This is a genomic window from Clostridium sp. OM02-18AC, from assembly GCF_003481825.1.
GTDB lineage: Bacteria > Bacillota > Clostridia > Lachnospirales > Lachnospiraceae > Brotaphodocola.
In genome coordinates this window covers 57,463-152,535 of the sequence record NZ_QULW01000007.1, presented here as the reverse complement: position 1 = coordinate 152,535, position 95,073 = coordinate 57,463, and the positions used below count along the sequence as shown (strand labels likewise).

Sequence of the window (95,073 nt, the reverse complement as noted above, 5' to 3'; positions counted from 1 at the left end):
TTTTTATTAGAATTTTCAGGGTTTTAAACACTGTTCAATCTTTCATTTTCAAGGTTCATTTGCTGTTGTTCTCAGCAGCAACGTGTTATATGTTATCACATTGTTTTCGCTTTGTCAACAACTTTTTTAATTTATTTTTGGAAGTTTTTCATTTCCCTGCCCCGTTCTCACGGGGCGAGGATTATAATATCAAATGTCACGACAAATGTCAACAGTATTTTTCAACTTTTTTCATTTTTTTGCGCAAAGTGGAATTTACTTTTGTAATTCACCTTTTTCGCGGAAATCGTGGAAAACATGTTTTTTCCCATATGTATGGAACTTCTGACCTACTGCATCGCTATGAATGAAGCCGCTGCCTTTCTTACTCCATCTGGATTTTCAAGGTTCCACTGAGTGAAGCTGAGTGAAGTTTCTGCAACGGTCTTTCCGAGCATTACTAAAAACTCTGGAATCTGACTTTCCAGAATCGTCCCCAGTTCTTCTCCCATCTTTTCCTTTCCCTGTTCCTCACATCCATTTAAGTATAGAAGAAACGCAGATTCCGTTTTGTCATTTACCCTCTTTGCAGCTCCGCGAAATCCCAGGACACCGGTCTGGTGTGTACCACAGGAGGACGGGCATCCGGAAATATGGATTTTCGGAAGTGCATCTGCCGGAAGGTCTGCTTCCCGCACTGCTTTTACGCACGCCTGCAAAAGTGCCTGGGAATCCCGCACGCCGACCTGGCAGACCGATGCACCGATGCAGCTTACGGATGCCTCAAACTCGGTCTTGGCAGTATTATCCGCTGTGATCGCCAGAACTTTTTTAGCCTCTTCGCCAGTCAGATTGATGATATACGCAGTCTCATCCGGTGCAAGGCGCATTTCTGCTTCATCCATTTTCTGAAGCGCATCGCTGAGCGCACACAGTACAGAAAGATCCGGCTGTCCTCCGATCGGATGCCACAGCACAGTATAAAGGCCTTCCTGTTTCTGTTCCAAAGCACGGCTATCAGAAACCGTGCTGCCATCTCCGGTCTTATTCACTTCCATTTTCTGAACCCGAAGCTTCAGATCCTCGCCAGACGCATAGACCTCATCCAGCTTTTCCAGAAATGCTTTTCTGTAATTTTCTGCACCACCGAGACTTTCCTGCATATAGCGGCTTCTGGCTTTACCACGATTTTCATAATTTCCATAGGCGCGGAAGGTCAGCCACATTGCCTTGATGTAATAGCAGATATCTTCCGGTTTTACTGCCTCTGCGATCAGTACGCCAAAACGCGGATTGTTTCCAAGTCCTCCCGCGCTATAAACATCAAAGCATCCATCCGGGCGGGCTGCAAAGCCGAGATCCCGGTAAGTCGCATGGGAGAGATTCTTTGGAGAACTGGAAAAAGCCACTTTCAGCTTACGCGGCATTTTTTCCGCACGGATAAAGCCCATCAGGTATTCGCCTGCTGCCTTTGCCCATGGCAGTACATTGAAATATTCTTCCTTCTCTACACCAGAAAGCGGACTGCAGGTCACATTACGCGGAAAGTCTCCACCTCCTCCCATGGTGACGATTCCAACATCCAGAGCCTGTTCCATAATATCGGCAACGATTGCCCCATCCAGATCATGCAGCTGAATGGTCTGGCAGGTAGTAAAGTGTGCCTTGTGCAGCTGATATTTCCGGATCGTATCTGCAACAAATTTCAGTTTTTCCTTTGTCACACAGCCACCGGTCATACGCAGGCGCAGCATGCTGGCCTTGCCGCCTTTCTGTGCATAACTTCCATATAAACCTGAAAAACCTTTGTAAGCATCCTTACTGAGTTCTCCAGCATAAAATGCAGCTGTTTTTTCCCGAAACGCCGGAATATCCTGTTTCCAGTCCTGGTCATTTCTGATTTCCATAACCTTCTCCTCCTAATGTGATTTGTCGAAAAATCAAAAAGCACCTGATTTTCCCAGATGCTTTTGATTCTATCACACTTCACTTTTCATGAAAATGGCTTTCGTACATTTTCTATGGTCTGCCGGATTTTCACCGGGTTTTTCATTCCTTCTGTTTCCACTCCGCTGCTGCAGTCTACTCCAAACGGATGAAACGTCTGAATTACTTCCCGCACATTGTCTGCCCGCATACCGCCAGCTAAAAACCATGGTTTTGAATTGCTCCTGCCTGCGTGATCAGGCTGTGATCGAAGGTATGTCCGGTTCCGCCGCTTCCGGCATCCAGTAAAAGATAATCCGCTTCACTTGCATCCCAGCGTTTTAATTCATGATCCTGTTTCATGGACACTGCACGGATCACCGGAATATCCGGGAAGCGGTTTTTCATCCGGTGGATCTGTTCTTCTGTCTCCTGGCCATGGAACTGGATCGCACGGATCACGCCGGAGTCTGCCAGGCGGCAGATAATATCTTCGGATTCATTCACAAAAACGCCTACCGGGCAAATATTTGGATTCAACATTCTGGAAAGCTTTTCTGCCTGTCCCGGGGTAATTTGACATTTCCCCGGAGCAAATACGAAGCCTGCATAATCCGGGAAATATTGATTGACTGCCTGAATATCTTCCGGGCGTCTTAGGCCGCAGATTTTTATTTTTGTCACGTTTCTTGCTCCCATTTTCCTATGTTTTCTGCTGCATGCCTGATTTTCGTTACTGTTCACACGTTGCGCAAACAGCAACGGATTTTCTTCTGCATATTACAGCATGTTTTTCTGTTACTGCTTACGCATTGCAGCGCACTTCTCCGTTTATCGTTTCTGTCGAAACTGCGCCAGTGCTGCCTTTTTATCCGGACTGCGCATCAGGATTTCCCCGATCAGCACTGCGTCCGTTCCATTTTCATACAAAACCTTCGTATCTTCCGACCCACGAATGCCGCTTTCTGACACAAATACAACTTCTGGCGGCACCATCTTGCGCAGGCATACGGAATTCGTTACATCCACTTCAAAGGTTCTGAGATCCCGGTTGTTGACACCGATCACCGAAGCACCTGCTTTTAAGGCACGCTCCACCTCATTTGCATCGTGAGCTTCTACCAGCACAGAAAGTCCCAGCGCTTTTGCCTGTGCCATATACTCGCGAAGCTCGCCATCGTCCAGGATCGCACAGATCAGAAGCACGGCCGACGCACCAAAGACCTTTGCCTGGTCGATCATATAGGAATCCACCGTAAAGTCTTTGCGCAGAACCGGAACAGAAATCTGCTGCCACAACGGTATTCTGCGGAATTTTCAATTGCATTGCATAATTTCCATCTACTGATTCGACAACTCCACAAATTTTTTCAGCTGTGCGGCAGCTTTTCCGCTGTCGATCATTTCTTTTGCAAGATCAATCCCAGCCTGAATGGAATCTGCTTTGCCTTATTCAGACATTCCTGATATTCACTTTCCGGGACACTGTCAGCCACAATTCCGGCGCCGGAACGAGCATAGACCTTGCCTTTCTTGGCATAAGCGATGCGGATCGCAATGCAGACATCCAGGTTTCCTGAGAAATCCAGATACCCGATAGCTCCGCCGTAAATGCCGCGCCTGCCGCCCTCCAGCTCCTGGATGATCTCACAGGTCCTAAACTTTGGTGCTCCGGAAAGGGTGCCTGCCGGCAAAAGTGCATCGACCGCATCGACCGCATCATATTCTGGTCGGATCTGACCGCCTACTGTAGAACCGATATGCATCACATGGGAGTAACGCTCCACTGCCATATATTTTTCCAGCGGTCCATTTAACAAGCTGCGTTCTGACGGTTCTCAGCCTCCCGTCTCTCTATTTTCTTTTGTTCTTTTTCGCCGGAAATGCCGTCCTGTGTTTCTGCCAGGTTTCTTCTAGGGCTGTCAGTTTTGGGACTTTTCTAAAGCTTCGCCGTTATGGATTTTCTGCCGGTTCCTGATCTTCCGGAATTTCCGGCGCAAGCGCCAGCGTAAACCAGAACTCCACGCCGTCTTCCCGGTTTGCCACGCCATACTGTTGGTGATGGGCTTCCATGATTGCCTTGACGATGGAAAGTCCGATGCCGCTTCCGCCGTAAGCGCGGGTGCGGGCCTTGTCCACCTTGTAGAATTTCGTCCACAGGTTCGGCAGGTCTTCCTCCGGGATTGGATTGCCATTATTGTATACATGAATCTTCGCCACTTTGTCGGTTACATCACTCCAGATGCGGATCTGGTGTTCTCCGCCAAGATGGTTCATGGCATTGGTGAGATAGTTCGTCACAACCTCCTCGATCTTGAATTCATCACCCATGACCATGAGAATCTCCGGCATGTCCACGGTTACCTTTGCCTCATTCTGCTGGATCAGGATGCTGGAGGAATTGATCAGGTCATGAACCAGTTCTGAAACATCGAAGGCTTCGATACTCGGGGTATCGTTTCCGAATTCCAAAGCCGTCAAGGTCAGCAGCTGACGCACCATCTTATTCATCTTGTTGGCTTCATCCATGATGACCTCGCAGTAGTAATTGCGGCTTTCCACATCCTCACACATGCCGTCGCAAAGGCCTTCTGCATAGCCCTGGATCAGCGCGATCGGCGTCTTTAATTCATGGGAAACATTCGCGATGAATTCCTTTCGCATCTCATCGATCTGGATTTTTTCATCAATATCGTGCTGCAGCTGTTTGTTCGCAGCCTGCAGCGCACCAATGGCATCTTTCAAGCTGTGGGACAGCGAGTTCATGCTGCGCCCCAGAATACCGACCTCATCCTCTGCGTCGTCCTCATAAGCAACATCAAAGTTCAGCTTTGACATTTCCTCGGACAGAGAAGATAATTTCAAGATCGGCTTGGTGATACGGTTGGTCACAAAGCACATCAGGGCACTTCCAAATACCAGCGCGATCAGACCGACCCAGGTAGTAAACCGGTTGGACAACTCCACGCTCTCCCGGATGCTTGCAAGCGGCATGGACATGATGAACATGGTCCGGTTGTCGGAAAAATAGCCCCAGCTCTCCATATATGTGCCGCTGGAACGGAAATCCATGTTCTTCTCAACCACATAATTGTCGTGCTGTTTTAACACCTGCATGTGCTTCTGCCCCTTGCCCAGTACATAGCGCTGCAGCTTCTGGGTCAGGAAGTCACTGTCACGCCCGGATGTGATCAGGGCTTTTCCCGTATCACTGTCGATCAGGGTCATGGCAATGTTGTTCTGCTCACTGTAGCTGCGGATCGTCCCAAGAAGCGTTCCCTGTTCCTGCGGCAGGCCAGCCGGAAGATCTTCTGCCGGAACCTCGTCAGCCTGATTTGAAGATTCTTTCGGTGTGTCTGCGCCGGATGCTTCACCTGAAGCATCGGCGTTATCGGAATCTTCCTCGCCTTTTGCCGTCTGCTTCCAGATTTCCCACTCCTGCTCCAGCTCTGATTTCAGGACATCTCCGATATTTTCATTTTCCCCGACCTTTTCCTGGATGACTGTATCAATATCGGTATAAGCCTCTTCCATCACCTTCAGTTTCTGATCCACATAATAGCGCTCCAGCCACCAGGAATTGACCCCCCAGATGGCAAAAAGCATCGCCGCCATAAGCCCTACAAAGATCAGCATGATCCGGTGGCGGATCGAATGAAATTGAAAAACTTTTTTATGCTTCATCAGTCTACCTCGAATTTATACCCCATACCCCAGATGGTCTTGATATAATTGCCCTTCTCACCCATCTTGCTGCGCAGTTTTTTAACGTGGGTATCGATCGTGCGGGCATCCCCGAAATAATCATAATTCCAGACATTGTTCAAAATCTTCTCCCTGGACAGCGCAATGCCCTGGTTTTCCACAAAGTAAGTCAAAAGTTCAAACTCTTTGTAACTTAAGTCAACCGGTTTTCCGTCAATCTCGACCAGGTGCGCCGCCTTGTCAATGCGGATACCGCCCACTTCCATGGTCTCGCTCACCGCTACGTTGGACCGGCGCAGAATCGCCTCCACTCTCGCAACCAGAATCTTCGGGCTGAACGGTTTGGAAATATACTCATCCACTCCAAGCTTAAATCCCTGGAGTTCATCGCGTTCCTCACCCCGGGCTGTCAGCATGATGACTGGCACCTGGGAATACTGGCGCACCGTCTTCAAAACTTCCCAGCCGTCCATCTTCGGCATCATCACATCCAGAATGATCAGTGAAATATCTTTCTGTTTGAAGAAAATATCGACCGCCTGCTCGCCGTCCTCCGCCTCGATCACGGAAAAGCCCTTGATCGTCAGGAAGTCTTTGACCAGCTTGCGCATTCTGGCTTCATCGTCTACTACTAATATTTTTAAGGAATCCATTATGTATCGTCTCCTCTCTGCTTACGTTCATTCATGCAAATTTTTTGCCGCTGACTGTACCTTGCAAGCGGCATCTGTTCCTTCTTTTTCCCCATTTTAGCAGATATTTTTCTGGTTTTCCACGTTTTCACAGAGATTTCACAGATACAACCCGAACTGTATAAAAGGGCTCCGGAATGCCGCCATATGGCAGCATTCCAGAGCCCTTTTCCTAATCAAATTTATTGCGTTTTTATTCTTCTGTCTTCTCAGCCTCTTCGCACACCTCGATGCCAAGCTCCTCAAGCTGCTTCGGATCTACCGGGGTCGGTGCCTCGGTCATCAGGCAGGAGGCATCCTTTACCTTCGGGAATGCAATGACCTCACGGATGCTGTCGCAGCCGCCCATCAGCATGACCACACGGTCAAGGCCGTATGCCAGACCAGCGTGCGGCGGTACTCCGTACTTGAATGCTTCAAGCAGGAAGCCGAACTGCTCCTGTGCCTTCTCCGGTGTGAAGCCCAGTACCTCGAACATCTTGGACTGGATGTCGCTCTGGTGGATACGAACGGAACCACCACCGATCTCGGTACCGTTTAATACGATATCGTATGCCTTTGCGCGTACTGCGCCCGGATCGGTATCGATCAGGTGCCAGTCTTCGTCCATCGGCATGGTGAATGGGTGATGCATTGCTACGAAACGTCCCTGCTCCTCGGAGTACTCCAGTAACGGGAACTCAGTTACCCACAGGAACTTGTAGTCGTCTTTCTTTAAGAGATCAAGCTGACGTGCGATCTCCAGACGCAGGTTGCCCAGAACATCCCATACAACTTTGTTCTTGTCTGCTGCGAATAACAGCAGGTCACCCGGCTTACCATCCATAGCGGAAATGAGGGCTGCCATCTGGTCCTCGGTCATGAATTTCGCGAAGGAAGACTTGTAGCTGCCGTCCTCCTGGATTGCGATGTAAGCAAGACCCTTTGCGCCGTAGCCCTTTGCGAACTCAACCAGTGCGTCGATCTTCTTACGCGGCATATGGCCCTGTCCCTCTGCGTTGATACCACGGACGGTACCGCCGTTTTCGAGTGCGCCCTTGAATACGACAAACTCGCAGTCTTTGACTACATCGGATACGTTCTTTAACTCCATACCAAAACGCAGGTCCGGCTTATCGGAACCGAAACGGTCCATAGCCTCCTGCCAGGTCATACGCGGAATCGGCTGCGGAATCTCTACGTTTAAGATTTCCTTGAACAGCTTGTGTAAGAGACGCTCGTTGACATCAATCACATCGTCTACGTCTACGAAGGAAAGCTCCATATCGATCTGGGTGAACTCCGGCTGACGGTCTGCACGCAGGTCCTCATCGCGGTAGCAACGTGCCAGCTGGAAGTAACGGTCGTAGCCGGAGCACATTAAGAGCTGCTTAAAGAGCTGCGGGGACTGCGGAAGTGCATAGAAGGAACCCGGATGCACACGGCTCGGTACCAGGTAGTCTCTTGCTCCCTCCGGAGTACTCTTGATGAGGGTTGGGGTTTCGATCTCTAAAAATCCTTCCTCTGCCAGGAACTGTCTGGTAAGGATAGCGATCTTACTTCTGAGAAGCAGGTTGCGCTGCATATCCGGTCTTCTTAAATCCAGGAAACGGTATTTTAAGCGCAGTTCCTCTTTGGTCTTGGAGTTCTCCTCGATCGGGAATGGCGGGGTCTCGGACTCAGATAAGATGCGCAGGCTGTTGGCACGTACCTCGATCGCGCCGGTTGCCAGGTTCTCATTGACTGCGCCGGAACGTGCCTCAACACGGCCGGTTACTGCAATGACATATTCACTTCTTAACTTCTCTGCCTTTGCGAAGCTCTCTGCGCCGCAGTCGCTCTCCTCGAAGATGATCTGCAGGATACCGGAGCGGTCACGTAAATCTACGAAGATGATTCCGCCCTTGTTTCTGCTTTTCTGCACCCAGCCCATTACGGTCACGTCCTGACCGATGTTTGCTGTGGTGACTTCCGTACACCGATGGGACCGTTTCAGTCCCAGCATTGATTCTGCCATGGTTTTGTCTCCTTATTTCAGCACGGATCACTCCGTGGTTCTTCTGAATTTATAATGGTTCTCATTTAAACCTTATTATTTTAAAGCTGATTTCTTATTTCAAAGTTTTTCTTTATTTCAGTGCTTCTTTGTAGAACTCTACAAACTCTGTGTAGCCTTCCTTGTTCAGCTGCTCCTTCTGGAACTTCTTATTCTTGTTCATCATGGAAACAAGCACCTGGACACCGGCTTTACGCTCGTCCATAGCCTGTTTCATGATCTGGCCGAAGCGGGACTGGTCCATACCCTTTTCGATGAGGTATGCTTTCTTCGGAGCTGCATTCTCGATTTCGCCGCCCTGCTCCATAAGGATGGTAACGATACGTTCGAATCCGATGGAGAAGCCGCAGGCCGGGGTATCCTGGCCAGTGAACTTGCCAATCATCTTGTCGTATCTTCCGCCGCCTGCAACGGAACCGCCGAAACCTTCCATGGAAACCTCAAAAATGGTTCCGGTATAGTAAGACATACCGCGCACCAGAGTCGGGTCAAAGGCCAGCTTGAAATCAGTTTCCGCAACCTCGGTCACGGTATCCATAATGTTAGCCAGATTCTCTGCAGTCTTTGCATCTAACACACCGGCTAAGGTTTCACCCAGACCGCGGACTGCTGCTGCATCCTCGCCCAGATTTGCTAACAGGTCTGCATACTTTTCTACGCTCTCCTGTGCATAGCCAAGTTCCAGAAGCTCTGTCTTTACGCCGTCCAGACCGATCTTGTCCATCTTATCCAGGGTGATGAAGACCTGATCCAGTCCATCCTCCGGGAAACCGCAGTAAAGTGCCATACCCTTTAAGATACCGCGGTCATTGATGCGCACGGTAAATGCGTTTTTCGGACAGATCTTGCCAAGTGCTGTGGTCGTAGCCAGGATCAGCTCGATCTCAGCCATATTGGTTGCATCGCCTAAAATATCGATATCACACTGGGTGAACTGGCGGAAACGGCCGCGCTGCGGACGGTCTGCACGCCATACACTGCCCATCTGCAGAGCCTTGAACGGGCTCGGCAGCTGTGCGCCGTTGTTGGAATAATAACGGGACAGCGGCAGGGTCAGGTCGTAGCGGAGTCCGCTGTCTGTTAAATCATTCTCTGTTTCAGCAGTCTCAAGGTTCAGCTTCTCGCCGCGCTTTAAGATCTTGAAGATCAGCTTCTCGTTGTCACCGCCCTGCTTACTGGTCAGGTTCTCGATATGCTCCACACATGGAGTCTCCACCTGGGTAAATCCGAAACTACGGTAGGTTTCACGGATCTGGTTCATCACATATTCCCGCACCTGCATCTCTGCCGGCAGGATATCACGCATGCCGGTAACCGGCTTCTTTTTCAATGCCATATTCTTTCTCCGTTTTCTATCTTTGTAAATCTCTCTGTGTATCTGAAAAATCACATATTCCTAAAGATTATACTATTCTAAAACACAAAATGCAATCGCAAGTATGTAAGTTACGGGATGTCCGGCAAAAGTTTTGTTTCTCTTTGCACATACGCACCCGGCAGCAGAGTTACGCTGCGGTTCCCTTACTGCGCAAATAGTTTCTCTTTCCGCTCGATCATCTCATCCACACGGCTGATGTACTGCTCCACGTCTTTGACATTCTCACAGCGCTCGATGCGGTTTTTCTCCGGGAAAAGACGCTTGGTCGTAGTTCCTGCCCCGCAGCCGATGATCGTCTGCTGCTCCTCCATGATGAGCACATTGTAAATGCAGGCTTTTCCCGGTGCCGCATAGCCGACGTTCTCAAAGTTTCCAGCCATATTTTTCTGGCGGTACAGATAATACGGTTCCAGTCCCATTTCTCTTGCATAGCGGGCTGTCAGGTCGATCATCTCCTGAGTATTCTCGATCTTTAAGTCCTTATAGACTTCTTTCATGGTATTTAAGCGTGCTGCACGCTTGATTGCTAAAGAGTGCACGGTCACGCTGTCCGGCGCCAGCGCCTTCACGGCTTCCATGGTCGCCTGCACGTCCTCTAACGTTTCCTCCGGCAGTCCGATGATCAGATCCATGTTGATGTTGTCAAAGCCAACTTCCCGCGCAAGCTGAAAACGGTCCACCACATCCTCTACGGTATGGCGGCGTCCGATGAGCCGCAGAGTGTCCTGCTTCATGGTCTGCGGGTTGATGGAAATACGACCGACCCCGTGTTTCTTTAAGACCTCCAGTTTTTCCCGGGTAATGCTGTCCGGACGTCCTGCCTCCACCGTAAACTCCTGAACGGTAGAGAAATCGAAGGTTGCTTTCAATTTGGTGATGAGCTGATCCAGATCCTCAGGGGATAGGGAAGTCGGGGTACCGCCTCCAAAGTAGACGGTATCCAGGGTACAGCCTTTTTTCTTCTCTGCCACATAGTCCAGTTCTTTGAATAATGCGTCCAGATACTCATGAGTGCGGTCCTTCCACTTTCCGATCGGATAAGAGGTGAAGGAGCAGTACAGGCAGGTGGTCGGACAGAACGGAATGCCGACATACAGACTGTATCCCTCTTTATAGTCGATTGTGGAAAGCAACTGGCGCTCTCTCTGGGCAATCTCAATGCTTAAGTTGATCTTCTCGTTGCCGGTAAAGTAAGTGTCCTTCATGTGGCGGAAGATGCTTTCCGCACTCTCTCCCTCCACAAATTTGGTCATAGCGATCTTGGTCGGACGGATGCCGGTTAAGGTTCCCCACGGAAGGAGTTTTCCGGTCTGCTGCATCAGCAGCACATAGAGTCTGCGCTTGATCTTGTTCTTCGTCTCGAAACGATTCTCGTAATCAACCTTTAAAACGCTGCTTTCCGCTGCCGCCTGAAGCTCTGCACGCACGCCAGGCTCCAGCGCTTCCATGGAAAGCGCCGCAAAAGAACTTCTTCCCAGATGTCCCAGACACAGATTAAACTCTGTGTGGTCTTCATTTACCGTTCCTTCCACGAAAAAGTCCAGATCATCCTGCATCTCGTGCGCGAACGTCTGCCCCGGGTAAAATGCCATCAATAGTTCCCGGATATCCTGCTCATAGGCACTGTCGTTTAACAAAATTCCGATCATTACCGTCTGCCTCCCTTTCTCACATACGCAGCCACCGGATTGTACTGCTTTTCATGGGCAATCGTCGTGGCATCGCCGTGGCCCGGATAAACCATGATCTCATCCGGCAATACAAGAAGTTTTTCCGCGATAGAATGCACGATTGCAGACATACTTCCAGTCGGAAGATCGGTCCGGCCTAAAGACTCTGCAAATAAGGTATCTCCACTGAAGACCACCTCTTCTTCCGGGATGTAATAACAGACAGAACCCGCGGTATGTCCCGGTGTTGCCATAACCTTCCACTCCCGGTTCAAAAAGTGCAGCACATCGCCATCGCGCAGCAAATGATCTGCGCTGATGCTGACCTGCTCGGTTCCCATGGTCCCGGAAAGATTCAGGGACGGATCATTTAACATCTTCTCATCGTCCATATGCACATAAAGCTTACAGCCGTATGTCTTGCGGATATCATCTGCCGCCATCATATGGTCGAAATGTGCATGCGTTAAAAGCACAGCCTCCGGCTCCACGCCAAACTCCCGGCATTTGCTGACCAGGTAGTCCGCATTGTCGGCCGGATCGATGATCACCGCCGCCTTTTCTCCCTCGCAAAATACAAGATAGCAGTTTGTGCTGATGCCGCCCAGCACGTAGGTTTTTATTCGAAAATTGCTCATGTTTTGCTCCTTTTTCCCATTTGATAAATGAAAAGAAAAACTGCGGAACAACTATCCCGCAGTCCTCTCTATATCGATCACGCCCTCGATCTGTCTTAACTTGTCAGTCAGGCGGTTCAGTTCTTCAATTCCATGAATATCAAACGTCATGATGATGGTGGCCTTGCCTTGCTTGCTGGTGCGCACATTCATAGAAGTGATGTCGATCTGACGCTCCGTAAATACCTTGGAAATATCGACAAACATACCGATCCGGTTATTTGCGTAGATCTGGATCTCTGTGGTGTAGCGCTCCTTGCTGTCTGTATCATTCTCCGGCTGCTGCCACTCTGCTTCGATGAGTCTGGTACGCTCCTCTGACGGAAGGTTGATAATGTTTACGCAGTCGGTACGGTGAATGGAAACGCCGCGACCGCGGGTCACATAGCCCACGATCTCGTCGCCCGGCACCGGACTGCAGCACCGTGAGAAACGGACTGCCACATCGTGGATCCCCTTGACCATAATGCCGCCCTTGGACTTCTTGCTGACCTCGGCTTTGTTACCGGACATCTCACTAAGACCGTCTAAAATGTTGGTATCGGTAACTTCCTTGCGGGTTTTCTTGGCACGTTCCTCGATCATCTTGTTGATGACCTGGCCTTCTTTCAAGCCGCCGTGTCCAATGGAAGCCAGAACTGAATCCCAGTCACGGAACGCATAACGCTGCATCACCTTTTCCTGGAACTCCGGCTTGTTTAAGTCACCAAAGTTGATCCCCTTGGTCTTGCAGTAGCGGTCGATCAGTTCTTTACCACGTACAATATTGTCTTCCTTTAACTCACTCTTGAACCACTGGTTGATCTTGTTCTTTGCCTGGGTGCTCTTCACCAGAGACAGCCAGTCCCGGCTCGGTCCCTTGGAATTCTGGGATGTGATGACTTCGATACGGTCACCGTTCTGGACCACATACTCGATCGGTACCAGCTTGCCGTTGACCCTTGCCCCCACCATCTTGTTGCCGACAGCACTGTGGATAGAGTAGGCAAAGTCAATGGTCGTGGAACCGCTCGGCAGTGTCTTGACATCACCAGACGGGGTAAAGCAGTAAACATTCTCAGAGAATAAGTCCAGATCACCCTTTACCATGCTTAAGAACTCTTTGGAGTCGCTGGCATCCTTCTGCCACTCCAGGATCTGGCGCAGCCAGGATAACTTCGCAGCTTCGTCGCCTGCCGCGATCTTACCGCTGCCGCTCTCCTTGTATTTCCAGTGTGCTGCGATACCATATTCCGCGGTACGGTGCATCTCAAAGGTACGGATCTGGATTTCAAACGGCTGACCGTTGCTGCCGATCAGCGTCGTATGCAGGGACTGGTACATGTTCGGCTTCGGCATGGCAATATAATCCTTGAACCGTCCCGGGATCGGCTTGTACAGCTCATGGATGACACCAAGTGCCGCATAACAGTCCTTCACGGTTTCGACAATGATGCGGACCGCAAACAGATCGTAGATCTGGTCCAGTGTCTTGTGCTGGTTAACCATTTTCCGGTAAATGCTGAAGAAATGTTTGACGCGGCCATCTACCTTCGCCTCAATGCCTGCTCCTTTCATATGGGCGGAAACTTCATCTACAATGCCCTTAACAAACTCCTCGCGCGCATCCTTTCCAAGGGAAATCTTCTCAGCCAGGTCGTAATAAACCTCCGGCTGCAGATATTTTAAGGAAAGATCATCCAGCTCTACCTTGATCTTGGAAATACCAAGGCGATGGGCGATCGGCGCATAAATTTCCATGGTCTCACGGGCTTTTTCTTTTTGCTTTTCCGGTTTCATATACTGCAGCGTACGCATGTTGTGCAGACGGTCTGCCAGCTTGATGAGGATCACGCGGATATCTTTTGCCATGGCAAGGAACATTTTTCGCAGGTTCTCTGCCTGCATCTCGACCTTATCCTTCGACCAGGACAGCTGGGTCAGCTTGGTAACACCGTCTACCAAAAGCGCTACCTCCGGTCCAAACTCCTTGGAGAGCTCGTCTAACGTCATAACCGTATCCTCGACAACATCGTGAAGGATACCCGCTGCGATCGTCTCTTTATCCATCTCCAGGTCTGCCAGGATAATGGCAACACAAAGAGGGTGAATGATGTAAGGTTCACCCGACTTTCGTTTCTGATCCTTATGGGCCTCATGCGCGATCTTGTACGCCTTTTCGATCAGGGAGATATCGTCCGAAGGATGATACTTCCGGATACTGCGGATCAGGTCCTCATACAATTCTTCCGGGCTGGTAAAATCTGCGGGATTTTCCAGCTCAATGTCCATTTTCTTCTCCGTCTGTTCTTTTGCCATAGAAAAAGCCACCTTTTTGAGCATAGTTATTAAATCATTATAAATATTTTTGTCGGAAAATGCAAGCATTACGTCCCGTAGTCCGCCTTTTAGGCCTTTTAACTGATTTCTAAGCCCTGGTAACCTGATACATCAGCGCATTGCACACAGCTGCCGCAATGTTACTGCCGCCTTTTCTGCCGCGCGCAACGATGCAGGGAACATCCGACTGACAGATGAGTTCTTTCGATTCCACGACATTCACAAACCCAACCGGAGTCCCGATGATGAAATCCGGGTGGATCTCACCAGTTTGCATCATCTCATAGAGACGGATCAGCGCAGTAGGCGCATTTCCGATTGCAAAGATGACCGGACCGGAAAGCTTTGCCGCGCGCTCCATGCTGACGATGGCGCGGGTCACCCCGCGCTCCTTCGCCTCCGCTGCCACATCCGGGTCTGCCATAAAGCAGCGCACCGTTCCATTCAACTGCTTTAATGCCGCCTTATTCACACCTGCGAGTGCCATGTTGGTATCGGTTACAATGGTAAAGCCGTTTCCGCTCTTCATCATAGCCACGGCCTGCTCTACAGCATGAGGAGAAAAATACAGATTCTCTGCGTAATCAAAATCTGCCGCCGTGTGAATGCAGCGCTTGACCACAGCCAGCTCCCCTGCACTCCAGCTGCCCTTTGGCATCTCTGACTCGATGATCGCCATACTGCGGGCCTCGATCTCCTCCGGACGGACCCACTGCATTTCTTCTATCATAATCTTGTCCTTTCTGATTCATATTCCTCCATAATACGGTATACCGCCTCCATATCCAGAGACCTCCGTACCAGATCTGCCAGCTTATCGTACTGGCTTTCCTTATATTCTTCCATGCTTTTTGCCGTTGCAGTCAGGCTGATGCCTTTTTTTTCTGCAAGCTGGTTTAAAATGGCTCCGGTAAACTCCAGATTGTCGAAGATGCCGTGCAGATAACTTCCGAACACCAGGCCGTCTGCCCGCACGAATCCGTCCATGCGGCCGTCTGCAAGACGGACTGCCGGGGCTATTTCACCCTTTTCATGAGAAATGTCACTATTTCCAGCTTCTATTTCTGTCCGGAATGTCTCCCCCATGTGGATCTCATATCCTTTCACGGTCTGTCCCGCACATGCTGCATAAATTCCCGGCAGTTCCTGCAGCGTTCCTTCGGTCTGTGTCCTGGTCTTTTCCGCTGCAAAAATGGTTTCCGCAGCCAGAAGTTCCATGCCGCGCATAGAGCTTCCCGGCTCGCCTTCCACACCCTCCGGGTCAGAAAGCCGCTCCCCTAACATCTGATAGCCGCCGCAGATTCCGATCAGCGGCACCTGCTCCTCTTTCACCAGTCTCTGGATCAATGCTTCCAGACCGCTCTCCCGCAGCCATTTTAAATCTGCCATCGTATTTTTGGTTCCAGGCAAAAGGATCAGATCCGGATGTCCCAGATGCGCCGTCCGGTCCACATACCGCAGGGAAACGCCTTCGTAATGCTCCAGCGCATTAAAATCCGTAAAGTTGGAGATGTGCGGCAGATGGATCACTGCCACATCGAGTCCCTCCTGCACCTCGGTCCGCACCAGACGGTCCGACAGGCTGTCCTCATCATCCAAGTCAATCTGTTCCATCGGGATCACGCCAACGACCGGAATGTGAAGTTTTTCCTCGATCATGCGAAGTCCCGGCTCCAGAATCTTCACATCGCCCCGGAATTTATTGATCACCAGACCTTTGATACGCGCCCGCTCCTCCGGCTCCAGAAGACTTACCGTTCCATAAAGCGAGGCAAACACGCCGCCTCGGTCAATATCCCCGACCAGAAGCACCGGCGCATTGGCGATCTTCGCCATTCCCATATTCACGATATCATTGTCCCGCAGGTTGATCTCTGCCGGACTTCCGGCGCCTTCTAAGACAATGGCATCGTACTGGCTTTCCAGACGCTCAAATGCCTCCCTCACAGCCGGGATGAACTCGGTTTTTCTCCGGTAATAATCCATAGCTCTTAAATTGCCGAACACTCTCCCGTTTACGATCACCTGGCTTCCCATCTGGCTGGTCGGCTTTAACAGGATCGGGTTCATATCCACCGTAGGAGCAATGCCTGCTGCCTCAGCCTGCATCGCCTGTGCCCGTCCGATCTCCAGCCCGTCTTTCGTGATATAAGAATTCAACGCCATATTCTGGGATTTAAACGGAGCCACGGAAAGTCCGTCCTGTTTCAAAATCCGGCACAACGCCGCCGCCAGAAAGCTTTTTCCTGAATTGGACATGGTTCCCTGAATCATGATTTTCTTTGCCATTCCTAAACCCCCTGACGGAATTCCGTTGTAAAATGTGCGTCATAAAGCTTGGAAAGTTCAAACGTATCTCCAAGGAAATGACCCACCGTGACAAGTGCTGTCTTGCGGATGCCTGCTTCTTTTACTTTATCCGCAATATCTGCAAGCGTTCCTGTCACAATTTTCTGGTCTTCCCAGGAAGCCTTATACACCACAGCCGCCGGAGTATCTGCCGGATAACCGCCCGCCTGCAGCCGTCTGCCCAGTTCCACGATCTCCCCGACACTTAAGAAAATAACCATAGTCGTCTGATGTGCTGCCAGTGCCTCGATCTGTTCCCGCTCTGGCACTGCAGTCCGTCCTTCCATGCGGGTCAGGATGACGGTCTGACTCACACCCGGAAGCGTGTACTCCCGTTTTAAGCTGGCCGCTGCCGCCAAAAAGGAACTGACACCCGGTACGATTTCATACGGGATTCCAAGCTTATCCAGTTCTACCATCTGCTCCCGGTGTGCACCATAAATGGACGGGTCACCCGTGTGGACACGGACCACCTTTTTTCCTGCTTTCACGCCGCGCTTCATCACCTCCAGCACTTCCTGCAGATGCATGGTCGCACTGTTATAGATTTCTGCACTTTCCTTTGCCCCGGAAAGCACCTGGGGATTCACCAGGGAACCCGCGTAAATGATGATATCTGCCTCATCGATCAGGCGTTTCCCCTTTACAGTGATCAGTTCCGGATCACCCGGTCCGGCTCCGATAAAATAGATCATAAGTTTACTCCTCCTTAAATTCCTGGTACGCCCCCACATGAATCTCCTCAAATGTACTGTTTTCCCGGTACACAGCTTCTGCCATATCCAAAAGCGGAAACAGCATAACCGCTCCGGTCCCTTCGCCCAGCGCCAGATTCCCATAAATACTGGCCTCTAATCCCAGTTTTTCCATCGCCATGGCACAGGCCGGTTCCTTTCCCATATGGGAAGAAAGCAAAAAGTCTGTCACCTGAGGACAAAGCTTCTGCGCCAAAAGCGCTGCCACCAGGGAGATCAGCCCATCTAGCACAACCGGGATCCGGTAAATCGCCCCTCCAAGCATCAGGCCACACATCCCGGCAATATCAAAACCACCTACCGCCTCCAGAACTGACAGCGGATCTTCCGGGTCCGGCTGATGCAGGGCAATGGCTTCTTTAATGACCTCGATCTTCTTTTCCAGTCCGGCATTGGAAAGTCCGGCACCACGGCCGGTCACAAGCTCTACCGGAGCCTGCAAAAGCACACTGGCCACGGCACTGCTGGTCGTCGTATTGCCAATTCCCATCTCCCCGACTGCCAGAAGATCATAGCCTGCATCCTTAAGCTCCGACGCAAGCGTAATCCCGGTGTGGATCGCTTCCAAAACCTGTTCATGACTCATAGCCGGTTCCTTTCTCATATTCTTCGTGCCATTCGCAATACGGCAATTTCGGACCCCCGGCTCTTTGATTTCTCCCAGCACGCCAATATCAACCGGGATCACATCTGCCCCGGCAACCGCTGCCATGCGGTTGACACTGGCAATTCCCCGGGCAAAATTCTCGGTCACGACCGCTGTCACACTGCTGTCTGTCTGGGTTACCCCCTCTGCCACCACACCATTGTCGGCACAGAATACCACGACTGCTTTTTTATTCAGACAGATATCTTCCGTCTTCTGGACTCCTGCGATCTTGACCAGAAGCTCCTCAAATTTTCCAAGTCCGTACAATGGCTTCGCAATCCCGTTCCAATGGCGCTTCGCTGCTTCCACGGCAAGGGCATCTGCCGGGCGCACGCTCTTGCAAAGGCAGCTAAGCTGCTTTTCCAGATATTGTTCCATGTTACATCTCACTTTCTTTTTATCCGATGCGGTACCCTCTTGGTGTCACCATCCGCTCCCCAATCTTTCTCGTCTGGGAATTTCCGATAAACACTGTGGTAAACATATCCACCTGTGTATCTTTTAATTCACTTAAAAGCAGCACACGGGCACTCTGCCCTTCCCTGCCAATATTGCTCACAATACCACAAACCCGGTCTTCCTTTGTCTGCTCCAGAATAATCTCGCAGGCACGTTTTAAATAATCCGCCCGTTTCTTGCTGGACGGATTGTAAATGCAGATGGAAAAGTCTGCTTCCGCTGCACAGCGGAGCCGTCTTTCAATTTTCTCCCATGGTGTCAAAAGGTCGCTTAAGCTGATCACTGCAAAATCATGCATCAGCGGAGCTCCAAGCACTGCACCTCCTGCCAATGCTGCTGTCACACCACTGATCACCTCCACCTGACATTCTGGGTATTTCTCCTGCAGTTCCAGGATCAGCCCAGACATACCATACACTCCTGCATCCCCGCTGCAGACCATGGCAACACACTGTCCTTTCCTAGCTTCTTCAAATGCCATGCGGCAGCGCTCAACTTCTTTCCGCATCGGCGTTGTCAAAAACTGCTTTTCTGGAAAATACTCCCTCAGAAGATCCACATACACCGTATACCCCACGATCACATCACTCTGCTCCAACGCCTTTCGCGCCTCAAACGTCATCTGGTCAAAATTTCCCGGTCCCATGCCGACCACATACACAAGATTCTTCACTGATTTTTCCTCATCTTTCCTGTCATGCATTCGCACGTTTCTGCGTGCGATTTCATGGGGAATATTATAGAAGATTTCCGGGCAAAAGTCCACAGAAACGCATATCCACAAATAACATGAAATACATGATAAGGGTCGCGTGAGTTGCCGAAAGGCAAGTCACACGACCCCGTTAAAGTTAAATAAATCGTTATTCCATTTCACTTCTTCTTAAAATATCATAAGGGCTGACCTCATATCCAAGGTCTACCCATAAAATCTGCTTTGGATGCGGTGCGCTCTCCATGGCATTTCCCTCCTCGTCCGTAATGGCTTTTACGGTCACCAGGATATTGCGGCCGTCCGGCTTCATGATCTCGATCTGCTCACCTACAGTGAACTTATTTTTCTGCTCAATGCGGCAGCATCCATCTTCCCGGACTTCCTCTACGGTACCGAGATAAGTGTAATTTTTCACATAGGTGTTGCTGTCGTAAATCTGGCTGTCGGTCGTCGGCTTTCCGAAGTAAAAACCGGTAGTAAATTCACGGTAAGTGCATTTGCCGATTTCTTCTTTGTACCATTCCATATTTTTCTGGTACAGGGCCGGATCCTTCTTGTAATCATCGATCGCCTTGCGGTAGGTGCGGGCTACGGTTGCCACATACAGGGCTGTCTTCATGCGGCCCTCGATCTTAAAGCTGTCGATACCGGCATCGATCAGCTCCGGAATGTGCTCGATCATGCACAGATCCTTGGAGTTGAAGATGTAGGTGCCGCGCTCATTTTCGTAAACCGGCATATACTCGCCCGGTCTGGTTTCTTCCACAACGGAATATTTCCAACGGCATGGATGCGTGCAGGCACCCTGGTTTGCGTCTCTTCCCACCAGGAAGTTGCTCAGCAGGCACCGACCGGAATAGGAGATGCACATGGCTCCGTGAATAAAGCTTTCGATCTCCATATCGTCCGGAATGTGTGCACGGATTTCTTTGATTTCCTCTAAGGAAAGCTCGCGGGCCGATACCACACGCTTTGCTCCCAGCTGATGCCAGAAGAGATAAGTTCCGTAGTTGGTGTTGTTTGCCTGTGTGCTGACATGCAGTTCCATGTCTGGAAGTACGCGCTTTGCAATGGCAAATACACCCGGATCGGAAATGATGAGGGCATCCGGACGGATTTCCTTTAACTCCTCAAAGTACTGCTCCACACCGGCCAGATCGTCGTTGTGCGCCAGGATATTGGCTGTGATATAAACCTTTACCCCGCGCTCATGTGCAAACGCGATGCCTTCTTTGATTTCTTCATTGGTAAAATTCTTTGCCTTGGCTCTGAGGCCGAACGCCTCTCCTCCCAGATATACGGCATCTGCACCGTAGATGACTGCTGTTTTTAAGACATCCAGGCTGCCTGCCGGTATCAGTAATTCTGTTTTTCTCATAATTTTTTCCTGTTATTCATTCTATGCTACGATCCTGCAGCTGCTGCGTATATTCCTGTCAGTCTTTTATTCCTGTCAGTCTTTGCAGCTGCAAGATTTCTGTTGCCATGTTATCCACAATTTTTGTCTTGCAGACAACGTTTATCCACTGATTTTTACGCTTAACGCAACGCCATCCCCAATCGGGATCACGCTGGTCTGAAACTCCGGCATGTGCGTCAGTGTATACAGATATTCCCGCATGCGCGCATGAATCGTGCGGTTGCGGCGCTCGACCGCGAACCGGGATTCTATGATATCGCCGTCCTGCAGCACATTGTCGGAAAAAAGTACGCCACCTGCGGATAACAGACGGACAATGTCCGGCAGCCAGTGGATATATTGTCCCTTGGCCGCATCCATGAAGATAAAGTCGAATGGTCCGTCCAGTACTTTTAAAATGGCTCCTGCATCGCCCTCTAAAAGGGTGATCCGGTCAGACATTCCTGCTTTTTCAAAATTCTCCCGTGCCACGGGAATGCGCGGTTCGTATTTTTCAATCGTGATGATATCCGTATTTTCCGGCATGACCTGTGCCATCAAAAGAGCGGAATAACCGACTGCAGTTCCAACCTCCAAAATATGCTTTGGCTGTTTGGAGGCTACCATAGTCTGCAGAAAAACCGCCGTTTCCTTCCGGATGATCGGCACGCGCCCCGCTCTCGCTGTCTTTGCGATCTGGTCACAGAAGGCGCCGTGTCCCTGGTCCAGGGAATGAATATACTGTGTGATCCTATCCTGGTCCATCATGACGCCGTATCCTCCCCTTCTTCCACCTTTTCATTCAGGATCTGAAGCATCTTTTTGGATGACATGGAAGTGTTCAGCGTATAGGTTCCCGGATGAATCTCGTAATCGTAAAACTTCATCTGGACCCGCATGGCAAGCTCGTTGTCAATGAGTCCGTCTATTTTCAGTTCATGGATGGTGTCAGCATCTTTCTGCCCCTGCGGGACCGTAACGGTAATATCCCGCCCCGGCGCCTGCTCCACGGAACTTTCATAAAACAGGGAATGGCCAAATGCATAACCTCTTGTGATGCCCTCTGCAAGCAGAAGGATCACAAGGGCATACAGGATCAGCTTTCCCGATATTCCAATGACCGCTCCGGTCACTTTGTTGATATCCTTGGTGATATGGCTCATATCTAGCCTACTCAACCTCCATAATGATCGGCAGAATCATCGGATTCCGCTTCATACGTTTCCACATAAAGTCACTTAAGCTGTCACGGATCATGTTCTTTAACTTGCCCCAGTCTGTCACATGACGGCTCAGGCAGTCGGCTACCGCGTCATCTACCACACGTTTTGCCTCATCCATGAGATCCTCAGACTCTCTCACATAAACAAATCCGCGGGATACGATATCCGGTCCGGCCAGAAGCTGGTTGCTGTAACGCTCCAGGGTCAGAACTACGATGATGATACCGTTCTGTGCCAGGTTCTGACGGTCACGCAGGACAATGTTTCCTACATCGCCGACGCCAAGACCATCTACCAGGATACCGCCGTGCTGAACATGGTCTACCACCTTGCAGGAATCCTCGCAGATCTCCACAACATCGCCAGAAGACATGATCAGGACATTTTCTTTCGGCACACCCACGGCTGTTGCGATGGACTGGTTCGCCATCAAATGACGGTACTCGCCATGTACCGGAAGTGCATACTTCGGATGCAGCAGGGAGTAAATGAGCTTGATTTCCTCCTGGCATGCATGACCGGATACGTGGGTATCTTCGGTGATAACCTCAACACCGCGCATAGCCAGCTCGTTGATGACTTTCGCTACCTGTTTTTCGTTGCCTGGGATCGGGGTAGAGCTCATGATCACGACATCGTTTGGCTTAATGGATACCTTGCGGTGCAGACCAGATGCCATACGGGACAGAGCCGCCATGGACTCACCCTGGCTTCCGGTGGTGATCAGAACCGTCTGCTCGTCCGGATAATTCTTTAACTGGTCGATCTCGATGAGGGTGCCATCGGAAATGTTGATATAGCCCAGCTCATTCGCCGTGCCAATGACATTGACCATGCTCCGGCCCTCTACGACGACCTTACGTCCGTATTTTTCTGCAGTAAAGATGATCTGCTGCACACGGTCTACGTTGGATGCAAAAGTTGCCACGATGATACGGTTGTTCTTATGCTCTGCGAAGATTGCATCAAAGGTCTTGCCTACGGTACGCTCGGAAGCCGTAAAGCCCTTGCGGATCGCGTTCGTGCTGTCGCTTAAGAGTGCCAGCACGCCTTTTCTTCCCAACTCTGCAAAACGTGCCAGGTCAAATGCATCACCAAACACCGGAGTGTAATCGACCTTGAAGTCTCCGGTGTGCACGATGATGCCTGCCGGGGTAAACAGTGCAAGTGCTGCGGAATCTGCGATACTGTGGTTCGTCTTAATGAACTCCACGCGGAAGCAGCCTAAGTTTACAGACTGGCCATGTTTTACCACTTTGCGCTTGGTACTCTTCATCAGGTTGTGTTCTTTTAACTTGTTCTCGATCAGTGCAATGGTCAGCTTGGTACCGTATACCGGAACATTGATCTTCTGTAAGATATACGGAAGTGCACCGATATGGTCCTCATGTCCGTGGGTGATCACGAAACCTTTGACTTTATCAATGTTGCGCTCCAGATACGTCACATCCGGGATAACCAGGTCGATTCCCAGCATGTCATCGGTCGGGAAAGCAAGACCGCAGTCGACAACCACGATGGTGTCTTCGTACTCGAATGCAGTAATGTTCATACCGATCTGCTCCAGACCGCCAAGCGGGATGATGCGTACCTTTGGCTTGGAGGTGGTATCTGCCAGAACATTCTTTGCTTTTGGCGCTCTTACCGGCTTTTCACTTTTTGCCGGACGCTCTGCTCTTGCATTTCTTTCTGTTCTCGCCGGTCTTTCTGCCCGTGCAGCCGCGCCGCGCGTTCCTCTTGCAGTACGCGGTTTTCTTTCTTCCTGCTGTCTGCCTTCTTCGAAACCTTCTGCCCCTTCTTCCTTTTTCGGAGCCTTAGCTTCCGTGTTTCTTGGTCTTCTCGGTCCTCTGCCACGGTTATTTCTTACCGGACGTTCCTGTCGCTCGGAACCATTTTCATCCTGTACCGCTTCGGATTTTCCCTCTTCTTTTCCGTTTGCATTCTGCGCCGGATCGTCTGACTTCTTTGTCTCCGCTGCCTGCCCTGCATCCTGTTTTGTTTCCTGCACCGGCGCGCTTTTTACGTTCTGTGCCGCTGCTTCTTTTTTTCTGGAAACAAACTCAGCCAGTTCCGCCAGGACAGACTTTTCTTCCTGCTGTGGCGCCTGGGAATAGCTGTCTGCCGGTTTGTCATTCTGATTGTTCTGATTCTCCATGCTTTCTATTTTCCTCCAATTTATTTTCCATAAAAGCTTCCTTTGAAGACCCATTTGTTGAAGATCTGTTTCTGAAGCCCTACTTCTGAAGTTCTACTTCCATATCTTCCATTAACTCGGTAAAAATCTTAAAGAGATAGTCCATCTCATCATCGTTCTCTACAAATTCGTATACGGCATCGCTGTCCTCTGCCTTGGAAACATCTTTTAAAATATAGCACTCACCGTCTTCCTCTTCCTCAGAATCGGTTACCAGAAGGTAATTCATGCCATTGATCCGGGTTTCTTCCAGAACATAAAAATCTACATTTTCCCCAGTATCGGTCCGCAGGGTAATTTTCTCTTCCATCACGTTCTCTCCTGTTTTTGTTATAGTCTGCACACTGCGCAGACTGTAGCCTTTTACTTAAGGGAGCCAAGATAAGACTGCAGAATTAAAGTGGCCGCAATCTTGTCGATCACCTTTTTCCGGTCTTCTCTGCGCACTCCGCTTTCGATCAGAATCTCATTTGCTTCAATAGTTGTCAGACGCTCGTCCCACAGAACGACCGGCAGCCCGGTTCTGCGCACAAGCATATCGCGAAATTCTTCTGTTTTCTTTGCACGTTCCCCAATGGAGTCATCCATATTCTTAGGATATCCCAAAACAATGGTTTCAACCTGGTATTCCTCCACAAGAGTTTCAATCCGTGCGAGGGTCTTACGCAGTTTGTTTTCTTCCTTCCGGGTGATGGTCTCCACCCCCTGGGCCGTTATGCCTAACGGATCGCAGACTGCTACCCCTACCGTTTTGGATCCATAGTCCAGTCCTAAAAGTCTCATAAAAATCTTTCCTTATTCACATTCTCTGTATAACACGTCTGCTCAAACTGCCGTTTACAGCATTTTCAGATACATGGCAACACAAAACTGCCAGCCTCTCCGGACGGATATGGCTGGCAATTATCTTTCGTTCATCATTTCGTGATGTCATCACTCCATAATGTTTTGGCTCGCCAGAAACCTGCTGGCAGCTTTCTGACTCACTTTCGCTCATGATATCAGGCACACGTCTTCTTTATTTTAATTTCGCGTCGATGTAAACAGACATCAGTTCTTCCAGAATCTCATCACGCTCAACTTTCATAATCAGACTTCTGGCACCTTTATGGCTGGTGATATAGGTTGGATCTCCGGACATAATATAACCTACGATCTGGTTTACCGGATTATAACCTTTTTCCGTCAGCGCCACGTACACCTGCTCCAAAACCTGGCTGACATCCATTTTGTTCTCCTGTACTGCTTTAAAAAACTGTGTGTTATGAATTTCGCCCATGTTCTTCACGTCCTTTAACTATTCTTCTCTATTCTATACTACTTTCCAGGATTCGTCAAGCGCAAGCACTTCGCGGTTATTCGCGTGCTGCTATCCGCGCGGCTATTCAAGGTTACGGTTTCAGCATCAGAACTTCCTCATTTATCGCCCTGACAAGGACACCTTCCACCATTTTATTCTTCAGATTTTCTGCATAAGGTACCACAGCTTTTACATATTCCATCGTATGGCCGATCATATATTCCGTACCGTTGATCTCCGTTTTTTCTTCGAGAAGTACCGCCTTTTTCTTTCCAAGGAAACTCTCACGGTACGCTTTCGACATCTGTTTTTCCAGTTTTAATAAAACCTCGCTTCTGGCAGTTTTCACCTGCTCCGGAATCTGGTCCGGCATGCGGTCCGCGCGGGTTCCTGCACGTCTGGAATATTTGAAAATGTGCATCTCATAGAAGCCGATCTGCTCTAAAAAGGCTTTTGTTACCGCAAATTCTTCCTCAGTTTCTCCTGGGAAGCCCACGATCACGTCGGTCGTAATAGCCGGATTTTCGAAGAAACGGCGCAGGATTGCGCAGCCCTCTGCATATTCCTCTGTGGTATAATGGCGGTTCATCCGTTTTAAGGTCTCGTCGCAGCCGCTCTGTAAGGACAGGTGGAAATGCGGGCAGAATTTCGGCATGTCGGCCAACGCCTTTGCGAACTCCTCTGTGATGATCCGCGGTTCTAAAGAACCGAGACGGATGCGTTTGATCCCCTCCACCTCATGTACCTGGCGGATCAGACTCAGCAGTGTTTCCTTATGCTCCTCATCAAAATCCACGCCATAAGAGCTTAAATGGATTCCAGTCAGAACCACCTCCTGATAACCTGCTGCCGCCAGTTCTTTTACCTCTGCCACAACCTCCTCCGGTCTGCGGCTTCGTACCCGGCCACGGGTATACGGAATGATGCAGTAGCTGCAAAACTGGTTGCAGCCATCCTGCACCTTTAAAAACGCGCGGGTATGATCCGCGATCTTGTGGATGGAAAGCCGTTCATACTCCTGTGTCTGACCGATCTCTATGACATGGTCACAGTCTGTGCGATCCTGAAAATACTCCTCCAGGATTGGGACCAGATCCTGCTTTTTATTGTTTCCGATGATCACATCGACCGCCAAATCTGCCTTTAATTCCTCTGACGCTGCCTGTACATAACAGCCTGCCGCAACCACAACGGCATCCGGATTCTGCTTTTTGGCCCGGTGCAGCATCTGTCTGGACTTACGGTCCGCGATATTGGTCACCGAGCAGGTATTGATGATATAAACATCGGCTTTTTCATGAAATGGCACAATCTCGTATCCGGCTTCTTCCAGAAGCTGCTGCATTGCTTCGGTTTCATAGGAATTCACCTTGCAGCCCAGATTGTGCAGTGCTGCCGTTCTCATATTTTTTCTCCTCATTCTCTGTTGTTTTTCAAGAAGTTACGGTTGTTTCTGAACATACATTTCTAACAAACATTTAACCTGTTTTCATAGAAACTCCCTATTGACTTTCCCTAAATATCTTTGTAAAATTTATCATAAGGCGAGCGAAATTTATCCATACGCCAAGATTAAAAAGGTAACCATTTAAGGAGGTTTCTCACATGAAAACAGTTCGTATTTCTTTAAATTCTATTGATAAAGTAAAGTCCTTCGTAAACGACTTAACCAAGTTCGATGTTGACTTCGATCTGGTATCCGGCAGATACGTCATCGATGCAAAATCCATCATGGGTATCTTCAGCCTGGATCTTTCCAAGCCGATCGACTTAAACATCCACGCTGAGGCTGGTATCGACGAGATCCTGGAGACCCTGTCCCCATACATCATCAAATAAATCATCGCTTACGAGATTTTTAATAAGGATACTCCGTTTGGAGTATCCTTATTTTTTTACATTGCATATCGGGAATGCGCTGATTGCACGTCCGCTGATTTTCCAGTGTGCACAAAAGCCGGCACAAACAGACTTTTGTGCTGTCTGGTACTGATTAGTCGCACCAGATAACTTCCTCTGTCTCCAGTGCCGTCTGCACCATCTGGTCGATCTTCTCTTCCAGCTTTGTCTCAGACTTATGGATGATGTTTAAGTTCGGTTTGGTTACCGGATGCTTTGCCACAAAAATGGTGCAGCAGTCCTCGAACGGCTGAATGGAGGTCTCAAACGTTCCGATCTTCTCGGAAATGTCAATGATCTCCTGCTTGTCAAAACCGATCAGCGGGCGGAATACCGGCATCGTGCAGACTTCATTGGTTGCAGCCAAAGACTGCACGGTCTGGGATGCCACCTGTCCAATGCTTTCGCCGGTGATCAGTGCCAGAGAATCGCTCTTTTTCGCGATCTCTTCTGCGATCTTCATCATGTAGCGGCGCATGATGATGGTCAGTTCCTCATGCGGGCACTGCTCGTAGATGTAGAGCTGGATATCGGTAAAGTTTACAACATGAAGCGGGATTGGTCCGGAATAGCGTGCTACCAGCTTTGCCAGGTCAACCACTTTCTGCTTTGCACGGTCACTGGTATATGGCGGAGCATGGAAGTAAACCGCATCGATCTTTACGCCGCGCTTTGCGATCATGTAGCCTGCTACCGGGCTGTCGATACCGCCGGATAAGAGCAGGGTTGCCTTTCCATTGGTTCCAACCGGCATACCGCCCGGTCCCGGAATCATCAGGGAGTAAATGTTGACCAGCTTGCGGATCTCCACATGAAGCAGCACATCCGGGTGATGCACATCAACAGAGGTCTCCGGAAACGCATTTAAGATCACCTCACCAAGATCACAGTTCATCTGCTCAGAGCGCACCGGATAATTCTTATCGGCACGTCTGGAATCCACCTTGAAAGTGAAATGCTTGTCCGGGTAAACCTGGTCGATGTAGTCGACAACAACTTTCTTTAAATTCTCATAATCCTTTTCCTCGATCTGAAGCATCGGGCAGATCCAGGCAATGCCGAATACCTTCTTTAATGCATCGATCACCTCATCGTAATCGTACTCGCTGAGTGCCTGCACATAAATACGGCCGGATTCCTTCGATGCGATGAAAGAACCTTCTACCTTTTTGAGTGCGTTCTTGATCTGCTTGATCAGTGCATCTTCAAAGAGATAACGGTTTTTTCCCTTGGTACCGATCTCTGCGTACTTAATCAAAAATGACTGGTATACCATAGTTCTCCTTTTATCCTTTCTTATCCTCTCTGGTAACGGCGAAGCACCGGAACCAGCTCCTTTAATGTATCAATTGTATAATCAATTTCTTCTTTCGTGTTAAACATGCCAAAACTCATGCGGATCGTGGAATCCAGAAGCTTCTGGGCAACGCCAATGCCCTTTAAGGTTCCGCTAATGCCCGGATGATTAGAAGAGCAGGCAGAACCGGAAGAAACGTAAATGCCCTTATCCTCCAGCGCATGCAGAAGCACCTCGCTGCGCACGCCTGCAAAGCTGACGCTGACGATCTGTGGTGCACTCGCCTCACCCTTTTTGCTGTTGATGACCGTTCCCTCGATCTCACCCAGCCGGTCTGTCATGTAATCTTTCAGTTCGATCAGCTTCGCAACCTTTGCCGCATGATCGGTGTACATTTCCTTTGCTGCAGCGCCAAAGCCTGCCACGCCCGGAACATTTTCCGTGCCGGAACGCATACCGGCCTGCTGACCGCCGCCATAGATCAGCGGTTTGATCTTTACGCCGTTTCGGATATACAAAAATCCGACACCCTTCGGTCCGTGAATCTTATGGCTGCTGACCGACAACAGGTCAATGCCCTGTTTTTTCGGACGGATCACATATTTTCCGTAAGCCTGAATCGCATCGACATGGTAGAGCGTAGACGGATTTTTTGCCTTGATGATCTTTGAGATTTCCTCAACCGGCTCCACAGCGCCCACCTCATTGTTCACATACATGGTGGAAACCAGGATGGTATCCGGGCGGATGGCCTCCTCCAATTCTTTCAGGCTGATGTGCCCGTCATGATCCACCGGAAGAATGGTCACCTCAAAGCCAAGCTCCTCTAAAACCCCGAGCGGATTGTACACGGACGGGTGCTCGATCGAGGTGCTGATGATGTGTTTCCCGGCTCTCTGGTTGGCCCAGGCAGTACCGATCAGCGCCATATTGTTGGACTCCGAACCGCCGGAGGTAAACAGGATTTCCTTTTCCTGTACCTTCATGGTATCGGCAATGATCTTTCTGGCATCGCGGATATACTGCTCTGCCTCCATGCCCTTGCGGTGCTTTGCCGCCGGGTTTGCGTAATCCTCCGTCATTGTTTTTACCACAATGTCCTTCACACTGTCGAGAACCTTTGTGGTAGCTGAATTATCAAAATATGCTTCCATTGCATTTCTCCTGTATTTGTTACTGTTCCAGCTGGAACATTAAAATAGAAAGCATCGTCATGCCTGCAGTCTCCGTGCGCAGGATCCTCCGTCCCAATGTGATGGGATGAATTCCCTCTTCCATGGCCGTTTCTACTTCTTCTACATCAAATCCGCCTTCCGGACCAATAAAAATGCCCACACGCATGCCAGGCTTTACCTGTTCCAGAATGGCTTTGGTTTCCTTCATGCCCTCTGCCAGCTCATACGGGATCAGATTGACATCGAACCCTTTGGCATAGGCAAAGGCCTCTTTCATGGTCAGCACGCCGTGAACCTGCGGGATCATCATGCGGCCTGACTGCTTGGCTGCGCTCTCTGCGATCGCATTCCAGCGCTTTAATTTGGACTCTTCTTTTTTCCGGTCCAGCTTCACGACTGCACGGCGGGTTGCCACCGGAATGACCTCATGCACGCCCAGTTCCACTGCCTTCTGGATAATGAGCTCCATCTTGTCGCTCTTTGGCAGTCCCTGGAACAGATAAAGCTCTGCCGGAAGCTCGCTCATATTCGTATCTTCCGTGAGGATTTTTGCACGTATCTCCGCTTCGCCAATCGTTTCCAGCTCACAGATATAGCTGCGGGAAATCCCGTCCCGGATTCCGACCTGCTCTCCGGTTTTCATACGGAGGACATTGCGGATATGATTGACATCCTGACCGGTGATCACGGCATAGCCATCCATGATCTGCGCCGGTGTTACAAAAAAATGATACACGATTCCTGCTCCTTATTTTCTGCGGGCGGTGATGGATACCCAGTCGCCCTGGTAGGTAGTTTCCACGATCTCAAGCTCCGGATTTGCATTCATCGCGTCTTTGACATCCTGTTCCTTGGTGTTGATGATACCGGAGGTGATGAACATGCCGCCGTGTTTGATGTGCTTGCAGATTTCCCCCTGCAGCATGATGATGACCGGAGCCAGGATATTTGCAACGGCGATGTCGTAGCGCTCATAGCCAGCCTGGTCCTGGATAGCCTTATCATCGATGATATTTCCCTGAACCACATGGAAGCGATCTGCCGGAATGTCGTTGGACTCCAGATTCTCGCCCACTGCCACGATCGCATTCTCGTCCAGGTCGGTACCAAATACACTTCTTGCACCGAGCTTCAATGCCGCGATGCCAAGGATACCGCTTCCGGTTCCCACATCGATCACATCGGTTTCCGGGGTTACATACTTGCGCAGCTGGCGGATGCACAGCTGTGTCGTCTCATGCATACCGGTACCAAATGCGGTTCCCGGGTCGATCTGAATGAGCAGCTTATCCTTATGCTCCTCCGGAATGGTCTCCCAGGTCGGCTTGATGAGGATATCGTCTACGGTAAACGGCTTGAAATACTGTTTCCAGTTGTTGATCCAGTCCTTATCCTCAGTCTCAGAAACGCTTAAAGTACGCTCACCAACATTGACAAACTCTGCGATCTCATCCAGTCCGGCATTCACCTGGTGAATGATATTTTCCAGATTGCTTAAATCTTCCACATAAAAGCTTACCTTTGCGGTACCATCGTCCGGCGGAAGTTCTGGAAGAATATCGATGAACATGCCCTTGGTATCGGCATCGGATAACGGAACATTGTCCTCGATCTCAATGCCCTCAATGCCGATCTCATCCAGCATACTGCTGATGAGGTCAACGGCTTCGGTTGTCGTTTTTAACGTAAATTTGGTCCACTTCATGAGGTCCTCTCCTTTTTCTTCTTTATTTAAATTCCCAGTAAAATTTTTACAAACAAAATAAGCAGCACGACCAGAATAACCGGACGCACGATTTTCTGACCGTTATTCACAACAAGTCCGGAACCAAGATAGTTTCCTGCAATACAGAACGCAGCCGCAGCCAGTCCAAGCCCGTAATAAGCGGTTCCATTGATCAGAAAATTCGTCAGCGCCATGACATTGGAAGTCAGATTGAGCACCTTGGTCATGGCAGATGCTTCGTGTATGCTCAGATGGGCAATCCCGGTTAAAACCAGAAGATAAAACGTGCCGGTTCCCGGTCCATAAAAGCCATCATACATGCCAATGACAAACGATGCTGCCACACTGATCAGAAGCACTGCTTTTCCGGACAATTTTTTTTGTTCGGTTTCGGTTCCCATATTTTTATTCCGCAGCACATAAAATGAAACGATCGGGAGCACTACCATCATCATATGCTTCAGCACGGTATCGCTCACCATGAGGGAAAGGCTGGAACCAATGTAGGAACCCACTAACGCTGTCAGACAGGCACACAGAGCTGTCGTAACCAGTTCTTTTCCCTTCAGATAGCCATTTTTCAAATACCGCCAGGTGGAAACACTGGTTCCCAGCGTTGACGATATTTTATTGGTGCCCAGGGCAAAATGAGCCGGAACTCCGGCAATGATATAGGCCGGAAGGGAAATCAGACCGCCTCCGCCTGCAATGGAGTCAACAAATCCCGCCAGGAACACCAGCGGGCATACAATCAGATACTGTAACATAACCATCTCTTTTCTCGTTGCTGTCCATATATGCCTGACCAGCAACCGTTTCTCTCGTAAATTGGCAAAATGCCACGGATATCAATATAACATAGAATCCGCGGCATGACAAGACTTCCCCTGTTTCTTATTTCTATATTTTTCGCCTATTTTTCACGGAAAATACTACGCTTCACGCGCAATGTCTGTAACGCCAAAAAGCGCTTTATGAATTCCCTCAGATATGGTATAGCTCAAATACTGAATCCGTTCATCGATATCCGGAGGTGTCACATAGAGATTTCCAAACTCCGGTGTCAGAAGTTCCCGGATCAAAAGATATTGCTCTTCCGGTTCCAGTTCCTCCACAAAACCACCAATGTGTTCTGTTCTTCTGCTTTTTTTCAGCGCTTCTGCCATAACATCCACCGTATCATACACAATCGCTGCCGCGCTCACAACCGTCGGCACCCCGATCGCAAGAACCGGGATCCCCAGGCTTTCTTTTGTCAGACCACGGCGGTGATTTCCCACACCGGACCCCGGATGAATCCCGGTATCGGTCAGCTGGATCGTTGTCCCAAGGCGCCGGATGCTGCGGGCAGCCAGCGCATCGATCGCAAGGAGCAGATCCGGCTTTGTCTCCTGAATAATTCCTTTTAAAATCTCTGCGGTCTCCATTCCGGTCTGCGCCATGACACCTGGGACGATCCCGCTCAGCGATGGGAAACGGTACTCTTTTTCATCATGTTCTTTCTCATCCTGTTTTTTTCTTTCATGATGTTTCCCATTTTGATCTTCCTGATTACCCACTTTGCCGTATCCGGTCAGATGTCTCGTCATCTGAAGGTTATGGATCACCTTAGGACCGAGTGCATCCGGTGTCACCTGGCTGTTTCCAAGTCCCACTGCCAGAATTTTTAATTCTGTTTCCATTTTCCCTGTCAGCGACCGAAGCAGTTTTTGCAAATCCCCCGCAAGTTCCTTCGAGACCTCCTCATGATAGCTTTCATCCTTTTTTGCAAGCAGATCTGCCTCCAGGGTCAGGTACGTTCCCATTGTCTTTCCCATGATTCTGGCTCCCTGCTCATTTAAAATCTTCACTTCTGTCATCCGAATATCCGAGTCACTTTCCCGCCATTTTCTCAATGACACGCCCTGTACTTCTCCTCCATCTCCCGGAAATCGCTCCTGTTCTTCCACTGCCAGGTCCGTCCGGATCTGAAAGGTCTGCTTATTTTGTTTTTTATCTTCATATTTCATACAAATCCCTCTTTTCTTTCTCTCAGCTTTCCTGCTGTTTTAAAGACCAATCTTCTTCGTATGTGTTACGATTCACGCATTGCATGTACAGCAGTCGTTTCGTTTATTTTTCGCAAAAATAAGCAATTTATGTATTGACATTTTCGGTTGGATTAGGTAGAATGCAATAGTATGTTTACATTGAACTGTCCGTGTCCAGACTTTGATGCAAACCAAAGACTATGAATAAAATTTTTGATTAATTGGAGGTGCCCAGATTGGCTAACATTAAATCTGCTAAAAAGAGAATCTTAGTAAACGAGACCAAGGCTGCTAGAAACAAAGCAATCCGTTCTAAAGTGAAAACTGCTTGCAAGAAGGTAGAGGCTGCTGTAACCGCTGGTGATAAGGCTGCTGCTCAGACCGCATTACTTGCTGCAACTTCCGAGATCGATAAGGCTTGCACCAAGGGTGTATACCACAAGAATACTGCTTCCAGAAAGGTTTCCCGCCTCTCTAAAGCTGTAAACGCAATGGCTTAATCATAAGACTGGAATATTATAAATAACAAAAAGCTTCGGTTCCTGGGTGTGAGGAACCGGAGCTTTTTTGTTATCTTCTGCGGTGATCAAACATGTCCCGTAAAAATGGAGCAGACAGCGGACGCATCACTGACGCCCATCGCTGCTATGCAATAGAGAAAAAGAGAAATCAGCGCAGACACCCTGCGGCGATTTCTCTTTTTTGTATTATCGTTCCCATATATGTCTGCGCTGCAGCTCATGCATTGCACAGACAATTTCAGAAGATATTAAACATTGAAGCGGAACAGGATGACATCGCCATCTTTGACAACGTAATCTTTTCCTTCCAGACCAACCAGACCTTTCTCTTTGGCCTTTGCGTAAGTACCGCAGTCTAACAGATCCTGGTAATTGACAACCTCAGCACGGATGAAACCACGTTCAAAATCAGAATGGATCTTTCCGGCTGCCTGCGGAGCCTTGGTGCCAACCTTGATGGTCCATGCACGGGTCTCATCCTCACCGGAAGTCAGATAACTGATCAGGCCAAGCAGACGATAGCTTGCAGCGATCAGCTTGTCCAGACCAGACTCCGAAAGACCAAGGGCATCTAAGTACTCCTGCTTCTCGTCATCATCCAGTTCAGCGATTTCCTGCTCAATCTGGGCACAGATTACAAATACCTCACAATTGTTCTCTGCAGCATACTCACGTACTGCAGCAACGTGTGGATTGGAAGCGCCGTCATCTGCCAGATCCTCTTCCCCAACGTTTGCAGCAAAGATAACCGGCTTGCAGGTTAACAGATTCAGGGAATTGACGAAAGCCATAACGTCTTCGTCATCATTTTCGTAGCTGGATGCCATCTTGCCGTCTTCCAGAATCGCCTTCAGCTCTTTTAAGATCTCTACTTCTTTTGCCAGAGACTTGTCATTGAACGCAGACTTGGAAGTCTTTGCGATACGGCGCTCCAGAATCTCGATATCGGAGAAGATCAGCTCCAGGTTGATGGTCTCAATGTCACGGATCGGATCGACACTGCCCTCTACATGGATGACATTCGGATCCTCGAAACAACGTACCACATGAACGATCGCATCGACCTCACGGATGTTTGCAAGGAACTGGTTTCCAAGACCTTCGCCCTTGGAAGCACCTTTTACCAGACCTGCGATATCAACGAACTCGATCACAGCCGGCGTTACTTTTTTGGAATGATACAGATCGCCCAGTAATTTTAAACGGTTGTCCGGAACCGCAACCACACCCACGTTCGGGTCGATGGTACAGAACGGATAGTTAGCAGACTCTGCACCAGCCTTGGTCAGAGAGTTGAACAGGGTACTCTTGCCGACGTTCGGCAGACCCACGATACCTAATTTCATAGTTTCTATTTCCTCCTTAGAAATACGCAGGAACGTATTTTATCTCTCAGCTTCTTACTCTTTAGCAGGAAAAGCGAGTTTTGTCCTTGTATACTATATCATAGGTAAGAAAAAATTTAAAGAGTAATCGGTTCCAGTCCGACTTTTCGTGCACAGGCCGCCGTTAACATTGCATGGTTTGACTGTGCTCCTCCTGTGGTAAACACAATTTCTGCTCCTTGTTTTTTCGCATCCGCAAGCAAAAATTCCAGTTTTCGAACCTTATTTCCGCCAAATGCCACCCCTGTGAGGTCATCTCGCTTAATCCAGATGTTCGTATGCAGATATTCACTGATATTCGACAAACGCTGTATCGGCGTTGGAAATACTCCAAGATTTATCTTCGGAAAATCACATAACTGTTTCATGCCCGGTTCCTCCCTTTTTGCATTAGATTTTTTACTGGTTACAATATCAGTCCTCTCCGTCTATCATAGCGCAATATCCGCAATTGGGAAACTCTTTTCTGCACATAGCAAAGAGCCATGAAAAACAGGATACTCCTCTTCTTCACAGCTCTTTATTCTGATTTTTCTTCTTCGTCAAAATCGGTTTCAAACTGCATAATCTCTTCCACTCTGCAATTTAAGATCCGACACAAAACTTCAATCGTATGCGTCGACACATACGCATTTTTCTTCAATCGGTTAATTTGTCCGGAACTGACACCATAATTCTTGATCAGCCGGTACTGAGAAACACCGCGGGTCTTCATGGTCTCCCAAAGCGGATCATACGTGATCATGTCCGTCCCTCCTGATTTATAAATCTCCTGTAACTGCATTCTGCGCATTCAGCTACAGTTTTATTCTATTAAATCAGTTTGTCCGAAATCTGTATATTATCCATAAATGGACATTGCTCTACTTTATAAAGCATATGAAACAATTTCGCACAGTAAGCATCCATAGTTCCGAAAGCCCCCGCCCCGCCATGCATAAGCGCATTCACGCCTGTTTTCACCCGTTTTGCTCCGCCGCCGATTGATCGTTCCTCCGCTAACTCGCTCACTGCGTTCGCTCAGACAGAGCTCCGAAACGATCGCTATGCTCACAAAACGGGCTGCAACAGGCTAAAAGAATGCGCTTATGCATGGCGGGGCGGGGACTTTCTATGTTATTGGCTCCACTACATACAAAAACCTGCAACCACTACTGAAATGATAGAGATAGGCTAATTATCTGCCAAATCAGTAATGGTTGCAGGTTTTTATTTTAGTAAAGCCAGTACACAGGAAACGCAAGCCAGCCGGTACAGGATAAGCATTTGTTTGAAAATCCGTGAGTGGGCGAGCATAGCGGCAGAACGGAGACCCTTGTTTGAGCACGCAGCGCGTGCGAGTTTGGGTCGCAGTTCTGCTGATAGGCGGCGCAGCCCACGAGCAAAAGGATTTTCACCCAAATGCGTTCCTGTAGCGGCTGGCTTGTGTTTCCGTATTTACAGAGACTTACTGTGCGATATTGTTTATTTCAGATATTTCTCCATCATCGGGCAGATATCCAGTGTTGCGAAATAATCCCGCGGTGTCTCAGCACGACGGATCATCTGCACGGAGCCGTCTTCCTTTAATAAGAGCTCTGCGGACTTGAGCTTTCCATTGTAGTTATAACCCATCGCGAAGCCGTGTGCTCCGGTGTCGTGGATGACTAACAGATCTCCCATATCGATCTTCGGAAGCATGCGGTCGATGGCAAACTTATCGTTGTTCTCACAGAGAGAGCCAGTTACGTCATACTTGTGGTCACACGGAGCATCTTCTTTTCCTGCTACGGTGATGTGATGGTAAGCTCCGTACATAGCCGGACGCATCAGGTTGACTGCGCAGGCATCGACGCCGATGTACTCCTTGTGGGTGTGTTTCTCATGGATAGCTTTGGTTACCAGGCAGCCGTAAGGTCCAAGCATGAAACGACCAAGCTCGGTGTAGATCGCTACATCGCCCATGCCGGCCGGTACCAGAACTTCCTCGTAAACCTTGCGGACACCTTCGCCGATTGCCATAATGTCGTTCGGCTCCTGGTCCGGACGGTAAGGAATGCCGATTCCACCAGAAAGGTTGATGAAAGTGATGTGGGCGCCGGTCTCTTCTTTCAGCTTAACAGCAAGCTCGAAGAGTACCTTTGCTAACATCGGATAATACTCGTTGGTTACGGTATTGCTTGCCAGGAATGCGTGCATACCGAAGTTTTCAGCGCCTTTTTCTTTCAGGATCTTATACGCCTCAAACATCTGCTCGGTGGTCATGCCGTACTTTGCGTCGCCCGGATTGTCCATGATATCATTGCTGATCTTGAACAGTCCGCCCGGATTGTAGCGGCAGCTGATGGTCTTCGGAATATAGCCTAAAACCTTTTCCACGCACTCAATATGGGTAATATCATCCAGGTTGATGATGGCACCCAGGTCATTGGCCAGCTTGAACTCTTCCGGCGGAGTATCATTGGAAGAGAACATGATGTTGTGACCGGAAAAGCCGGTTGCATCAGACATCATCAGCTCAGTTGCAGAGGAACAGTCCGTACCGCAGCCATACTCCTGCAGGATTTTCAGAATATACGGATTCGGAGTTGCCTTTACTGCAAAATACTCCTTATATCCCTTGTTCCAGGAAAATGCCTCTTTTAAACGCTTTGCGTTCTCACGGATTCCTTTTTCATCGTACAGATGAAACGGTGTCGGATAGGTCTTTGTGATCTCCTCTAACTGTGCTTTTGTTACAAATGGTTTTTTCTCCATCGGTATCTCCTCTCTATACAAAATCTGCTCTTGCAGGATTGATTTATCTTTGAAATAAAAACAGGAAGCCTGAACAGGCCGCAATCAAACTGATTGTAACCCATATCAGACTTCCTTGTCTAGTTCTTTCGATTAATATGAAAAATTAATACAAAAATTATTCAACCACTACCACACGCATGATGTTGGTGCTGCTCGCTGGCTCGTGACGGGTATTCTTGTTTACCACACCAGCCGTTACAACTGCAACATCGCCGCTCTTGATCACGTTCTTCTCTTTCAGAAGCTCAACGGAAGACTCGATCAGAAGGTCGGTGGAATCTGCACGCTTTGCCTGGTACGGTTTTACGCCCCAGTAGATCTGCATCTGACGTACTGCGGTTGCGCTCGGAGACAGACCGATTACGGTTGTGCTCGGTCTCCACTTGGAGAGCAGGCGGGTGGTAAATCCGCTGATGGACGGAGCGATGATCACATCTGCCTCCAGGTCATGAGCGGTGGATACGGAGGAATAGCAAACTGCGTTGGAAATGTTCTTGCGGTTTGCGGTGGATACTCTTCTCATACGGTATGCATTGTAGTCCAGGTACTGCTCGGAAGTCTCGCAGATCTGAGCCATCATCTTTAATGCCTCTACCGGATATTTACCCATTGCAGTCTCACCAGACAGCATCACTGCATCGGTACCATCGTATACTGCGTTTGCAACGTCGGTTACTTCTGCACGGGTCGGACGCGGATTGCGGATCATGGAATCCAGCATCTGGGTTGCGGTGATAACCGGCTTGCATGCCAGATTACACTTACGGATGATGGTCTTCTGGATGTGCGGAACCTGCTCAGCCGGGATCTCTACACCCATGTCACCACGTGCTACCATGATGCCGTCGCTGGCCTCAATGATGTCGTCCAGGTTCTCGATGCCCTCTGCATTCTCGATCTTTGCAACGATCTGGATGTGGGAACCAGCTTCGTCTAACATCGCACGGATCTCACGAACTGCATCTGCAGTACGAACGAAAGAAGCTGCGATAAAATCAAAGCCCTGCTCGATACCGAAACGGATATCTGCTTTATCTTTCTCAGTCAGTGCCGGAAGTTTGATCTTTACGTTCGGTACGTTTACGCCCTTACGCATGCCAAGCTCGCCGCCATTTACTACGGTGCAGACGATATCGGTGCCGTTTACTACTTCCTGAACCTTGAGCTCGATCAGGCCGTCATCGATCAGGATGGTGTTGCCAGCCTCAACATCTGCCGGAAGTCCGCTGTAGTTGATGAAACCGATCTGGTCGTCACCAACGATTTCGCGAGTGGTCAGGGTATAGGTCTGTCCCTCAACCAAAGTTACCTTCTTCTCATCTTTTAACAGACCAGTACGGATCTCTGGTCCCTTGGTATCCAGCAGGGCTGCGATCGGCAGATCGAGTTCCTCGCGGATGCTCTTTAACATATCCAGACGGGATTTCTGCTCCTCATAGTCGCCGTGGGAGAAGTTGAAACGTGCAATATCCATGCCGTTCTCAGCAAGTGCCTTCATCAGGTCGCGGTCATTGGTGTTCGGCCCCATGGTGCAGATGATCTTTGTCTTTTTCATAGATGTGTTGTCCTCCAAAATTATTTTATAAATCTATTCTTGTACAGAATCCTTTGTAACATGCTTGTGCGTGTACAAATGATCCTGACAGTACTCATAGTTACCCTCGCATTTGGAACAATAGCGGAATTCCAGTTCCGGATCGTCCAGTTCGGTCCGTCCGCACACCGCACAGCGGTGACGGGTCTTTCCCGGAACCACGATCTTCGCCTGCTGCTTAAATTCCTGCCGGCGTTTGATCTCCTTCGGTGCGTAGCGCCTGTAGTTTCGGGTCATGGCAAAAAACAGGATAATGGTGATCATGGAAAGCACCAGTTCCACCTTCACGGCAATGCTTCCCGTGATAAAATCATAAAGATAAACGGCTGCCTCAGCAATTGCGATCCATTTTGCTTTTACCGGCAGCACAAAGAACATGTAAAACTGTGCGTCCGGATTGATGATGCAAAAAGCAAAAAACAGAGATGCGTTCAAAAAGCCGGTAGATAACAGCCAGTTCTGACCAAACACAAAGTAGCCCACAAACGCAGCCACGATCTGTGCCAGAATTCCCATGATAAAGAATACGTTGAAGCGGAAAGAGCCCCAGACATATTCCAGCGTCTGTCCCAGATTATAATATAGAAACAACGCGATCAGACCATAAAAGATCTGAGTAAAGCTCCAGGAGCCAAAAGCCGGCGGATAGATCAGAAATGTGACAAGCCGCCAGATCTGTCCACGTAAGATCATGCCTACATTTAAACTTAAGTAATTGTAGTAGATCATGGGATCCAGAAGCCATACCACCAGCCCGACCGCATAAAGGATCGTGATGTAATACATCAGATTCCGGATGGCATATTTCTGATACTTTCGTTCGAAATCCGTAAAAAATTTCATGCAGTTTCCTTTCTGTCTTTTTATTGGTTCCGTTCTGGCTGCAAAAACAAGATGCAGACGCGGTGTTAACACTCACCAGTCACAACAACAGGCGCAGGTTCAGAACAGATTCCGCTTTGCAAAAATCCATGCCACTGCACAGGTCAGGATGACTGACAGAACAATGACAATCACAAAACCATAAGGATTTGTTGCAAATGGCATGCTGCTGCTCAAAACGTTCATGCCGTAAAAGCTGGATACCATGGTCGGAATCGACATGACAATCGTAATGGTTGCCAAAAACTTCATGACAATGTTCAGATTATTGGAAATAACCGAAGCAAACGCGTCCATGGTGCCGCTTAAAATGCCGCTGTAGATGTTCGCCATCTCGATCGCCTGCTTGTTCTCAATGATGACGTCGTCCAGAAGTTCGGTATCCTCCGGATACTTTTTGATTTTCTCACTCTTTAACAGTTTCTCCAGCACGACCTCATTGGACCGCAGGGACGTGGTAAAGTACACCAAGCTCTTCTGAAGTTCCAGAATCTCGATGAGTTCCTGGTTTCGCGGGGATTTGTAAAGTTCCTTCTCTACGATATCACTCTTCTTGTCGATGATGCGCAGATACTGCAGGTAAAGGGATGCATTCTTGTAAAGGATCTGAAGGATAAAGCGTGTCTTCATATAAGTATAGAAGTCACGGACTCTTCCGTCCATGAATGCGTTTAATACCGGTGTTTCTTCCAGACACACGGTAATGATGATGCTGTCCGACATGATGATGCCCATAGGAATGGTCACATACCAGTCTTTTTCATTACGTTCCTCGATAACAGGGATATCAACCAGGATCAGGCTATAATGTTCTTCCAGTTCGATACGGGATCGTTCTTCTTCATCCAGAGGGGCCCGGACATGATCCGGATCGATCTCATAGCGTTCTGCGATCTCAAGGATCTCAGTTGCAGTCGGATTTGTCAGTGCAATCCAGCAGCCGGATTCCGCTTCGTCAACCTGATGGATCGCTCCATCTTCCGTTTTAAATATGCGTATCATATGATCGTTCGTTCCTTTCCCTGTTTCGGCTATCTTATTATAATTTCTGAGTCCCTGTTTGTCAAATCTATTGATCGTTCTTTTTCAATTCTGACAGAAGTTTCCAAATTTCTTTACTAAATTTTTACGTGTTCAGAAATTATAATATGGAAGATTTTAACTCAAAGCCTGCATTGTATGCGGGGAGGATGCGTCTTTTTCGCTAAGTAAAGAGGAAGTTTTCCCACATCTGATGAATTTATTACAAAAATTTAGCAACCGAAAATGCAAAAAAGAAACCCGGAAACCTATCCAAGTCAGATAGCACCACCGGGCTTTTTTCATATCTTTTATTCTGCTATTTCTACATTCTTTGTAGCAATCCAGTCAACACCTGTGTCACAGACATTTTTTACAATCACATCACCAATGTGAACCGGCGCTTTCACACGCACTGGTTTTAAAGTTTCCATTGCTTCAAAAATGCTTGCCTTTGGAATTCCAGCATTTGTTTTCACAGAGCAACAGGCAATGGTTCCGTCCTGAACACGAATCATACTTGTGAGAACACGGGTAGGATTTGATAGTTCTGTTTTTCCGTACGCTTCACCCCTTGGACAAGAATTTCCTGTCACTGCAAAATCATTTTTCTCATCTACATGAAGATGACAGCCCTTGGGGCATACAATGCAAATCAGCTCTGTCATTTGCCCACCTCCTCTGCACGAACGGTCAACTGGTCTCCCGATATCTGTTTCATCAGTTTTGCAGGAATGAAAATATGTTCCATCTCACCAGGAGCCATATGTTCCCTCTTAAAGCAGCAAATCTGCTTTTCTCCGTCGAGCACCTGAATCTCGCTGTCATTCATAACAGCATTAACACGAAACGATACATCCACGCCCTTATCAATCCGGTTTATTCGGACTGCCTGCGGAACTGTATAAGTCACACGACCGGCTTTTTTCAGGGTAACAACCGTCTCCTCTTTCGGTTCTGCTGCTCCACTGATACAGGACGCTGCATACATTGCTGCTGCTTTTCCTGCCCGCTCACTTTCCGACGTCACAAAATCCACTAAGTCATGGACATGCACCACATTTCCGCAGCTGAAAACACCCGGCTCTGCCGTCTCCATATTCTCGTAAACTACCGCACCTCTGGTGGCTGTATCAAGCGGAATTCCCGCCTTCTTTGTCAATTCATTTTCCGGTATCAGTCCCACCGATAAAAGCAGGGTATCACAATCGAAAACTATTTCTGTTCCCGGAATCGGTTTCCTGTCACTTCCCACCTGAGCTACCGTTACTTTTTCCACCCGGTGAAGTCCCTCTACATTTGTGACCGTATGAGATAGATACAACGGAATATCGTAGTCATTCAGGCACTGCACAATATTTCTATTTAAACCGTTGCAGTATGGCATTAATTCCACACATGCCAAAACCGTTGCACCCTCTAACGTCATGCGCCTTGCCATAATAAGTCCGATGTCACCGCTTCCCAAGATCACCACCCGGCGACCTACCATGTAACCTTCAATATTCATGTATCGCTGGGCCGTTCCCGCTGTAAACACCCCAGACGGTCTGTCTCCCGGAATTGCTACAGCACCTCTGGTGCGTTCTCTGCATCCCATGGCAAGAACGACCGCACGTCCTTCCACTTCCAACAGACCATCTTTTGTGTTGCAGGCCGTTATCCTGTGATGGTCTACGGAAAGGACCATGGTATCCAGCAAAACCTCCACCCCGAATTCCTGGGCTTTTTTTACAAATCGTGCCGCATACTCCGGTCCCGTCAATTCCTCTTTAAAATAATGGAGACCAAAACCGTTATGGATACATTGATTTAGAATTCCTCCGGCTTCTTTATCACGCTCAATCACCAACACATCCTCTGCTCCTGCCTGCTTTGCACTGCATGCAGCCGCCAGACCAGCCGGACCTCCTCCTACTACCACTACATCATAAACACGTTTCATCCGGCAACCTCCTTTACTGCAGAAGTGATAATGAAGGTTCCCTGTTCATCCATCAAAATTTCCTCCTGCCTTACAGACAATTCTCTTGCAAGAATTTCATGAACACGAGGGCCACAGAATCCACCCTGGCAACGTCCCATTCCAGCATTGCATCTGCGTTTGATAGCGTCCACACTGCGTGGAACTATAGGACTATGAATGGCATCTACAATTTCCCCCTCTGTCACGGTCTCACAGCGGCAGATAATGCGACCATACAGAGGATTTTTCTGAATTATTTTTCTTTTCTCCTCCTCGCTGAGATAACGGAAACGTACTTTCTTTCTCTCGTCTATAAAGGATTCCTTTTTCTCCATTTCCAGTCCACAATCTCTCAGGATACGCTCTGCCTCCTCAGCAATGGCCGGAGCACTGGAAAGTCCTGGCGACTTGATTCCCGCCAGATTAATAAAATGAGGGCAGCACTCTGCTTCACCGATAACAAAATCCGGGACCTGAGTATTGGGGCGAACGCCGGCATACTCATGAATAATCTCTCTGAAATCCACTCCGGGCACAGAACGATGTCCCTGCTCCTTTAAAAGCTCCAATGTAGCCGGATCCGTTCCTACATGATCACCATCCTGTACTTCATAACAGTCAGGACCTACCAGAAGATTTCCATGCACCGTAGGTGTCACGCAGATTCCCTTAAATCCATGTTCATCAGGACACGGAAATACTACGGAATGAAGTTTCTCTCCCTCGCACTTATCCAAAACATAATACTGACCTGCAAAGTTGGTCTGATGCAATTCATGACCACCCACCATGCCGTAAACTTCTGCTGACCAGCCACCACCTGCATTGATGACATAACGGGTCTCATAGATTCCGGAAGCAGTAGTTACACAGAAATGGTCATCTACCTTTTCAATAGCAGTAACTTCGCTTTCCAGTTTTATATCTACGCCGTTTCGAACAGCTGTCTCCGCCATGGCAATACAGTATTCCCAAGGGTTAATGATGCCTGATCCCGGCGCATAAAGAGCCGCTTTCATATTTGGATTTAAAGCCGGTTCCAGCTTCAGAGCCTCATCATGATCTACAATGCGTACGCCCTCTGCGCCGTTTGCTACTCCCCTGCGATACAATTCCTGGATATACCCCAGTTCATGTGGGTTGTCATATGCAATGATAAACGTAGGCATATCAAGCCGCTCTACATCCAGCTTTTCGCATATTTCTTTTGCCAGCTTAATCCCGCGAATGTTCAGTTTTGCTTCCATACTTCCCACCGGACAATCAAATCCGGCATGAAGAATAGCGGTATTTGCCTTCGTACATCCATTTGCGACGTCATTGTAACGTTCACAAACGCATACAGACAGGTTATATCTGGATAACTGGTAAGCCGTAGCAGCCCCAATCACACCGCACCCCACAATCAACACATCATACATATGCTGCACTCCTTTTCGCTTTACCACCACTTAATCTGGTCAGTAATATATTGTCTCTTGGCAATAAATTCCGGTGAAGTTACATCTCTTGGTCTTGGAAGATCAATCTTCAAATCCTCCTTGATTGTCGTTGGCTTATTGGAAAGAATCAGTACACGCTCTGCCAGGTAAGCCGCCTCCTCAACATTGTGGGTGATAAACAGCACTGTAGCGCCTGTCTCTTTCCACAGCTTTAACACTTCATCCTCCAGATAAAATCGCATCTTAATATCCATCTGACCATAAGGTTCGTCCATAAGAAGCAAATCTGGATTCATGGCAAATGCCCGTCCGATAATGATTCTCTGCTCTGTAGAAACGGAAAGCTGATGTGGATAAGAATTTCTGAACGGCTCCAGTCCCATAAGCTTGATGATATTTTCTACTCGTTCGTCAATTTCTTTCTTTGGAAGCTTTTTTAGTTCCAGACCAAACCTCAAATTCTGTTCCACGGTCTTCCATGGGAGTGCCGACGGTTCCTGGAACACAAAAGCCAGGTTGTGTTTTTTCGGATCGGCGCTCTCACCGTCAATTAACAAGTCACCTTTTGTAGGCATATAAATTCTAGTCAGAAGATTCAAAAATGTGGTTTTTCCACAACCCGTAGGACCTACAATACAGACAAACTCGCCTTTTTTAATATTGAAAGAAATATCGTTTAACACTTTCAAACTGCCGAAATTCTTCGTCAGATTGTGGACCTCTACTTTATACTGATTGTCGCTCATCTCTTGTCCCTCCTACAGTGCCAGATCCGTGTTATCGGAAATTTCTTTACGCAAACGCAAAAACTCCGGGTCAATGGTATTTCTTGGTCGCGGCAGATTGATATCGTAAACTGCCTTCACATGAGCCGGGCAGTTAGACAGCAGAACAATGCGATCCGCCAGATACAATGCCTCTTCGATGTTATTTGTCACGAATAGAACGGTTCTCTTCTCCGCCTGCCAGATTCTCTGAACCTCTTCCTCCATTGCATAGCGGGTCTGGGCATCCAGAGCACCAAAAGGTTCATCCATCAGAAGAATCTGAGGGTTATTGGAATACGCTCTGGCGATACTGACTCTTTGCTTCATACCGCCGGACAATTCGCCCGGGTAGCTCTTCTCAAAGCCCTGAAGTCCCACCAGATCAATGTACTTCTGAGCAATCTTGCGACGCTCCTCCTTTGGAATTCCCTTGATTTTAGGTCCAAACTCCACGTTTTGCATAACCGTTTTCCAGGGCATCAGAGCACGCTTCTGGAATACCATTCCGATTCGTTCATCGCTTCCTTTGATTTCTTCCCCGTCCAGGAAAATCGTTCCATCTACCGGTTTTTCAATTCCTGCGATCATGTTTAACAAAATGGTTTTTCCACAGCGTCCAGGTCCTAAAATAACTAAGAATTCTGAATCCTTTACATCAAAAGAGACATCAACTGCCGCGTCAAAAACCTTATCTCCTACAATATAACTCTGCGAAATATGTTCCAGTTTTAATTTGATTTTTTGGCTGTCCATGGGCAAATAATCCTTTCTAAGATTTGAATGAGAATGGCCAGCAGTGCGCCGACTACTCCGATGCATATCATAGCCAGAAGGCACAGTGGATAATCTCCAGAATCCATACCTCTGACAATCAAGAATCCTACACCAGACTTGCCACCTAACATTTCTGCTGCCAGCACGACCATCCAGCCTGCAGAGGTTGAATTACGGATTCCGGCAAAAATAGCATCAAGTGCAGAAGGAATGGCAATCTCAAACAATGTCTGCCACTTGTTCGCGTGAAAAATCACTCCGATATCCAAATACTCTCTCTGGACATTGGCAATTCCTGCCTGAGTGTTTACAACCACCGGCATCAACGCACCAATAAAGACGATAAGAACCTTTGGAAACTCACCAATTCCGAACCACATTGTCACCAGAGGAACCCATGCCAGTGGCGGAACTGCACGAAAAGCAGTAAAAATAGGGCCAAAAAGGGCATTCGCCTTCTTATTCCAACCGATGAAAATGCCAAAAGAAATTCCCAGAACCCAGGCCAGTCCCAGCGCGATAAACACTCGTTTCAGGCTTGCCCAGATATGTCCAAACAGTCCAAGTTTTTTAATAGGACGATCCAAAAGTTTTAAATAACGATCCCACACAGCTGCAGGAGAAGGAAACTGAGATCCAGGCTTCGAGGAAGCCGCAACCCACAGTGCAAACAGCATAATGATTGCAATAACCGGCAGAACCCTGTAAATCCGATTCCGCAGAATTTCTTTTTTCTCATATTCACTGAGGAACAGTTCTTCTTTTTCTTTTTTCATTTTTTCCACCCCAGAACCTTTCCTTCAACAAGGCCTAACAGCCAAGTGAATACTACACCAAGTGCTCCGATTACCACAATGCCCAGGATGATGATATCTGGTCTCGCAAAAGAGCGACCTTGCTGAATCATATATCCGAGTCCCAGATTTGCCGCCAGCATCTCTGCTGCTACTAAGGTAGCCCAGGCATTGCCCAGCGCTACACGGATTCCCGCAAAGGTCATCGTCATAGCAGATGGAATCCCGATTGTACGGAAAATAGTGAAATTAGAAGCACCGCAAATTTTTCCCACATTGATGAGGGCTTCACTTGTCTGGCGGATTCCTGTGTAGGAATTGATGACGCATGGAACAAATGCGGAAAAAAATACGATAAAAGCTTTTGCCTTCAGTCCCAGCCCCATCCAGATAATGGTAATGGGAATCCATGATACTGGCGGAATAGGACGCAGAATTTCAAATATAGGACGCATAAAACTGTCAAATCCCCGAAACCATCCCATGCACAGTCCCAACGGAACGCCAATGATAATAGCCAGGAAAAATCCTGATAAGGCAACCTGAAGGCTTGCTACAATATGAGCTCCCAGGACTGCTCCATCCGGATTGGGATCCGTTAATTTTACAAAAAACAATTTCACAACCTCAGACGGCATCGGAACATATCTGCTGGGAAGGAACCCAGACGCAACCGCCAACTGCCAGATCAGCAGGAAAGCCAATACGCCAATAGCCGAAAGCATCGCCATCTGAAAGTCATTTTTTCTCTTTTCCGTCTGCACTTTGGCAACACGTTCTTCGTTTGACAGCCGGTGTACGTTTTGGTCACTCATGCTGTAATCCCTCCTTCATTTAAGTGAGGGAACGGATTTTCCTTTCGTATCATCCGCTCCCTCTTTTTTATTTACCCGGAAACATTTTCGGGCTCACAATGTACAATTACTACTTCACTGCTTCTGCAATAACAGGATTTACAAGACCTTTATCCTGGATGGTCTGACGATCTTCCTCCGTGTAGTTGCCCAGTGTGATGAAGAAGTCCAGAGTCTCAAAGAGCTGGTTGGTAGCCTTTGTAACCTTATTTCCACTTCCATTGCGGTCATCTTCCTCTGTTGTCATAGCAGAAACCGCCTCAGACAGTGTCGGGCAATTGTACTCTTCAATCAGGCGCTTTGCAATGTCCTCGGTGACAGCAACACCCTCATCCTCGCAGGACTGTACAAACAGCTCTTCTGCTTTTGCCATATTCTCTTCACTTTCATTGCACCATTCCCAAGTCTTGTAATATACCTGGAATGCAGTTTCAACCAGCTCAGTCTTGTTCTCGATGGCATCCTTGGTTGCACACATAGCAGAAATATTATTCAGCCCCAAATCCTTAATATCCGTTACGCGAACATAACCATTTTCCTCTGCCTGGCATGCAAATGCGTTCCATACGCACATTGCGTCACCTTCGCCAGTCTGGAATGCAGTCAGGCAGGTTCCAACTGCTGTATCCACGATTTCAATTCCATAAGCATCCAGATCATCAATGCCAATGCTATTCATAAATGCCATAAACATATACTGCAATGTAGTTCCTCTGTTTAACAGAACTTTCTTGCCTTTCCAGTTATCCGGATTTTTCGGATCTTTAGCAAGATCGGTATCAGGACGTACAAACAATGCTGTGTTAAATTCGTTGTCGCATACACCAAGCATGTTGATATCATAGTTCTTCATACCATTTAATACACCAGGAGCACCTACATCGCACACATCCCAGTCTGCACTGGCTTCCATCATGGCCGGACCACCGGTAAAGGACTGATATTCTACATCAATATTCAATTCATCGAAAAAGCCCATCTCATCTGCCACATACCATGGCATGGAATGCGCAGATCCTGCAAAGAAACCAATACTTAAGGTTGTGCGCTCATCCAATGGTTTCAATCCCAGTGTAGTGTCTGCGCCTTCCTCTGCTGCTTCTGTTTTTTCTTCCTTTGTGTCCTCTTTCGCTGCTTCGGTATCCGTTGCTGCCTCGGTTGTCTTAGCCGCATTTCCAGATCCTCCGCATGCAGTCAATGCCCCCATAAGAACTGCCGCGCCCACAATCGCCAATGCTTTCTGCTTCATCTTTCTCATTATACTTTCTCCCTTCTTTTATTTCATACTTTTTAACAGCAGCCACAGCCTTGATGGCGGTGACCGTATGCATCCATTGGGTCTTCATCCGGATTTTTCATGCCCAGATGTACTGCCGCAACCTTAAAGGTCTGCGGAAGTGCCAGAATGTTCGGATTCTCTCCTACGAATTTCTTTTTCGCATCCTCCAGTGCTTCCTCAAAGGTAGCTCTTGTCTTTAATCCCATTCCTCTTGCGTAACCAGGTTCCTTAGCTCCTACAATGTAGATGGCACTTGTGTTCATCTCAGCGATGTGACCGCAGCTCATCATAGAGAAACCATGGAATGGATGGAAGGCATTTGCAAAACGATATTTCCGGATATATTCCTCGTTGGTTGCAAAATATTCGCCTAACCGGTTCATATCCGGCAACGTGTTCATTTCATCCCTCTGGAACCATTCATAACATTCCCGCAGATAAGGCCATCTGTCATCATTGAAGAAACCGTTGCAGAGACTGGAACAGATAATCACGCAGTTATCGCTCATGACTCGCTTAAACCGGAGCACCTGTGCAGACAGTGCCTGCATCATCATAATCGGATTGGTTCCCATACCATCTCCATAATGGAATTTCTGCGGCATGCCGAACACCAGAACATCGTATTTTTTTTCTGCCCAATGTACGTAAGTGCGCTTATCTGCCACTTTCCAGGACAACGGCATCATTTCTTTTGCGTATCCAGAAAAAATAGCAATCTGACGACTCTTTGTATCCAAAACCGCATCACAGCAGAAGAACGGATGTCCCATTTTTTCTTCCATTTTCATGGAAATCTCATCAAATTTATTTCTCATGAGGCTGGCATTGTTTACTGGTGTAAAATCATCCCTGTGCATAACCATGGGAACATGGTGGCTGGCAATGCTCTTCCAGTTGCTAATTCCAGTTGCACTGTGCTTGTAACCTCCCGAATAACCTCCATAAGGATTTCCCTGAACATGTCCGATGAGGATCGGAAGATCTGCCTCATACACATATTTATTGATGAAAACCGGATCACCTCTGTCTGTAAGTCCCAGATCTACCATATGTTCCATATCCTCGGAATCGTGGCTGATGATCTGTCCCGTATACCAGAACTCTTTATACAGTTCCGGTCCAAAGATTGCCAGGGCATCTTTGTCTGTACTTCTGGGATGAAGTCCATTAGAAATAATGAACAGGATATCTTTTTTCTCCACACCTGCCCCGTAAAGTTCCTCCAGAATATACTTTACAGCCAGTTTTCTGTGGCTGGTTGGCTGCTCTCCGCCTTTCACACGATCAGGAATGATAAAGACGACCCTGCTTCCCTTGTGAACCAGATTTTTCACCGGCTCCATACCGATTGGATGAGCCAAACTTTCTTTATAAGCAGCCTCCAGCTTCTCCTCCGGAATGTAGTCTGGATCCGGCACAGTAACACCAGGAATAAATGTGTCTGTATTATCCGGCAACCAGGCACCCAAAGTACCTTCTCCATATTCAAATTCAAAATGTTTCATGATGGATACCTCCGTTATTTTGTACAATTTTCGCATCATTTCCCATCACTTTTTGTCACAATTATAGCATAATTTTCGTGTTAGTCAATTCGTTTAGCGCAAATATCGGGCAACTTTTTAAGCAAACGTTTGTCTTGCTGTATTTAAAGGCTTTTTGAAATTTATTAAACAATTGGCACAACTGATACTTTTCAAATTTGGTTGATATTTTAACGGTTATTCTCGATTTATTACAAATTATTTTGTTATTTTTCACTGTATCATTTCTTGATTTTTACACAAACGTTTGTTATAGTAAATATGTATACTTTTTCTTCTATTTATGGTATTCTTGTTAATAATGATGCATAAATTCTTGATGTGACACAGAAGGGGGATATTTTATGTCATTAAAAGACATTGCAGCGGAGGTTGGTGTTTCTATCTCCACTGTTTCCAGAGTTCTGAATACAGAAAATACATCTGCTGCCAGTAAGGAACTTCGGCGGAAAATATGGGAAGTTGCAAAACAGCAGGGCTACATGCCAAATCTGGCTGCCAGGCAGCTTCAGGGCAGCGACTCCCACCGGAGTCTTAAGCCCAAATCACTATACTGTCTTTTTGCAGTTGCTCCCCAGGAGACAAAAGATGACCCTTTTTATACAAAAATTCTGGAAAGCGTAGAACAGGAAGCATTTAAGCATAATTATATCCTGCAGTACACGTTTTCTGCCAGCGCGCTGGAAAGTCCTAATCTAATGTCCCCCATTCTGTCAGCAACACCCTCCGACTGTCTGATCATCATTGGCCGTTTCAAAGCGGAAACACTGCACCAGTTAGAAGCTTATTTCAAGAAGATTATCTATGTGGGATTGAATATTCTGGACGCAGACTGCGATCAGATCGTATGCGACAGCTACAAGATCACCTGTAGCGTTGTCAACTATTTTTATTCACAGGGACACAGAAAAATAGGTTTTATTGGAAGCAACGAAGGGCGTATGCGTGGATACCGCGAAACAGTAAAATCATTAAATCTGCCCGTAGATGACCGTTATATCATTAGTGACATGTTTTTGTCCATGGATGGAGGATACCAGGGAATGCTGCGCCTGTTAGATTCTGCTCCGGATGTCACTGCCGTATTCTGTGCAAATGATATGGTTTCTATCGGTGCATTGCGCGCCTGCCGTGACCGGAACATCCGTGTCCCCGATGATATTTCCCTGATTGGCTGTAACGATGTAGAAAATGTCCAATACACTTCGCCCATGCTTTCCAGCGTCCATGTACCTCTAGAGGAAATGGGCAAAATGGCAGTTCGCATTCTTCTTGACCGGGTAGACGGTGGTCATAGCAGTAAACTGAAAGTAGAATTTCCATACAGCATCATAAAAAGGGGAAGCTGCAAAAAGCTATGATCCTTCTTTCTGACAGAAGTTTCCAAATTTCTTAACTAAATTTTTACGCATCCATAAATTGTAATATGGAAGATTTTATGTTAAACTCTGCACTGTACTCTGAAAAAGTGTGTCTTTTTAGATAAGGAGGCAGGGGTTTTCCCCGCATCAAATGAGTTTATTACATAATAATACCCTTGGAATCGATATTGGTTCCACTACCGTAAAAATCGCAGTCTTAGACAGCGAACATCATATGTTATTTACCGACTACGAGCGCCACTATGCTAACATCCAGAAGACGCTCGCTCTTTTATTATCAAGAGCAAAAGAAAAACTTGGCGAGATGACTGTCTCCCCAAGCATTACCGGATCCGGCGGTCTGACGCTGTCCGGTCACTTAGATGTTCCGTTTACCCAGGAGGTTGTAGCGGTTGCTACTGCCCTGCAGGACTATGCCCCGCAGACCGATGTTGCCATTGAGCTGGGCGGCGAGGACGCAAAGATCATTTACTTTACCGGCGGTATCGACCAGCGCATGAACGGAATCTGCGCCGGCGGTACCGGTTCCTTTATTGACCAGATGGCATCCCTCTTACAGACCGATGCTTCCGGTCTGAACGAGTATGCCAAAAATTACCAGATGATCTACCCGATTGCAGCCCGCTGCGGCGTTTTCGCAAAATCTGATATCCAGCCGCTCATCAACGAGGGTGCTACCAGGGAAGATCTTTCCGCATCCATTTTCCAGGCTGTGGTCAACCAGACCATCAGCGGTCTTGCCTGCGGAAAACCAATCCGCGGCACCGTGGCATTTCTCGGCGGCCCACTGCATTTCCTGCCGGAGCTGCGCCAGGCCTTTATCCGTACCCTGAATCTGGATGCAGACCATATTGTCGCACCGGATCACTCCCATTTATTCGCTGCCATCGGTGCAGCCATGAATGCTGACGAGAACATAACCGTATCCCTGACCGATATGATCGAACGTCTTACCTCCGGCATCAAGATGGAGTTTGAGGTAAAACGTATGGAGCCGCTCTTTGCATCCCAGGCCGATTACGATGCGTTCCAGGCCCGTCATGCACAGCATCAGGTAAAAAAAGGAGACTTATCCACATACAGCGGCAACTGTTATCTGGGAATCGACGCCGGTTCCACCACCACCAAGGTGGCCCTGGTCGGCGAGGACGGAAGCCTTCTCTACAGCTTCTATGACAACAACAACGGAAGCACCATTGCAACTGCGATCCGTGCCATAGCTGAAATCAAAGAGATACTTCCGGAAACCGCACACATTGCCTGGTCGTGCTCGACCGGTTATGGCGAGGCCTTATTAAAGTCTGCCCTGATGTTAGATGAAGGAGAGGTTGAAACCATCTCCCACTACTACGCAGCAGCATTCTTTGAGCCGGATGTAGACTGCATCCTGGACATTGGCGGACAGGACATGAAATGCATCCGCATCAAGGACCATACCGTAGACAGCGTGCAGCTGAACGAGGCATGTTCTTCCGGCTGCGGTTCCTTCATCGAGACTTTTGCAAAGTCCCTGAATTATTCCGTCATTGACTTCGCGAAGGAAGCGCTTTTTGCCAAGAACCCGACAGACCTGGGCACCCGCTGCACCGTATTCATGAACTCAAACGTAAAGCAGGCACAGAAGGAAGGCGCTACCGTAGCCGATATCTCTGCCGGTCTTGCTTACTCGGTCATCAAAAATGCATTATTTAAGGTAATCAAGATCACCAATGCTTCGGACCTGGGCACCCATGTGGTTGTTCAGGGCGGTACCTTCTACAACGATGCCGTGCTCAGAAGCTTTGAAAAGATTGCCGGATGTGAAGCAGTCCGCCCGGACATCGCCGGTATCATGGGCGCATTCGGTGCCGCGCTGATCGCAAGAGAACGCTGCAACCACGAAAAGGGCACCTCCATGCTTCCGCTTGACCGGATTCTTTCCTTAAAATATGAGACTTCCATGGCACGCTGCAAGGGCTGCACCAACCACTGCGTCCTCACCATCAACCGTTTCGACGGCGGACGTCAGTTTGTCAGCGGAAACCGCTGCGAGCGCGGTCTTGGAAAAGAAAAAGCCAAGAAAGAAATTCCGAACCTGTTCGCTTACAAATATCACCGGATGTTTGACTATGAGCCGCTCCCGGCTGATGAAGCCACCCGCGGCACCATCGGTGTTCCGCGTGTTTTGAACATGTACGAGAACTTCCCGTTCTGGGCTACCTTCTTAAAGGAATTAAAATTCCGCGTGATTCTGTCTCCGCAGTCTACCAGACAGATCTATGAACTTGGCATCGAGTCCATCCCGAGTGAGTCTGAGTGCTATCCGGCAAAGCTGGTGCACGGCCATATTTCCTGGCTGATCCGTCAGGGTGTACGCGATATCTTCTATCCATGCATTCCGTACGAACGCAACGAGACCCCGCAGGCAGGAAACCACTACAACTGCCCGATGGTTACCTCCTACGCGGAAAACATCAAAAACAATGTGGAAGAGCTCTCTGAGTTCGATGTCCACTTTATGAATCCGTTCTTTGCATTTACCAACGAAGAAGTGCTGACCAAACAGCTTATCGTGGAATTCGGCAAAGAATACCATATTTCTTCCGTAGAAGTCCAGAAGGCAGCACACACTGCATGGGAAGAGCTTCTTGCTTCCCGCCGTGACATGGAAAAGAAAGGCGAAGAAACCATTGCCTGGTTAAAGGAACACGACCGCCACGGTATCGTCCTGGCCGGCCGCCCTTACCACGTAGACCCGGAGATCAACCACGGTATCCCGGAGCTGATCACCTCCTACGGCTTTGCAGTCCTGACGGAAGATTCCATCTCCCACCTGGCCGATGCAGAGCGCCCGCTCATCGTCACCGACCAGTGGATGTACCACTCCAGACTGTACCGCGCTGCCACCTATGTAAAGAACAGCGAATGCCTGGATTTAATCCAGCTCAACTCCTTCGGCTGCGGTCTGGATGCCGTTACCACCGACCAGGTACACGATATTCTGACCGGCTCCGGCAAGATCTACACCGTATTAAAGATCGATGAGGTCAATAACCTCGGTGCGGCAAGAATCCGTATCCGCTCCCTGATTGCAGCCTTAAAGGTGCGCCAGCAGAAGCATTTCGAGCGCAAGGTCGTATCCAGCGCTTACAACCGTGTTGTCTTCACCAAGGAAATGAAGAAAGACTATACCCTGCTCTGCCCGCAGATGTCTCCGATCCACTTTGAGCTGATTGAACCAGCCATCCGTGCATTCGGCTACAAGATCGAGGTGCTGCAGAATGACAGCAAAAACGCGGTCGATGTCGGACTGCAGTACGTCAACAACGATGCCTGCTATCCGTCCCTGATCGTCATCGGTCAGATCATGGATGCCCTGTTATCCGGTAAATATGACCTCGACCACACCGCAGTCCTGATGAGCCAGACCGGCGGTGGCTGCCGTGCTTCCAACTACATTGGCTTTATCCGCCGTGCACTGGAAAAAGCCGGTATGCCTCAGATCCCGGTCATCTCCGTCAATGCGAACGGTATGGAAACCAACCCTGGCTTCACGTTCACACCAGGACTGATCACCAAAGCGATGCAGGGCGTTGTTTACGGCGATCTCTTCATGCGCGTGCTCTATGCCACCCGTCCTTACGAAAAGGTTCCGGGTTCCGCAAACGCATTGCATGAAAAATGGAAAGCCCGCTGCATCAAGAGCCTTTCCACCCGCTCCGCAAACATGATGGAATTTAGAAGAAACATTAAGGGAATCATCCACGACTTCGACGAGCTGCCGCGGTTAGATATTAAGAAGCCGAAGGTCGGCATTGTCGGTGAGATCCTGGTAAAATTCTCCCCGCTTGCCAACAACCACATCGTGGACCTGCTGGAATCCGAAGGTGCTGAGGCAGTGATGCCGGATCTGATGGACTTTCTTTTATACTGTTTCTACAACAGTAACTTCAAGGCAGACCACCTTGGCGGCAAGCGCTCCACCGCCCGCCTGTGCAACCTGGGGATCTCCCTTTTAGAGTATTTCCGTAAGACTGCACGCAAGGAGCTGGAAGCCAGCAAAAACTTCATCCCGCCGTCCCGCATCAGTGATCTGGCTGATATGGCAAAACACTATGTTTCCCTCGGCAACCAGACCGGTGAGGGCTGGTTCTTAACCGGCGAGATGCTGGAGCTGATCCACAGCGGCGTAAAGAATATCGTCTGCACCCAGCCGTTTGGCTGCCTGCCAAACCACATCGTAGGAAAAGGTGTCATCAAAGAGCTGCGCGCTTCCCACCCGGAGGCAAACATCATCGCAGTCGACTACGATCCGGGTGCCAGCGAGGTAAACCAGTTAAACCGTATCAAGCTGATGCTGGCAACCGCACAGAAGCAGTTAAAAGCAGAAGAAAATAAAGCAATTTCCTAAAAAGAAAAGAGGTTTCCCTATGCATATGATCGACAGAAACAGTCCCTGCTGGTGCGGCAGCGGACTCAAATACAAAAAATGTCATTACGATTTCGATGAAAAGCTGAAAATGTACGAGAACAAAGGCTGTATCGTCCCGGAGCACAATATGATCAAAACTCCGGAACAGATTGAAAAGATCAAGGCAAGTGCCAAAGTCAACATTGCCGTGTTAGACTATGTGGCGGAGCACATCAAGGCAGGGGTCACCACGGAAGAGATTGACCAGTGGGTTTATGAGGAAACCACAAAACGCGGTGCCATTCCTGCTCCGTTAAACTTCGAAGGCTTCCCAAAAAGTGTCTGCACTTCCATTAATGAAGTTGTTTGCCACGGCATCCCGGATCCGGACCGCGTTCTTCAGGATGGCGATATCATCAACGTAGACTGCTCGACCATCTTAAACGGCTACTATTCCGATTCCTCCCGCATGTTCTGCATCGGCGATGTCTCACCAGAAAAAAAGCGCCTGGTAGAGATCACCAGACAGAGTATTGAAGTTGGATTAAAAGAAGTAAAACCATGGAATTTCTTAGGTGATATGGGTGCTGCCATCCATGATTTTGTACGCGAAAACGGCTACAGCGTCGTCCGCGAGATCGGCGGCCACGGTGTCGGACTCCAGTTCCACGAGGAACCATGGGTCAGCTATGTTTCCGAGCGCGGCACCGAAATGCTTATGGTCCCGGGCATGATGTTTACCATTGAACCTATGGTAAATATGGGAAAACCGGATGTTTTCGTGGACGCAGATGACGACTGGACCGTATACACCGAAGATGGAAAACCATCTGCGCAGTGGGAGATCCAGGTGCTGGTTACCGAAGACGGATACGAGATCATCGCATATTAAATCAAATGCGCAGACCCTACAATTTCGTATGAGTCTGCGCATTTTTTATGCAATATGATATTTACGGAAGTGACAGGCGGATCCCGGATAACGCCTGAATATCTTCCTCCTGATGTGTGCTAAGAAGCGTGAGCTTTCCGGCACACTTTTTTTGTATGTAGCCAAGCACCTGCCTGCGTGTCCCGTCATCCAGACCGGTAAATGGCTCATCCAGGATCAGAAGATCAAACGGCGCACACAGAGCCCTGCAGACGGCTACGCGGCGTTTCTGCCCGCCGCTCAATGTAGAAACTGAACGATCCAGACATTCTTCCGGCAGCAGTTTTCGCAGCTCCTGGCATACTTTTTTTCTGTCCATGGACAAATCCGCTGTCATAAGCACGTTATCGACTGGCGAAAACGCTTCGCAAAGACGGTCTTCCTGAAAAACAGCGCTGATCCGGATCGAAGAAACGGCTGTCCGGACTGCATTTTGCGTAAACACCGTAACCGAGCCTGCATCCGCATCTTCCAGCCCCATTAAAATCCGAAAAAGTGTGGTCTTTCCCTTTCCGGAGGGCGCCATCAGGCAGTAAATGTGACCGCTTTCCAGATCCATGGAAACGTGTTCCAGGACCTTCTGATCACCAAACTTTTTTGATACATCACGGATCTGCAGTTTCATGTGCCGTTTCTCCCTTCTGCGGGCAAAGTCTGGACAGCAAACATAAAAATACCCGTTCACTCACCGCACTGACCAGAATGATCACAAGGCTCCATGCAAACAGATCTGCTGTCTCCAGATAGATTTTTGCCATATATAAGTGCTCTCCGACCGAATGCTCCGGCAAACCGATCACTTCCGCAGCTGCCCCCGATTTCCAGCCCATGCCCAGGGCAATCCTGCAGCCGCTTAACAGATAGGGAAGCACTGCAGGAAGATAAATAAAACGCAGTTTTTTCCAGCGGGGCATCTGAAAAACTGCAGCCATTTCCAGCAATTTGGGGTCTGTGCTATTCAGTCCGGATAACGTATTCACGTAGATGACCGGCAAAACCACCAAACATGAAATCACCACAGATAGATTGCGGGATCCAGCCCAGATCAGTGCCAGAATCACAAAAGAAGCAACCGGAACTGATTTTAAAAACAGCATAAACGGTTCCAGAAATTCTTTGAGAAGCGGAATGCAATATGCCAGACCGCCCAGAAGGACTCCTGCCGCAAAAGCAAGCAGAAATCCTGCGCTGATGCGGCAAAAAGATCCCGCCAGGGAATGCCAGAAATCCCGGGATCCAAACAGCGTTCCCAAAGCCTGCAGGACCTCAAGTGGCCCTACAAGCATAATGGAATTCTGGATCAGTCCGGCTGCAGCCTGCCAGAGAAGCAGCCACAGGCAGATCATAACAGGTTTTCTCAGTTTATTCATGGATATAATAGAAACCATCATCCGGAAGCTGTCCGCCTACGGAAGACGGATCCTGTTCAAACAATGCCTCCAGATAGCCGGAAAGTCTGGTTTTCATTTCTTCTCCATCGATGTAGGTAATACTGCAATAAGGAATCGCCTTTGCTGCAACCGGTGCTTTTTCGATAATTCCTGCTGCGGCAACCAGCGATGCCGTATCTTCCACATGTGCATTGGCATAATCGGCAGATGCCTCATGCTCTTTCAGGAATGTATCAACAGCTTCCTGATTCTGCTCGATCACATCTTTCCGGCATACGGTAACACCGGTTACTAAGGAACTTCCGTTCTCTGGCTGGGTCTTGTCCCATTCTTCGGTCAGGTTCAGCACCATTTTTAAGTTTTCATTCTGTGCCATGGCTGCAGTCACGAATGGCTGCGGCAAAAGTCCGATGGCATCCGGGTTTTCTTTCAAAACAGCTGCAACTTCCGTCGCTTCGGATTTATATTCAATGTTCACATCATCTGCAGTCATGCTGTTTGCACCGAGCAGATACTGAAGTACATAATCCGGTGTGGTTCCCTTTCCGGTCATGTATATGGTTTTTCCTTTCAGGTCAGCCATATTATGGATGGAATCATCTGCCGCTACAACGTAAAGTACGCCAAGCGTGTTGATATCGATCACTTCAATGCCCTGTTTTGTCTTCTGATAAAGGACGCTTGCCAGATTCGCAGGTACCAGCGCAATATCGAGATCTCCGGAAACCATCTGTGCTGCCAGCTCAGATGCGTCTGCAGCCATGGTAAATTCATAAGAACCTTCGGAATTTCCTTTGGATGCCTGATCCATCAAAGATACCAGTCCGATCGTTGTCGGTCCCTTTAAAGAGCCTACGTGCAATGTCATGGCATCCGCATGTTCTGCCCCTGTATCTGCTTTAGAACCTGCCTCCTCACTCTGGGCTTCTGCAGCTGCTTCTGTGGCCTCTTCCGACGGTTCCGCTGCGGTCTCAGACTCCGATGCTGCGGTCGTCTGTGTCTTGTCGGAACCGGAGCATCCAGCCAGCAAAGCGGCAGTCATGGCACAGGTCAAAATAGTGGCGATCGTTCTTTTCTTCATAAATCTTTCCTCTCTTTCTCCATTCGCCTTTTCTGTCAGATGTTCTATTCTTTCAGGTTAGCGCGAATGCATAATGCTATTGTAGCATAGATTCCCAGGATCGGAAATTTTTTCTTATGTATCTTCAGAAACACTTGCTGTTTGAAAGATTTATGTTATAGTATTGGTGAACGTTATTCTTAGGAAAATGTATCATCCCAAAGTCGGACGCAGCAGGCTGCGCCTCATTTTATGAAACATTTCACAGGACGAAAGTTTCCTATGAAATCTACATAATCTGCCGCGGCATCTTTTTTCAGATGCGTGGCAGCCAAAAACCGCTTTGAAAACAGCGCGGTTCTATCATGCAGAAAACAGAATTCCGTGCGGACCATTTTGGCTGCAACAAACATACTCTGTTTTTCGCCATCACAGGGAGCAGTTTTGGTATGTTCCGTCTTCCATTCTTAAGATTCCGTTCATTGTATCCCCAATTAATCTAAACAATGCTGAAAAACAGGGGACACCGGTCTGTTTGTTTTTGCGCAATACGGATTGCTGCAGCCTGCAGATCATGCCGTTTTATCAGCGAAAGAAGGAGAAAACAATGAAAACAGCAACAAGGAATCCCATCAATTCTGAACTTTCCCACTCCCGGACTTCATTTATGGTGAAGCTGGCGCTCATGGTAGCCATTATCTTTGTCATGGCTTTCTCGCCGCTTGGCTATTTACGTACTCCGGGACTTACCATTACCTTTTTAACCGTTCCGGTTGCCGTCGGCGCCATTATTCTGGGACCGACAGCCGGTGCCATCTGCGGTGCAGCATTCGGAATTACCAGTGCGATCATGGCACTGACCGGCGGTTCCGCATTCAGCGCAGCACTCCTGCAGATCAATCCATTTGGTCTGATGTTTACCTGCCTGGTACCGCGTATTCTCGAAGGCTGGCTCAGCGGTCTGATCTTCCAGCTTGTACGGAAATTTTCCAAAAACGGTGCCTACTTTGCAGCCAGTCTGGCCTGCCCGCTCTTAAATACCCTGTTCTTCATGAGCTCTCTGGTGCTGTTCTTTTATCACACCGAGTACATCCAGAACATTGCTTCCGGTCTTGGCGCGGCAAATCCACTCATTTTTGTGATCCTGTTTGTCGGATTGCAGGGTGCCATTGAGGCTGTCGCTTGCACCATTCTCGGAAGTGCAGTTTCCCGCGCGCTGAGTGCTGCTTTCAGACAGTAACCATACCGTTTTTCAAACAAAACCGCAGGACTTTGTTTTTGCTTTTCACAATTTTTATAGCCAGGAGGCATTCTCATGCATTTATTTGGATCCATTCGGGAAATCCCGATTACCGAACTAGAAGGGCTTCGCATCGGCAATGCCCAGGACTACGATGCCATGACCGGTGTCACCGTACTTCTTTTTGATCATGGTGCACGGGCCGGTGTCGACATCAGCGGAGGCGGTCCTGCTTCCCGGGAAACACCGCTTACCTCCCCGCTGACCGCAGATAATCCCTTAAATGCAATCGTCTTATCCGGCGGTTCCGCATTTGGTCTTGCCGCCAGTGACGGAGTGATGCGTTATCTGGAAGAACACGGCATCGGATATGATACCGGCTTTGCCAAAGTTCCGCTTGTCTGCCAGTCCTGCATTTTTGATCTTGGCATAGGCCGTGCAGATGTGCGCCCGGATGCCGCCATGGGCTATGCGGCCTGCGTCGATGCCGAACATCCGCACCCGGAATCCGGCATTGTCGGAGGAGGCACCGGTGCCAGTGTAGGCAAAATCTGCGGCCGGGACAAAGCATTCAAGACCGGTCTTGGTCTGTACGCCGTATCCTGCGGAGAACTGAAAATCGCCGCTGTGGTCGTCCTCAATGCACTCGGTGATATTTTCGATCCGGCTACCGGAGAAAAAATCGCCGGTCCAAAGAAAGAAGACGGTACCGGTTTCTACGATACCCGTGAAGAATTATACAAGATCAGCCGGCGCACAGATCTCTTTCAGAACGATCCAAACAGCAAAAGCAACACCACCATCGGTGCCATCATCACCAACGGTGGTTTCTCCAAGGCAGAGTTAAACAAGCTGGCTTCCATGGCACGCTGCGGCTATGCACGCTGCATCAACCCGGTCAATACCATGGCCGATGGAGATTCCATCTACGCGGCTTCTGTCGGAGACGTCCCGGCCGACTTGAATGTAGCCGGAACACTGGCTGCCGAAGTTATGGCTGAGGCGATCCAGAGGGCGGTGCGGGCTGCGGGGACAAAATCTTCAGCAGTTCTTCCTTGCTGAGACTTCCGATAGAAACCTGCTCTCCGGATATGATCTGGTCTGCCAGATCCCGCTTCTGTTCCTGAAGCTTTAAGATATTTTCCTCTACAGTATCTTTCATGATCAGTTTAAATACGGATACCTGCTTTTCCTGACCGATGCGATGGGCACGGTCGGTTGCCTGGTTCTGGGCCGCCACGTTCCACCACGGATCGTAATGGATGACAACATCCGCAGCGGTTAAGTTCAATCCGGTTCCTCCGGCTTTTAACGAAATGAGGAAAACCGGCGTGTCATCGGTCTGGAACGCTCCGGCCATACGGATGCGTTCTTCCTTCGGTGTTGCTCCCGTCAGTTCATGGAAAGCGATGCCTTCTTTCTTTAAGCGTGCTCCGATCAGTTCTAACATCGAAGTAAACTGGGAGAACAAGAGAATCTTGTGTCCGCCCGCAATTCCTCCCGTGATCAGTTCCATACAGGTATCAAGCTTTGCCGAGCCGCCCTTATAACGGTCGAAGCATAAGGACGGATCGCAGCAGATCTGGCGCAGCTTTGTCAATTCTGCCAGTACCTGGATGCGCTCGCTTCCATAGGTATCGCCGCTCATCTGCTCCAGTTCTTCTTTTAAAGCCAGGGCGTGTGCCGTATAGAGCTGCTTCTGCTCCTCTTCCGCCATAGAATATACTACGGTCTCCAGCTTGTCCGGGAGATCCTTTAATACGTCTTTCTTTAAGCGGCGCAGCACAAAGGGACCAGAAAGCCTCCGTAAGTTTTCCAGGACATACAGGTTTCCGTCTTTTGCGATCGGTGTTTCAAACTGTTTTCGGAACCGGGAATACGTGAACAAAAATCCCGGCATCAGATAATCAAAAATGCTCCACAGTTCTGACAGACGGTTCTCAATCGGAGTACCTGTCAAAGCATAACGCGTCTGCGCTTTGATCAGCTTGACAGATTTCGCACTCTGGGTCAGCGGATTTTTAATGTACTGTGCCTCATCGATCACCTGGAAGCGGAACTGGAACGGCTCATAGAATGCGATATCACGCTTCAGAAGGTCGTATGAAGTAATCAGAATCTGAGGGTGGCAGATTGCCGTCACAGATTCCAATGCCGGATTTTCCTGTCCTGATTTCAAATTGTCCTGGACAGATTCCAGATTGCCCAGAGCAGCCCCTGTGGCAGATTCCATGGAATTTGCTTCTGCTGCTTTCGCAGCCTGTTTCCGGACTTCAGCTTTCACCTCTGCCGCCTGCCGCAAAATTTCCTCCCGCTCCGGCGCAGTCCCGGTTACCGTCTGTACCGTCAGCCCCGGTGCAAACCGCTTTAATTCATTCTCCCAGTTGTACACCAGGGAAGCCGGACATACGATCAGCGTCTGGGAATCCGGGTGCGTTTTCGCCTCTGCCTGCAAAAGCGTGATGATCTGGATGGTTTTTCCAAGTCCCATATCATCGGCCAGAATGCCTCCAAACCCATTTACGTCCAGAGTTTTCAGCCAACGGTATCCGGTCTTCTGGTAACCGCGCAGCACCTGCTTTAACGAATCCGGAACCGCATAGTCACTGTCTTCCACAGATTTCATGCCGCGCACGACCGCACGGAACAGATTGTCCCGGTAAAAAGTGATGCCATTGCCTTCTTTTAACACACTATCCAGATAAAGGGCGCGGTAGACCGGGACTTTAACGGTGCCGGACAACAATTCTTCCTTTCCAATCCCGAGACTGTCCGTCATACGCGCTACGGTCATCAGGCCATTTTCACCTACATCTAAAAACTCTCCATTTTTTAAGCGGTAGTACTTCTTTTTCGGATCATAACCGGCGAGAATATCAAGCAGCTCGCTCCGGCTCATACCTTCGGCGTCCACATTCAACTCCAGCCATCTTCCGGATGTCTGAACACCGACTTTCACCTGCGGTGACGGCAGCACACGGATCTGTCTTGCCGCATCGGTCACCAGAACCTGACCCAGGGACATGAATTCGTCCATGCCTTCGGATAACAGACGGTACAGTGCGTCTTCGTCGCCCCGGATTACCAGAAATTCCGACTCACCGTCGCGGTACTGGAAATATTTTGTGATGACCTGGCTGATCTTAAATTCTGCCGGGACATCGCGGCAGATGATCCGCGGAACCTTGTCGTCATTTAAAGGCGAGAAAGAAAAATCTCCATAGGAAAGCAGCGGCTTCATGGTAATCTCATCCGGACCGGTACTGTCAAACGAAAACTGCGCCTTCAGTTCCTTCGGGCGGTAGCTTTCCAGATCCACGTCCGTCACGGTCAGCTCTGCATAAGGCAGGATTTTTTGCAGGACACGCTCATAAAACAGTGGAATGTCCCGGTCCTGAATATCCAGCGTATGGCTCTTTTTATCTTTCAAAACCTGTTCCAGGAACACGCCAAGTTCCCTGGATTCGGTTTCATCCAGACACACAAGGCGGGTCTGGTCTCCCACATACCAGCCGCGTTCTCCCGGAATTCCAAACAGTTCCTGATCCACGGAAACGGCAATACCGTCGCGGCCTGCGCGGCGGATCTGGACCGGAAGGCGCATGCATTCCTGCTGCACCTTCACGTTGACATGGCTTCCATCGCCAAACTCTACCTCCAGTTCCCGGTTTTCCATTAACTGGAAAAAGCGGTCACGGTTGGCCCGGTTTAAATTCAGGGTGCGAAGTCCCTGCATCGTCACAAACGAACTCTTGCGGAACTGTTCAAAATGCTCCTGGTAAACCTGCACCAGCTCTAACAGCAGAGCACAAAGTTCCCGGTCCTCCTGCGCAAACGCATTCAGACTGTGATGAAAAGTCAGCTGTTTTCCGTAAGACACACTGGCTCCGGTACGCACCGCTTCCGCAAACGCCATCAGATCCTTGATAATATAAAAACGATCCCGCCCCAGTTTAAATTCCAGACTGGCAGAACCGTTTTTCAACATCAGGCGCGGCACCAGCCGGATCTCTGTCTCCTCCGAATCCTCAATGATCTTTGCCACTTCCCGGTTGGTATACTCCCGGATCATGGTGCGGATCTCCTGTGAGGTGGAGACAGGGCGGCCGGAATGCAGCTCCTGTTCTTTTTTCCATTGTTCCCATACAAGCTTCGCATGCGCGCACATGCCCTTGTAAGAATTTCCATTCACACAAGAACAAGAGTAGTCACGAACCTGACTACCCTTGACATATAAATTTACTTTGTATAACCGATCCCCATCCTGGACGGAGGCCTGGATTCCCTGCTCTCCCTTCCAGAATGTGCTGGTGGCAGACTCCATGATCTTCATATAATGCCTCCTTGCTGCGCGGGCTTCGCCCTATAGATGACATACCCCAGCTCGATTTCACTTCGCTTCATCTCGCTGCGCGGGCTTCGCCCTATGCCAGAAAACAACAGAGACCTGCTTTGTGAGCAAGCTCACACGCCTGTCTCTCTTGTTTCCTGGCGCATGTCACTGCTGTAACGTTACATCCGTTCCGGTGCCTTAAATCCCAGTACCTGAATGCATGCCTCCAGAACGCGTTTTACCAGAGTGATGAGGGCAATCCAGCTTGCCTGACGCTCCTTATCCTCTTCTGCCAGGATACGGGTATCATGGTAGAAGCTGTTGAAGGCATTGGACAGGTCGAAGATGTACTGACAGATCTTGTGCGGTGCAGTCTCTGCGAATGCATTTTCCATCACATCGTTGTATTTGGACAGTTCCAGCATCAGGGCTTTTTCTGCATCACTGGCTGCCGGGAGAATGGTGTCTGCCTTTGCGTCCGGATTCTGTGCCTCGTATTTGCCCAGAATGGATTTGATGCGGACGATGGTATACAGGATGTATGGACCGGTATTTCCCTCGAAGGAGATAAAGCGGTCGATATCAAAAATGTAATCCTTTGCTGCCTGGTTGGATAAGTCACCATATTTTAAAGCAGCAAGGCCGACGATCTTTGCGGTCTCCTTTGCCTCTTCCTCATCCATGCTGCGGTTTTCCATGATACGGTCATAAACAGCTGCATTGATATCTGCAATGAGGTGCTCCAGACGCATGACACCACCGTCTCTGGTCTTAAACGGTTTTCCATCCTTGCCGTTCATGGTACCAAAACCGATATGAACCATCGGGGTTTCCGGTTTTACATATCCAGCCTTCTTCGCTACACGGAAGACCTGCTTAAAGTGAAGCTCCTGACGTTTGTCTGCAACATAAATGTATTTTACCGGCTGGAAGTCCTTCTCACGCTCCAGGATCGTTCCCAGATCAGAGGTTGCGTACAGGGCAGCTCCGTCAGACTTACGCACGATACACGGCGGCAGTTCCTTGGAGTCAGTCGGCTCAGTTACATCTACAACCAGGGCGCCCTGGCTCTCGTACGCCAGACCCTTGTCCTGCAGATCCTGGATCAGCCACGGAATGTACTCCTCAGCGTCGCTCTCGCCTTTCCAGAGTTCAAAATGAACATCCAGATTGCCATAGTTTTTCTTTAAATCTGCCAGAGAAACCTTCATGATATGTTTCCAGATGGCAGTGTACGGCGGATAACCTTTCTGAAGCTTGAAGGTTGCGGTCTGCGCGCGCTCCTTAAATGCCTCATCCACCTTGGACTTTCCGCTTGCGGTCGGGTAAATATCCTCCAGCTCGCTGATGGTAAACGGCGGCTCGGACGGATACTCTCCGGTATAGGTTTCATCGAAATATACAAGATCCGGCTTACGGTCACGCAGTTCCTCGATAATGAGGCCCATCTGCAGGCCCCAGTCACCCAGATGTACGTCACCAATCATATTGTAGCCTAAGTAGCGGCCCATGCGCTTTACGCTTTCACCAATAACAGCAGAACGCAGATGGCCGACATGCAGCGGCTTTGCCACGTTGGCTCCGCCGTAGTCCACAATGATGGTCTCACCGTGGCCTTCTTCCTCCACACCAAGCTTTTCTTCCTTTGCCATGCCATTCATGTAATCAGCAAGATAAGCTGCATTCAAGCGGATGTTGATGAAGCCCGGCATCACGGCATTGATCTCGGAAAACATGTTGTCGCCGTTTAACTTCTCTACCACCTCATTTGCAATGTCGATGGGTTTCTTTTTATAAGCCTTGGCTGCAGCCATAGCACCGTTGCACTGGTACTCACATAAGTCCGGGCGGTTGGATAAGACAACCTTTGCATAAGACGCATCGTAGCCACAGGCGGTAAATGCAGACTTCATCTCGTCTGCGATCAGATCCAGAATTCTCTTCACCTTGATTTCTCCTTTGATTGGTTTCTTTTCCTCGTTTTTCTGAACTATTATTATATCCGATTCTGCTATAAAATGCAAGAAAAGGGCGGATTAAGCCCAAAAAACAGTTGAAAAATACAGGCTTTTAGTATAGAATATAGTAGATTAATCGCGAGTACGCAAATTCAAGGAGGAATATCACATGATTTCAGCAGGTGATTTTAGAAACGGCATTACTCTGGAAATCGAGGGTAACGTATACCAGATCGTAGAGTTCCAGCATGTAAAACCGGGTAAGGGTGCTGCTTTCGTAAGAACCAAAATCAAAAATGTTATGACCGGTTCCGTAGTAGAGAGAACCTTCCGTCCGACCGAGAAGTTCCCGTCTGCAAGAATCGACCGTGTAGATATGCAGTATCTGTATGAAGATGGCGATCTGTACAACTTCATGAACATGGAGAACTACGAGCAGATGGCTCTCGCAGCAGACGTGATCGGTGATGCATTAAAGTTCGTTAAGGAGAATGAGGTTGTTAAGATCTGCTCTTACAACGGTAAAGTATTCTCCGTAGAGCCGCCGTTATTCGTAGAGCTCGAGATCACCAACACCGAGCCGGGCTTCAAGGGCGATACCGCACAGGGCGCTACCAAGCCGGCAACCGTTGAGACTGGCGCAACCGTATACGTTCCGCTGTTCGTTGACAACGGTGATAAGATCAAGATCGACACCCGTACCGGTGAGTATCTGTCCAGAGTTTAATACGCTGTACCGTTTCCGATCTTAAAACACGCGCCGCAGGGCGCACGGAAAAGAATTGAAAAGAGGCGATTCCTGTTTCAGGAACCGCCTCTTTTTTATTGATACATCATACTTTCGCATGGACTGCCAAGTCACCCGTGACATGTCCGCTGATTCAGAAAATTTCTGTCCGTGAACATCAGCCAAACTTCTCCTGCGCGTCCAGAAGATACTGCACATAAAATGCAGCACCATTTGGCAATGCCTCCTCATCGAGATCAAAGCGCTCATGATGCAGCGGATAGCAGCAGTCTTTTTCCTCGTTTCTGCACCCGATAAACGCATACACGCCCGGGAATTTTTCCAGGAAATAAGAGAAATCTTCGCCGCCCGGTGTGCCCTCATAATGGATGACACCCTCTTCGCCCAGGATCTTCTTTACGGATTCTTCAGCAATCTCACTGCAATGCTTATCGTTGATCGTGGCCGGGATATCGGTATAATAATCCAGTTCATACGACGCACGGTAAGCCTCACAGGTGCTCTTGATCACCCGCTCGATCATACCTGGAAGTTTTTTCTGCAATTCCGGGTTAAACGTGCGGACGGTTCCGCTCATCTCGGCTGTCTCTGCGATAATGTTCGCCAGAGTTCCTGCATGGAACGTACAGATGCTGACCACAACCGTATCCATCGGATTGGTTTCCCTGCTGACCAGGCTCTGCAGCGCATCGATCACCTTGGCGCCTACATAGATCGGGTCAACGGAATACTGCGGCATGGCACCATGTCCACTGTGTCCGATGATCTTAATATTCATAAAACCTGCTGAAGTATAACGCGGTCCCGGATCCACCGAAATGGTTCCGGTCTTTAAGTACGGGAAAATATGCATTCCTGCTACCGTATCCAGCTCTCCCAGCTTTCCGGAGTTTAAAATCTGAAGTGCTCCGTTCATCTGCTCTTCTGCCGGCTGGAAGATGAATTTTACGGTACAGTTTAGTTCATCGCGATGTTCCGAAAGAACCTTTGCCGCCGTCAGCAGCATGCTGATATGTCCGTCATGACCACATGCATGCATAACGCCCGGGTTTTCGGATTTGAATTCCAGATTCTTCACCTCCGTGATCGGAAGCGCATCAATGTCACAGCGCAGACCGATAACCGGATGGTCTTTCTTTCCTTTCAGGGTTGCGATGGTTCCGGTTTCCCCTACGGTTTCGTATGGGATTCCCATCTTGTCCAGTTCTGCACGGATCCGCTTAGCGGTACCGTTCTCCTTCATGCTCAGTTCCGGATGACGGTGAAACATCCGGCGCATGGAGATTGTATACTCTTTCTGTTTTAATACTTCTTCCATTACGTTCATAAAGTACGCGCTCCTCTCCACACTTTATACACGGCTCACTTCGCTACAGTCTGCACGCATGCCCTGCAGTGAAGTAAGCCGGTGTTTTCATCACTCCGTTCTTATTTTTAGAACGGACCATATCCGATTGCTACCGCAATGTACAGGAATACCAGCTGCATTACCAGGAACATGCCCTGTAACGGCAGAATAAATTTATACCAGCTCTTTAACGGCACTTTTGCCAGGGACAGGTAAATTAACAGGGTTCCGTTGGTAAACCAGAAGGTATTGGAGATACCATCACCAAACTGGAATGCCATAACTGCAGTCTGTCTGGTAATATGAAGCATATCTGCAAGCGGAACCATGATCGGCATCACTGCAGTTGCCTGACCGGATCCGGACGGGATCAGTGCATTGATGAAGAAGTTCACGATAAACATGCCGACTGCGCTGACATAAGCAGATGCGCCGTTCATCAGACCGGAAAGGCTGTGTACCAGCGGATCTACCAGACCGCCGGTAGTCATGGTCCACTGTACGGATCTTGCAATACCAATGATCAGGGCACCGGCAAATGCGCCGCGGCATCCATCCAGGATCATGTTGATGCCATCGCTCATTCCAACGCGGTTTACCACGCATACAATCAGGGCACCCATTAAGAATACGGTTGCCATCTCGGTGTAAGACCACTTTAAGTTCAGGATGCCGTAGATGGTAACCAGGATCGTAACCAGAAGTACCAGGGCAGAAACCTTCTTCGGCGCATCAAATTTCAGGTTCGGATCTACCGGAATGCGGAGGGAAGAAGTATCAATGTTTTTGACCAGACTCTTAGACGGATCCGCCTTTACTTTTTTCGCATAGCGCATCGTCCAGACCAGGCTTAAGATCCAGACACAGAACAGAGCCGGGAAACGAAGTTCCCATCCGGAGAACATCGGCAGTTCTGCGATGGTATGGGAAACACCTACAGTAAACATGTTAAACGGTGCTACCGCAAAACTGATCAGGCAGGCAAAACCAGAGATTGCCATACCAACCAGGGAATCGTACCCCAGGGATAATGCCAGGGAAATGATGATCGGTACGAACGGAATGATATGTTCGCTCCATCCCAGGATACCGCCCAGGATAAAGAAGACGATCATGACAATCGCGATGATCACCTGGCTGCTGAGCTTTTCGGATGCCTTCAGCACGCTGTTGATGGCTGCGCCAACGGTATCCGTGCGCTTATAGATTTCTACAACACCGCCGATGATCATGATACAGAACATCATATTTGCGGTTGCTGTCATGCCTTCCGGAATCGAACGGAACATCTGAAAAATCGATACCGGCGTCCGGTCTACCGCATGGTAACTGTCTGCAAGCACCCGGGTCACGCCATCCACGGTTTCACGGTCGTAAGCACCAGGTTTCACAAAATACGATACGATGGTACATAAGATCACCATGATGACCAGCGGAATAAACGGGTTCATGGTGCGGGATGCTTTTTTTGTGTCTTTACTCATGTTTTTCCCCTTTCTACTGTAAAGCAGTCAGAATTCTTTCAGAATCTGCTTTATCAGCTGTAACATGTTCTCCATTTCCTCAATGACGACATATTCACCGGCACTATGCGAATGATAAATGGAAAGTCCGATCGGAATGCTGCGGATCCCAATCTGCTGTGTGCAGGTCGCATCCATGACCCCAAACGATCTCGTCCGCTTCATGGGAATTCCAACGCTGGCATAAATGTTTTCCAGACGTTTCAGCATATCCTCATTAACGGAAAAATCAGACTCCGGGAAATCGCATTCCGTGCTGATGTTACAGCGGCAGCCGGTTCTTTTTGCGGTATCTTCCATGATCCGAAACATATCCGCGGAAACCTGTTCCCATTTTTCAGAACCAAATGTGCGAATCTCCATGTCGAAACGGGCATGACCCGGAACTGCATTGGACGGTGACAGGGAAACCAGGTCAAATACATTGATCCGGAGATTTTCGTCCACCTGCCCCATGGGAATCTGATGAAGGATCTCAACGGCAGCAGCCAAAGCATTCACGCCAGGTTCATTTTTTCTTATAACATGGGCTCCCTGTCCCATCAGTTCTACATGAATAAAATGTCTGGATGGTGTGCAAAGCAATATTTCTCCAGTAATATAATGGTCTGGTATCAGTGCTTCTTCACTTTCCACATGCGAATAATCCGCAAACTTTGCCCCATGAGACCCCAGTTCCTGACATACCGTGAACAAAAGCTCTACCGGTCGGAACGCTTCCTTCTTTTCCTTCAGTTCTGCCAACGCTTCCATAACCAGGGCAATCGCAAGTTTTCCATCTGCCCCCAGGACACTGTTTCCGGCACTGTAAATTTTCCCATCTTTTACATAGGATTTCACCTGACTGCCTGGTGCTACGGTATCCAGATGAAGAACAAATAGCAGCGGCTTTTTGTCACTCTGCCCTGGTATCTTCGCCAGAATATTCCATCCATCCGTAACCACCTGGCTGTCCAGAAGCTGACGCTCAAACGCAATTCCCATGGCATTTAGTTCCTGTTCCATATACTCGCAGAATGCGCGTTCATGATGCGTTTCACTTCCGCAGTCTGCATATCGCATAAAACGTGCAACGGTTCCTTCGATTTTGTATACCTCCTTTCCCAATCATTGCCCTATGAAGATTTTAGCACCGGGCCAGCGAAAAAACTATTGGTTAAATCCAGTAGTTTTTTTCTCTATTTTTGTGCAAATGCATAAATATCGTTCTCATTTTCCTTGTTTTTTTCTATTATTTTATTATAATAGTATAAAAACACGGAGGAGGGATTTTCTTGGACATGACCATCATGAATCAGATCGCCGCAAAACTGAAAGAGCACACGCCTGACGGACTGCTGATCTGCGATGCCAGCGGACGCGTTGTTGCATCCACAAGCCCGGATCAGATCGGATCTTTAAACCTCCTCGCCATCCAGTGCCTGAACCATAATGGTCCCGCCTCTTCCCTGGAACCCGGACAGTTTTCCGGTGCCGCCGCACCGCTGCGCTATCAGAACAGCCGGATCGGTGCGCTGGTTCTTCCTTCTGCTGCTTCTGATTCTCTCAGACAGGCAACCATCTTAAGTTCTGCTGTGGAGCTGATGTATGAAGAACTGCTGAATTCCAGAAATGTCCAGGCACAAACCAAAGAACGCGACCAGTTTCTGTTTGAATGGCTCCATATGCAGCCTCCGTACAGTGAAGCATTTCAAAAACGCGGCGAAGAATTTGGCTTCCAGATTCTGTCACCGCACACCATGCTTGTTTTTCAGCCGCAATCGGAAACATTTCCCGTGCTCATCCCCATGATCCAAAATCTTCTTGATGAGAAAGATGCCATGGTTTCCCTCTCTCCCGATACGCAACTGATCTTAATCAAAGAGGAGCCGGGCTACGACAAACGATTTCACCGACTCCTTGCCGTGCTTTCCAAATTTCCGGCTGCGTTCTGCAAAAATCAGAAAAACCTTTCTGCCGGCTGTGCCCTTGCGCGCGAATGTCTCTCACTCGGTCAGCTTCTGTTTCCTGACCTTGGGTGTTACGACTATGATTATATGAAAACTGCCCTGGTACTCAGTCACGCTGACATACCAGGGCTGGAGCATGATTTTTCCATTCTGAAAGAAAAAGGTTCCAGTGCCCAGTTAGCAGAAACGGTTGTCTCCTACATTCAGTGCAGCGGAGACATCCAGAAGCTGAGCGCCAAACTGCATGTCCATCGCAACAGCATCCCTTACCGGATCCGCCGGATCAAAGAGCTGTGCGGGAAAGATTTAAATGATGCGTATGATCTGATGGCACTTTATGCTTCGTATATCCGCTATATCTGTTTGCAGGAAAAAGAGCCGTAAAATTCCCATGACTGTCTTATATACATTCAGAACAGTCCGCTGTACTCCGGCTGAGAATGGCTGTTTTCATAATTTCTGCACACGTCCATGAATTCCCGGATTGGTGCGGTAAGCAATTTGTCCCGATGATAGACCAGATAAAAGTACCGTTTAAATTCCACCCCATCGATCTGGATCTCACGTATTTTCCCATCACGGAGCGGAATCTCAACCATTCGTCTGGGCACAACCGAAATCCCCAGTCCGGAAATCACTGCATTTACAAGCGCTGTCGTACTGGTTGCCTCCCAGGACGGCTTTACAAAAATCTGATGCTGTGCCATCACCTTATCAAAGGACTCTCTTGTCCCACTTCCCGGTTCACGTAAAAGCAAATGCTGCAGTGCAAACTCTTCTGCTGACATTTGAATTCTTTCTGAATCCCCGTTTCCTGATGCATCCATTCCTCGCTCCCAGTCTTTTCCCGGCGCAACTGCTACCAGATAGTCCTCCATATATTGTTCTGCTATCAGATTCTTCTCATGAACCGGACTCTCCACCAATCCAATATCCAGATCATTGCTGAGAATCTTTTTCTCGATCAGATCCGACGCTCCAATCAAGACCTGCGTATTCACATCCGGATGCGTATGCGCATAACTTTCCACATACCCTGGCAGAAACTGGGAACCAATTGTCACACTGCTTCCAATACGCAGCATGCCTTTGCTTCCCCAACTGCGCATGCCTTCTTCCATATCATCAAACAGACCAAGAATACGGATCACATAATCCTGAAACTGCTTTCCTGCCTCTGTCAAATACAGCCTTTTTCCCAACCGGTCGAAGAGATTCACACCATAATATTCTTCCAGTTCCTGGATTGCCAGCGTCACAGCAGGCTGTGCCATATAAAGCTGACGCGCTGCCCTCGTCAGATTGTTTTCATTCTCGATCACCGCCCGAAAAATCCTCATATGCCGGATTGTCATGATACTATGCCTCCCTTTCTTCCTCTCTTTCCTTGTATCAAAGGCCAATCATATTGTTTTTATTATCATTGTTATATAATTATATTATTTTTCATATAATCCGTCCAGTGCTATAGTATATCAGGAACAGCAAAACTACTCCGAATTATATATGGAAACGAAAGGAATGGTAATCTATCTCTATGGAACATCACAACAATCCTACGCAGGAAGCCTCCCTAAAACAGTCGAATGCTTCCGTTCTGAAAAAATTATTTTTTTCTACCCTCTACTTAAGCACCTTCACGTTTGGCGGCGGATACGTAATTGTCAGTCTCCTGAAAACCAAATTTGTAGACGAACTTCACTGGATCGATGAAACGGAAATGCTGGATCTGATCGCGATCGCCCAGTCTTCACCCGGTGCGATCGCCGTCAACGGTGCCATTGTTGTCGGGTATAAGCTTGCCGGAATGCCCGGAATCCTCTGCTCGATCCTCGGTGCGATCCTTCCGCCGTTTGTCATCATCACTGCAGTCTCAGCGTTTTACAACGCATTCCGCGAAAGCTTCTTTATTCAAAATCTGCTAAACGGCATGCGGGCCGGAGTCGGCGCTGTCATCATCTCCGTTGTATACGACATGGGCGGCGGGGTTCTGAAGCTGCGCTCCCTCACTCTGGCACTGATCATGATCGCGGCCTTCATTGCCAACTATATCTTAAAAATCAACGTGATTCTGATCATTCTTGTAACTGCACTGATCGGTGCGTTCCGCACGGTGATCACGGTCAGACGGGAAAACATTCCGTCTGCCGGGAAAGGAGAAAACGAATGATGATTTACTTTCAGCTTTTCTTCGCATTTCTGCAGATCGGTGCCTTCAGCTTTGGCGGCGGATATGCCGCAATGCCGCTGATCCAGGCCCAGGTGATCGATAAATATCACTGGCTTACCTTAAATGATTTTACAAATCTGATCACCATCGCAGAGATGACACCAGGTCCTATCGCCGTCAACTCCTCCACCTTTGTCGGCAACCAGGTGGCAGGAATTCCAGGTGCCCTGATTGCCACCCTCGGCTGTATTCTTCCTTCCTGCATCTTTGTGACGATCCTTGCGAAGCTTTACGCAAAATACCGCAATCTGCGCCTGATGAAAGGAATTCTGGAATCCCTGCGGCCAGCTGTAGTTGCCATGATCCTGACTGCCGGAATCACCATTCTGATCCCGACCTTTTTCCTCGATGGAAGCATTTCCATCACCGGCGGTAATCTGCAGCTGCGCTATCTGATCTACTTTTTCACTGCGTTGTTCTTTCTGCGCAAGGTGAAGATTGATCCGATCAAGGTCATGGTTTCGTGCGGATTCGCGGAAGTGCTCTATCAGATTTTTCTGACATACTTCCCCGTAATATGAAAAAGGGGCTGCAAAGCAGAGGAGGCGCCACCGGCACCTTCTCGATATGCAAAGCAACAAGAAAAAAACAGGGATCTCATCCCTGTTTTTTCTGTTTCCGTCTATAAAAGAATAGCACAACCGCCTCCAGATACCGCTTTAGAACAATCTGGATCTCTTCTTTTGGATTGATCGGTTTTACCAGGATTCCATAAAGTCCGGCCCGGTTGGCACCATACACATCGGTAAAAAGCTGGTCCCCTACAAACAGGACTTCTTCTTTGCGAAGTCCCATCTCACGCACAGCACGGTCGTAGTTTTTTATACCCGGTTTTCCCGCTTTGTAAATATAGGGAGAATGAACCTGGTCTGCGAATGATTTCACACGCGGTTCCTTGTTATTCGATAACAGGCATGTCCGAAACCCAAGCGCATAAAGCTGCTCAAACAGGGTGATCGCCCTGCTGTCTGCCGGTGCCCCGTGAGGGACCAGGGTGTTGTCAATATCAAAAATAACGCCCTTTTTCCCACGCGCTTTCCAGCCTTCCCAGTCAATTTCATAGGTGCTGTCCACCCATTCTTTCGGATAAAATGGTTTTAATATCACGTCTGTTTTCCTGCCTACTTTCGTTTATTCTCCAGGAGCTTGCCAAGTTCCTCCATAAAGGTATTCACATCCTTGAACTCCCGGTAAACAGACGCGAAGCGCACATAAGCAACCTCGTCCAGCTGTTTCAGTTTCTGCATGACAAGCTCGCCGATCTGCGAGGTTTCTACTTCCCGATCCTCCATGGTAAAGATCTGGTTTTCAATTTCATCGATCATCTGGTTGATCTGCTGGATGGATACCGGTCGTTTATGGCAGGAATGGACAACTCCGGCTTCGATCTTAGAACGGTCATACGGCTCCCTCGACTGGTCTTTTTTGATGACCATGAGAGGCATGGTTTCCAGTTTCTCGTATGTAGTAAAACGCTTTCCGCAGACAACGCACTGACGACGGCGGCGGATCGAGCTGTTGTCCTCTGCCGGTCTGGAATCAATGACCTTAGTATCTGCTGCGCTGCAAAATGGGCACTTCAAGATAGTTTCCTCCTGTAGAAGTTCTTTGTCAGTATTTTAACCCATTTATCAGCTTCACGCAAGTAATTTTAGATCTCACGAAAACTGATTCCGAGCTGATACCATCTGCCTCTCACCGGATTTACCATATTGGCATTTACTCCGCGTTCCTGCAGCATAATATTGGTCTTTTCGATCAGGTTTGCCAGTGTTTCCTTCTCGCTGATATCATACTTTTCATGATGCATCGGAAGCATCAGTCTTACACCTGTCTGCTCAATCTCATCGGCATAGATCTGTTCCGGGTTTTCCGGAAGTCTTCCGGATACCTGGCGGATCATGATATTCGGCTCTGCTTTTGCCACTGCACGGATCATCGGTCTGGACCACATTGCATCCAGACGTCCGCCGACAAATGCAATTTTGAAATTTTCCTTTGTTGTGAGAATGAAATTCAGCTGGATCAGTCCGCCAAGATGTCCCAATTCTCTGGTTCCCGGTCCGCCAATGCCGTAATCTTCTTCCAGAATATTCGCCATCGTCGAATACTTCATTCCCTGCTCATTGTGTGTTCCATGGAGTGTTTCCATTTTGAAATCCAGAAATTCATGGGTTTCCTCACTGCCAACCGCATATACCGAAGTAAATGGAATGTCAAATGCTTTGGCCAGCTCATAGGCAACCGCTTCATGACAGATCACCATCGGATTAAATTTCTTGATGTAATATTCCACATCGGAAATATGATCGCAATGGGTATGATTCAGGATCAGATAGTCCACCCGCTCAACACTTTCCGGAGTAATTCCGTACTCTTTTGGAATCCTGTAAAATTTCAGCCATGGGGCATCCGATACCGGATCGCTGATCATCGGATCCGTCAGGATCACTTTTCCATTTGAAAGTCTGATCTCGTAACACTGTCCGTTCAGCCAGCGCAGACTTACCACGCCATAATTTTCCGTCTTCTCCATTGTAAATCCTCCTGTTTTTTACATGTTTTCCTGCATGTTTTTCTTGCACATTCTTTTCAACAGTCATTTGATCGCTGTTCACGCACGCTGCATAAACAGAAATGTTATCTTCCCTGCTCCTTACAGTATAGCCCGCTCCGCTGTTTTTGTAAACATTCATAAAACACCCCGATTCCGAGCTGTTGCGCTGTTACGCTGTTACCATTGCTATTTGTGCAACATGTTTATGCATACATGTCCGGCAATCCTTCAGTCGCATTTACACGCTTTCTCGATCTCTTTCAGTTTTTTTACTTCCACCAGGATAATATCATCGCCGATCTGACAAACATCTTTGAACGGGATGATATATTCTTTCTCTCGTCCGAAAATCCCACAAAGACACCCTGGTCCCGGAACGATCAGATGTGTAATGCAGCCATTTTCCGGATTAAACTCTACATCCCCCACAAATCCAAGTTTTTTGCAGTCGCAGATATTGATGACTTCTTTTTTTTTAAATCAAAAATACGCATAGCCCACGTCCGGAACCGAAAATTCCTTACTGTAGTCTATGCGTATCCTTTTCTGTTTGTCACTTGCCTGCCAGCCTATGTTTTCTTACGGTCAGCGCAGTAAATGCGCAGACCTACTGAACAGTTACCACGCTTCTTAGAATAACGGAACAACTGCGCCCTCGTAGGTCTGTTCCATGAACTCTTTTACGGTGTCGCTGGTCAGTGCCTCCATCAGGGCTTTGGTCTTCTCATCCTCTTCCTTGCCCTCCTGCACTGCTACCACGTTGCCGTAGGTAGTGGCTGCCTCAGAGTCAGAAGCCTCAACAGCCAGTGCGTCAGATACCTTTAAACCAGCCTCGATTGCGTAGTTCCCGTTGATAACTGCAATGTCAACATCCGGAAGGGAACGCGGAACCTGTGCTGCCTCAACCTCCAGGATATCCAGGTTCTTCGGATTCTCAACAATATCGGTCTTGGTTGCCTTTAAGCCTGCGCCATCTTTTAACTTTAACAGACCCTGTGCTTCCAGAAGAAGCAGTGCACGTGCCTCGTTGGTTGCATCGTTTGGTACAGCAACCTTTGCGCCGTCTGCCAGCTCGTCTAAGGATGCGGTCTTGCCTGCGTAAATGCCAAACGGCTCGTAGTGGATCTTACCTGCGCTGACTAACTTGGTTCCTCTCTCCTCATTGAACTGCTCCAGATACGGAAGATGCTGGAAGTAGTTTGCATCCAGATCGCCAGCGTCCAGTGCCAGGTTCGGCTGAACATAATCGGTATACTCAACGATTTTTAAATCATACCCTTTCTTTGCCAGTTCTTCTCTTGCAGCCTCCAGGATCTCTGCGTGAGGAGCCGGGCTCGCACCTACCGTCAGTTCCTTTAAATCGTCCGTCTTTGCTTCTGCTTCGCTGCTCTCTGCCTCTGCGCTGCTCTCCGCTGCAGTCGTCTCAGCTGCCTCTGCCTTTGTCTCTGCTGCAGTCGTCTCAGCCGGTTTGCTGCCGCCGCATGCGCTCAGGGCTGCTGCTGCTAAAAATGCTGCTGCAATTACACCAATGTTCTTTTTCATAATACTGATCCTCCTCAATGAATAATTTTGATTTATATGGCCTTTGGCCGACAGCCGTCCTGCGGCTGCTAAATCCATGCCTGTCATTTCCGGTCTGCCAGAACAATTTTCTGTTCTGCCGGATTTTTCCAGTTTCCGCATCGGATTCCGATGCGTTCCATTTCTTAACGGATCCGTTTGTCACTCTTTCTTGCCAGTCTCATGCCGATCTCCTGGATGATCTGGACGATGATGACCAGGATTGCTACGGTCACCAGCATGATGTCGGTCTCATAACGGTAATAACCATAGTTGATCGCGATACCGCCCAGTCCGCCGCCGCCAACCGCACCTGCCATCGCAGAATATCCAAGGATCGTGGTCGTAGAAATCGCTGCACCGATCAAAAGAGAGGGCTTTGATTCCGGGAGCAGCACCTTCCAGATGATCTGAAACGTAGAAGCGCCCATGGATTTCGCTGCCTCGATGACTCCTGCATCGATTTCCTTAAAGGACGATTCCACCATGCGGGCAATATACGGAGCTGCCGATGCTACAAGCGGCGGAACCACTGCTTTCCAGCCAAGGCTCGTTCCCACGATTTTCCTGGTGACCGGAATCATCATGATCAGAAGGATCAGGAACGGGACCGAGCGGAGCAGGTTGATGACGAGTCCCAGAATTTTCTGAAGGACCGGGATCGGGCGGATGCCTTCTTTGTCCGTCACTACCAGAATAATACCAAGCGGAATTCCGATAATATAAGAAACCACGGTGGAAATGATCACCATACATAACGTTTCCCCGATTCCATTGCGGATCAGTTCCATGATCTGCTGACTAAATAACATCGCCGCTCACCTCCTCATATGGTACCTGCACCGTTTTCAAATAATGCAGGGCACGCGCCGCATCTGCCTCATCTTCCGGAAGCTGAATGATCATCTGTCCATAGGCCGTACCGCCAATGTCTTTCGTGGATGCATACAGGATATTGACCGGCACTTTGCTTGCCAGGATCATATTCGCCAGCACCGGTTCCATGGAAGATCGTCCATCGAATGTGATACGGATTTTTTTCGAAGCATCGAACTTCACATTCTCCACCGCATCTCCAAGAATAAGCTGACGGCCGATCCTGGATTTCGGCTCAGAAAAGATTTCCGACACCCGTCCGGACTCTGCAATCTGACTGTGATCGATGATGGCAACACGGTCACAGATTGCTTCAATGACTGCCATCTCGTGGGTGATCACGATCACCGTAATCCCCAGATCCCGGTTGATCTGTTTGATCAGCTCCAGAATGGACTTGGTGGTGTTCGGATCCAGTGCACTGGTTGCTTCATCGCAAAGAAGTACTTTGGGATTCGTTGCAATCGCACGGGCAATCGCCACGCGCTGGCGCTGTCCGCCGGAAAGCTGTGCCGGGTATGCTTTCGCCCGGTCTTCCAGACCAACCAGTTTTAACAGTTCCATTGCATGTTCCTTCGCCTGCTGCCTGGGAACTCCTGCAATTTCCATCGGGAAGCACACATTTTTCAGGATGTTTCTCTGAGCCAGCAGATTAAACTGCTGGAAGATCATGCCCATGGACTGTCTTGCCTTTCTCTGCGCTGCCTCGCTTAAGGCCGCCAGATTCTCTCCTTCAAAAATAACCTCACCGGAGGTTGGGATTTCCAGCATATTGATGCAGCGTACCAGTGTACTCTTTCCTGCTCCGGAAAGACCGATAATGCCAAAAATCTCGCCCCGTCGAATTTCCAGATTAATGTCGTCTAAGGCTTTCACCGGACCATTCGCCGTCTTAAACTCTTTGCCCATGTGTTTTAACTGGATGATGGTTTCGTCTGATGCCATGATAGTTTCCTTTCCCTGTTTTGTGAATCCGGTAAACCAGATCATATTCGGATATCCTATTCCGTAAACTTTGCGCAACGCATTTTGTTTCATAAGAGGCAATTTCCTGTGAAACAAGAAAAGCCGCAAAACCTGCACAGGTTTGCGGCAATTAGAATGCGTATTCGATATGATCCTTCTATGCTCTTTCCTGACCTTGCAGATTACTGATGAAATTGATTGCACACGAACATACGGCACATGTTCATCATCATGCCGCACATCATAGCCATATTCATCTGCATGGTCTTGGACTGATTCATAGCTGTTCTCCGTTTCCGTTAATTTTACCTTATGTGGCGTATTGTACGCCGGGTTTTATGTTTTGTCAAGGATATTCTGGAAATTTCGCAGTGCCAGCTCGAAAACGCTTTGGCGCAGGCTGTTTCGCAGTGGCAGCTCGAAAACGCTTTGCGTTTCCTCGCTGAGGGCATTCGCCCTATCAGCCGAAATTTTCACAGGAATTCTGCTTCGTGCGAGCACGGCAGAATTCCTGTAAAAATTTCGGCTGGCACTGCTCATTTAGATCACGTAGTCCCCACCGTCTTCGCTCTGCATCAGATCGGCGATGGTATAGCTGTCAAAAAACTGATTGATCGTTTCATTGAGCCGGTTCCACATCGGCAGAGTCCTGCAGTGGGGGGACATGGCACAGGGTTTGGCATCCGCTTCCAAACAGGCAACCGGAGCCAGAGAACCCTCTGTCAGGCGCAGGATCTCGCCGACTTTATAATCTTCCGGTGCTCGGGACAGGCGATAACCGCCGCCTTTTCCCTGAGCACCTTCTACAAAACCGGATTTGGACAGATTGGACATGATCGATTCCAGATATTTCTGGGAGATATCCTGCCGCTCTGCCACCTCCTTTAACGGAGTAAAGGCGCCGGTGGCATGTTCTGCCAGGTCCACCATGACTCGCAGCGCATATCTTCCTCTTGTTGAAATCATCATAATCCCCAAACCATCCTTCTCATTCTATTCTATTTCCGCCCGGAAACACACGCCTGTTTCCGGGCCGGTACGGACTGTCCCAATTCATCCGGACTGTACGCAGATATAGGAACCGTTACGGTCAGTCTGCAAATAACGGGGTGGACAGATAGCGGTCTCCGGTATCCGGCAGAAGCACTACGATTGTCTTACCCTCATTCTCCGGGCGTTTTGCCAGTTCAATGGCAGCCCAGGTTGCTGCGCCAGAGGAAATACCTACCAGCACGCCTTCATTCTTTCCTACCTCTTTTCCGGTTGCAAATGCGTCTTCATTGCTGACCGGAATGATTTCATCGTAAATCTTGGTATCCAGTACATCCGGAACAAAGCCTGCACCGATACCCTGGATCTTGTGGGCACCTGCCACACCGGTGGAAAGTACTGCAGAGGTAGCCGGCTCTACAGCGACAACCTTAACATCCGGATTCTTGGATTTTAAGAACTGACCGGTTCCAGTAATGGTACCGCCGGTACCAACACCTGCTACAAAATAATCTACCTTTCCGTCGGTATCTTCCCAGATCTCCGGACCAGTGGTCTCGAAGTGTGCTTTCGGGTTTGCCGGGTTTACGAACTGACCGGTCACGAATGCACCCGGGATCTCCTTTGCAAGCTCATCTGCCTTGGCAATGGCACCCTTCATACCTTTTGCACCTTCCGTCAGAACCAGCTCTGCACCATATGCTTTCATAAGCTGGCGGCGCTCAACGGACATGGTCTCCGGCATAACGATGATGATGCGGTAGCCGCGGGCTGCTGCAACCGATGCAAGACCGATACCGGTGTTGCCGGAGGTCGGCTCAATGATCACAGAGTCCGGTTTTAACTGACCGCTCTTCTCTGCTGCGTCGATCATAGCCTTGGCAATACGATCCTTTACAGAACCTGCCGGGTTAAAATACTCGAGCTTTGCCAGAATTTTCGCCTTTAAGCCATATTTTTTCTCAATATTTGTGAGCTCCAGAAGAGGGGTTTTTCCGATCAGCTGGTCTGCAGAAGTATAAATGTTTGCCATTTTTTGTGTCCTCCTTGCATTCACGCAACGTTTTATTATCAAATCATCCACCCGGTTCAAAGGAAATGACCGGACAGACCTGTTTTAATCTGTAATTACTTTACTGCCTCAAAACCATGTTTTAAGTCATCAATGATATCGTCGATATGCTCGGTACCGATGGAAAGACGGATTGTGGTCGGTTTGATGCCGCATGCCAGAAGTCCTTCCTCATCCAGCTGGGAGTGGGTGGTAGACGCCGGATGGATAACCAGGGATTTTACATCTGCTACGTTAGCAAGCAGGGAGAATAATTCCAGGTTCTCGGTGAATTTCTTTGCGGTATTTACATCGCCCTTGATCTCGAAAGTAAAGATAGAACCTGCACCGTTCGGGAAGTAGCGGTCGTACAGTTCTTTCTGATGACCAGTAGCCAGAGACGGATGGTTTACTTTCTCTACCTGCGGATGATTCTTTAAGAAATCTACCACTTTCAGGGCGTTCTCTACGTGGCGCTCTACTCTTAAGGACAGGGTTTCCAGACCCTGCAGTAACAGGAAAGAGTTGAACGGGGAAATGGTAGCACCTAAGTCTCTCATCAGCGTGGTGCGGAGCTTGGTGATGTAAGCAGCATTTCCGCATGCTTCGGTAAATACAATACCATGGTAAGATGGGTTCGGTTTGCTTAAGCCCGGGAACTTATCGTTCTGAGCCCAGTCGAACTTACCGCCGTCTACTACGATGCCGCCCATTACGGTACCATGTCCACCCATGAACTTCGTAGCAGAATGTACCACGATATCAGCGCCATGCTCGATCGGACGTAAAAGATACGGAGTTGCAAAGGTACTGTCCACGATAAACGGAATACCATGACGATGGGCGATCTCTGCGATTGCTTCCAGATCTACCACGTCAGAGTTCGGGTTGCCAAGTGTCTCGGAGTAAAGAAGCTTGGTGTTCGGCTGGATTGCCTTCTCAAAATTTTCCGGATCGGACGGATCGACCAGGGTAGCAGTGATTCCCTGCTCCGGCAGTGTGTTCTCAAACAGGTTTGTGGTACCGCCATACAGATTGCTGGAAGATACAACATGGTCTCCTGCCTTTGCGATATTCTGGATCGCATAAGCGATTGCTGCGGAACCAGATGCGGTAGCCAGTGCTCCGATACCACCCTCTAAGGCTGCAACTCTCTTCTCGAATACATCAGAGGTCGGGTTCATTAAGCGGGTATAAATGTTTCCCGGCTCGCTTAAAGCGAAGCGTCCTGCTGCCTGTGCAGAATCTTTAAATACATAAGAAGTAGTTGCGTAAATCGGTACTGCTCTGGAGTCGGTTGCCGGATCTGCACTCTCCTGTCCTACGTGAAGCTGAAGGGTCTCAAACTTATAATTCTTGCTCATGGTATGTACCTGCCTTTCCAAATTCATCCATAACTGGTTTTACGCCTGTTCAGTTATTCAGATTGTTTTCTTCTTTTGAATTACCCTGTATTTCTGTAGGTGATTCGTTGTTTCGTATTGTAAGTCCTTTAACCCACTATGTCAATAGGTATTATGGTGTTTTTTCAATGTTTTTCTATAAATACAATTTTCAGCACTTCTGCCTGCATACAGTAGAAATCAGCGGACACGCCACCGGCGCCTCCTCAATATGCAAAGTAAAAAAAGAAGGCACCCTGCGGTACCTTCTTTCCAGTTTTTCTTATTAATCTTTCATCAGCCGCAGAGATCTGCGATCGCCTGCGCAAAAATCTTGGCACTTACTACCAGTTCCTCAACAACTGCAAATTCATCCGGACCATGCATTTTATTATCCGTTTCCGGCATTGCAGCGCCAAATGCCACACCATTTGCAAGACTGTGCACATAGGTGCCGCCTCCCATGAACTGGCATTCGCCTTTGCGTCCGGTATAAGTTTCAAACGCCGCAAGAAGTGTCTTTACAAAATGGGAATCCCCCGATACATGATGCGGCGGAACCATATCTTTATTCAACAGGGTCAGTCCCTGCTCTGCCATGCGGCTTCTCACAACTTCAAGCACATTGTCGTCATTTCCGCATACCGGAACACGGCTGTCAAACTTGCCGTCCAGGTTTCCGGCATCTACCGTCAGCATATTGAAAGACAGGGTCAGTTTTCCGGAAATCTCATCTTCCATGGATACACCAAGCGTCTGTCCGGTCACATCACCATGCGGGATCAGAGCTGCTGCCTTGCGCACCATATCGATCTGCTCACACGGTGCAAATGCCAGCTTTCCAAGGAATACCAAAAGTCCGGTCAGCGCGTTGTTTCCCACTTCCGGAGTCGATGCATGGGCACCGGTTCCGGTTGCAGTTACCGTGGTCACTGCGCCCTCGCTGACAAAATCAAAATGAATTCCGGTTTCTTTTTCCGTCTCAGCAGCTGCTGTTGTTAAAGCGGTCTCTGCAAAACCTTCCACGACAGCTTTTGCTTTTCCCGGCACTACATTCACTTTGGTGCCTGCCTGAATGGAAACCAGCTTCGGAAGCGCATCCGAGCACGCAAACGCTGCGGTAAAATGTCCCGCAAAACGGCCTTTCTCCGTATTTACCAGCGGATAAGCCGCATCCGGGGAAAAAGTCATTGGTGCTTCCTTTTCCTGGCTGTAATAATACTTGATATCGCTGCTGCCGCACTCTTCATCCGTACCAAGGATCAGGCGCACATTTTTCTTAAGCGGAATGCCAAGTTCTTTGACTGCACGCATGGCATACAGTGCTGCCACAGCCGGTCCTTTATCGTCTGCAGTACCGCGACCGTAAAGCTTTCCGTCTTTTACGATCGGTTTGAACGGTTCTGTCACAGTCCAGCCCTCTCCTGCCGGAACGACATCCAGATGTGCCAGGATATCCAGCTGACGCGGAAGCTCATTCATATCCACGCAGCCCACATATCCATCATAAGAGCAGGTTTCAAAGCCGTAACCCTCCGCCATATCCAGAGCCGTATCCAGACACTCTGCGGCACCAGGACCAAACGGCATGTCCATATCTTCTTCCTCCGGCATCTTTTCACTGTTGATGCGGCAGAGTTCACAGATATCTTCGATCATCTCATCTTTGTGAGCGTCCACCCAGGCGCTGATTTTCTCTTTGTACATAAGATTAACCCCCAAAGTCTATTATTTTTGTCATTTTACAGCATTTCGCTGTTATTCACACAAATGCGTCCAGAAATGATTTATTTCATCATGCCGGCAAGAGTCTGGTTTACCAGCTTACCGTCCGCTTTGCCTTTTACCTTCGGCATCAGAACCTTCATGATCTTGCCCTTGTCTGCACCGGTCGGCTGCTCAATGCCAAGCTCTGCAAGAACTCCCTTGATCACCTCCGTGATCTGCTCTACGTTCATATCTTCCGGAGCGAACTCTTTGTAAACGGCAAGTCTTGCAGCAGCTTCCTCGCGGATGTCGGTACGGTCTGCCGGAGCCATGTCGTAGGTCTCCTGGGTCTGGCGGATTTCCTTCTTAACAACGGCGTTCTCTTCATCCTCCGTCAGCTCCTCACGCTTGTCGATCTGCGCGTTCTTCAGTGCGGAAAGCAGCATGGACAGGGAATCTTTTCTTGCCTTGTCTTTTGCCTTCATTGCCTCTACCATTGCAGCTCTTACTACGTCAATCTTGCTCATGATTTATTTCCTCCATATATTTTTTATGACTTCTAGTTACGCCCGAACTCACTCAGCTTTAATCCCGGGTTGCGGTCCTCTACCATGCCGATGCTCCAGCTGTTGACAAAGATCAGAAGCGGGTTGTCCTTTAAGTCCTTGATACGCTTCATGTCGGAGGTACCCTGGATCTTGGCCACATCGATCTCGTCCTTGTTCTCGATCCAGCGGATGTACTCGTACGGCAGCTTCTCCAGCTTCACCTCTACATTGTACTCATTTTCCAGACGGTAGGTCAGAACCTCAAACTGCAGCTCGCCGACTACGCCAACGATGATCTCCTCCATACCGGTGTTGAACTCCTGGAAGATCTGGATCGCACCCTCCTGGGCAATCTGGCTGACACCCTTCAAGAACTGTTTGCGCTTCATAGTGTCGATCTGGCGCACACGCGCGAAATGCTCCGGTGCGAAGGTCGGGATGCCCTCGAACTCGAACTTCTCGTTGGAGAGACATAAGGTATCACCAATCGAGAAAATACCCGGATCGAACACACCGATGATATCACCTGCATATGCCTCCTCGACGATCTTTCTGTCCTGCGCCATCATCTGCTGCGGCTGGGACAGGCGGATCTTCTTGCCGCCCTGCACATGGTTTACTTCCATGCCGGCCTCGAACTTGCCGGATACGATACGCATAAACGCGATACGGTCGCGGTGTGCCTTATTCATGTTTGCCTGGATCTTGAAGACAAACGCGGAGAAATCGTCGTTAAACGGGCTGATCTCTCTTGTGATCGCCTTTCTCGGCAGCGGGGAAGTCGTCATCTTCAGGAAATGCTGCAGGAAAGTCTCAACACCAAAGTTGGTCAGTGCAGAACCGAAAAATACCGGGGATAAATTACCGCGGCTGACACGTTCCTGGTCAAACTCATCGGCTGCGCCGTCCAAAAGCTCGATCTCATCTAACAGCTGCTGGTGGTAATCGGCTCCGATCACCGCCTCGACATCGGTTCCCTCTACCGGGAAGGTCTGGGAATCGATCTCTTTCTGTCCGCCCATGGCAGCCGTGAAGGTGGTAATGGTCTTCTCATGGCGGTCATACACACCCTTGAAGTTCTTTCCACAACCGATCGGCCAGTTGATCGGACAGGTACGGATGCCAAGCACGTTCTCGATCTCATCCATCAGTTCAAACGGATCGCGCGCTTCGCGGTCCATCTTGTTAATAAAGGTAAAGATCGGAATGCCTCTCATGACACAGACCTTGAACAGCTTGATGGTCTGTGCCTCAACACCCTTGGAACCGTCGATAACCATGACCGCACTGTCGGCCGCCATCAGGGTACGGTAGGTATCCTCAGAGAAGTCCTGGTGTCCCGGGGTATCCAGAATGTTGATGCAGTAGTTATCGTATTCAAACTGCATAACGGATGAGGTTACGGAAATACCTCTCTCCTTCTCGATCTCCATCCAGTCGGATACGGCATGCTTTGCGGCCTTTCTTCCTTTTACGGTACCTGCCAGGTTAATGGCACCTCCGTAAAGCAGGAATTTCTCCGTCAGGGTTGTCTTACCGGCATCCGGGTGGGAAATGATCGCAAAGGTTCTTCGTTTCTTGATTTCTTCTGTTATATTCGACAAAAGTTTGTCCTCCGTTCTATATTGTACATTCGAAATTTCCGAATGTATATAAGGTGAAAGCGGTCTGAATCTATCCGCTTTTATTTCTCGTTCCAAACTTACAGTTTACCAGACACGCATCGCTTTTGCAAGAACTAAGCATGTGGAAAAATACGATTCAGAAGTTCGTGCGCCACCGCATCCTTGCTCATCAGCTCCAGCTCCTCGGCGCCATCCTTCGTGATGACCGTCACGATATTGGTATCGGTGCCGAATCCGGCTCCGGCTGTCCGCAGACTGTTGGCCACGATCATGTCCACCTTTTTCTTTGCAAGCTTCGCCTGGGAATTCTCCAGCATATTCTGGGTCTCCATGGAGAAACCGCAAAGCACCTGTCCCGCTCTCCGGTGCGCACCCAGCCATGCAAGAATGTCGTCCGTGCGCTCCAGCTCAATGTTCATGTTGCCGTCGTTCTTTTTCGTCTTCTCCGTACCCACAACCGCCGGGCGGTAATCAGCTACCGCTGCTGCCTTGATGATGGCATCCTGCTGGTCGCTGACCGAGGTCACGGCATCGAACATATCCTTTGCACTGACCACCGGCACCAGCTTCACGCCAAGCGGCGCTTTTAGATCCACCGGTCCGCTCACCAGCGTCACCTCGGCACCTCTCCTTGCGGCTGCCCGCGCAATGGCATAACCCATCTTTCCCGTGGAATGATTGGTGATATAGCGCACCGGATCAATTGCCTCCCTGGTCGGTCCGGCTGTTACCAGAACCTTTTTTCCGGCAAGATCCTTCTCACAGGCAAGCTCCTGCAGAATATACTCAAACAAGGTCTCCGGCTCCGGCATCTTTCCGGCTCCGGTATCACCGCAGGCCAGATAACCGCTCGCCGGATCAATGACATGCATGCCATACTTTCTGCAGATTTCCAGATTGTCCTGCGTAATGGGATTTTCGTACATCTGGGTATTCATGGCCGGTACGATATATTTCGGCTTTTTGCAGGCCAGAAACGTCGTCGTCAGCATGTCATCTGCCAGACCATGGGCTACCTTGGCGATCACATTGGCCGTAGCAGGTGCGATCATAAAAATATCTGCCTGCTTTGCCAGCGATACATGTTCCACCTGGAACTCAAAATTCCGGTCAAAGGTGTCCACCAGGCACTTCGTTCCCGTCAGGGTTTCAAACGTTGTCGGGGTGATAAAATTGGTGGCATTCTGTGTCATGATCACATGCACATTGGCATGCTGCTTTACCAGCATGCTTGCCAGGCTTGCGATCTTGTAGGCAGCGATTCCGCCGCTGACACCCAGCAGCACAGTTTTTCCTTTTAACATAAGAGTCAAAGCCTCCTCATTTTTCATACAAACAGTCTTATAAGTATATCATATTTCAACCGCCAATAAAAGGGGCAGAAACGACAAGACGCGTGTATTCCGATTGTCTTTCCCTGTAAAATATGGTAAGATTGTAGATAATCTATACGTCTGTACCTTTGCTGTGCAGACCCAGAAAAATTCGGCTGCAGACAGACCTTTCACTGCTGCAGACAATAAAGAAAAAAGGAGCTTCATCCATGATTTTAGCACTGGATATGGGAAATACCAACATTGTTATCGGCTGTATCGATTCCCAGAAAACCTATTTTGTAGAGCGCGTCACCACAGACCACGCAAAAACCGGCACTGAGTATGCCATCAACATCAAGAACATTCTGGAAATCCACCAGATCAATCCATCCGACATTGAAGGGGCCATTATGTCGTCCGTCGTTCCGCCGCTCAATGCACCGATTTCTTCTGCTGTAAAGAAGATTTTAGGTTATCATCCCATGCTGGTCGGCGCTGGTATCAAAACCGGCATGAACATCATCATGGATAACCCGAAGACTGTAGGAAGCGATATGATCGTAGACGCCGTTGCCGCGATCCGCGAATACCCGGGACCGATCATCATCATCGATATGGGAACCGCGACGACCATGTCCGTGGTCGATAAAAGCGGAAATTACATCGGCGGAATCATCTATCCGGGTCTTCGGGTCTCCTTAGACTCCTTAAGCAGCAAAACGGCACAGCTGCCATCCATCAGCCTGGACATTCCAAAGCACGTCATCGGGAAAAACACCATCGACTGTATGCGCAGCGGCATCATGTACGGCAATGCCGGCATGATCGACGGAATTATTGACCATATGGAAGAAGAACTCGGCGAACCAGCCACGATCATTGCGACCGGCGGACTTTCCCGCTTTGTGGTTCCGCTCTGCCGCCACAAAATCATTTACGACGATGCCCTTCTGCTAAAGGGGCTCATGATCCTATACGAAAAAAACAAGGCATAATTTATCCTTCACATCTTGCAGGAAACAAACAGCATCAGGGCATAGCAGCATAAGCGTGGATTTCACAGGGGGCTTCTATTATGGCGATCAAAGCGTATTATGGAGAAGAAATTTATTTTGACGGAGAAAACAACTATTTATTTCACTTTAATAGGGTCGTGTGAGTTGCCTTTCGGCAACTCACACGACCCTTGTCATATACTTAAATTGTTATTTTTTCAATAACACAGCTATGTGTTTTTGTATTCCGTTCATAATTGATTCCCGCCAGAAGCAAATTCCCACGATAATCCTTTCGTGCATTGATATATTCCTGCGAAACTTCTTTGTTGGGAATTGTCACGGTTTCATTTTCACTATCGTAAGTCAGGTATCCCAAATGGACCAACAGTGTCAGCACGTCATCTTTTGTGGAAAAATTTGTCATATCATTCGTAAACGTTCCGGTATTGATCGATACATTTTCCCCCGCAAGCATCTTGACCACTGCATCTTTTAAACCATTCAGATTCATGCGAATATAAAGCTTTAATGCCTCGTAAGTTTCTGTCTGATTCCAGTATGTTCCAAATTTATGACGCAGCATTGCCTCAACCACCGACTTGGGGCTATACATGGAATATCGAATTTCTCCCGTACGCTCATGCTGAACTAACCCATACCCATCGTACCAGGCCCTCGCCTCTTCGAAATTCATCTGATAAAGCTCACAGAGTTCTTGTACCTCTTCCTCTGTGAAACCAAAATATGGGGCCATATTTCCTGGTTCCGTCATGGAATACTCTGTAAACATATTTAATGCTGAATGGGAACCATACTTTTTAACCGGAAGAATTCCTGTCATATAAGCCAGAGCCACATAACTCTGATCTTTCAGCCATGCTCTCAAAAAATCAAGGTATTTTTTCTGTGCTGTCTCACTCCGCTGATATTCCCGAAACAGACAATCCCATTCATCGATCAATATAACAAACGGATGCCCTGTATATGCGTATACATCCTTCATCACCTGAATCAGATTTTTATCATCACGGAATCTTACCTCACCATATACGTCCATAAGATCATAGATCAGAAATAAACCGCTGCATCGTATTCATACATTGATTCGTTGCCTGGATCAGCATACTTTTATCGATAAAAATCTGAGAATTCACTGCCATCTTAAAAAGCGCATTTCCCGGATTCAGATAACTTCCCATGTTTCACCTCCAGCTAAAAAATCTATGGGCTTTCTTTTCACACGTTCATTGTAAAGATATTATAACGCAGCATCTCAAATACCACAATGCGCTTATTTCTTGTTTCCCAATTTCTTATTTCGTAGTAAAATTATTGTTACTGACATTTCGCATGAACAGTAACATCTTATTGATTAGGAACTTCACGGAGGATTTTTATGATATACACATCCACCTATTTTTCGCCCCTCGGGACGCTCCTGCTTGCAGCTGATTCGGCAGGTCTTACCGGACTGTGGCTGGAAAATGGGAAATATTTTGCAGATACTTTAGAGAACAAAGAATATAAAAAAATTGAGAAGACTCCGACCGGCATTGCTGCTGCCGGTCAGAAAGAAGCTTCTGAAATTCTTACCGATACCCGCCGTTGGCTGGATCTTTACTTTCAGGGAAAGGAACCCGATTTCACACCAAAGCTTCATCTGACCGGCTCCGATTTCCGCATGGAGGTCTGGAAGCTGCTGCTGGAAATTCCCTATGGACAGACCGTTACCTACGGAGCTCTTGCCAGGAAACTGGCCGACCGGCATGGACTCGCAAAAATGTCAGCCCAGGCTGTCGGCGGCGCTGTCGGGCATAATCCGGTTTCCATTATCGTGCCTTGCCACCGGGTGGTGGGCACGAATGGAAGTCTGACCGGATATGCAGGCGGGATTGGTAATAAAGTAAAGCTGTTGGAATTGGAACATACTGATATGAGCAGGTTCTTTATCCCCCAAAAAGGGACTGCACTGTGAAATAATCCACTCTATAGATCAGTCATTTCACACACAAGTCCCTTCTCATTTACGCGGCGTGAAATCCGCCCTTCTTTCCACTGCTGGCCTTCTCAAATTCTTTCAGTTTCGCAAGTGCTTCCGCCGACAGATTCGTCGGCACTTCAATCTGAACGGTGACATATAAGTCGCCAAAGGTCTTCGGGTCACGCATATTGGCTACGCCTTTGCCCTTCAGACGGATCTTGGAGCCGGACTGGGTCCCTGGTTTGATACGGCAGGATACCCGTCCATTTAAGGTATGGATGATTGCTTCCCCACCAAGAACTGCTGTCGTAAACGGAATGTTGGCTGTCGTATACACATCTGCTCCTTTTCTGGTAAATCCAGGTTTTTCACTGACATGAATGCAGATCAAAAGATCTCCAGCCTGTGCGCCGCCGATTCCGGCACCGCCTTTGCCCTGCAGACGGATGCTCTTGCCATCCTCCATACCGGCTGGAATATGCAGTTTTAAGGTCTGCTTGCGTCCATCCGAGCCGGTCAGTGTGATGATCTTATCGCAGCCAAATGCTGCCTCATCAAACGTAACCGTCAAGTCGGAAGTTACATCCTGACCACGGCTCTGGAAGCCACTGCTGCCAAAACCACCATGGAAGCTGCTTCGTCCGCTTCCTCCAGATTGATTGTTCGAGCCAGTGCCGTTCTGCCTGCTTCCGTGTCCACCGAACATACCTCCGAACATGCCACCAAAAATATCGTCCATATCTTCCGGATTGCCCTCGAAATGGAACTCCTGATAGCCGCCGTTTGGATCACCCGAAAAACCGTGAAAACCACCTGTACCGCCGGAAAATCCGTGGAAGCCGCCGCCAAAACCACCGGCTCCACCACTGAATCCACCAAAGCCGCCATATCCTCCGGCTGCTGCCTTCGGATCAAACCCGGCTTCAAACGCTGCCGCGCCAAACTGGTCGTACAGTTTCTTTTTCTCCGGGTCACTTAAAACGTCATATGCTTCATTGATCTCTTTAAACCGTTCTGCTGCCACGGTATCATTCGGATTGCTGTCTGGATGATACTTCTTTGCCAACTTACGGTATGCTTTCTTTATTTCTGCGTCACTCGCTGTTTTGGAAACACCGAGAACTTCATAAAAATCTTTCTTTGCTGCCATATTTCTCACCTTACCTTCTGAAGCGGCTACTGCCTGAAGAAAAATGTTATTGTTGTCGTTATAGTTTTGTTCTATTTGTATTATAACACGCATTTTTCAAATAACAAGGGGAGGGGGAAAAATTAACACAAAAAACACATTTTTCATTGCACTGCATATCGGGAAGGCACGAGTAACGCATCTGCTGATTCAGGAAATTCCTGCCTGCAAATCGTAACACTTTCCGCTATTCTCTTCTCAGCAATTCACACAGCTTCTCCACGTTTTCCTCCTGTGTCGCCCAGCTTGTCGCAAAGCGGATCACTGTGTGGGTCTCATTAGCCTTTTCCCAGAAGCTGTACTCCACCTCATTTCCTAATGCTTCCAGACGGGCATTTTCCATAATGCAAAAGACCTGATTGGTCGGAGATTCCAGATACAGCGGAATTCCGGCTGTTTTTATCGTATCCTGAATCTTTGCTGCCAATGCAACCGCTGTTTTTCCAATCTGCTCATAAAGGTGATCCGTAAACAAAACATCAAACTGGATTCCCAGGATTCTTCCCTTTGCCAAAAGTGCACCATGCTGTTTGATGATCGTGAAGAAATGCGGGATCCGTCCGGCCTTCGGAATCACAACCGCCTCGCCAAACAATGCTCCGCACTTGGTGCCGCCAATATAGAAAACATCACACAACTCAGCCAGATCCTGCAGGGAAACATCGTTTGCGGGAGACGCAAGCGCATACG

At 48.7% G+C, this 95,073-nt stretch carries 84 protein-coding genes and 3 pseudogenes (1 of these 87 only partly in view); 13 read left to right on the top strand and 74 right to left on the bottom strand.

The genetic code is table 11. The annotated features are described in order from the left end of the window. Window positions 1–329 precede the first annotated feature (329 nt). From DXB18_RS07035 to mtaB, 24 genes and pseudogenes are all read right to left on the bottom strand, one after another. Window positions 330–1,886, bottom strand: a complete 1,557-nt coding sequence (locus DXB18_RS07035; protein ID WP_118543557.1) for a nitrite/sulfite reductase — start codon at window positions 1,884–1,886, stop codon at window positions 330–332. Window positions 1,887–2,124: 238 nt separating this feature from the next. Beyond that, window positions 2,125–2,589, bottom strand: a complete 465-nt coding sequence (locus tag DXB18_RS07025; protein ID WP_182430502.1) for a phosphoribosylanthranilate isomerase — start codon at window positions 2,587–2,589, stop codon at window positions 2,125–2,127. 147 nt (window positions 2,590–2,736) lie between these two features. Then, window positions 2,737–3,192: pseudogene (locus tag DXB18_RS07020) on the bottom strand (indole-3-glycerol phosphate synthase TrpC); the annotation flags it as partial. 113 nt (window positions 3,193–3,305) lie between these two features. After that, window positions 3,306–3,710: pseudogene (locus DXB18_RS07015) on the bottom strand (chorismate-binding protein); the annotation flags it as partial. 148 nt (window positions 3,711–3,858) lie between these two features. Beyond that, window positions 3,859–5,589 carry a HAMP domain-containing sensor histidine kinase gene (locus DXB18_RS07010; protein WP_118706803.1) on the bottom strand — a complete coding sequence of 577 codons (1,731 nt, stop codon included), beginning with the start codon at window positions 5,587–5,589 and terminating at the stop codon, window positions 3,859–3,861. Further along, on the bottom strand, window positions 5,589–6,263 hold the full coding sequence (locus DXB18_RS07005) for a response regulator transcription factor (RefSeq protein ID WP_118706801.1): 675 nt from the start codon (window positions 6,261–6,263) through the stop codon (window positions 5,589–5,591). The genes DXB18_RS07010 and DXB18_RS07005 overlap by 1 nt, the downstream gene beginning before the upstream one ends. A gap of 232 nt (window positions 6,264–6,495) precedes the next feature. Beyond that, window positions 6,496–8,298 carry an aspartate--tRNA ligase gene (gene aspS, locus DXB18_RS07000; protein WP_118706799.1) on the bottom strand — a complete coding sequence of 601 codons (1,803 nt, stop codon included), beginning with the start codon at window positions 8,296–8,298 and terminating at the stop codon, window positions 6,496–6,498. A 112-nt stretch (window positions 8,299–8,410) separates the two neighbouring features. Continuing rightward, window positions 8,411–9,673, bottom strand: a complete 1,263-nt coding sequence (gene hisS, locus DXB18_RS06995) for a histidine--tRNA ligase (RefSeq protein WP_118543563.1) — start codon at window positions 9,671–9,673, stop codon at window positions 8,411–8,413. 185 nt (window positions 9,674–9,858) lie between these two features. Further along, on the bottom strand, window positions 9,859–11,364 hold the full coding sequence (hemZ, locus tag DXB18_RS06990; RefSeq protein WP_118706797.1) for a coproporphyrinogen dehydrogenase HemZ: 1,506 nt from the start codon (window positions 11,362–11,364) through the stop codon (window positions 9,859–9,861). Further along, a complete protein-coding gene (locus tag DXB18_RS06985) occupies window positions 11,364–12,023 on the bottom strand; it encodes an MBL fold metallo-hydrolase (protein WP_118706795.1) in 660 nt (219 codons plus the stop codon). The genes hemZ and DXB18_RS06985 overlap by 1 nt, the downstream gene beginning before the upstream one ends. 51 nt (window positions 12,024–12,074) lie before the next feature. Then, a complete protein-coding gene (locus DXB18_RS06980; RefSeq protein WP_118543650.1) occupies window positions 12,075–14,360 on the bottom strand; it encodes a bifunctional (p)ppGpp synthetase/guanosine-3',5'-bis(diphosphate) 3'-pyrophosphohydrolase in 2,286 nt (761 codons plus the stop codon). Between the two features lie 109 nt (window positions 14,361–14,469). Further along, window positions 14,470–15,111 (bottom strand): precorrin-8X methylmutase, encoded by a 642-nt coding sequence (locus tag DXB18_RS06975; protein ID WP_118706793.1) that lies wholly within the window; start codon window positions 15,109–15,111, stop codon window positions 14,470–14,472. Continuing rightward, window positions 15,108–16,670, bottom strand: coding sequence for a cobyric acid synthase (locus DXB18_RS06970; RefSeq protein ID WP_118706791.1), 1,563 nt, complete (start codon window positions 16,668–16,670; stop codon window positions 15,108–15,110). The genes DXB18_RS06975 and DXB18_RS06970 overlap by 4 nt, the downstream gene beginning before the upstream one ends. A gap of 2 nt (window positions 16,671–16,672) precedes the next feature. Further along, entirely contained in the window at window positions 16,673–17,425 is a 753-nt protein-coding gene (gene cobM, locus DXB18_RS06965; protein WP_118706789.1) for a precorrin-4 C(11)-methyltransferase, read from the bottom strand. A gap of 4 nt (window positions 17,426–17,429) precedes the next feature. Continuing rightward, window positions 17,430–18,512, bottom strand: coding sequence for a nicotinate-nucleotide--dimethylbenzimidazole phosphoribosyltransferase (gene cobT / locus DXB18_RS06960; RefSeq protein ID WP_118706787.1), 1,083 nt, complete (start codon window positions 18,510–18,512; stop codon window positions 17,430–17,432). Between the two features lie 19 nt (window positions 18,513–18,531). Next, window positions 18,532–19,266 (bottom strand): precorrin-3B C(17)-methyltransferase, encoded by a 735-nt coding sequence (gene cobJ, locus DXB18_RS06955; protein ID WP_279220828.1) that lies wholly within the window; start codon window positions 19,264–19,266, stop codon window positions 18,532–18,534. Between the two features lie 190 nt (window positions 19,267–19,456). Then, window positions 19,457–20,686, bottom strand: a complete 1,230-nt coding sequence (locus DXB18_RS06950) for a U32 family peptidase (protein WP_118706783.1) — start codon at window positions 20,684–20,686, stop codon at window positions 19,457–19,459. Window positions 20,687–20,827: 141 nt separating this feature from the next. Continuing rightward, window positions 20,828–21,475 (bottom strand): O-methyltransferase, encoded by a 648-nt coding sequence (locus DXB18_RS06945; protein ID WP_118543572.1) that lies wholly within the window; start codon window positions 21,473–21,475, stop codon window positions 20,828–20,830. After that, window positions 21,472–21,885 carry an aminodeoxychorismate lyase gene (locus DXB18_RS06940; protein WP_243103246.1) on the bottom strand — a complete coding sequence of 138 codons (414 nt, stop codon included), beginning with the start codon at window positions 21,883–21,885 and terminating at the stop codon, window positions 21,472–21,474. The genes DXB18_RS06945 and DXB18_RS06940 overlap by 4 nt, the downstream gene beginning before the upstream one ends. Then, window positions 21,878–23,548, bottom strand: coding sequence for a ribonuclease J (locus DXB18_RS06935; protein WP_243103253.1), 1,671 nt, complete (start codon window positions 23,546–23,548; stop codon window positions 21,878–21,880). The genes DXB18_RS06940 and DXB18_RS06935 overlap by 8 nt, the downstream gene beginning before the upstream one ends. A 616-nt stretch (window positions 23,549–24,164) precedes the next feature. Beyond that, window positions 24,165–24,434 carry a DUF1292 domain-containing protein gene (locus DXB18_RS06930; protein WP_118543574.1) on the bottom strand — a complete coding sequence of 90 codons (270 nt, stop codon included), beginning with the start codon at window positions 24,432–24,434 and terminating at the stop codon, window positions 24,165–24,167. 53 nt (window positions 24,435–24,487) lie between these two features. Beyond that, window positions 24,488–24,907, bottom strand: coding sequence for a Holliday junction resolvase RuvX (gene ruvX, locus DXB18_RS06925; protein ID WP_118706779.1), 420 nt, complete (start codon window positions 24,905–24,907; stop codon window positions 24,488–24,490). A 235-nt stretch (window positions 24,908–25,142) separates the two neighbouring features. Further along, window positions 25,143–25,403, bottom strand: coding sequence for an IreB family regulatory phosphoprotein (locus tag DXB18_RS06920; protein WP_118543576.1), 261 nt, complete (start codon window positions 25,401–25,403; stop codon window positions 25,143–25,145). A 112-nt stretch (window positions 25,404–25,515) separates the two neighbouring features. Next, window positions 25,516–26,829, bottom strand: coding sequence for a tRNA (N(6)-L-threonylcarbamoyladenosine(37)-C(2))-methylthiotransferase MtaB (mtaB, locus tag DXB18_RS06915; protein ID WP_118706777.1), 1,314 nt, complete (start codon window positions 26,827–26,829; stop codon window positions 25,516–25,518). Between the two features lie 200 nt (window positions 26,830–27,029). On the opposite strand from mtaB, the gene DXB18_RS06910 reads away from it, so the two are divergent. Continuing rightward, complete coding sequence (locus DXB18_RS06910; RefSeq protein ID WP_118534028.1) at window positions 27,030–27,263, top strand: HPr family phosphocarrier protein; 234 nt, start codon at window positions 27,030–27,032, stop codon at window positions 27,261–27,263. Between the two features lie 154 nt (window positions 27,264–27,417). On the opposite strand, the gene thiI is transcribed toward DXB18_RS06910, so the two are convergent. From thiI to gpr, 6 genes are all read right to left on the bottom strand, one after another. Next, window positions 27,418–28,599 carry a tRNA uracil 4-sulfurtransferase ThiI gene (thiI, locus tag DXB18_RS06905; protein WP_118543578.1) on the bottom strand — a complete coding sequence of 394 codons (1,182 nt, stop codon included), beginning with the start codon at window positions 28,597–28,599 and terminating at the stop codon, window positions 27,418–27,420. Between the two features lie 20 nt (window positions 28,600–28,619). Further along, the gene (locus DXB18_RS06900) at window positions 28,620–29,774 is read right to left on the bottom strand and encodes a cysteine desulfurase family protein (RefSeq protein WP_118706775.1); all 1,155 of its coding nucleotides are present in this window, start codon (window positions 29,772–29,774) and stop codon (window positions 28,620–28,622) included. Window positions 29,775–29,793: 19 nt separating this feature from the next. Continuing rightward, window positions 29,794–30,531: a 16S rRNA (uracil(1498)-N(3))-methyltransferase gene (locus tag DXB18_RS06895; protein WP_118706773.1), complete on the bottom strand. Its 738-nt coding sequence runs from the start codon at window positions 30,529–30,531 to the stop codon at window positions 29,794–29,796. 12 nt (window positions 30,532–30,543) lie between these two features. Continuing rightward, a complete protein-coding gene (gene prmA / locus DXB18_RS06890) occupies window positions 30,544–31,500 on the bottom strand; it encodes a 50S ribosomal protein L11 methyltransferase (protein WP_118706771.1) in 957 nt (318 codons plus the stop codon). Window positions 31,501–31,526: 26 nt separating this feature from the next. Next, entirely contained in the window at window positions 31,527–32,288 is a 762-nt protein-coding gene (locus DXB18_RS06885) for a TSUP family transporter (RefSeq protein ID WP_118543582.1), read from the bottom strand. A 165-nt stretch (window positions 32,289–32,453) separates the two neighbouring features. Continuing rightward, the gene (gpr, locus tag DXB18_RS06880) at window positions 32,454–33,530 is read right to left on the bottom strand and encodes a GPR endopeptidase (protein WP_118706769.1); all 1,077 of its coding nucleotides are present in this window, start codon (window positions 33,528–33,530) and stop codon (window positions 32,454–32,456) included. 257 nt (window positions 33,531–33,787) lie between these two features. Between gpr and rpsT the strand changes: the two genes are divergently transcribed. Then, window positions 33,788–34,051: a 30S ribosomal protein S20 gene (gene rpsT, locus DXB18_RS06875; protein WP_118543584.1), complete on the top strand. Its 264-nt coding sequence runs from the start codon at window positions 33,788–33,790 to the stop codon at window positions 34,049–34,051. 269 nt (window positions 34,052–34,320) lie between these two features. On the opposite strand, the gene ychF is transcribed toward rpsT, so the two are convergent. From ychF to DXB18_RS06795, 17 genes are all read right to left on the bottom strand, one after another. Then, complete coding sequence (gene ychF, locus DXB18_RS06870; protein WP_118543585.1) at window positions 34,321–35,418, bottom strand: redox-regulated ATPase YchF; 1,098 nt, start codon at window positions 35,416–35,418, stop codon at window positions 34,321–34,323. Between the two features lie 116 nt (window positions 35,419–35,534). Then, window positions 35,535–35,825 carry a pyridoxal-phosphate dependent enzyme gene (locus tag DXB18_RS06865; protein WP_118706767.1) on the bottom strand — a complete coding sequence of 97 codons (291 nt, stop codon included), beginning with the start codon at window positions 35,823–35,825 and terminating at the stop codon, window positions 35,535–35,537. 152 nt (window positions 35,826–35,977) lie between these two features. After that, on the bottom strand, window positions 35,978–36,202 hold the full coding sequence (locus tag DXB18_RS06860; RefSeq protein ID WP_118543587.1) for a helix-turn-helix transcriptional regulator: 225 nt from the start codon (window positions 36,200–36,202) through the stop codon (window positions 35,978–35,980). 68 nt (window positions 36,203–36,270) lie between these two features. Further along, on the bottom strand, window positions 36,271–36,468 hold the full coding sequence (locus DXB18_RS16050; protein WP_147355228.1) for a hypothetical protein: 198 nt from the start codon (window positions 36,466–36,468) through the stop codon (window positions 36,271–36,273). A gap of 453 nt (window positions 36,469–36,921) precedes the next feature. Next, complete coding sequence (locus tag DXB18_RS06855; RefSeq protein ID WP_118543588.1) at window positions 36,922–38,193, bottom strand: diaminopimelate decarboxylase; 1,272 nt, start codon at window positions 38,191–38,193, stop codon at window positions 36,922–36,924. Between the two features lie 157 nt (window positions 38,194–38,350). After that, window positions 38,351–39,790, bottom strand: a complete 1,440-nt coding sequence (pyk, locus tag DXB18_RS06850) for a pyruvate kinase (RefSeq protein WP_118706765.1) — start codon at window positions 39,788–39,790, stop codon at window positions 38,351–38,353. Window positions 39,791–39,823: 33 nt separating this feature from the next. After that, complete coding sequence (locus DXB18_RS06845; protein WP_118706763.1) at window positions 39,824–40,672, bottom strand: hypothetical protein; 849 nt, start codon at window positions 40,670–40,672, stop codon at window positions 39,824–39,826. A gap of 99 nt (window positions 40,673–40,771) precedes the next feature. Further along, the gene (locus tag DXB18_RS06840; protein ID WP_118543591.1) at window positions 40,772–41,713 is read right to left on the bottom strand and encodes a magnesium transporter CorA family protein; all 942 of its coding nucleotides are present in this window, start codon (window positions 41,711–41,713) and stop codon (window positions 40,772–40,774) included. 329 nt (window positions 41,714–42,042) lie between these two features. After that, window positions 42,043–42,399, bottom strand: a complete 357-nt coding sequence (locus tag DXB18_RS06835) for a DUF1667 domain-containing protein (RefSeq protein WP_118543592.1) — start codon at window positions 42,397–42,399, stop codon at window positions 42,043–42,045. After that, complete coding sequence (locus DXB18_RS06830) at window positions 42,396–43,676, bottom strand: FAD-dependent oxidoreductase (RefSeq protein ID WP_118543593.1); 1,281 nt, start codon at window positions 43,674–43,676, stop codon at window positions 42,396–42,398. The genes DXB18_RS06835 and DXB18_RS06830 overlap by 4 nt, the downstream gene beginning before the upstream one ends. Next, the gene (locus DXB18_RS06825) at window positions 43,673–45,118 is read right to left on the bottom strand and encodes an NAD(P)/FAD-dependent oxidoreductase (protein ID WP_118543594.1); all 1,446 of its coding nucleotides are present in this window, start codon (window positions 45,116–45,118) and stop codon (window positions 43,673–43,675) included. Before DXB18_RS06825 ends, DXB18_RS06830 begins: the two co-directional genes overlap by 4 nt. 20 nt (window positions 45,119–45,138) lie before the next feature. Next, the gene (locus DXB18_RS06820) at window positions 45,139–45,885 is read right to left on the bottom strand and encodes an ABC transporter ATP-binding protein (RefSeq protein ID WP_118543595.1); all 747 of its coding nucleotides are present in this window, start codon (window positions 45,883–45,885) and stop codon (window positions 45,139–45,141) included. A gap of 12 nt (window positions 45,886–45,897) precedes the next feature. After that, complete coding sequence (locus tag DXB18_RS06815; RefSeq protein ID WP_118543596.1) at window positions 45,898–46,659, bottom strand: ABC transporter ATP-binding protein; 762 nt, start codon at window positions 46,657–46,659, stop codon at window positions 45,898–45,900. Beyond that, a complete protein-coding gene (locus DXB18_RS06810) occupies window positions 46,635–47,456 on the bottom strand; it encodes an ABC transporter permease (protein WP_118543652.1) in 822 nt (273 codons plus the stop codon). Before DXB18_RS06810 ends, DXB18_RS06815 begins: the two co-directional genes overlap by 25 nt. Further along, window positions 47,453–48,205 carry an ABC transporter permease gene (locus tag DXB18_RS06805; RefSeq protein WP_243035349.1) on the bottom strand — a complete coding sequence of 251 codons (753 nt, stop codon included), beginning with the start codon at window positions 48,203–48,205 and terminating at the stop codon, window positions 47,453–47,455. Before DXB18_RS06805 ends, DXB18_RS06810 begins: the two co-directional genes overlap by 4 nt. A 193-nt stretch (window positions 48,206–48,398) precedes the next feature. Continuing rightward, window positions 48,399–49,586: an ABC transporter substrate-binding protein gene (locus tag DXB18_RS06800; RefSeq protein WP_243035346.1), complete on the bottom strand. Its 1,188-nt coding sequence runs from the start codon at window positions 49,584–49,586 to the stop codon at window positions 48,399–48,401. Window positions 49,587–49,618: 32 nt separating this feature from the next. Next, a complete protein-coding gene (locus DXB18_RS06795) occupies window positions 49,619–51,115 on the bottom strand; it encodes a lactate racemase domain-containing protein (RefSeq protein WP_118706761.1) in 1,497 nt (498 codons plus the stop codon). 383 nt (window positions 51,116–51,498) lie between these two features. On the opposite strand from DXB18_RS06795, the gene DXB18_RS06790 reads away from it, so the two are divergent. The 3 genes from DXB18_RS06790 (at window position 51,499) to DXB18_RS06780 (ending at window position 57,818) form a co-directional block, all read left to right on the top strand. Beyond that, on the top strand, window positions 51,499–52,515 hold the full coding sequence (locus DXB18_RS06790; RefSeq protein ID WP_118706759.1) for a LacI family DNA-binding transcriptional regulator: 1,017 nt from the start codon (window positions 51,499–51,501) through the stop codon (window positions 52,513–52,515). Between the two features lie 151 nt (window positions 52,516–52,666). Further along, the gene (locus DXB18_RS06785) at window positions 52,667–56,926 is read left to right on the top strand and encodes a 2-hydroxyacyl-CoA dehydratase (RefSeq protein WP_118706757.1); all 4,260 of its coding nucleotides are present in this window, start codon (window positions 52,667–52,669) and stop codon (window positions 56,924–56,926) included. A gap of 19 nt (window positions 56,927–56,945) precedes the next feature. Then, window positions 56,946–57,818 (top strand): methionyl aminopeptidase, encoded by an 873-nt coding sequence (locus DXB18_RS06780; protein ID WP_118543601.1) that lies wholly within the window; start codon window positions 56,946–56,948, stop codon window positions 57,816–57,818. A gap of 61 nt (window positions 57,819–57,879) precedes the next feature. Here DXB18_RS06780 and DXB18_RS06775 read toward each other — a convergent pair whose 3' ends face one another. From DXB18_RS06775 to DXB18_RS06765, 3 genes are read right to left on the bottom strand one after another with little or no spacing between them, the layout of a single operon-like run. After that, window positions 57,880–58,482 carry an ABC transporter ATP-binding protein gene (locus DXB18_RS06775; protein WP_118706755.1) on the bottom strand — a complete coding sequence of 201 codons (603 nt, stop codon included), beginning with the start codon at window positions 58,480–58,482 and terminating at the stop codon, window positions 57,880–57,882. After that, the gene (locus tag DXB18_RS06770; RefSeq protein ID WP_243035347.1) at window positions 58,463–59,227 is read right to left on the bottom strand and encodes an ABC transporter permease subunit; all 765 of its coding nucleotides are present in this window, start codon (window positions 59,225–59,227) and stop codon (window positions 58,463–58,465) included. Before DXB18_RS06770 ends, DXB18_RS06775 begins: the two co-directional genes overlap by 20 nt. Further along, a complete protein-coding gene (locus DXB18_RS06765; RefSeq protein WP_118543603.1) occupies window positions 59,220–60,329 on the bottom strand; it encodes an ABC transporter substrate-binding protein in 1,110 nt (369 codons plus the stop codon). Before DXB18_RS06765 ends, DXB18_RS06770 begins: the two co-directional genes overlap by 8 nt. A 586-nt stretch (window positions 60,330–60,915) precedes the next feature. On the opposite strand from DXB18_RS06765, the gene DXB18_RS06760 reads away from it, so the two are divergent. Further along, window positions 60,916–61,548: an ECF transporter S component gene (locus DXB18_RS06760; RefSeq protein ID WP_118706821.1), complete on the top strand. Its 633-nt coding sequence runs from the start codon at window positions 60,916–60,918 to the stop codon at window positions 61,546–61,548. A gap of 75 nt (window positions 61,549–61,623) precedes the next feature. Then, window positions 61,624–62,610, top strand: a complete 987-nt coding sequence (locus DXB18_RS06755) for a P1 family peptidase (protein WP_118706753.1) — start codon at window positions 61,624–61,626, stop codon at window positions 62,608–62,610. Here the strand turns inward: DXB18_RS06755 and DXB18_RS06750 are convergent. Both DXB18_RS06750 and argS read right to left on the bottom strand, forming a co-directional pair. After that, window positions 62,540–65,881: a DEAD/DEAH box helicase gene (locus DXB18_RS06750; RefSeq protein WP_118706751.1), complete on the bottom strand. Its 3,342-nt coding sequence runs from the start codon at window positions 65,879–65,881 to the stop codon at window positions 62,540–62,542. The two genes, DXB18_RS06755 and DXB18_RS06750, sit on opposite strands and share 71 nt — an antisense overlap. Before the next feature lie 179 nt (window positions 65,882–66,060). Beyond that, window positions 66,061–67,827: an arginine--tRNA ligase gene (gene argS, locus DXB18_RS06745; RefSeq protein WP_118706749.1), complete on the bottom strand. Its 1,767-nt coding sequence runs from the start codon at window positions 67,825–67,827 to the stop codon at window positions 66,061–66,063. Between the two features lie 181 nt (window positions 67,828–68,008). On the opposite strand from argS, the gene efp reads away from it, so the two are divergent. Beyond that, window positions 68,009–68,566 (top strand): elongation factor P, encoded by a 558-nt coding sequence (gene efp, locus DXB18_RS06740; RefSeq protein ID WP_118534287.1) that lies wholly within the window; start codon window positions 68,009–68,011, stop codon window positions 68,564–68,566. Between the two features lie 178 nt (window positions 68,567–68,744). On the opposite strand, the gene DXB18_RS06735 is transcribed toward efp, so the two are convergent. From DXB18_RS06735 to DXB18_RS06725, 3 genes are all read right to left on the bottom strand, one after another. Continuing rightward, entirely contained in the window at window positions 68,745–69,914 is a 1,170-nt protein-coding gene (locus DXB18_RS06735) for an amidohydrolase (RefSeq protein WP_118543606.1), read from the bottom strand. Between the two features lie 107 nt (window positions 69,915–70,021). Further along, window positions 70,022–71,419: a YfcC family protein gene (locus DXB18_RS06730; protein WP_118543607.1), complete on the bottom strand. Its 1,398-nt coding sequence runs from the start codon at window positions 71,417–71,419 to the stop codon at window positions 70,022–70,024. Window positions 71,420–71,446: 27 nt separating this feature from the next. Then, window positions 71,447–72,565 carry a M20/M25/M40 family metallo-hydrolase gene (locus DXB18_RS06725; protein WP_243103244.1) on the bottom strand — a complete coding sequence of 373 codons (1,119 nt, stop codon included), beginning with the start codon at window positions 72,563–72,565 and terminating at the stop codon, window positions 71,447–71,449. A gap of 173 nt (window positions 72,566–72,738) precedes the next feature. Between DXB18_RS06725 and DXB18_RS06720 the strand changes: the two genes are divergently transcribed. Next, window positions 72,739–73,791: a helix-turn-helix domain-containing protein gene (locus DXB18_RS06720; RefSeq protein WP_118706745.1), complete on the top strand. Its 1,053-nt coding sequence runs from the start codon at window positions 72,739–72,741 to the stop codon at window positions 73,789–73,791. Window positions 73,792–73,817: 26 nt separating this feature from the next. Here the strand turns inward: DXB18_RS06720 and DXB18_RS06715 are convergent, their stop codons facing one another. Next, window positions 73,818–74,762, bottom strand: a complete 945-nt coding sequence (locus DXB18_RS06715; protein WP_182430499.1) for a LysR family transcriptional regulator — start codon at window positions 74,760–74,762, stop codon at window positions 73,818–73,820. Between the two features lie 182 nt (window positions 74,763–74,944). On the opposite strand from DXB18_RS06715, the gene DXB18_RS06710 reads away from it, so the two are divergent. Beyond that, window positions 74,945–75,577, top strand: coding sequence for a chromate transporter (locus tag DXB18_RS06710; RefSeq protein WP_118706743.1), 633 nt, complete (start codon window positions 74,945–74,947; stop codon window positions 75,575–75,577). Continuing rightward, window positions 75,574–76,158, top strand: coding sequence for a chromate transporter (locus DXB18_RS06705; protein WP_347560093.1), 585 nt, complete (start codon window positions 75,574–75,576; stop codon window positions 76,156–76,158). The genes DXB18_RS06710 and DXB18_RS06705 overlap by 4 nt, the downstream gene beginning before the upstream one ends. A gap of 76 nt (window positions 76,159–76,234) precedes the next feature. Here the strand turns inward: DXB18_RS06705 and DXB18_RS06700 are convergent, their stop codons facing one another. The 14 genes and pseudogenes from DXB18_RS06700 to coaBC form a co-directional block, all read right to left on the bottom strand. Then, complete coding sequence (locus DXB18_RS06700) at window positions 76,235–76,741, bottom strand: YqeG family HAD IIIA-type phosphatase (RefSeq protein WP_118706817.1); 507 nt, start codon at window positions 76,739–76,741, stop codon at window positions 76,235–76,237. 17 nt (window positions 76,742–76,758) lie between these two features. Then, window positions 76,759–77,220, bottom strand: a complete 462-nt coding sequence (nrdR, locus tag DXB18_RS06695; protein ID WP_118543611.1) for a transcriptional regulator NrdR — start codon at window positions 77,218–77,220, stop codon at window positions 76,759–76,761. Window positions 77,221–77,288: 68 nt separating this feature from the next. After that, window positions 77,289–78,173, bottom strand: coding sequence for an MBL fold metallo-hydrolase (locus DXB18_RS06690; RefSeq protein ID WP_118543612.1), 885 nt, complete (start codon window positions 78,171–78,173; stop codon window positions 77,289–77,291). Window positions 78,174–78,422: 249 nt separating this feature from the next. After that, a pseudogene (locus DXB18_RS06685) lies at window positions 78,423–78,659 on the bottom strand (PRC-barrel domain-containing protein); the annotation flags it as partial. A gap of 165 nt (window positions 78,660–78,824) precedes the next feature. Then, the gene (locus DXB18_RS06680) at window positions 78,825–79,736 is read right to left on the bottom strand and encodes a MetQ/NlpA family ABC transporter substrate-binding protein (RefSeq protein ID WP_118706741.1); all 912 of its coding nucleotides are present in this window, start codon (window positions 79,734–79,736) and stop codon (window positions 78,825–78,827) included. A gap of 164 nt (window positions 79,737–79,900) precedes the next feature. After that, window positions 79,901–80,566 (bottom strand): methionine ABC transporter permease, encoded by a 666-nt coding sequence (locus DXB18_RS06675; protein ID WP_182430498.1) that lies wholly within the window; start codon window positions 80,564–80,566, stop codon window positions 79,901–79,903. Continuing rightward, the gene (locus tag DXB18_RS06670) at window positions 80,556–81,575 is read right to left on the bottom strand and encodes an ATP-binding cassette domain-containing protein (RefSeq protein WP_182430503.1); all 1,020 of its coding nucleotides are present in this window, start codon (window positions 81,573–81,575) and stop codon (window positions 80,556–80,558) included. The genes DXB18_RS06675 and DXB18_RS06670 overlap by 11 nt, the downstream gene beginning before the upstream one ends. A 561-nt stretch (window positions 81,576–82,136) precedes the next feature. Further along, window positions 82,137–82,565, bottom strand: coding sequence for an RrF2 family transcriptional regulator (locus DXB18_RS06660; RefSeq protein WP_118543615.1), 429 nt, complete (start codon window positions 82,563–82,565; stop codon window positions 82,137–82,139). A 121-nt stretch (window positions 82,566–82,686) separates the two neighbouring features. Then, entirely contained in the window at window positions 82,687–83,619 is a 933-nt protein-coding gene (gene cysK, locus DXB18_RS06655) for a cysteine synthase A (protein ID WP_118543616.1), read from the bottom strand. 95 nt (window positions 83,620–83,714) lie between these two features. Then, window positions 83,715–85,001 (bottom strand): O-acetylhomoserine aminocarboxypropyltransferase/cysteine synthase family protein, encoded by a 1,287-nt coding sequence (locus tag DXB18_RS06650; RefSeq protein ID WP_118543617.1) that lies wholly within the window; start codon window positions 84,999–85,001, stop codon window positions 83,715–83,717. Window positions 85,002–85,316: 315 nt separating this feature from the next. Continuing rightward, window positions 85,317–86,726: a dipeptidase PepV gene (gene pepV, locus DXB18_RS06645; protein WP_118706737.1), complete on the bottom strand. Its 1,410-nt coding sequence runs from the start codon at window positions 86,724–86,726 to the stop codon at window positions 85,317–85,319. Window positions 86,727–86,806: 80 nt separating this feature from the next. Further along, on the bottom strand, window positions 86,807–87,253 hold the full coding sequence (locus tag DXB18_RS06640) for a GatB/YqeY domain-containing protein (RefSeq protein ID WP_118543619.1): 447 nt from the start codon (window positions 87,251–87,253) through the stop codon (window positions 86,807–86,809). 32 nt (window positions 87,254–87,285) lie between these two features. After that, window positions 87,286–88,878 carry a peptide chain release factor 3 gene (locus tag DXB18_RS06635; RefSeq protein WP_118543620.1) on the bottom strand — a complete coding sequence of 531 codons (1,593 nt, stop codon included), beginning with the start codon at window positions 88,876–88,878 and terminating at the stop codon, window positions 87,286–87,288. 134 nt (window positions 88,879–89,012) lie between these two features. After that, window positions 89,013–90,203, bottom strand: a complete 1,191-nt coding sequence (gene coaBC / locus DXB18_RS06630; protein ID WP_118706735.1) for a bifunctional phosphopantothenoylcysteine decarboxylase/phosphopantothenate--cysteine ligase CoaBC — start codon at window positions 90,201–90,203, stop codon at window positions 89,013–89,015. 239 nt (window positions 90,204–90,442) lie between these two features. On the opposite strand from coaBC, the gene DXB18_RS06625 reads away from it, so the two are divergent. Continuing rightward, window positions 90,443–91,210, top strand: coding sequence for a type III pantothenate kinase (locus DXB18_RS06625; RefSeq protein WP_118543622.1), 768 nt, complete (start codon window positions 90,443–90,445; stop codon window positions 91,208–91,210). Window positions 91,211–91,412: 202 nt separating this feature from the next. On the opposite strand, the gene DXB18_RS06620 is transcribed toward DXB18_RS06625, so the two are convergent. Together DXB18_RS06620 and DXB18_RS16855 are read right to left on the bottom strand one after the other, a co-directional pair. After that, complete coding sequence (locus tag DXB18_RS06620) at window positions 91,413–92,270, bottom strand: AAA family ATPase (RefSeq protein WP_347560863.1); 858 nt, start codon at window positions 92,268–92,270, stop codon at window positions 91,413–91,415. 4 nt (window positions 92,271–92,274) lie between these two features. After that, window positions 92,275–92,412: a hypothetical protein gene (locus tag DXB18_RS16855; RefSeq protein WP_347560862.1), complete on the bottom strand. Its 138-nt coding sequence runs from the start codon at window positions 92,410–92,412 to the stop codon at window positions 92,275–92,277. Between the two features lie 197 nt (window positions 92,413–92,609). Between DXB18_RS16855 and DXB18_RS06615 the strand changes: the two genes are divergently transcribed. Next, window positions 92,610–93,188 (top strand): methylated-DNA--[protein]-cysteine S-methyltransferase, encoded by a 579-nt coding sequence (locus DXB18_RS06615; RefSeq protein WP_118706733.1) that lies wholly within the window; start codon window positions 92,610–92,612, stop codon window positions 93,186–93,188. 49 nt (window positions 93,189–93,237) lie between these two features. Here the strand turns inward: DXB18_RS06615 and DXB18_RS06610 are convergent, their stop codons facing one another. Then, the gene (locus tag DXB18_RS06610) at window positions 93,238–94,344 is read right to left on the bottom strand and encodes a J domain-containing protein (protein ID WP_118706731.1); all 1,107 of its coding nucleotides are present in this window, start codon (window positions 94,342–94,344) and stop codon (window positions 93,238–93,240) included. A gap of 226 nt (window positions 94,345–94,570) precedes the next feature. Continuing rightward, window positions 94,571–95,073, bottom strand: partial view of an aminotransferase class I/II-fold pyridoxal phosphate-dependent enzyme gene (locus DXB18_RS06605; RefSeq protein WP_347560861.1) — the 3' end only. It continues 547 nt past the right edge of the window; the window shows 503 of its 1,050 coding nt (coding positions 548–1,050); its start codon lies off the right edge, out of view — the gene reads right to left on this strand; it ends in the stop codon at window positions 94,571–94,573.

Coding starts and splice junctions, on each gene's coding strand:
- DXB18_RS07035 (WP_118543557.1), bottom strand. CDS start 1,886: ATGGAAATCAGAAATGACCAGGACTGGAAACAGGATATTCCGGCGTTT.
- DXB18_RS07010 (WP_118706803.1), bottom strand. CDS start 5,589: ATGAAGCATAAAAAAGTTTTTCAATTTCATTCGATCCGCCACCGGATC.
- DXB18_RS07005 (WP_118706801.1), bottom strand. CDS start 6,263: ATGGATTCCTTAAAAATATTAGTAGTAGACGATGAAGCCAGAATGCGC.
- aspS (WP_118706799.1), bottom strand. CDS start 8,298: ATGGCAGAATCAATGCTGGGACTGAAACGGTCCCATCGGTGTACGGAA.
- hisS (WP_118543563.1), bottom strand. CDS start 9,673: ATGGCATTGAAAAAGAAGCCGGTTACCGGCATGCGTGATATCCTGCCG.
- hemZ (WP_118706797.1), bottom strand. CDS start 11,364: ATGATCGGAATTTTGTTAAACGACAGTGCCTATGAGCAGGATATCCGG.
- DXB18_RS06985 (WP_118706795.1), bottom strand. CDS start 12,023: ATGAGCAATTTTCGAATAAAAACCTACGTGCTGGGCGGCATCAGCACA.
- DXB18_RS06980 (WP_118543650.1), bottom strand. CDS start 14,360: ATGGCAAAAGAACAGACGGAGAAGAAAATGGACATTGAGCTGGAAAAT.
- DXB18_RS06975 (WP_118706793.1), bottom strand. CDS start 15,111: ATGATAGAAGAAATGCAGTGGGTCCGTCCGGAGGAGATCGAGGCCCGC.
- DXB18_RS06970 (WP_118706791.1), bottom strand. CDS start 16,670: ATGGCAAAGAAAATCATGATTCAGGGAACCATGTCCAATTCAGGAAAA.
- cobM (WP_118706789.1), bottom strand. CDS start 17,425: ATGATCTATTTTATCGGAGCCGGACCGGGTGATCCGGAACTGATCACT.
- cobT (WP_118706787.1), bottom strand. CDS start 18,512: ATGGAACAATATCTGGAAAAGCAGCTTAGCTGCCTTTGCAAGAGCGTG.
- DXB18_RS06950 (WP_118706783.1), bottom strand. CDS start 20,686: ATGAGAAAAACAGAATTACTGATACCGGCAGGCAGCCTGGATGTCTTA.
- DXB18_RS06945 (WP_118543572.1), bottom strand. CDS start 21,475: ATGATGGACCAGGATAGGATCACACAGTATATTCATTCCCTGGACCAG.
- DXB18_RS06930 (WP_118543574.1), bottom strand. CDS start 24,434: ATGGAAGAGAAAATTACCCTGCGGACCGATACTGGGGAAAATGTAGAT.
- ruvX (WP_118706779.1), bottom strand. CDS start 24,907: ATGAGACTTTTAGGACTGGACTATGGATCCAAAACGGTAGGGGTAGCA.
- DXB18_RS06920 (WP_118543576.1), bottom strand. CDS start 25,403: ATGGGCGAAATTCATAACACACAGTTTTTTAAAGCAGTACAGGAGAAC.
- mtaB (WP_118706777.1), bottom strand. CDS start 26,829: ATGAGAACGGCAGCACTGCACAATCTGGGCTGCAAGGTGAATTCCTAT.
- DXB18_RS06910 (WP_118534028.1), top strand. CDS start 27,030: ATGAAAACAGTTCGTATTTCTTTAAATTCTATTGATAAAGTAAAGTCC.
- thiI (WP_118543578.1), bottom strand. CDS start 28,599: ATGGTATACCAGTCATTTTTGATTAAGTACGCAGAGATCGGTACCAAG.
- DXB18_RS06900 (WP_118706775.1), bottom strand. CDS start 29,774: ATGGAAGCATATTTTGATAATTCAGCTACCACAAAGGTTCTCGACAGT.
- prmA (WP_118706771.1), bottom strand. CDS start 31,500: ATGAAGTGGACCAAATTTACGTTAAAAACGACAACCGAAGCCGTTGAC.
- DXB18_RS06885 (WP_118543582.1), bottom strand. CDS start 32,288: ATGTTACAGTATCTGATTGTATGCCCGCTGGTGTTCCTGGCGGGATTT.
- gpr (WP_118706769.1), bottom strand. CDS start 33,530: ATGAAATATGAAGATAAAAAACAAAATAAGCAGACCTTTCAGATCCGG.
- ychF (WP_118543585.1), bottom strand. CDS start 35,418: ATGAAATTAGGTATCGTGGGTCTGCCGAACGTCGGCAAGAGTACCCTG.
- DXB18_RS06865 (WP_118706767.1), bottom strand. CDS start 35,825: ATGAAACAGTTATGTGATTTTCCGAAGATAAATCTTGGAGTATTTCCA.
- DXB18_RS06860 (WP_118543587.1), bottom strand. CDS start 36,202: ATGATCACGTATGATCCGCTTTGGGAGACCATGAAGACCCGCGGTGTT.
- DXB18_RS06855 (WP_118543588.1), bottom strand. CDS start 38,193: ATGGAGAAAAAACCATTTGTAACAAAAGCACAGTTAGAGGAGATCACA.
- pyk (WP_118706765.1), bottom strand. CDS start 39,790: ATGAAAAAGACAAAGATCATCTGCACCATGGGGCCGAACACCAATGAC.
- DXB18_RS06845 (WP_118706763.1), bottom strand. CDS start 40,672: ATGAAATTTTTTACGGATTTCGAACGAAAGTATCAGAAATATGCCATC.
- DXB18_RS06840 (WP_118543591.1), bottom strand. CDS start 41,713: ATGATACGCATATTTAAAACGGAAGATGGAGCGATCCATCAGGTTGAC.
- DXB18_RS06835 (WP_118543592.1), bottom strand. CDS start 42,399: ATGACAGAGCTGATTTGCATTGTATGCCCCAAGGGCTGTCATCTTCAT.
- DXB18_RS06830 (WP_118543593.1), bottom strand. CDS start 43,676: ATGAAACGTGTTTATGATGTAGTGGTAGTAGGAGGAGGTCCGGCTGGT.
- DXB18_RS06825 (WP_118543594.1), bottom strand. CDS start 45,118: ATGTATGATGTGTTGATTGTGGGGTGCGGTGTGATTGGGGCTGCTACG.
- DXB18_RS06820 (WP_118543595.1), bottom strand. CDS start 45,885: ATGAGCGACAATCAGTATAAAGTAGAGGTCCACAATCTGACGAAGAAT.
- DXB18_RS06815 (WP_118543596.1), bottom strand. CDS start 46,659: ATGGACAGCCAAAAAATCAAATTAAAACTGGAACATATTTCGCAGAGT.
- DXB18_RS06810 (WP_118543652.1), bottom strand. CDS start 47,456: ATGAAAAAAGAAAAAGAAGAACTGTTCCTCAGTGAATATGAGAAAAAA.
- DXB18_RS06805 (WP_243035349.1), bottom strand. CDS start 48,205: ATGGCGATGCTTTCGGCTATTGGCGTATTGGCTTTCCTGCTGATCTGG.
- DXB18_RS06800 (WP_243035346.1), bottom strand. CDS start 49,586: ATGAGAAAGATGAAGCAGAAAGCATTGGCGATTGTGGGCGCGGCAGTT.
- DXB18_RS06795 (WP_118706761.1), bottom strand. CDS start 51,115: ATGAAACATTTTGAATTTGAATATGGAGAAGGTACTTTGGGTGCCTGG.
- DXB18_RS06790 (WP_118706759.1), top strand. CDS start 51,499: ATGTCATTAAAAGACATTGCAGCGGAGGTTGGTGTTTCTATCTCCACT.
- DXB18_RS06785 (WP_118706757.1), top strand. CDS start 52,667: ATGAGTTTATTACATAATAATACCCTTGGAATCGATATTGGTTCCACT.
- DXB18_RS06780 (WP_118543601.1), top strand. CDS start 56,946: ATGCATATGATCGACAGAAACAGTCCCTGCTGGTGCGGCAGCGGACTC.
- DXB18_RS06775 (WP_118706755.1), bottom strand. CDS start 58,482: ATGAAACTGCAGATCCGTGATGTATCAAAAAAGTTTGGTGATCAGAAG.
- DXB18_RS06770 (WP_243035347.1), bottom strand. CDS start 59,227: ATGAATAAACTGAGAAAACCTGTTATGATCTGCCTGTGGCTGCTTCTC.
- DXB18_RS06765 (WP_118543603.1), bottom strand. CDS start 60,329: ATGAAGAAAAGAACGATCGCCACTATTTTGACCTGTGCCATGACTGCC.
- DXB18_RS06760 (WP_118706821.1), top strand. CDS start 60,916: ATGAAAACAGCAACAAGGAATCCCATCAATTCTGAACTTTCCCACTCC.
- DXB18_RS06755 (WP_118706753.1), top strand. CDS start 61,624: ATGCATTTATTTGGATCCATTCGGGAAATCCCGATTACCGAACTAGAA.
- DXB18_RS06750 (WP_118706751.1), bottom strand. CDS start 65,881: ATGAAGATCATGGAGTCTGCCACCAGCACATTCTGGAAGGGAGAGCAG.
- efp (WP_118534287.1), top strand. CDS start 68,009: ATGATTTCAGCAGGTGATTTTAGAAACGGCATTACTCTGGAAATCGAG.
- DXB18_RS06735 (WP_118543606.1), bottom strand. CDS start 69,914: ATGAACGTAATGGAAGAAGTATTAAAACAGAAAGAGTATACAATCTCC.
- DXB18_RS06730 (WP_118543607.1), bottom strand. CDS start 71,419: ATGAGTAAAGACACAAAAAAAGCATCCCGCACCATGAACCCGTTTATT.
- DXB18_RS06720 (WP_118706745.1), top strand. CDS start 72,739: ATGACCATCATGAATCAGATCGCCGCAAAACTGAAAGAGCACACGCCT.
- DXB18_RS06715 (WP_182430499.1), bottom strand. CDS start 74,762: ATGACAATCCGGCATATGAGGATTTTTCGGGCGGTGATCGAGAATGAA.
- DXB18_RS06710 (WP_118706743.1), top strand. CDS start 74,945: ATGGAACATCACAACAATCCTACGCAGGAAGCCTCCCTAAAACAGTCG.
- DXB18_RS06705 (WP_347560093.1), top strand. CDS start 75,574: ATGATGATTTACTTTCAGCTTTTCTTCGCATTTCTGCAGATCGGTGCC.
- DXB18_RS06690 (WP_118543612.1), bottom strand. CDS start 78,173: ATGGAGAAGACGGAAAATTATGGCGTGGTAAGTCTGCGCTGGCTGAAC.
- DXB18_RS06680 (WP_118706741.1), bottom strand. CDS start 79,736: ATGAAAAAGAACATTGGTGTAATTGCAGCAGCATTTTTAGCAGCAGCA.
- DXB18_RS06675 (WP_182430498.1), bottom strand. CDS start 80,566: ATGTTATTTAGTCAGCAGATCATGGAACTGATCCGCAATGGAATCGGG.
- DXB18_RS06670 (WP_182430503.1), bottom strand. CDS start 81,575: ATGGCATCAGACGAAACCATCATCCAGTTAAAACACATGGGCAAAGAG.
- DXB18_RS06660 (WP_118543615.1), bottom strand. CDS start 82,565: ATGATGATTTCAACAAGAGGAAGATATGCGCTGCGAGTCATGGTGGAC.
- cysK (WP_118543616.1), bottom strand. CDS start 83,619: ATGGCAAACATTTATACTTCTGCAGACCAGCTGATCGGAAAAACCCCT.
- DXB18_RS06650 (WP_118543617.1), bottom strand. CDS start 85,001: ATGAGCAAGAATTATAAGTTTGAGACCCTTCAGCTTCACGTAGGACAG.
- pepV (WP_118706737.1), bottom strand. CDS start 86,726: ATGTACAAAGAGAAAATCAGCGCCTGGGTGGACGCTCACAAAGATGAG.
- DXB18_RS06640 (WP_118543619.1), bottom strand. CDS start 87,253: ATGAGCAAGATTGACGTAGTAAGAGCTGCAATGGTAGAGGCAATGAAG.
- coaBC (WP_118706735.1), bottom strand. CDS start 90,203: ATGTTAAAAGGAAAAACTGTGCTGCTGGGTGTCAGCGGCGGAATCGCT.
- DXB18_RS06625 (WP_118543622.1), top strand. CDS start 90,443: ATGATTTTAGCACTGGATATGGGAAATACCAACATTGTTATCGGCTGT.
- DXB18_RS06620 (WP_347560863.1), bottom strand. CDS start 92,270: ATGGACGTATATGGTGAGGTAAGATTCCGTGATGATAAAAATCTGATT.
- DXB18_RS16855 (WP_347560862.1), bottom strand. CDS start 92,412: ATGGGAAGTTATCTGAATCCGGGAAATGCGCTTTTTAAGATGGCAGTG.
- DXB18_RS06615 (WP_118706733.1), top strand. CDS start 92,610: ATGATATACACATCCACCTATTTTTCGCCCCTCGGGACGCTCCTGCTT.
- DXB18_RS06610 (WP_118706731.1), bottom strand. CDS start 94,344: ATGGCAGCAAAGAAAGATTTTTATGAAGTTCTCGGTGTTTCCAAAACA.